Annotated in this window: 97 protein-coding genes and 1 pseudogene (2 of these 98 cut by a window edge); 53 read left to right on the forward strand and 45 right to left on the reverse strand. The window is 72.7% G+C overall.

What is annotated here, in order from left to right:
* The 4 genes and pseudogenes from ACIF80_RS09785 to ACIF80_RS09800 form a co-directional block, all read left to right on the forward strand.
* A protein-coding gene (locus ACIF80_RS09785; RefSeq protein ID WP_004986573.1) for a cold-shock protein crosses the window boundary here: on the forward strand, positions 1–49 show its 3' portion. It extends 155 nt beyond the left edge of the window; only the last 49 of its 204 coding nucleotides appear in the window; the start codon falls outside the window, past its left edge; its stop codon occupies positions 47–49.
* Positions 50–513: 464 nt separating this feature from the next.
* Positions 514–2136: a chaperonin GroEL gene (groL, locus tag ACIF80_RS09790; protein WP_399801693.1), complete on the forward strand. Its 1623-nt coding sequence runs from the start codon at positions 514–516 to the stop codon at positions 2134–2136.
* Between the two features lie 445 nt (positions 2137–2581).
* The gene (locus ACIF80_RS09795) at positions 2582–3712 is read left to right on the forward strand and encodes an NADH:flavin oxidoreductase (protein WP_399801696.1); all 1131 of its coding nucleotides are present in this window, start codon (positions 2582–2584) and stop codon (positions 3710–3712) included.
* A gap of 259 nt (positions 3713–3971) precedes the next feature.
* Positions 3972–4829: pseudogene (locus ACIF80_RS09800) on the forward strand (MFS transporter); the annotation flags it as partial.
* Positions 4830–4884: 55 nt separating this feature from the next.
* On the opposite strand, the gene ACIF80_RS09805 reads toward ACIF80_RS09800, so the two are convergent.
* The 3 genes from ACIF80_RS09805 to ACIF80_RS09815 form a co-directional block, all read right to left on the reverse strand.
* Positions 4885–5454, reverse strand: coding sequence for a hypothetical protein (locus tag ACIF80_RS09805; protein ID WP_399801699.1), 570 nt, complete (start codon positions 5452–5454; stop codon positions 4885–4887).
* A 78-nt stretch (positions 5455–5532) separates the two neighbouring features.
* Positions 5533–6570, reverse strand: a complete 1038-nt coding sequence (gene murQ / locus ACIF80_RS09810) for an N-acetylmuramic acid 6-phosphate etherase (protein WP_399801701.1) — start codon at positions 6568–6570, stop codon at positions 5533–5535.
* A 57-nt stretch (positions 6571–6627) separates the two neighbouring features.
* Complete coding sequence (locus ACIF80_RS09815) at positions 6628–7578, reverse strand: MurR/RpiR family transcriptional regulator (RefSeq protein WP_399801703.1); 951 nt, start codon at positions 7576–7578, stop codon at positions 6628–6630.
* A 55-nt stretch (positions 7579–7633) separates the two neighbouring features.
* Here ACIF80_RS09815 and ACIF80_RS09820 point away from each other — a divergent pair, with 55 nt between their 5' ends.
* Together ACIF80_RS09820 and ACIF80_RS09825 are read left to right on the forward strand one after the other, a co-directional pair.
* A complete protein-coding gene (locus ACIF80_RS09820; protein WP_399801706.1) occupies positions 7634–8047 on the forward strand; it encodes a hypothetical protein in 414 nt (137 codons plus the stop codon).
* Positions 8044–8358, forward strand: coding sequence for a DUF4031 domain-containing protein (locus ACIF80_RS09825; RefSeq protein ID WP_399801709.1), 315 nt, complete (start codon positions 8044–8046; stop codon positions 8356–8358). Before ACIF80_RS09820 ends, ACIF80_RS09825 begins: the two co-directional genes overlap by 4 nt.
* Here ACIF80_RS09825 and ACIF80_RS09830 read toward each other — a convergent pair.
* From ACIF80_RS09830 to ACIF80_RS09840, 3 genes are all read right to left on the reverse strand, one after another.
* The gene (locus tag ACIF80_RS09830; protein WP_399802607.1) at positions 8319–9407 is read right to left on the reverse strand and encodes a GNAT family N-acetyltransferase; all 1089 of its coding nucleotides are present in this window, start codon (positions 9405–9407) and stop codon (positions 8319–8321) included. The two genes, ACIF80_RS09825 and ACIF80_RS09830, sit on opposite strands and share 40 nt — an antisense overlap.
* A 46-nt stretch (positions 9408–9453) precedes the next feature.
* The gene (locus ACIF80_RS09835; RefSeq protein ID WP_399801711.1) at positions 9454–10125 is read right to left on the reverse strand and encodes a hypothetical protein; all 672 of its coding nucleotides are present in this window, start codon (positions 10123–10125) and stop codon (positions 9454–9456) included.
* Positions 10126–10806: 681 nt separating this feature from the next.
* Positions 10807–11544 carry a TetR/AcrR family transcriptional regulator gene (locus ACIF80_RS09840; protein WP_399801714.1) on the reverse strand — a complete coding sequence of 246 codons (738 nt, stop codon included), beginning with the start codon at positions 11542–11544 and terminating at the stop codon, positions 10807–10809.
* A gap of 253 nt (positions 11545–11797) precedes the next feature.
* Between ACIF80_RS09840 and ACIF80_RS09845 the strand changes: the two genes are divergently transcribed.
* The 3 genes from ACIF80_RS09845 to ACIF80_RS09855 all read left to right on the forward strand — a co-directional run bounded on the left by ACIF80_RS09845 (position 11798) and on the right by ACIF80_RS09855 (position 15739).
* Positions 11798–14035 carry an ABC transporter permease gene (locus ACIF80_RS09845; protein ID WP_399801716.1) on the forward strand — a complete coding sequence of 746 codons (2238 nt, stop codon included), beginning with the start codon at positions 11798–11800 and terminating at the stop codon, positions 14033–14035.
* Positions 14036–14202: 167 nt separating this feature from the next.
* Positions 14203–14883, forward strand: coding sequence for a maleylpyruvate isomerase family mycothiol-dependent enzyme (locus tag ACIF80_RS09850; protein WP_399801719.1), 681 nt, complete (start codon positions 14203–14205; stop codon positions 14881–14883).
* Between the two features lie 145 nt (positions 14884–15028).
* A complete protein-coding gene (locus tag ACIF80_RS09855; RefSeq protein ID WP_399801721.1) occupies positions 15029–15739 on the forward strand; it encodes a copper homeostasis protein CutC in 711 nt (236 codons plus the stop codon).
* Positions 15740–15760: 21 nt separating this feature from the next.
* Here ACIF80_RS09855 and ACIF80_RS09860 read toward each other — a convergent pair whose 3' ends face one another.
* Positions 15761–17860 carry a HelD family protein gene (locus tag ACIF80_RS09860; RefSeq protein WP_399802609.1) on the reverse strand — a complete coding sequence of 700 codons (2100 nt, stop codon included), beginning with the start codon at positions 17858–17860 and terminating at the stop codon, positions 15761–15763.
* Between the two features lie 494 nt (positions 17861–18354).
* Between ACIF80_RS09860 and ACIF80_RS09865 the strand changes: the two genes are divergently transcribed.
* A complete protein-coding gene (locus ACIF80_RS09865) occupies positions 18355–18558 on the forward strand; it encodes a hypothetical protein (protein ID WP_399801723.1) in 204 nt (67 codons plus the stop codon).
* A gap of 125 nt (positions 18559–18683) precedes the next feature.
* Positions 18684–19064 carry a hypothetical protein gene (locus ACIF80_RS09870; protein WP_399801726.1) on the forward strand — a complete coding sequence of 127 codons (381 nt, stop codon included), beginning with the start codon at positions 18684–18686 and terminating at the stop codon, positions 19062–19064.
* Between the two features lie 19 nt (positions 19065–19083).
* Here ACIF80_RS09870 and ACIF80_RS09875 read toward each other — a convergent pair whose 3' ends face one another.
* Positions 19084–20727 (reverse strand): DNA repair helicase XPB, encoded by a 1644-nt coding sequence (locus ACIF80_RS09875; RefSeq protein WP_399801728.1) that lies wholly within the window; start codon positions 20725–20727, stop codon positions 19084–19086.
* Between the two features lie 370 nt (positions 20728–21097).
* A complete protein-coding gene (locus tag ACIF80_RS09880) occupies positions 21098–23770 on the reverse strand; it encodes a helicase-associated domain-containing protein (protein ID WP_399801730.1) in 2673 nt (890 codons plus the stop codon).
* Between the two features lie 119 nt (positions 23771–23889).
* Between ACIF80_RS09880 and ACIF80_RS09885 the strand changes: the two genes are divergently transcribed.
* A complete protein-coding gene (locus ACIF80_RS09885) occupies positions 23890–25017 on the forward strand; it encodes a hypothetical protein (protein ID WP_399801732.1) in 1128 nt (375 codons plus the stop codon).
* Between the two features lie 56 nt (positions 25018–25073).
* Positions 25074–25745 carry an HAD family hydrolase gene (locus ACIF80_RS09890; RefSeq protein ID WP_399801734.1) on the forward strand — a complete coding sequence of 224 codons (672 nt, stop codon included), beginning with the start codon at positions 25074–25076 and terminating at the stop codon, positions 25743–25745.
* On the opposite strand, the gene ACIF80_RS09895 is transcribed toward ACIF80_RS09890, so the two are convergent.
* Complete coding sequence (locus ACIF80_RS09895; RefSeq protein WP_055574275.1) at positions 25721–25972, reverse strand: hypothetical protein; 252 nt, start codon at positions 25970–25972, stop codon at positions 25721–25723. The genes ACIF80_RS09890 and ACIF80_RS09895 overlap by 25 nt on opposite strands.
* A gap of 165 nt (positions 25973–26137) precedes the next feature.
* Between ACIF80_RS09895 and ACIF80_RS09900 the strand changes: the two genes are divergently transcribed.
* Complete coding sequence (locus ACIF80_RS09900; RefSeq protein ID WP_042169034.1) at positions 26138–26521, forward strand: cold-shock protein; 384 nt, start codon at positions 26138–26140, stop codon at positions 26519–26521.
* Positions 26522–26531: 10 nt separating this feature from the next.
* Here ACIF80_RS09900 and ACIF80_RS09905 read toward each other — a convergent pair whose 3' ends face one another.
* From ACIF80_RS09905 to ACIF80_RS09920, 4 genes are all read right to left on the reverse strand, one after another.
* Positions 26532–27476, reverse strand: a complete 945-nt coding sequence (locus tag ACIF80_RS09905) for a 1,4-dihydroxy-6-naphthoate synthase (protein ID WP_399801736.1) — start codon at positions 27474–27476, stop codon at positions 26532–26534.
* Positions 27466–28161 carry a futalosine hydrolase gene (locus ACIF80_RS09910; RefSeq protein ID WP_399801739.1) on the reverse strand — a complete coding sequence of 232 codons (696 nt, stop codon included), beginning with the start codon at positions 28159–28161 and terminating at the stop codon, positions 27466–27468. The genes ACIF80_RS09905 and ACIF80_RS09910 overlap by 11 nt, the downstream gene beginning before the upstream one ends.
* Positions 28162–28286: 125 nt before the next feature.
* Positions 28287–28784 carry a DUF2771 domain-containing protein gene (locus ACIF80_RS09915; RefSeq protein ID WP_399801741.1) on the reverse strand — a complete coding sequence of 166 codons (498 nt, stop codon included), beginning with the start codon at positions 28782–28784 and terminating at the stop codon, positions 28287–28289.
* Positions 28785–28848: 64 nt separating this feature from the next.
* On the reverse strand, positions 28849–30291 hold the full coding sequence (locus tag ACIF80_RS09920; protein WP_399801743.1) for an MFS transporter: 1443 nt from the start codon (positions 30289–30291) through the stop codon (positions 28849–28851).
* A 396-nt stretch (positions 30292–30687) separates the two neighbouring features.
* Between ACIF80_RS09920 and ACIF80_RS09925 the strand changes: the two genes are divergently transcribed.
* Together ACIF80_RS09925 and ACIF80_RS09930 are read left to right on the forward strand one after the other, a co-directional pair.
* Positions 30688–31614 carry a DUF3027 domain-containing protein gene (locus tag ACIF80_RS09925; RefSeq protein WP_399801745.1) on the forward strand — a complete coding sequence of 309 codons (927 nt, stop codon included), beginning with the start codon at positions 30688–30690 and terminating at the stop codon, positions 31612–31614.
* A 659-nt stretch (positions 31615–32273) separates the two neighbouring features.
* On the forward strand, positions 32274–35432 hold the full coding sequence (locus ACIF80_RS09930; protein WP_399801747.1) for a sacsin N-terminal ATP-binding-like domain-containing protein: 3159 nt from the start codon (positions 32274–32276) through the stop codon (positions 35430–35432).
* A 59-nt stretch (positions 35433–35491) separates the two neighbouring features.
* Here ACIF80_RS09930 and nhaA read toward each other — a convergent pair whose 3' ends face one another.
* Entirely contained in the window at positions 35492–37384 is a 1893-nt protein-coding gene (gene nhaA, locus ACIF80_RS09935; RefSeq protein WP_399802612.1) for a Na+/H+ antiporter NhaA, read from the reverse strand.
* Positions 37385–37650: 266 nt separating this feature from the next.
* Between nhaA and ACIF80_RS09940 the strand changes: the two genes are divergently transcribed.
* On the forward strand, positions 37651–38430 hold the full coding sequence (locus ACIF80_RS09940; RefSeq protein WP_399801749.1) for a DUF5707 domain-containing protein: 780 nt from the start codon (positions 37651–37653) through the stop codon (positions 38428–38430).
* Positions 38431–38439: 9 nt separating this feature from the next.
* On the opposite strand, the gene ACIF80_RS09945 is transcribed toward ACIF80_RS09940, so the two are convergent.
* Together ACIF80_RS09945 and ACIF80_RS09950 are read right to left on the reverse strand one after the other, a co-directional pair.
* Positions 38440–40881 (reverse strand): HAD-IC family P-type ATPase, encoded by a 2442-nt coding sequence (locus ACIF80_RS09945; RefSeq protein WP_399801751.1) that lies wholly within the window; start codon positions 40879–40881, stop codon positions 38440–38442.
* A 135-nt stretch (positions 40882–41016) separates the two neighbouring features.
* Positions 41017–41397, reverse strand: coding sequence for a DUF2530 domain-containing protein (locus ACIF80_RS09950; protein ID WP_399801753.1), 381 nt, complete (start codon positions 41395–41397; stop codon positions 41017–41019).
* A 192-nt stretch (positions 41398–41589) separates the two neighbouring features.
* Here ACIF80_RS09950 and ACIF80_RS09955 point away from each other — a divergent pair, with 192 nt between their 5' ends.
* On the forward strand, positions 41590–43041 hold the full coding sequence (locus tag ACIF80_RS09955) for an NCS2 family permease (RefSeq protein WP_399801756.1): 1452 nt from the start codon (positions 41590–41592) through the stop codon (positions 43039–43041).
* A gap of 88 nt (positions 43042–43129) precedes the next feature.
* Here the strand turns inward: ACIF80_RS09955 and ACIF80_RS09960 are convergent, their stop codons facing one another.
* The gene (locus ACIF80_RS09960) at positions 43130–43312 is read right to left on the reverse strand and encodes a ribbon-helix-helix protein, CopG family (protein ID WP_055573657.1); all 183 of its coding nucleotides are present in this window, start codon (positions 43310–43312) and stop codon (positions 43130–43132) included.
* A 191-nt stretch (positions 43313–43503) separates the two neighbouring features.
* Between ACIF80_RS09960 and ACIF80_RS09965 the strand changes: the two genes are divergently transcribed.
* Positions 43504–43941, forward strand: coding sequence for a MarR family winged helix-turn-helix transcriptional regulator (locus ACIF80_RS09965; RefSeq protein ID WP_055596679.1), 438 nt, complete (start codon positions 43504–43506; stop codon positions 43939–43941).
* A 32-nt stretch (positions 43942–43973) separates the two neighbouring features.
* Positions 43974–45413 (forward strand): MFS transporter, encoded by a 1440-nt coding sequence (locus ACIF80_RS09970; protein WP_399801759.1) that lies wholly within the window; start codon positions 43974–43976, stop codon positions 45411–45413.
* On the opposite strand, the gene ACIF80_RS09975 is transcribed toward ACIF80_RS09970, so the two are convergent.
* Entirely contained in the window at positions 45385–45972 is a 588-nt protein-coding gene (locus ACIF80_RS09975) for a Uma2 family endonuclease (protein WP_399801761.1), read from the reverse strand. The two genes, ACIF80_RS09970 and ACIF80_RS09975, sit on opposite strands and share 29 nt — an antisense overlap.
* A gap of 113 nt (positions 45973–46085) precedes the next feature.
* On the opposite strand from ACIF80_RS09975, the gene thpR reads away from it, so the two are divergent.
* On the forward strand, positions 46086–46658 hold the full coding sequence (gene thpR / locus ACIF80_RS09980; RefSeq protein ID WP_399801764.1) for an RNA 2',3'-cyclic phosphodiesterase: 573 nt from the start codon (positions 46086–46088) through the stop codon (positions 46656–46658).
* Positions 46659–46852: 194 nt separating this feature from the next.
* On the opposite strand, the gene ACIF80_RS09985 is transcribed toward thpR, so the two are convergent.
* Entirely contained in the window at positions 46853–47845 is a 993-nt protein-coding gene (locus tag ACIF80_RS09985; protein ID WP_399801767.1) for an aldo/keto reductase, read from the reverse strand.
* Positions 47846–48185: 340 nt separating this feature from the next.
* On the opposite strand from ACIF80_RS09985, the gene ACIF80_RS09990 reads away from it, so the two are divergent.
* On the forward strand, positions 48186–48944 hold the full coding sequence (locus ACIF80_RS09990; RefSeq protein WP_399801769.1) for a hypothetical protein: 759 nt from the start codon (positions 48186–48188) through the stop codon (positions 48942–48944).
* 291 nt (positions 48945–49235) lie between these two features.
* Here ACIF80_RS09990 and ACIF80_RS09995 read toward each other — a convergent pair whose 3' ends face one another.
* Positions 49236–49913: a GDSL-type esterase/lipase family protein gene (locus tag ACIF80_RS09995; RefSeq protein WP_399801772.1), complete on the reverse strand. Its 678-nt coding sequence runs from the start codon at positions 49911–49913 to the stop codon at positions 49236–49238.
* Positions 49914–50001: 88 nt separating this feature from the next.
* On the opposite strand from ACIF80_RS09995, the gene ACIF80_RS10000 reads away from it, so the two are divergent.
* Positions 50002–51042, forward strand: a complete 1041-nt coding sequence (locus tag ACIF80_RS10000; protein ID WP_399801774.1) for a WD40 repeat domain-containing protein — start codon at positions 50002–50004, stop codon at positions 51040–51042.
* Here ACIF80_RS10000 and ACIF80_RS10005 read toward each other — a convergent pair.
* On the reverse strand, positions 51016–51894 hold the full coding sequence (locus ACIF80_RS10005; RefSeq protein ID WP_399801775.1) for a TetR/AcrR family transcriptional regulator: 879 nt from the start codon (positions 51892–51894) through the stop codon (positions 51016–51018). The two genes, ACIF80_RS10000 and ACIF80_RS10005, sit on opposite strands and share 27 nt — an antisense overlap.
* An 87-nt stretch (positions 51895–51981) precedes the next feature.
* Here ACIF80_RS10005 and ACIF80_RS10010 point away from each other — a divergent pair, with 87 nt between their 5' ends.
* The 3 genes from ACIF80_RS10010 (at position 51982) to ACIF80_RS10020 (ending at position 55635) form a co-directional block, all read left to right on the forward strand.
* Positions 51982–53025 (forward strand): ATP-binding cassette domain-containing protein, encoded by a 1044-nt coding sequence (locus ACIF80_RS10010; RefSeq protein WP_399801778.1) that lies wholly within the window; start codon positions 51982–51984, stop codon positions 53023–53025.
* Positions 53026–53036: 11 nt separating this feature from the next.
* A complete protein-coding gene (locus ACIF80_RS10015; RefSeq protein ID WP_399802614.1) occupies positions 53037–53882 on the forward strand; it encodes an ABC transporter permease in 846 nt (281 codons plus the stop codon).
* 181 nt (positions 53883–54063) lie between these two features.
* The gene (locus ACIF80_RS10020; RefSeq protein WP_399801780.1) at positions 54064–55635 is read left to right on the forward strand and encodes a cellulase family glycosylhydrolase; all 1572 of its coding nucleotides are present in this window, start codon (positions 54064–54066) and stop codon (positions 55633–55635) included.
* Between the two features lie 187 nt (positions 55636–55822).
* On the opposite strand, the gene ACIF80_RS10025 is transcribed toward ACIF80_RS10020, so the two are convergent.
* The 8 genes from ACIF80_RS10025 to ACIF80_RS10060 form a co-directional block, all read right to left on the reverse strand.
* Positions 55823–56803, reverse strand: coding sequence for a DUF4232 domain-containing protein (locus ACIF80_RS10025; RefSeq protein WP_399801783.1), 981 nt, complete (start codon positions 56801–56803; stop codon positions 55823–55825).
* A gap of 345 nt (positions 56804–57148) precedes the next feature.
* A complete protein-coding gene (gene serC / locus ACIF80_RS10030; RefSeq protein WP_399801785.1) occupies positions 57149–58267 on the reverse strand; it encodes a phosphoserine transaminase in 1119 nt (372 codons plus the stop codon).
* A 134-nt stretch (positions 58268–58401) separates the two neighbouring features.
* On the reverse strand, positions 58402–59655 hold the full coding sequence (locus tag ACIF80_RS10035) for a cytochrome P450 (protein ID WP_399801788.1): 1254 nt from the start codon (positions 59653–59655) through the stop codon (positions 58402–58404).
* Positions 59652–60887, reverse strand: coding sequence for a cytochrome P450 (locus tag ACIF80_RS10040; protein WP_399801791.1), 1236 nt, complete (start codon positions 60885–60887; stop codon positions 59652–59654). Before ACIF80_RS10040 ends, ACIF80_RS10035 begins: the two co-directional genes overlap by 4 nt.
* Positions 60884–61501, reverse strand: coding sequence for a GTP-binding protein (locus ACIF80_RS10045; protein WP_399801793.1), 618 nt, complete (start codon positions 61499–61501; stop codon positions 60884–60886). The genes ACIF80_RS10040 and ACIF80_RS10045 overlap by 4 nt, the downstream gene beginning before the upstream one ends.
* Positions 61482–61829 (reverse strand): DUF742 domain-containing protein, encoded by a 348-nt coding sequence (locus ACIF80_RS10050; RefSeq protein WP_055573656.1) that lies wholly within the window; start codon positions 61827–61829, stop codon positions 61482–61484. Before ACIF80_RS10050 ends, ACIF80_RS10045 begins: the two co-directional genes overlap by 20 nt.
* Positions 61826–62233 (reverse strand): roadblock/LC7 domain-containing protein, encoded by a 408-nt coding sequence (locus tag ACIF80_RS10055; protein WP_399801796.1) that lies wholly within the window; start codon positions 62231–62233, stop codon positions 61826–61828. The genes ACIF80_RS10050 and ACIF80_RS10055 overlap by 4 nt, the downstream gene beginning before the upstream one ends.
* The gene (locus ACIF80_RS10060) at positions 62230–64503 is read right to left on the reverse strand and encodes an ATP-binding protein (RefSeq protein WP_399801798.1); all 2274 of its coding nucleotides are present in this window, start codon (positions 64501–64503) and stop codon (positions 62230–62232) included. Before ACIF80_RS10060 ends, ACIF80_RS10055 begins: the two co-directional genes overlap by 4 nt.
* Positions 64504–64789: 286 nt before the next feature.
* On the opposite strand from ACIF80_RS10060, the gene ACIF80_RS10065 reads away from it, so the two are divergent.
* On the forward strand, positions 64790–67741 hold the full coding sequence (locus ACIF80_RS10065; RefSeq protein WP_399801801.1) for an FAD-binding and (Fe-S)-binding domain-containing protein: 2952 nt from the start codon (positions 64790–64792) through the stop codon (positions 67739–67741).
* 316 nt (positions 67742–68057) lie between these two features.
* Here the strand turns inward: ACIF80_RS10065 and ACIF80_RS10070 are convergent, their stop codons facing one another.
* The 4 genes from ACIF80_RS10070 to ACIF80_RS10085 all read right to left on the reverse strand — a co-directional run bounded on the left by ACIF80_RS10070 (position 68058) and on the right by ACIF80_RS10085 (position 69923).
* Positions 68058–68588 (reverse strand): hypothetical protein, encoded by a 531-nt coding sequence (locus ACIF80_RS10070; RefSeq protein ID WP_399801804.1) that lies wholly within the window; start codon positions 68586–68588, stop codon positions 68058–68060.
* Positions 68585–68833, reverse strand: coding sequence for a helix-turn-helix transcriptional regulator (locus ACIF80_RS10075; protein WP_326753348.1), 249 nt, complete (start codon positions 68831–68833; stop codon positions 68585–68587). The genes ACIF80_RS10070 and ACIF80_RS10075 overlap by 4 nt, the downstream gene beginning before the upstream one ends.
* A gap of 542 nt (positions 68834–69375) precedes the next feature.
* Positions 69376–69672 carry a hypothetical protein gene (locus ACIF80_RS10080; protein WP_399801807.1) on the reverse strand — a complete coding sequence of 99 codons (297 nt, stop codon included), beginning with the start codon at positions 69670–69672 and terminating at the stop codon, positions 69376–69378.
* Entirely contained in the window at positions 69669–69923 is a 255-nt protein-coding gene (locus ACIF80_RS10085; protein ID WP_399801810.1) for a hypothetical protein, read from the reverse strand. Before ACIF80_RS10085 ends, ACIF80_RS10080 begins: the two co-directional genes overlap by 4 nt.
* Positions 69924–70089: 166 nt before the next feature.
* Here ACIF80_RS10085 and ACIF80_RS10090 point away from each other — a divergent pair, with 166 nt between their 5' ends.
* The gene (locus ACIF80_RS10090) at positions 70090–70350 is read left to right on the forward strand and encodes a GntR family transcriptional regulator (RefSeq protein ID WP_399801813.1); all 261 of its coding nucleotides are present in this window, start codon (positions 70090–70092) and stop codon (positions 70348–70350) included.
* A gap of 36 nt (positions 70351–70386) precedes the next feature.
* On the opposite strand, the gene ACIF80_RS10095 is transcribed toward ACIF80_RS10090, so the two are convergent.
* Entirely contained in the window at positions 70387–70839 is a 453-nt protein-coding gene (locus ACIF80_RS10095) for an NUDIX hydrolase (protein ID WP_399801816.1), read from the reverse strand.
* Positions 70840–71090: 251 nt separating this feature from the next.
* Here ACIF80_RS10095 and ACIF80_RS10100 point away from each other — a divergent pair, with 251 nt between their 5' ends.
* The 5 genes from ACIF80_RS10100 (at position 71091) to ACIF80_RS10120 (ending at position 79144) form a co-directional block, all read left to right on the forward strand.
* Complete coding sequence (locus ACIF80_RS10100; protein ID WP_399801819.1) at positions 71091–72020, forward strand: STM4015 family protein; 930 nt, start codon at positions 71091–71093, stop codon at positions 72018–72020.
* 42 nt (positions 72021–72062) lie between these two features.
* Complete coding sequence (locus ACIF80_RS10105; protein WP_399801822.1) at positions 72063–74399, forward strand: hypothetical protein; 2337 nt, start codon at positions 72063–72065, stop codon at positions 74397–74399.
* 152 nt (positions 74400–74551) lie between these two features.
* Positions 74552–75496, forward strand: coding sequence for an STM4015 family protein (locus ACIF80_RS10110; protein ID WP_399801824.1), 945 nt, complete (start codon positions 74552–74554; stop codon positions 75494–75496).
* Between the two features lie 38 nt (positions 75497–75534).
* On the forward strand, positions 75535–77871 hold the full coding sequence (locus ACIF80_RS10115) for a hypothetical protein (protein WP_399801827.1): 2337 nt from the start codon (positions 75535–75537) through the stop codon (positions 77869–77871).
* A gap of 307 nt (positions 77872–78178) precedes the next feature.
* The gene (locus ACIF80_RS10120; RefSeq protein WP_399801830.1) at positions 78179–79144 is read left to right on the forward strand and encodes an EamA family transporter; all 966 of its coding nucleotides are present in this window, start codon (positions 78179–78181) and stop codon (positions 79142–79144) included.
* 370 nt (positions 79145–79514) lie between these two features.
* Here ACIF80_RS10120 and ACIF80_RS10125 read toward each other — a convergent pair whose 3' ends face one another.
* On the reverse strand, positions 79515–80315 hold the full coding sequence (locus tag ACIF80_RS10125; RefSeq protein ID WP_399801832.1) for a GNAT family N-acetyltransferase: 801 nt from the start codon (positions 80313–80315) through the stop codon (positions 79515–79517).
* 341 nt (positions 80316–80656) lie between these two features.
* Positions 80657–81040 carry an AQJ64_40280 family protein gene (locus tag ACIF80_RS10130; RefSeq protein WP_399801835.1) on the reverse strand — a complete coding sequence of 128 codons (384 nt, stop codon included), beginning with the start codon at positions 81038–81040 and terminating at the stop codon, positions 80657–80659.
* 387 nt (positions 81041–81427) lie between these two features.
* Here ACIF80_RS10130 and ACIF80_RS10135 point away from each other — a divergent pair, with 387 nt between their 5' ends.
* The 9 genes from ACIF80_RS10135 (at position 81428) to ACIF80_RS10175 (ending at position 93593) form a co-directional block, all read left to right on the forward strand.
* On the forward strand, positions 81428–82294 hold the full coding sequence (locus ACIF80_RS10135; protein ID WP_399801838.1) for a DUF1963 domain-containing protein: 867 nt from the start codon (positions 81428–81430) through the stop codon (positions 82292–82294).
* 859 nt (positions 82295–83153) lie between these two features.
* Positions 83154–83969 (forward strand): TIGR03084 family metal-binding protein, encoded by an 816-nt coding sequence (locus ACIF80_RS10140; RefSeq protein ID WP_399801841.1) that lies wholly within the window; start codon positions 83154–83156, stop codon positions 83967–83969.
* Positions 83966–85654: an acyclic terpene utilization AtuA family protein gene (locus ACIF80_RS10145; protein WP_399801844.1), complete on the forward strand. Its 1689-nt coding sequence runs from the start codon at positions 83966–83968 to the stop codon at positions 85652–85654. The genes ACIF80_RS10140 and ACIF80_RS10145 overlap by 4 nt, the downstream gene beginning before the upstream one ends.
* Positions 85651–87249: an acyl-CoA carboxylase subunit beta gene (locus tag ACIF80_RS10150; RefSeq protein ID WP_399801846.1), complete on the forward strand. Its 1599-nt coding sequence runs from the start codon at positions 85651–85653 to the stop codon at positions 87247–87249. The genes ACIF80_RS10145 and ACIF80_RS10150 overlap by 4 nt, the downstream gene beginning before the upstream one ends.
* Before the next feature lie 10 nt (positions 87250–87259).
* Positions 87260–89131 carry a biotin carboxylase N-terminal domain-containing protein gene (locus tag ACIF80_RS10155; protein WP_399802616.1) on the forward strand — a complete coding sequence of 624 codons (1872 nt, stop codon included), beginning with the start codon at positions 87260–87262 and terminating at the stop codon, positions 89129–89131.
* An 86-nt stretch (positions 89132–89217) separates the two neighbouring features.
* Positions 89218–90396 carry an acyl-CoA dehydrogenase family protein gene (locus tag ACIF80_RS10160; protein WP_399801849.1) on the forward strand — a complete coding sequence of 393 codons (1179 nt, stop codon included), beginning with the start codon at positions 89218–89220 and terminating at the stop codon, positions 90394–90396.
* A gap of 232 nt (positions 90397–90628) precedes the next feature.
* Positions 90629–92209 (forward strand): 4-coumarate--CoA ligase family protein, encoded by a 1581-nt coding sequence (locus tag ACIF80_RS10165; RefSeq protein ID WP_399801852.1) that lies wholly within the window; start codon positions 90629–90631, stop codon positions 92207–92209.
* Positions 92206–92940, forward strand: coding sequence for an enoyl-CoA hydratase family protein (locus tag ACIF80_RS10170; protein WP_399801855.1), 735 nt, complete (start codon positions 92206–92208; stop codon positions 92938–92940). Before ACIF80_RS10165 ends, ACIF80_RS10170 begins: the two co-directional genes overlap by 4 nt.
* A complete protein-coding gene (locus tag ACIF80_RS10175) occupies positions 92928–93593 on the forward strand; it encodes a TetR/AcrR family transcriptional regulator (protein ID WP_399801858.1) in 666 nt (221 codons plus the stop codon). The genes ACIF80_RS10170 and ACIF80_RS10175 overlap by 13 nt, the downstream gene beginning before the upstream one ends.
* On the opposite strand, the gene pdxH is transcribed toward ACIF80_RS10175, so the two are convergent.
* Complete coding sequence (gene pdxH / locus ACIF80_RS10180) at positions 93583–94251, reverse strand: pyridoxamine 5'-phosphate oxidase (RefSeq protein ID WP_399801861.1); 669 nt, start codon at positions 94249–94251, stop codon at positions 93583–93585. The genes ACIF80_RS10175 and pdxH overlap by 11 nt on opposite strands.
* A gap of 354 nt (positions 94252–94605) precedes the next feature.
* Here pdxH and ACIF80_RS10185 point away from each other — a divergent pair, with 354 nt between their 5' ends.
* The 3 genes from ACIF80_RS10185 to ACIF80_RS10195 all read left to right on the forward strand — a co-directional run bounded on the left by ACIF80_RS10185 (position 94606) and on the right by ACIF80_RS10195 (position 98105).
* Complete coding sequence (locus ACIF80_RS10185) at positions 94606–95712, forward strand: citrate synthase 2 (RefSeq protein WP_399801864.1); 1107 nt, start codon at positions 94606–94608, stop codon at positions 95710–95712.
* A 364-nt stretch (positions 95713–96076) separates the two neighbouring features.
* Positions 96077–96496, forward strand: coding sequence for a RidA family protein (locus ACIF80_RS10190; RefSeq protein WP_399801867.1), 420 nt, complete (start codon positions 96077–96079; stop codon positions 96494–96496).
* Between the two features lie 196 nt (positions 96497–96692).
* A complete protein-coding gene (locus tag ACIF80_RS10195) occupies positions 96693–98105 on the forward strand; it encodes a PAS domain-containing protein (RefSeq protein WP_399801870.1) in 1413 nt (470 codons plus the stop codon).
* Positions 98106–98137: 32 nt separating this feature from the next.
* On the opposite strand, the gene ACIF80_RS10200 is transcribed toward ACIF80_RS10195, so the two are convergent.
* On the reverse strand, positions 98138–98893 hold the full coding sequence (locus tag ACIF80_RS10200) for an SIS domain-containing protein (RefSeq protein ID WP_399801872.1): 756 nt from the start codon (positions 98891–98893) through the stop codon (positions 98138–98140).
* A 260-nt stretch (positions 98894–99153) separates the two neighbouring features.
* On the opposite strand from ACIF80_RS10200, the gene ACIF80_RS10205 reads away from it, so the two are divergent.
* Both ACIF80_RS10205 and ACIF80_RS10210 read left to right on the forward strand, forming a co-directional pair.
* Entirely contained in the window at positions 99154–99846 is a 693-nt protein-coding gene (locus tag ACIF80_RS10205; protein ID WP_399801874.1) for a metal-dependent transcriptional regulator, read from the forward strand.
* A 602-nt stretch (positions 99847–100448) separates the two neighbouring features.
* Positions 100449–101330, forward strand: a complete 882-nt coding sequence (locus ACIF80_RS10210) for an alpha/beta fold hydrolase (RefSeq protein ID WP_399801877.1) — start codon at positions 100449–100451, stop codon at positions 101328–101330.
* Positions 101331–101422: 92 nt separating this feature from the next.
* On the opposite strand, the gene ACIF80_RS10215 is transcribed toward ACIF80_RS10210, so the two are convergent.
* The 3 genes from ACIF80_RS10215 to ACIF80_RS10225 all read right to left on the reverse strand — a co-directional run bounded on the left by ACIF80_RS10215 (position 101423) and on the right by ACIF80_RS10225 (position 104637).
* Positions 101423–103069, reverse strand: a complete 1647-nt coding sequence (locus tag ACIF80_RS10215; RefSeq protein ID WP_399801879.1) for a transporter — start codon at positions 103067–103069, stop codon at positions 101423–101425.
* Positions 103066–103866: an ABC transporter ATP-binding protein gene (locus tag ACIF80_RS10220; RefSeq protein ID WP_399801882.1), complete on the reverse strand. Its 801-nt coding sequence runs from the start codon at positions 103864–103866 to the stop codon at positions 103066–103068. The genes ACIF80_RS10215 and ACIF80_RS10220 overlap by 4 nt, the downstream gene beginning before the upstream one ends.
* A gap of 72 nt (positions 103867–103938) precedes the next feature.
* Positions 103939–104637, reverse strand: a complete 699-nt coding sequence (locus tag ACIF80_RS10225; protein ID WP_399801885.1) for a bifunctional DNA primase/polymerase — start codon at positions 104635–104637, stop codon at positions 103939–103941.
* A 338-nt stretch (positions 104638–104975) separates the two neighbouring features.
* Between ACIF80_RS10225 and ACIF80_RS10230 the strand changes: the two genes are divergently transcribed.
* Positions 104976–106361, forward strand: coding sequence for a transcriptional regulator (locus ACIF80_RS10230; protein ID WP_399801888.1), 1386 nt, complete (start codon positions 104976–104978; stop codon positions 106359–106361).
* A gap of 327 nt (positions 106362–106688) precedes the next feature.
* Positions 106689–108407 carry a hypothetical protein gene (locus ACIF80_RS10235; protein WP_399801891.1) on the forward strand — a complete coding sequence of 573 codons (1719 nt, stop codon included), beginning with the start codon at positions 106689–106691 and terminating at the stop codon, positions 108405–108407.
* Between the two features lie 56 nt (positions 108408–108463).
* On the opposite strand, the gene ACIF80_RS10240 is transcribed toward ACIF80_RS10235, so the two are convergent.
* On the reverse strand, positions 108464–109780 hold the full coding sequence (locus tag ACIF80_RS10240; RefSeq protein ID WP_399801893.1) for an ABC transporter substrate-binding protein: 1317 nt from the start codon (positions 109778–109780) through the stop codon (positions 108464–108466).
* A 118-nt stretch (positions 109781–109898) separates the two neighbouring features.
* Between ACIF80_RS10240 and ACIF80_RS10245 the strand changes: the two genes are divergently transcribed.
* On the forward strand, positions 109899–110399 hold the full coding sequence (locus tag ACIF80_RS10245) for a hypothetical protein (protein WP_399801895.1): 501 nt from the start codon (positions 109899–109901) through the stop codon (positions 110397–110399).
* Positions 110400–110445: 46 nt separating this feature from the next.
* Positions 110446–111327, forward strand: coding sequence for a formyltetrahydrofolate deformylase (purU, locus tag ACIF80_RS10250; RefSeq protein WP_399801897.1), 882 nt, complete (start codon positions 110446–110448; stop codon positions 111325–111327).
* A gap of 131 nt (positions 111328–111458) precedes the next feature.
* Here the strand turns inward: purU and ACIF80_RS10255 are convergent, their stop codons facing one another.
* The gene (locus ACIF80_RS10255; RefSeq protein ID WP_399801900.1) at positions 111459–112919 is read right to left on the reverse strand and encodes a maleylpyruvate isomerase N-terminal domain-containing protein; all 1461 of its coding nucleotides are present in this window, start codon (positions 112917–112919) and stop codon (positions 111459–111461) included.
* Positions 112916–113497 (reverse strand): sigma-70 family RNA polymerase sigma factor, encoded by a 582-nt coding sequence (locus ACIF80_RS10260; RefSeq protein WP_399801902.1) that lies wholly within the window; start codon positions 113495–113497, stop codon positions 112916–112918. The genes ACIF80_RS10255 and ACIF80_RS10260 overlap by 4 nt, the downstream gene beginning before the upstream one ends.
* Positions 113498–113858: 361 nt before the next feature.
* Here ACIF80_RS10260 and ACIF80_RS10265 point away from each other — a divergent pair, with 361 nt between their 5' ends.
* Both ACIF80_RS10265 and ACIF80_RS10270 read left to right on the forward strand, forming a co-directional pair.
* Positions 113859–114239, forward strand: coding sequence for an STAS domain-containing protein (locus ACIF80_RS10265; protein ID WP_055574096.1), 381 nt, complete (start codon positions 113859–113861; stop codon positions 114237–114239).
* Between the two features lie 215 nt (positions 114240–114454).
* Positions 114455–114938, forward strand: partial view of an EF-hand domain-containing protein gene (locus tag ACIF80_RS10270; RefSeq protein ID WP_399801905.1) — the 5' portion only. It continues 29 nt past the right edge of the window; only the first 484 of its 513 coding nucleotides appear in the window; the start codon lies at positions 114455–114457; its stop codon lies beyond the right edge, outside the window.

Raw genomic sequence — 114938 nt, forward strand, 5'->3', positions numbered from 1 at the left:
GCAGGGCCAGAAAGGCCCGCAGGCCGACATGGTTCGCGTCACCGCCTGAACGCGTTACCAGCAACCACGAGAATTTTCCTGCCAGTGAAGGGCTCGTGTCTCCGGGGTCACCCCGGGGCGCGAGCCCTTCGCCTTGCCCGGGACCCGTCCCGCCGCTTGCCCCGGAGGCCCGGGGGTGCGCCCTTCCCCTGCTCCGCTTGCCCGCCCTGCCCCCCGCCCCTGTCCCCTGTTCCGTCCCCCGCTCCGCCCCCTGCCCCGTCCTCCTGTCCGCCTTGTCCGGGTGTTCGCGGGTGGCTGAGTCGGCCGCCGATCCTCGAAGGCGCTTGCACTCGCATGGGTCGAGTGCTAATCATTGCGTTAGCACTCTGAAGGTGAGAGTGACAACGTAAGGACCGGGTCGGTGAGGCCCGCAGGACCGGTGGAGCAGGGAACCGCCGGGTCTGTGAGCCGTCCGTCGCGGGCGCGGGCGCGGTCCTGGAGTCATCACCCCCAGTCCTGGAGGGACCACTTCACATGGCCAAGATCATCGCGTTCGACGAGGAGGCGCGGCGCGGCCTCGAGCGCGGCATGAACCAGCTCGCGGACGCCGTCAAGGTGACGCTCGGCCCCAAGGGCCGCAACGTCGTCCTCGAGAAGAAGTGGGGCGCCCCCACGATCACCAACGATGGTGTGTCCATCGCCAAGGAGATCGAGCTCGAGGACCCGTACGAGAAGATCGGCGCCGAGCTGGTCAAGGAAGTCGCCAAGAAGACGGACGACGTCGCCGGTGACGGTACGACCACCGCGACCGTTCTCGCCCAGGCCCTGGTCAAGGAGGGCCTGCGCAACGTAGCCGCCGGCGCCAACCCGATGGCCCTCAAGCGCGGTATCGAGAAGGCCGTCGAGGCCGTCTCCGGTGCCCTGCTGGAGCAGGCGAAGGACGTCGAGACCAAGGAGCAGATCGCCTCCACGGCCTCCATCTCCGCCGCCGACACCCAGATCGGCGAGCTCATCGCCGAGGCCATGGACAAGGTCGGCAAGGAAGGCGTCATCACCGTCGAGGAGTCCCAGACCTTCGGTCTGGAGCTGGAGCTCACCGAGGGTATGCGCTTCGACAAGGGCTACATCTCGGCGTACTTCGCCACCGACATGGAGCGTATGGAGGCGTCGCTCGACGACCCGTACATCCTGATCGCCAACTCCAAGATCGGCAACGTCAAGGACCTGCTGCCGCTCCTGGAGAAGGTCATGCAGTCGGGCAAGCCGCTGCTGATCATCGCCGAGGACGTCGAGGGCGAGGCCCTGTCGACCCTGGTCGTCAACAAGATCCGCGGCACCTTCAAGTCCGTCGCGGTCAAGGCCCCGGGCTTCGGCGACCGCCGCAAGGCCATGCTCGGCGACATCGCCATCCTCACGGGCGGCGAGGTCATCTCCGAGGAGGTCGGCCTCAAGCTGGAGAACGCCACGGTCGATCTCCTGGGCCGGGCCCGCAAGGTCGTCATCACCAAGGACGAGACCACCATCGTCGACGGTGCCGGCTCGGCCGACCAGGTCCAGGGCCGCGTGAACCAGATCCGCGCCGAGATCGAGAACAGCGACTCGGACTACGACCGCGAGAAGCTGCAGGAGCGCCTGGCGAAGCTCGCCGGCGGTGTCGCGGTCATCAAGGCCGGTGCCGCCACCGAGGTCGAGCTCAAGGAGCGCAAGCACCGCATCGAGGACGCCGTTCGCAACGCGAAGGCGGCCGTCGAGGAGGGCATCGTCGCCGGTGGCGGCGTGGCCCTGCTCCAGGCCTCCTCGGTGTTCGAGAAGCTGGAGCTCGAGGGTGACGAGGCGACCGGCGCCAACGCCGTGCGGATCGCGCTCGAGGCCCCGCTGAAGCAGATCGCCGTGAACGCCGGCCTCGAGGGCGGTGTCGTGGTGGAGAAGGTGCGCAACCTGACCCCGGGTCACGGCCTGAACGCCGCGACCGGCGACTACGTCGACCTGGTCAAGGAAGGCATCATCGACCCGGCCAAGGTGACGCGTTCCGCGCTGCAGAACGCCGCGTCGATCGCCGCGCTGTTCCTGACCACCGAGGCCGTCATCGCCGACAAGCCGGAGAAGGCCGCCGCGGCCGCTCCGGGCGGCATGCCGGGCGGTGACATGGACTTCTGAGCCTGATTCACCTCAGGTTCGGACCCGGTCCGTCAGTACCGAGGGCGGCACTTCCTGCGACGCAGGGGGTGCCGCCCTCGGGCGTTTCCGCGAGCGGGGCTCGGTCGGCGTAGTCCTTCGGCTCCTCGGTGTCGAGAGTGATGCCCACCGGGGGCGGGAGTGATGCTGACCGGGGGCGGGAGCCCGACGGTCGCGCCCCGGGGGGAGGGGGGACCGGGACTGCTGGTAACGGCTGTCCTTTCGTGTCGTTTCCGGGGCATCGCGGCGCGGAGCCCGGCCGCACGGGTCCGGACCGTGGTGGCGGACAGGGGCGGGTGAGTGTGGCCGGGGTCACGCTCGAGGGGGAGGGGTGGGCGGAATGCCTTCCCGTGGTCGTCGGTTGGGGCAGGTGTGCATTTAATGCATACGCACATACTGACTGGTATCCACAGCGAGGAGCCCCCACGTGACCGTCACCGCCACGGAGACCGCCGCCCGAGCCGCCGCGATCCTCTCCCGTCCGGCCGTGATCAACGGCCTGACCGTCCCGAACCGCATCGCGATGGCACCGATGACCCGCATGTTCTCCCCGGGCGGCGTCCCCGGCGAGGACGTGGTGTCGTACTACTCCCGCAGGGCCGCCGCCGGTGTGGGGCTGATCGTCACCGAGGGCACGTACGTGGGGCACGAGTCGGCCGGTCTCAGTGACCGGGTGCCGCGGTTCCACGGGGAGGAGCAGCTGGCCGGCTGGGCGAAGGTCGCCGACGCGGTGCACGCGGCGGGCGGCACGATCGTGCCGCAGCTCTGGCACATCGGCATGGTCCGCGAGCAGGGGCAGGCGCCGTATCCGGACGCCCCGGCGATCGGCCCGTCCGGCGTACGCACGGACGGCACCGAGGGTACGGGCAAGGCGATGACGCGGGCCGACATCGACGACGTGGTCGGCGCGTTCGCGCAGGCCGCCGCGGACGCCGAGCGCATCGGCTTCGACGGCGTGGAGCTGCACGGCGCCCACGGCTACCTCATCGACCAGTTCCTGTGGGCGGGCACCAACCGTCGTACCGACGCCTACGGCGGCGACCCGGTGGCGCGGACGAAGTTCGCCGCGGACGTCGTCGCCGCGGTCCGCGAGCGGGTCTCGCCCGGGTTCCCCGTCATCTTCCGCTTCTCGCAGTGGAAGCAGGACGCCTACGACGCCCGCCTCGCCGAGACCCCCGGGGAGCTCGAGGCGATCCTCGCACCGCTCGTGGCCGCCGGTGTCGACGCCTTCCACGCCTCCACGCGCCGCTACTGGCTCCCGGAGTTCGAGGGCTCGGAGATGAACCTGGCCGGCTGGGCGAGGAAGCTGACCGGCAGGCCCGCCATCACCGTCGGTTCGGTCGGCCTGAACGGGGAGTTCCAGGAGGCGTTCCAGGGGCGGGGCGCGGAGCTCCGCAGTCTCGACAGTCTTCTCGACCGGCTGGAGCGTGACGAGTTCGACCTCGTCGCGGTGGGGCGCTCGGTGCTCCAGGACCCGCAGTGGGCGGCGAAGGTCCTCGGCGGGCGCATCGGCGAGCTCGCGCCGTACGACGCGGCGTCGCTCAAGACGCTGAGCTGAGCCCCGGAGGCGGAGGAGCCGGGGGGGGGGGGGGGGGGGGGGGGGCGCGGGGCGGGGGGGGGGGGCGCGGGGCGGGGGGGGGGGCGGGGGGGGGGGGCGAGTGGGGTCGCTGCCGCCTTCCGCCGGGGCTTGCCCCCATCCTTTGCGTTGCGCCCGGGGGGGGGGGGCGCGGGGGCGCGGGCCCGGGGGCCCGCGCGCGCCGGCTTCCTGCTTCTTCTCCCGGTGCGGCTTCCGGTGCGGCTTCCTGTGCGGCTTTCCGCTTCGGCTGCTCGCGATCTCCAAGGGTGCCGACTGGGGCTGGGGGAGCGGCACCACGCTCGGCCTGTTCGCGGCGGCCGTCGTCGTCCTGGTGGCCCGGGGCTTCTACGAGCTGCGCGTCACCGAGCCCCTGGTGGACCTGCGGGTCTCGGTCCGCCCCCAGGTACCGGTGACCAACGCCGCCTCGGTGGCGATCGGCTTCGCGATGTTCTCCATGTCCCCGGTCATCCCGCAGCTGCTCCAGCTGCCGGAGCAGACCGGCTACGGGCTGGGCACGTCGCTGCTGACGGCCGGCCTGGTCATGGCCCCGTCCGGCCTGGTGATGATGGCGCTGGCCCCGGTCTCCGCACTCGTCTCCCGCGCCAAGGGACCGAAGGTGACGCTGATGACCGGCGCCCTGATCGTCGCCACCGGCTACGGGCTGAACGTCGTCCTCATGGCCGAGGTGTGGCACTTCGTGCTGGCGTCCTGTGTCATCGGCGCCGGTATCGGTTTCTGCCACGGGGCGATGCCCGCGCTCATCATGGGTGCCGTGCCCGTCTCCGAGACGGGCTCCGCGAACAGCCTCAACACCCTGATGCGGTCCCTGAGCACGTCCGTCGCCAGCGCCGTCGCCGGTGTCGTCCTGGCCCAGATGACCACGCGGCTCGGTGCGTTCGCGGTGCCGTCCGAGGACGCCTTCCGCACGGTGCCGGCGCTCGGCTCGGGTGCCGCGCTCGTCGGGTTCGCCGTGGCGGCCTTCATCCCGCGCCGGCGTCCGGAGGGTCCGACCGTGGCGCGTGCGGAGAGCGCGGAGAGCTCGGCCGGGGCGGGGACCGAGTCCGCCGAGTCCGCCGGGGTTCCGGCCGCCAAGGCGTAGTCACAGGGCTGCGGGGCGCGGGGGTGCGAGGAGGCGGGGACGCGGGGAAGCGGCGTTACAGAGTCCCCGTCGGCTCGCTGCCGGTCCGGGCCGGGACGCCCCACACGCGCAGTACCTCGTAGTCGGTGAACTCGAGGACCAGCCGGTAGGCCATGGCGGGCCGGGGCCCGCGCCGCTCGGCCGCGATGAACAGTTCGGCCTCGCGGCGGTCGCGGCGCGGGGTGCCGCACAACTGCCACGCCTGACCGTTCCACAGCTCCGGCAGCCAGCGCTGCTGGGGCTGGGGGCGGTCGCTGTGCATTCCGTACCGGGACGGGACGGGCCCGGCGGGTGCCTGCTGGGGCGCCGGCCCGTTGAACTCGGCGCGGCGGGCCGTACGGCGCCGGGTCTCGCACAGCAGGCACAGGTCGGGGGCGCTCTCGTCGACCGGGCCGGTGGGGTGCTCGGCGCAGCGCGTGCTGGGCACGGCCGTGCTGACGCTCTCCTCCAGCCGGTCCAGCGCGCGCTTCAGGTCCGCCCGGACCTCGTGCAGCTTGGCGTCCGGGGTGTCCCCGGACAGGGCCTCGCCGTGCTCACCGAGAACGCGCAGGGCGCGGCCCAGGGCGGTGAGCTGCGCGTGGTTCATGGTCGCCTCCGGGGTGGGGTGGGCCGGTCCAGTATCCCAGTCCCGGGTGCGACTGGTTCGGGCCCGGGTCGGCCCGGGTCAGCTCGTGGCGTCCTGCGGACCCGGTGCCGGTCCTGGTGCCGGTTCCGGTGCCTGTGCCAGCGCGGTACGCAGGTGGCCGTGCGAGCCGGTGAGGAGGCGGGCCGCGGTCGGGCCGTCCACGTCGGCCAGCAGGACCAGGATGGCGTTCTTCACCTCGCCGTCCGTGGCGGCCAGGGCGCGCTCGATGTCGGTGTCCGCCGCCCCCGTCGCGAGGGCGACGATACGGCGGGAGCGGGCGCGCAGTTTCTCGTTGGAGGCGCGCACGTCGACCATCAGGTTCCCGTACGTCTTGCCCAGCCGGATCATCGTGATCGTCGAGATCATGTTGAGGACGAGCTTCTGGGCGGTGCCGGCCTTGAGGCGGGTGGAGCCGGTCAGCAGTTCCGGGCCGACGACCACCTCGATGCCGTGCCCGGCCGCCGCGGCGAGCGGGCTGCCCGCGTTGCAGGCGAGGCCCACCGTCAGGGCGCCCCGCGTACGGGCGTGCGTGACGGCGCCGACGGCGTACGGCGTGCGCCCGGAGGCGGAGACGCCGACCACGGTGTCGTCGGCGGTCAACGCCAGCGCGTCCAGGTCGGCGGCGGCCAGCTCCGCGGAGTCCTCGGCACCCTCGACCGAGGTGACCAGGGCGCCGGGGCCGCCCGCGATCAGGCCGACGACCTGGCCCGGGTCGGTGTTGAAGGTCGGCGGGCACTCGGAGGCGTCCAGGACGCCCAGCCGGCCGGCGGTGCCCGCGCCCGCGTAGATCAGCCGGCCGCCCCGGGCCATCCTCTCGGCCACGGCGTCGATCGCGGCGGCGATCGCGGGCAGCCGCTCGGCCACGGCGGCGGCGACGGTGGCGTCCTCGCCGTTCATCAGCCGGGCGATGCCGAGGGTGGGCAGCCGGTCGACGTCCGCCAGCTCCGGGCGGAACGCCTCGGTGGTCAGGGTCTCCAACTCCGCGCGGAGGGTACGAGGCCCGGACGCGTCGGGCGCGTCGGGCGCATCGGGCGTGCCAAGCGCGGAGGACTCGGAGGACTCGGACGTGTGGGTCATGGAACGGGTTTCTCCGGTCTGTCCGGTGCGGGAACTGTGGTGGGGGCGGGGCCGCGGCTAGCGGGAACCGCTCCGGTGCCGGTGGGCCAGTGCCTCGTAGGACGCGGACAGCGCCGGGGCGGCCGACTCGTAGGTGCGCTGGGCGATGCCCACGAACAGGCAGTCCACCACCAGGAGCTGACTGGTCCGGGACGACATCGCGGCCGGGCGCAGCTCGCTCTCGCGGGCCGTGGACGTGGTCAGTACGTGGTCGGCGTACTGGGTGACGGGCCCGTCCGGCCGGCCGGTGATCGCGATGGTCGTCGCCCCGCGCTCGAAGGCGACCCGGAGCGGTTCGATGACGTCGCCGGTCGAACCGGAGTGCGTGATGGCGATGGCCACGTCACCGGCGCGCAGCTGCACCGCGTTGGTGACGGCGAGGTGCGGGTCGCTGTGGGCGTGGGCTATCAGCCCTATGCGCAGCAGTTTCTGGGTGAGGTCCTGGGCGACCAGGCCGGAGGCGCCGATGCCGTACACGTCCGTCCGGCGGGCGCCGGCCAGGGCGGCGACGGCCGCGCCGAGCTGGACGGTGTCCAGGCCGGCGGCCGTGTCGGCGAGGGTCTGCTGCTCGTCGTAGGCGAGCTTCGCGACGACGTCGGCGATGGGGTCGTCCACCGCGATGTCGGTGGTGATGGCGGGGGCACGGCCCGACTCCTGCTGGGCGGCGAGCCCGGCGAGGGCCAGGCGCAGGTCGCGGTAACCGGGGTAGCCCAGCAGGCGGGCGGTGCGGACGACGGTGGCCTCGCTGGTGCCGGTGAGTTCGGCGAGGCCGGTGACCGTGAGGGCCGCGCAGCCGGCCGGGTCGCCCGCGACGGCCTCGGCGACCCGCTGCATGGAACGGGTCATCGACGGCGCCAGCGTGCGGACCTTGGCCGCGAGGGCGGCGGGAGCGGGTGGGGCGGCAACGGAATTGCCGGAGGTACTGGTGCCGCGCCGGTCCGCGAAAATTTCCTTCACATTCTGGGTCACTGTTGAAAGATATTTTCGTTTCGGTGACGCGGTCAAGAGTGCGCACAATAGGGGCATGCACCCCCCAGACGGCCCCGGCGACCCCGACAGCTCCGGCCACACCCCCGTCAGTTCCCTGGAGCAGGCCCTGCACGCGGCACGCGCCCTCGTGCTCGCCGACCTGGTCGCGCACGAGGTCGCCGAGGCGGAGATCGTCTCACTCGTCGAGGAGTCCGTGGCGCAGCGCCGCTGGTGGGTCGAACAGTGGCCCCAGGGTGTCGAGTTCGTGACCGGGCTGGTCGCCCAGGACGTGCAGGACGCCCTGCTGGACCGGTACGGCCGCTGGCCGCTGTGCCCGGTGTGCGGCTCCGGCGACCCGCACGCGCTGGAGGTGGAACCGGAGTTGGGCCCCGACCCGCACTGGGTGTGCCACCAGTCGGGCGTGAAGGTCGCGGCGGTCGGCTCGCTGAGCGGAGCGGTTTCCACGTGACGGTGTACATCGACCCGCCCACCTGGCCGGGCCACGGCCGCCTCTGGTCCCACCTGGTCAGCGACGTCTCCTACGACGAGCTGCACGCCTTCGCCGCCACCCTCGGCGTCCCCCGCCGCGCCTTCGAACGCGACCACTACGACATCCCCCAGCACCGGTACACGGACGTCGTGCTCGCCGGGGCGGTGGAGGTCAGCAGCCGCGAGGTGGTACGGCTGCTGCACGGAGCGGGCCTGCGGGTGCGCAAGAGCGAGGCGAGACTGCGGGCCTCTCAGGCCTCCGAGGCCTTTCGGCCTTCCCGGAGTTCGTAGACGTACTCGCCCTTCGCCTCGTCCTCGCCGACCCTGGTGAAGCCCGCGCGCGTGACGACGCCCTGCGAGGCCACGTTGTCGTGGTCGATGACGGCGGTGACCGTCCGTACGCCGTCCTGGGCCAGCGCCCACGCCGACAGCGCGCGCAGCGCCTCCGTGGCGTAACCGTGGCCGCGGGCGCTCTCGACGAGGTCGTAGCCGACCTCGACCCGGCCGTCCTCGTCCGGCACGCTGTGGAAGCCCATCGCGCCCACGGCGAGGTCGTCCTCCCGCCGGACCAGGACGTACGTGGTCCACTCCGGCCGGAACGCCCCTTCCTCGTACTGCTTGGCCATCATCCCGGCGCCCACCCGGGTGCCGTCGGCGGGAGCGGAACCGGCCCACGCGAAGCCGCCGTCACCGCCCGTGCCGAGGTCGGCGGCGCTCGCCGGCGTGAGGCCCTCCAGATCGAGCCGCTCGCCGCGGAGCACCGGATTGTTGCTCCAGCGCCACGGGCCGACGGGCCCGCGCCCCGGCAGCTCGCCGCGCCCGGTCGCCCACAGCAGGGTCTGCCAGGGGGCGGGCCCCGGCCGGACCTGCGGAAAGATCCGGGTGAGGACGAACGAGGCCAGTTCGGCGGGCGGTTCGTACCGTATGCCCAGGCCCTCGGTGATGTCGTGGGTGTGCAGCAGCACCTCGGCCACGCCCATCGCGGCGAAGCCCTCGCGGTTCGCGTGGCGGAAGGGGTACGGGTGGAAGGCGCGGACCGCGCGCGGGGTGGTGCGGATCGTGGCGGCGAGCAGGGCGCCGGTGGTGCCGATCACCTGGAGAACGCCCGCGTTGTCGGCGGGGTCCAAGCCGTCGTCGGTGCCGTCGAGGGTGATCTCGAAGGGTACGTACGCGTCCTGCGCCCGGCCGGCCAACTGACCGGCGTACGCGAGGAGATCGGAGGCCATGTGCACCGCGGCCTCCCGGCAGTCCCACTCCAGGCGCCCGGCCCGCACGCCTTCCCAGTCCCGGCCGGTGACCGCCCCCAGGGCCGCCACGCAGTGCGCGACGGCCTCCTCCACCCGTTCCGCCGGCTGTTCCGCTCCCAAGGCATGCATGAGGGGCAGGCTATGAGGGCGGTGGTGTCGGGGTCGACAGCATTTCCAGTTCGCCGCGGAGGTTGTACCGGGCCGTGGCCTCCCAGTGCTCCCGCCCGTACGGCGTGCGGAACAGGCGGGGCAGGTCGAGGAGTCGGCGCAGTACGGCGGCCCGCCCCTCGCGGAAGGCGTCGCCGGGGACGAAGTGGTACTCCTCGCGGACGGCCGCGGTGTAGGCGGCGTACGCGGACGGGGGAGAGGCGAGGATCGCGAGGTCGGCGTCGCACAGCACCTGGCCGTCACGGTCGTCGTCGGCCGGGTCGTGGGTGACGGTGAGCCGCACCAGCCGCGCCACCTCGGCGGCCTTCGCCTCCGGCACTCCGGCCTCGGTCAGTGCCCGTTCGGCCAGCCGCGCCGACCGCTCCTCGTTCTCGGACCGGTCCGGCAGGTACACGGCGTCGTGGAACCACGCCGCCAGCCGCACGACATCCACGTCGTCCGCGTACGCCTCCAGCTCGTCGACCCGGTCGAGCACGGCGGTGAGGTGCGCGACGGTGTGATAGCGCCGCTGATCCTCCTGCCAGCGGGCGAGCAGGTTGTCGGCGTAGGGGGAGGGGTCGGGCGGCTCGGTGCCGGACCCCTGATCCCGGACTCCGTCCAGGGCCCGGACGAAGCGCTCGCGCAGGGCGTCGGTGTCGGTCATGGGGCCATTGTGACGGTGGGGCGGGTGACGGGGCGGGGGCGAGTTCGGTCGTGTGGGTGACGTGCACGGGCGAGATGCGTGGCCGGGGTGGCGGATCCGGTCGGGCCTCGTGCTGCTGGAGGAGCGGGACGGCGTCCGAGCGACCAGTGACGCCGGTGCGGCTGCCCGGTGCAGCCTCGCTCTCCCGGTGAAGGGACAGACCGATCCGTTCCGTGGAAGCTCTACGAGCGGAAGCCGGCACCGGCGCCCGGCTTCGTGGTCCGGAGTCCCCTCGCCGTGGCACCGGTTGTCCGGTTCACTCCAAGAACGCACCCCATGTGCACTGCGTCACGACGCGCAAGTACCGCGCGGGCGGTGACATCCTCAAGGGCGTTGTCGAATCGCCGGTCTTCGGCCACAGCGACACCCACACGTTGCTCCAGCTGTCCGACCTGATCGTCTCCTCCCTGCTGTTCCCCATCGCTTGCCACGCCTACTTGAGCGACGTGACGTGGAACGTGCACTGCGACGACGCGTACCGCCCGCTGGGGGAGCGGTTCGGGGGGCGGCTGATGAAGCTCCAGTTCCGCTACCGGGACCCGGTGGGCAAGTGGCGTGGGGGGATCGTGGTCTCCGACCGGCGGACGGCGCAGCCGTCGAGCCTGATGTTCGGGCCGGGAAAGCCTGTCGCGTCCGGTGCCGTCATTCCCGTGCAGCAGGGGGACGGCGGGGTCCTGCGGAGCGTGTTGCAGCACGTCCGGCGGGAGGTACGTCCCTGTCCGGCTGAGGCAGGGACTCCTCGTCGCCCCCGCTCTCCCCGGACGTCCCCGGCCGCCTGCTGACCGGGGCCGTCAGCATTCCGGCGATGGAGTCGCAGAGGAAGTCGCCGGCCGCCTGCCACTGGGGCGGCTCGCCGTCGCGTGCCGCGCGTTCCTCCATGTCCGCGCACGCCGACATGACGATGTGGGACATCAGTGTGGCCCTGCCCCGGACGATCTCCCGGGGCAGATGGCCGAGGCGGGAGACCACCGACCGGATGATCAGTGTGGCGGTGGGGGCCTCCGCCGCCATGTCGTAGAGCAGCCCGGTGGTGACGGGATCGTGCATCGCCTGGCTGACGAACCGCGCGCGCCAGGTGGGCTGAGGCAACTCGGCGAGAGCGTCCGTCACGGGTACCACCAGGGCGCGTACGTCGTCCAGGAGCGAGTCGGAGCGCTCGAACATCACTCTGCGCGGCTCCTCCAGGGACGAGAGGTGGCGTGTGAGCAGCGCGCGCAGCAGGCCCTCGCGGCCGCCGAAGTAGTAGCCCACGGCCGAGTGGTTGGTGTTTCCCGCGGCTTCGGCGACCTTGCGGTCCGAGACGTGGGAGATGCCCGACTGGACGAAGAGGCGTTCGGCGGCATCGAGCAGTGCTGTGCGTGCCGCCTCTGATCTGGCCATCGGTAGTCGTCATCTCCTGCGTGACCGTGCGTGGCGGAATCGACAACGTAACCCACGTACCAAGATGTAAGCCACATGACTTACATTGGTGACAGGTTCGTAAGTCGAGTGGCTTACTGTCGAGCCCCTTGGCTCCCCGGCCGGCTTTCCCGCAGCCGGGAGCCGGGAGCCGGGAGCCCTGGCAGGACCGCACCATTCCTCGGCCGGACGGCCGGCACCTGATGACCCACCCTTCGACAAGGAGCCAGATTTCGTGGAGCCCTCCACCACCGCCCCGTCCGCAGGCGGTCCCCCGCCCGGCGGGTCCGGGTCCCCCGCCGCCCCCGGCATACCGGGCCGGCCCGGCCCGGGGGAGGAAGACCGGAAGACCCGGATCGGCCGCTACGTCGCTCTCTTCGCCATGCCCTTCCTGATGGTGACGATGATGTACGCGACCTACGTCGGGACCATGCACGCGCCCGCCCCCAAGGACATGCCGGTGGCCGTCGTGGGCTCCGGACAGACGGCGGAGAAGGTCGTCTCCGCGCTGGACTCCCTGCCGGGCGGCCCCCTCGAACCGCGGCTGGTCGCCACCACCGACGAGGCGCTCGACCTGCTCAAGGACCGCGAGGTCTCCGGAGCCTTCGAGATTCCCGCGAGCGGCCGGGGCGAGGCCGTGATCCACACGGCGTCGGCCGGCGGCGCCTCCCAGGCGAGCACGGTCCAGCAGCTCCTGGCCCCGGTGGCCGCCGAGAACCAGTGGCAGATCACGGCCAAGGACGCCGCTCCGCTCCCCGACGGGGACATGTCGGGCACCGCGGTCCTCTTCGCGGGCATGGGCATGATGCTGGCCGGCTACGTGCCGCTCAGCGTGCTGACGATGTCGCTGCCGTTCCTGCTGACGCTGCGCCGGTTCGTCCCCCTCCTCATCGGGTGGGCGGCCGTGACCAGCACCGTCATCTGGACCATCCTCGGCCCGGTCGTGGGCGCCGTGGACGGCCACTACCTGCAGTTCCTCGGCGTCGGCATGCTGACCGTCGGCGCGGTCGGCATGACGCAGATGTTCTTCACCAAGCTCGTCGGGCCGCTCGCCGTCCTGTTCGGGATGCTGCTGTGGGTCGTCTTCGGCATGCCGGCGTCCAACCTGGCGCTGTCCCTCCACAGCATGCCGGGCTTCTTCCAGTTCCTGCACGGGGTGCTGCCGCTGCCCGCCGCGGGCGAGTCCCTGCGTTCCCTGCTGTACTTCGACGACCGTGGTGCCGGCGGCTACCTGATACCGCTGGTCGTCTGGATCGTCGTCGCCTTCGTGCTCGCGCTGCTGAAGGAGCGCCGCTCCGGAACCGCGATCCCGGCCGCTCCCCCGGTCACCGACGTGAGCACCCCGCTGCCCGCGCTGGCCGGCGGCCCGGTGCGGTCCCCGAAGGTCCGCTACTTCGCCGCGATCGCCTTCCCGCTGGCCATCCTGGTGGGCGTGGTCGGCAGCATGAGCGCCTCGATGCACCAGCCGAAGGTCCACGACCTGCCCGTGGTCGTCGTCGCCGCCGACGCCGGGCAGGCCGAGCAGATGGCCGAGGGCCTGAAGCCGCAGCTCGGCGACATGCTCGACATCCGGACCGGCACCTCCGTCGACGAGGTCAAGGACCAGATCCTCGAACAGGAGGTCGTCGGCGCCTACGTCCTGCCGGCCACGGCGGACGGCGGAGCCACCCTCTACAGCTCCTCGGCGGCCGGCGCGAGCCAGCAGATGGCGCTGCAGGCGGTGTTCCAGCAGGTCGCTGCCGACCAGGAGATGCCCCTGGAACTGACCGACATCAAGCCGCTGACCAGTGACGACACCATGGGCAGCAACAGCATGTACATCGGCATGTCCTGGATCATGGCCGGCTTCCTGATCATGGCGGTCCTGCGCGGCGGCGCCCCGGAGCTGACGCGGCTGCGCCACTTCGTGGTGAAGCTCGCCGGCTGGGCCGTCGGCATGGCGCTGTGGCTGTGGTTCCTCTTCGACGTCCTGATCGGCGCCGTCAACGGCCACGCCTTCGAGATGATCGGGTTCGGCGCGCTCACCATCTTCTGCGTCTCGCTGGTGACCGGTGTCTTCACCCGGACGTTCGGCCTCGCCGCGATCATCCCCGTGATGCTGGTCCTGATGCTGGCCGGTGTCCCCGCCTCCGGCGGTGGCATGTCCATCTACATGGTCCCCGACCTGTTCCGCACCCTCCAGGACGTCCTGCCGCTGCCGGCCGCCGTCGACATCGCTCGCTCGCTGGTCTACTTCGACGGGCACGGCATCGGCCGCAACCTCCTGACCATCGCGATCTGGGGCGCGGCCGGCCTGGTCCTGCAGTTCCTGGTGGACCTGTGGCTGGCCCACCGGGAGAAGAAGGCGCCGGGCACGCAGCCTGGCTCTGGCAGCTCCGGCAGCTCCGACACGTCCGGTGCCACCGGCGGTCCGGCCCCGGTCTCCGGTTCCACGAAGGAGAACGACGACCTGGAACCCGTACCGGCGACCTGATCCCCGTCCGGGCCCGACGACGCGTCGGCGGACCCGGACGGCCCACGGACGAAGCCTCCGCCGCTCCCCTTACGGGAGCGGCGGAGGCTTCTCGCTTCCACCGGTGCCGAGCCGCGATACGGCCCTGAACCGCGACAAGGCCTCGAGCCGCCACTAGCTTGGCCCGCATGACGACTCCTGCTGATGTGCATGGCGTGCGTGAACCCGGGCTTCCCGGGCGGTTGTTGACCGTTGAGCGGGACACGCTGGTTCCGTTGCTGCGGGGACGGGCGGAGGAGGACTTCGCCCGGCCGGTCGTGGCCTGCCCGGGGTGGACCGTGCGGGACGTGCTGGCGCACTGTTCGGCCGCACTCACACGGGTGGTGGAGAGCCGGTTCGAGGAGGGGGTGTTCTCACCCGCGTCGAATGAACGGGACATCGCCGAGCGGGGCGCCTGGAGCAACCGGCGTGTGGTCGACGAACTGGAGCGGGGGATGACCGAGGCCGGAGCGGTGATCGCCCGGGCCGGCGGGGTGCTGGACGTGCTCGCGCTGGGCGAGTGGGTGCACGGCGGGGACGTCCGCGAGGCGCTCGGGGAGCCCGGGGCGTACGCGGGGGCCGGACTGCCGTACGCACTCGGTCTGCTGGCCCACGTCACGGGTGCGAGGGGGCATCTGCCGCTGCACGCCGATCTCGACGACGCCGACGAGCCGCTGCGGCTCGGGGAAGTGTCCGGGGAACGTCCTCCGGCGCGGTACATCGGGGACGGGGCGACGCTGGTGCGGCTGTACGCGGGGCGCTCGGTGAACGGGGCCTCGTACGAGCTGGCCGGGGCGGAGGCCGCGGAGCTGAACATCTTCGGGGGGTGAGGCCGGCCTCGGGGTGTGGGGGCGCGGATCCCCGGCCGGCGGGCGTAGGCTGGATTGGACTAGACCTCTAGGTCTCCGGCTCTTCAGGTCTCCGGGGTTCTGGTCGCCGACGATCCGTGCCCTTGATGCCGAGGAATGGGGTTCCATGAGCAAGCGCGCAGTCCTGGAGGTGATCGCCCTCGACGCCGAGGACGCGGTTGCCGCCCGGGCGGGAGGTGCGGACCGGCTCGAGCTGGTCACCGACATGGCCGCCGACGGACTCACCCCGTCCGTCGCCACCGTCGCCGCCGTCCGCGCGGCCGTCGGCCTCCCGCTGCGGGTGATGCTGCGCCTCGCCGACGGGTTCGCCGCCGGTGACCTCGACCGGCTGGTGCGCACGGCCCACCAGGTGCGGGACGCCGGGGCCGAGGAGTTCGTCCTCGGGTTCCTCGACACCGACGGCCGGGTGGACCTGGACGCCGTGGAGCGGGTGGCCGGTGCGCTGGACGGCTGCCGTTGGACCTTTCATCGCGCCATCGACCGCGCCGCCGACCGCGACGCCCTCCGCAAGCAGCTCGACGGGCTGCCCGGCCTCGACACCTACCTGACGGCCGGCGCGCCCGGCGGTGTCGCCGACGGGCTGCCCACCCTGCTCGCCGAGGCCCGGCGAGGACGAGGCGGCGAACCCGGCTACCAGCAGGAGCTGCTCGTCGGCGGCGGCCTGCGGCTGGAGCAGGTGCCCACCCTGCTCGCCGCCGGGATCCGTGCCTTCCACATCGGGGGCGCGGCCCGGCCCGACGGATGGACCGGGCCCGTCTCGGCGGAGTCCGTCGCCCAGTGGCGGCGCGTGGTGGACGGGGCGGTGGACGGGGACTGACACCGGTTCCGCCGGACCGGTTCAGGACAGCAGCTGTTCCGGCAGGGGGTCCGCGTGCGTCACGATCAGGCCCGAGACCGCGCGGGTCAGGGCGACGTACAGGCGGCGCAGGCCGGTGCGTTCGTCGGGCTCGCCGTCGACCACGGCGCGCGGCTCGGCCAGGACCACGTAGTCGTACTCCAGGCCCTTCGCCAGGGACGCCGGGACCAGGGTGAGCCGGGTGGCGTACGTCGTCTCCTCACCCGGCGCGACGTACCCGATGCCCGCCTCCGCCAGGGCCCGAGCCAGCGCCGGGATCCGGGCGTCGGCGGCGATCAGGCCGACCGAGCCCTCACGGGCCAGCAGTTCGCGGCAGGCCGCCAGCACGTCACCCGTTCCGCCACCGGTCCCGTCACCCGCCCCGTCGGCGGCGGCAGGGCGGATCGAGAAGAAGCCGGGGCTGTCACGGATCGACGCCACCGGCGTCAGGCCCGGCGCGATGTGCGGGAGCAGCCGGGAGGCGTACGCGATCACGTCCGTCGGGACGCGGAAACCGGCGGTCAGCTCCTCGACCACCGCGTCCCGCTTGCCCAGGTGGCCCAGCGCCTCCTCCCAGCTCCGGGTCGCCCACGGCGTGGTGCCCTGGGCCAGGTCGCCGAGGACGGTCGCCGAACCGGTCGTGCAGCGCCGGCCCACCGCCCGGTACTGCATGGGGGAGAGGTCCTGCGCCTCGTCGAGCACCACGTGCCCCAGGGAGTGGGTGCGCCGGATCAGGTCGGTGGCCTCGTCGATCAGTACCGCGTCCGCCGCCGACCACTTCGCGGACTTCACCGACCGCGCCGGCTTCGCCCAGAGGATCGCCTTCCGCTCGTCCTCGTCGAGCAGTCCGGCCGCGTGCTCGGCCAGGAACTCCGGGTCCGCCAGCAGCCGCAGGACCAGCTTCGCCGGGTCGACGGCCGGCCAGACGGCCTTCACCGCCGCCTTCACCGCGCTGGTGCGGGCCACCGTGTCCTGCACCCTGTCGTCCGGTGCCTCCCCGGCCCGCTCCATCTGCACCAGCACGGCGTGCGCGATGCGCTGCGGCAGGGCCTCGCGGGCGGCGCCGTAGCGGATGTCCCGGTCGAGCAACTGGCGGACCAGTTCCTCCAGCTCGTACACCGGGACCCGCCAGCGGCGCGAGCCGCGCACGACGACGACCGGTTCGGCGGGCGGGGTCACGTGCGCGTAGAGGGCCCGGCGCAGTACCTCGGCCATCCTCGCGTCGCCCTTGACGAACGCGGCCCGCGCGTCGTCCGTCCCGCGTACCTCGACATGGGCCACCAGGTCGTCCACCGTCGCCTGCCCGACCGCCAGCTCGCCCAGCGCGGGCAGCACCTGCTCGATGTAGTGCAGGAAGGACCGGTTCGGCCCGATGACCAGCGTGCCCGTGCGGGCCAGCCGCTCGCGGTGGGCGTACAGCAGGTAGGCGACCCGGTGCAGGCCGACGGCCGTCTTCCCGGTACCGGGGCCGCCCTGCACGCAGACACTGCCCGACAGACCGGACCGTACGATCTCGTCCTGCTCGGGCTGGATCGTGGCGACGATGTCCCGCATCGGACCGACGCGCGGGCGCTCGATCTCCTGCTGGAGCAGCCTGCTCGTGACGGCGCCCCCGGCGGAGCCGGAGAATGTCACGGCGGCCGGGTCGGACAGGTGCTCGTCCTCGTACGCCGTGAGGTCCCCGCCGGTGTAGCCGAAACGGCGGCGCAGCGCGACGTCCATCGGATCCTTCTTGGACGCCCGGTAGAACGGCTGCGAGACCGGCGCACGCCAGTCGATCACCATCGGGTCGCCGTCGGCGTCGTGCACATGCCGGCGCCCGATGTGCAGTGTCTGATAAGCAGCCTCCGGCTGCGGGCGTTCTCCCTCCGCCCCTTCCGCCTCCTCGGCGCCCGGGGCGTGCAGGTAGTCGAGGCGGCCGAAGAACAGCGGGGTGTCGCTGAGGTCGGCCAGGGCCTTGATCCGGTCCCCGATCTGCCGCTCCAGGATCTGCGCGTTGACCCAGTTCGCGGTGACGTCGCGGATGTCGAGGGCTTCGACGTCCTCGCGCATCGCGCGCAGGGCGGTACGGGACGCGGAGAGGTGGGAGCGCTCGCGGGCCAGAGGGCCTCCGCCGTCGCTTTCGGTGCCGGTGCCGGTGCCGGTGCCGGTGCCGGTGCCGGTGCCGGTGTCGACGCTGGTGACGGGCGCGGCTGTGGTGGCGGGCGTGGGTTCGGGGACGTGCGCGGGCACGGGTCTGCCTCCGGCTGGTGCTGGCGGTGATGCCGCGTGATCACGGCATGGCGGACCGTCCGGTTTCCGTCCGGGCGGTGGCACTCCGGCGAGGGAGGCGGGAAGGCCCCGGACGGCTTCCGTTCCAGTGGCCGGGGCGAGCGGGAGATTCTAGTCGGCTCCCGCACCGGGAACGAACGATTAACGCGTCCAGCCGTCCAGCCGTCCCGCCGCTCCGTCGTTCGGGGTTCCGCACCCTCAGGGCTCTCAGGGGCGCGGGTACTCCTCGCAGGGGAGACCGTGCGTCTCAGGACGTACACGACGGGATCCGAAGGTGGGCCCAGGGACCGATGCCCCGAACGGGTGAACCGGCGCACTCTGGACACATGAGCACAGCGACCTTCACCCCAGGCAATCAGGCCCGTGGTCCCGGCGCCCCGCACCGCGGTGCCACCGCCACCGGCTCCGTCCCCCACTCCCCGCACCGCATCGGCAACGCCCTGCGCGCGGTCCGGGTCTTCGCCGAGAGCTTCTTCTCGGTCACCGTCCTCGGTGAGTACAGCGAGGAGGCGGGCGTCCGCCGGAGGTAACGGCCCGCCCGAGCCTCCCGGCCCACCCGCCCCGCCCGCAGTCGCGCGGGCTGAGTACGCGGACAGGTACCGGCTGAGTACGCACACCCGTGTCCGGGCGCCCCTCACGCGGGTTGACTGGCGTCATGAGCCGAACCCACTTCGCGCCCCCGTTGCCGGCGGTGCCCCATCCGCCCGACCGGGACCGCCTGGCCTGGGTGGCGCCCACCGTCGCGACCGTGCTTCTGGCGTTCCTGCTGCCCGTGGCGTTCCTGCTGGGCGCGATGTCCGTCATGGCGACCGACAGTTGTGGGCCCGACGACTGTTCGCAGAAGCTGACGACCGCCCTGGACATGGTCCTCTGGTCGCTGCCCGTCGGCGGCATCCTCACCTTCTGCGCCTGGTTCACGTCCTGGGTGCTTCCGTGGAGGACCCGGTGGTCGGCCCTGCGCGCCTCGGCGGCAGCACTCTCGCTGCTGCCGCCGCTCTTCACCGTGATGCTGGTGTTCAACCTTCCCCAGGGGTGACCGCACTCCGGGCGCCCCGCTAGCTCTCCGTGAGGAGTTCGTCCGCGTCCACGATCCGGTACGCGTATCCCTGCTCCGCCAGGAACCGCTGGCGGTGGGCCGCGAAGTCCTGGTCGATGGTGTCGCGGGCGACGACGGAGTAGAAGTGGGCCTGGTGGCCGTCCGCCTTGGGGCGCAGCACCCGGCCCAGCCGCTGGGCCTCCTCCTGCCGGGACCCGAAGGTGCCCGACACCTGGATGGCGACCGTGGCCTCCGGCAGGTCGATCGAGAAGTTCGCGACCTTGGACACGACCAGGACGCTGATCTCGCCCTCCCGGAACGCGTCGAACAGCTTCTCCCGCTGGGCGTTCGACGTCTCGCCCTTGATCACGGGGGCGTTCAGGTGCTCGCCCAGCTCGTCCAGCTGGTCGATGTACTGCCCGATGACGAGGATCTGCTGCCCCGCGAACCGCCGGACGATCGCCTCGGTGACCTTCCGCTTGGTGGCGGTCGTCGCGCAGAAGCGGTACTTCTCCTCCGTCTCCGCGGTGGCGTACGCGATCCGCTCGGAGTCGGTGAGGTTGACCCGGACCTCGACGCAGTCGGCGGGCGCGATGTAGCCCTGCGCCTCGATCTCCTTCCACGGCGCGTCGAACCGCTTCGGCCCGATCAGCGAGAACACGTCCGACTCGCGGCCGTCCTCCCGCACCAGTGTCGCCGTCAGGCCCAGCCGCCGCCGGGCCTGGAGGTCCGCCGTGAACTTGAAGACGGGCGCGGGCAGCAGGTGCACCTCGTCGTACAGGATCAGGCCCCAGTCCCGGGAGTCGAACAGCTCCAGGTGCGGGTAGACGCCCTTCCGGCGGGTCGTCAGCACCTGGTAGGTGGCGATGGTGACGGGCCGGATCTCCTTCCGCGTCCCGCTGTACTCGCCGATCTCGTCCTCGGTCAGCGAGGTCCGCTTCACCAGCTCGTGCTTCCACTGGCGGGCCGAGACGGTGTTGGTGACCAGGATCAGCGTGGTCGACTTCGCCTGCGCCATCGAACCGGCGCCGACGAGCGTCTTGCCCGCGCCGCAGGGCAGGACCACCACGCCGGAACCGCCGTGCCAGAAGTTCTCCACCGCCTGCTTCTGGTACGGGCGCAGCGCCCACCCGTCCTCGCGCAGCTCGATGTCGTGCGCCTCGCCGTCCACGTACCCGGCGAGGTCCTCGGCGGGCCAGCCCAGCTTCAGCAGCACCTGCTTGATCTGCCCGCGCTCCGAGGGGTGCACGGCGACCGTGTCCGGGTCGAGGCGGGCGCCGACCAGCGGGGCGATCCGCTTGGAGCGCAGCACCTCCTCCAGCACGGGCCGGTCGGTGCTGGTGAGGACGAGACCGTGCGTCGGGTGCTTGAGCAGGCTGAGCCGGCCGTAGCGGTCCATCGTCTCGGCGATGTCGACGAGCAGCGCGTGCGGCACCGGGTAGCGGCTGTACTTCACCAGCGCGTCCACGACCTGTTCGGCGTCGTGGCCGGCGGCCCGCGCGTTCCACAGGCCGAGCGGGGTCACCCGGTAGGTGTGGATGTGTTCCGGCGCCCGCTCCAGCTCGGCGAACGGCGCGATGGCGCGACGGCACTCACCGGACTGCTCGTGGTCGACTTCCAGGAGAAGCGTCTTGTCGGACTGAACGATGAGCGGACCATTCACGCGCGGCTGCCTTTCTGCGACGGGCTCGGCACGGGCACTGCACGGGCACAGCTCGGCCAAACGTCCAGTTTGCCTGATCGCCCCCCGCCCGGGGGCCGGAGTGACAGCGGCCACAGAAGCAGGGGCAGCGGCGGACCGTGCCTTTCAGCGGACCGTGCCCGGTCCGGACGCCGTGGCGCGCAGCAGATCACGCACCGGGCCGAAACCGATGGTCCGGCCGATGGTCTCCCTGTGCTCCGGCTCGCGGAACCGCAGGCGGCCCTGCGCGCCTCAGGGGCCTCGAAGAGGCGGCCGCCGACGTCCGCCGCCGTGCTCCGCACCCTGCGTGCAGCGTACGCGGGGAGGCCCGCCCCCGGACGGCGGAGTCCGCTCAGTTCTCGTCGTCCGCCAGTTCCGCGACCCCGGTGATCCGGTGCAGCGGGTACGTCCGCAACTCGTCGGCCGTGTGGTCGTACGCCGTGACGAAGCCGCCCTCGACGCGGACCGGGGCGATGACGCGCTGGCTGGCGGCGCCCTCCGCGTTCACGTAACCGATCCACAGCGTCTCGCCGGTCAGGACGGCGGCCTGCATGGTGGCGAGGGTCTCGGCGGCCCCGGTGCGCGGCAGCTCACCGCTCCCCGCCCCGGCGTCCGCCTCCCCGGCCTTGGCCTTGCGCGGGGCGGTCGAGGCGAGGTCACCGGCGCGGACGGCACGGATCGCCGCCGCGAGCAGGGTGTCGTCGGGCACCGGCGGCCCCTCCGGGACCGGTTCGGGTGCCGTGCGCGGCGGGGTGCGGCGGGCGTCGGCGCGGGTGATCAGGACGTCGCCCTCGGCGGACTCGGCGGCCGGTGCGAACCCCATCTGGCGCAGCCCCTCCAGCAGGCCGGCCGGATCGGCCTGCGCGGCCAGCACGGTCGGCGCGAGCCGGCGCAGGCCCAGTCCCGCGGCCCGCTTGTCGGCGAGGATCTCGTTCAGCATCGCGTCGTCGTCGCAGCGTACGTACGCGGAGGCCGCGCCCACCCGCAGATGTCCGTGCCTGCGGGCCACGTCGTCGATCAGATACGTCAGCGGCTGCGGCACCGGGGTACGGGAGTGCGCGGCGAGGAAGGCGTGCAGGTCGGTGGCGGCCCGGCCGGCGTCCAGGGCGCGGCGTACCGAGCCCGGCGTGAACCGGTAGACGGTCGCCCCGCCCTTCGACTCCACGTCCGCCAGCACCCCCAGCATGTCCGCGAGCGGCCGCTGGAGCGGGCCGGGCGCGACCGCCGTCAGGTCGGCCTGGAGCAGGACGTGGTCCAGTGGCTCGGGCAGCTGCGGGGCGAGCAGCCGGGCGGCGGCGGTGGACGCGGCGGCCTGCTCGGCGGGGGTGAGGGCGGGAGAGGGCGGGGCGGGGGAGTCCGGGGGCGGGACGGCCGGCCGGTGGTGGACGGGGAGCCGGTCGCCCGGCCCTGTCGATTCCGGCGACCGGTCCGTCCGCCCGGCGTGTGCCTTCGGCGCGGGCGCGGGCATCCCGAGCAGGGCCCGCCCGTGCGCGGACAGCGCGCCGCGGCCGGTGACGCCCAGCATCTCGGCCTCGGTCAGCGTCCACAGGGCGAGCCGCGACCGCAGATCGTCGCCCCTGCCCCCGCCCGAACCCGCGCCCGTGGAACCGGAACCGGCGGCCCCGCCCGTCGCGCGCAGCGGCCGCTCCCACCGCAGCCGCTCCGACACCGACCCGGCGTCCGGCGCCGCCCCCTCCGGCAGCCCCGCGAGCAGCGTCAGCACCCGGCGCCGTACCTCGGGTGCCGCCGACCGGTCGAGCCCCGGACCCAGGGCGGACAGGGTGTGGTCCTTCGCGTCCCGCCCGCCGACCAGTCCCGGTGTCCGGGTCGCCGTCAGCCACGCCGCGGCCAGCGTCGTCCAGCGCTCGGCGGCGGGCCGCTCCCGCCAGGTGTCGTACGCCGGGGTCGCCGCGTACCGCTCGTCGTCCCCCACTGCCTTAAGGGCGTGGGAGGTGCCCCCACCACCGTCGGAGGCCAACAGACCGGCCGCATGGGCCAGCTCGACCCAGAACGCGGCGACCTGCTCGGTCACGTCCAGGGCGACGGCGGTCCGCTTCAGGTCCCGCACGCTCAGCCCGCCGGAGCGCAGCACCGCCGGGCCGCCCTCGTCCCAGTCCTTCAGCAGCTCCTCGACGGTCGCCAGCGCCGTGTACGCCTGCCCGGCCGCCGTCGCGTCCACCACCCGGGGAGGGTGCGTGGCCGCGGCCCCGACCGGCGGCGGCACCGGCTCCACCGCCCGGTGCGCCCGCCCGCCGCGCAGGTGCAGCGCCACCTCCCGCGGCAGGACGACCGTCCCGGGCGCGGTCGGCAGCAGCAGGCCCCGGTCCAGCAGCCGGCGCAGCCGGGTCGCCGGATCGGCGGTGACCTGGCCGTAGGGCGGCCCCCAGACCAGCCGCTCCAGCACCTCCAGCGACTCGAACGGCACCTCGGCCAGCAGCGCCGCCATCCGCTCCCGGTCCGTGAACAGCCCGGTCAGCGCCGCCACGGCGGAGACCGAGTCGTGCGTGGAGGGCAGTCCGACCGCCGTGACGATCTCCTGGATCCGTCCCGGGGACATCCCGGCCGTGGCCTCCCGCACGGTCGGGCCGAGGCCCGTCGGCGAGGGGTGCTGCGGGGAGGGGGAGAGCAGCTCACGGGCCGTACGGACCAGCCGCAGCCGGTCGTCGTCACCCCAGACCAGCGCCTGCTCGCGCAGCGTCCGCACGGCACCCGGCAGCGCGGCGGACACCGCCCGGTCGCCCTCGTCGCCCGCCAGCAGCCCGAGCAGCTCGTCGTACGGCGCCGGATCCGCCGCCACGGCCAGCGCCTGCGCGGTCTGCAGCGTGAACCGGTCCAGCCGGTCCAGGGCGCGGACGACCGAGGCGCGGGTACCGGCCCGGGTGGCCAGCTGCGTGAGGTCGGTGGGCACGGGCGTGACGAGATCCGGCCGGCTTCGCAGGAGCGCGGCAAGCTCGGCGTCGTCCCGTCCCCGGAGCGCCTCCGCGAGGGATCGGGGGGCCGCCGCGGACTTCTCCTCGGTGCTCATCCGCATCACCGTAGCGGGTGGGTGTGCCGGTGGGGTGCGTGGAGTTGGGCCGGGCGCCCGGACTCGCGGTACCGTCGTCCGACGTCGTCCGCCAACGCATCCGCCCCGGAGGGGACTTCGTGGGTATCGAGAGTGACCAGGTCGTCTACGAGTATCTGAGCCGCGTCGGCGACGTGGCCCAGCAGCGCCAGCTGCCGTCGGCGACCCGTATGCGTCTGGTCGCCGGGCTGCGGGACGAGATCGACCGGCGCCGGGCGAAGACCGTCGTCGACTCCCCGGCCGCCGTGCGCCGCATCATCTCCCGCATGGGCACCCCGGACGAGGTCGTGACGGCGGCCTCCACCGGCACCTCCACCACTTCGGGCTCCTCCGGCTCCTCCGGCACCGAGGGGGCGCCTTGGAGGGCGGAGGGGAACGGGGGCGCCCCCCCGAGCAAGCCCGGGTCCGAGCCCGCGACCGCCGCCGTTCCCGCCCAGCGGGCCGGCGACCGCGCCCAGCGGGCGAAGAACGTCCTGCGCCGCGCCGTCCCCCGCCCCCGCCCGGCCGGGAACCCGAACGCCCCTGCCGCCCCCGCCGGGCCGTCCGCGCCGCACCAGGCCGGTACGGACGAACTCGGCGACAGCGCCGACCAGCCCGACTGGTGGCGGGTGGACAGCAGCCCCTTCGGCGTCGGCGACGCGGTCCCCGGCTTCGTCGGCGGCGTGGAGATCCCCGAACTGCTCAAGGCCCCGCCGTCCGAGGACCCGAAGGGCGCCGAGGGCGCCGCCGGGCCGGGCGGGAAGGCGGCCGGGCCGTCCGTAGCCGGCGCGCGCACCGCTCCGCAGGCCGAAGGGGCCCCCGCCGCCGTCGGGGCCGGGGCGGGGAAAAGCGGCTCCGCCACCCGCCGCCGGCTCCCGCGCCTGCCGTCCGGCGGCTGGAGCAACCCCCTGCTCCTGGTCGCCGCGGGTCTGCTGGTCGCGGGCGCCGTACTCGGCAACTGGTTCGCCCTGTTCTTCGGCTGGGTCATCGTCTACGCCTCCCGCCGTCTCAGCCAGGCCGAGATCAAGTGGGCGGTGATCGTCCTGCCCGGTCTCGCGCTCACGGGCGGAGTCGTCTGGCTCTGGGGCAGGACCGAGGGGCGCTGGGGCGCCCCCGTCGCCGACGGCACCATGAACGACGCCGTCGCCGAGACCTGGCCCTGGGTGGTCCGGGCCGCGGCCGTCGCCTCGGCCCTGTTCCTGACCTGGCGCTCCCAGCGGCCCCGCTGAGCAGGGGCGTACCGCCGGCGGCCTGTCGTTTGCGTGCGCTGGGCACAATGGCGGGTATGGCCTCCACGACCGCGCTTCCGCCCACCGTCGGCTTCGACCTCGACATGACGCTCATCGACTCCCGGCCCGGCATCCGCGCCTGCTACCAGGCACTCTCCGAGCGGACCGGGACCCACATCGACGCCGATCTCGCCGTCACCCGGCTGGGACCGCCCCTCGCGGACGAGCTGATCAACTGGTTCCCGGCGGAGCGGATCGACGAAGTGGCCGACCTGTACCGGGCGATGTACCCGGCCTACGCCATCGCCGCCACGCCCGCGCTGCCCGGCGCCCGCGAGGCCATGTCCGCCGTGCGCGAGGCGGGCGGGCGCGCCGTCGTCGTCACCGCGAAGCACGAGCCGAACGCCAGGCTGCACCTGGCCCACCTCGGCATCGAACCGGACGCCGTGATCGGCGACCTGTGGGCCGAGCAGAAGGCGTCGGCGCTGCGCGAGCACGGTGCGGGGGTGTACGTCGGCGACCACGTGGGCGACGTGCGCGGCGCGCGGGCCGCCGACGCGCTGTCCGTCGCCGTCGCCACCGGACCCTGCGACCCCGCGGAACTGCGGGAGGCGGGCGCGGACGTGGTCCTCACCGACCTGACGGAATTCCCCGGCTGGCTCTCGGACCACATGAACGGCCGGGACAACGGGGGCCGTCCGGGTTACTCCCCGGCGGCGCGCGCCTGACGGCGTCCCGCCGCGGCCGAGCGCAGCACGCCCGCGCCGGCCATCAGGAATCCGACGCCCATGAGCATGCTCAGCACGAACATGTACGTCGGAAAGGCCTCGATTCCGAGGAACAACGGGGCCACCGTGACCAGAGTGGCCACGGCGCCGATGATGAAGACGATGCCGCCGGCACGGACCAGACCGTCTCCGGGAGCCGGGGAATTCGCTTGGGTTTTGTCAGCCACCCGACCAGGGTAGTTCCTGGCCCGAGGGAACAACCCGGCGACAGTCTTGTCACCTGCCCGAAGACCATTAGCCTTGGTAGCGGCGGGTCACCGGGACCCGCCCGAGTGCTATCAAGAGCCGTTTTCCGAAGCAGTTTTCCGACGAGTACGAGGACGAGGACAGACGTGCCTACCGGCAAAGTCAAGTGGTTCAACAGTGAGAAGGGCTTCGGCTTTCTCTCCCGTGACGACGGCGGGGACGTCTTCGTCCATTCCTCGGTCCTCCCCGCCGGACTCGAGACGCTGAAACCGGGCCAGCGCGTCGAGTTCGGCGTGGTCGCGGGGCAGCGCGGTGATCAGGCCCTGTCCCTGACCGTCATCGATCCGACCCCGTCGGTCGCGGCGGCCCAGCGCAAGAAGCCGGACGAGCTGGCCTCCATCGTCCAGGACCTGACGACCCTGCTGGAGAACATCACGCCGATGCTGGAGAGGGGCCGCTACCCGGAGCGCACCTCGGGGAAGCAGATCGCCGGACTCCTGCGCGCCGTCGCCGACCAGTTGGACGTGTGAGGCGGCTCCGTCACGGGAACCGCAGCGCGTCCGGGCCGAGGGGCGGTACCAGTCCCTCGGCCGCCGCGCGCGTCAGCAGGCCCCGCACCGCCGCGTAGCCGTCCTCGCCGAGGTCGGCGGTGAACTCGTTGACGTACAGCCCGATGTGCTGGTCGGCGACGGCCGGATCCATCTCCTGGGCGTGCTCCATGACGTACGGACGTGTCGCCCCGGGGTCGTCCCAGGCGGCCCGTACGGAGGTGCGGACCGAGTCGGCGAGCAGGGTCAGGGTCTTCGGGCCGAGGGACCGCTTGGCGATGATCGCGCCGAGCGGGATCGGCAGCCCGGTGGTCCGCTCCCAGTGCTCGCCCATGTCGGCGAGCTTGTGCAGCCCGTAGTTCCGGTAGGTGAAGCGCGCCTCGTGGATCACGAGTCCCGCGTCGACCTTCCCGTCCCGCACGGCCGGCATGATCTCGTGGAACGGCATGACGACGATCTCGCCGATCCCGCCGGGCAGGGTGTCCGCCGCCCAGAGGCGGAAGAGCAGGTACGCCGTCGACTTCTCGCTCGGCACCGCGACCGTACGGCCGCTCAATCCCCCAAGCTCTCGGCTTCGCTCGAGCAGGGAGGTGCCCCCATGCCCTTCGCCCCGCGTCAGCACCAGCGGCCCGCAGCCGCGGCCCAGCGCGCCTCCGCAGGGCAGCAGGGCGTACTCGTCGAGGACGTAGGGGAGGGCCGCGTACGACACCTTCAGCACGTCGAACTCGCCGCGCTCGGCCATGCCGTTGGTGATGTCGATGTCGGCGAAGGTGACGTCGAGGGCGGGCGCGCCGGGGACGCGGCCGTGCGCGAGGGCGTCGAAGACGAAGGTGTCGTTCGGGCAGGGGGAGTACGCGATGCCCAGCGGCCGGTCGCCGGTCGCGGACTGCTCACCGGACTCGGGGGACTCGCCGGGCTTGCGGGATTCACTGGTCATGCCGGTTCCAACTCTCCAGGACGGGCGCGAGCTTCCCGAAGCCCTCGGTGAGGGCCGTCAGGGCGTCGCCGATGCGCCAGGCAGCTCGGTCGCGCGGGCCGACGGGGTTCGAGACCGCCCGGATCTCCAGCACGGGCACCCCGTGCGCGGCGGCGGCCTCGGCGACCCCGAAGCCCTCCATGGCCTCGGCGAGCGCGCGGGGGTGCAGGTCGCCGAGGTGCGCGGCACGGGCCGCGGTGCCGGTCACCGTCGACACGGTGAGGACGGCGCCGGTGCGCGCGCCGGTCGCGGCGGCCACGTTCCGGACCAGGGCGGCGGGGGGCAGATGGGTGACGGTGCCGAAGCCGAGGGCGGTCACCGGCAGGAAGCCGTCCGCCGTCCCGGCACCCAGGTCGGCGGCGGTGATCTCGTCGGCGACGACGAGCGAGCCGACCGGCGCGTGGGGTGCGAAACCGCCGGCGATCCCGGCCGAGACCACGAGGTCGTAGGGGCGGCCGGTCAGGGCGGCGGCGGTGAGGGCGGTGGCCGTGGAGGCGGCGGCGAGGGCCGGGCCGACACCGGCGGCGAGCACGTCCGGGCCGTCGGCGATCTCGACCACGCTCACCCCCGGCAGGGCGACCTCGCGCGAGGTTCCCGGGAACGCCCCGGCCACCGCGTCCCGCTCGGCGGGGACCGCGGTGGCCACGAGGACGCCGCCCCGGGCCCTCAGCCCCGTGCGGGCGGGCCACCCGGGGGCGGCGGACGTACCAGGGCCGCCGGGGCTTTCAGGGCCGCCGGGGCTGTCAGGGCTGCGCGGGCCGGCCGGGTTGATCAGGCGTCCTTCTTCAGCCGGAAGGACCACAGGCCCGTGGCGTTGCTCTCGCCCTCCTTGACCGACACCAGGGTCGAGTCGCCCTGGGCGCCGTACTGGGCGTTGAAGAAGACGCTGCCGGGGATGGTGCGGTACGTCTTGGTGCTGGAGTCGGTCAGCGGCTGGCCGTTCATCAGGATGGTCCAGCCGTTGTCGGCGATCTCCGGGTCGACACCGAAGCGCACGGTCTCGTCCGGGTCGACCGTGATCTCCTTGACGCTCTTGTCCTGAAGGCACTTGGTGACGTCGGCGGCCTTCAGCGCCTCGCCGTCGCCACCGCAGGTCGCCTCGGAGCTCACCGAGGAACTGCCGACGGTGAGGGTGGAGATCGCCGTCGGCTTGTCACAGGCCGACAGGACGAGCAGTCCGGCGGATACGGCGCCGGCGGTGGCGACGGCACGGCGGCGCCGCACGGCGCGGGCACTCGGAGCGGCTGCGCCGCGAGGCAACGTGGTCATGGGTGAAAGGCTATCGGGCGCGTCCCGCCCGCTCCCCACGTGGGGGTACGGCGTGGCCGGAGCGTTACGCCACCCGCGCGCGTCCGGCGCCTCCTCCGTGCCGGGCCGAGCCGAGCAGGCCGCGCACGGTGGTCAGCCAGCCCGTGGCGACGATCGCGGCGCCCACCGCCAGGCCCAGTGACCCGATCAGCGGCATCACGATGCCGATCGCCCCGCCGAGCACCCACGACACCTGGAGCAGCGTCTCGGAGCGCGCGAACGCCGACGTACGGACCAGTTCGGGCACGTCCCGCTGGATCAGCGCGTCCAGGGACAGCTTGGCCAGCGCCTGCGCGAACCCGGCGACCGCGGCCAGACAGGCGATCACGACCGCGCCGAACAGCGCCGCCGCGGCGATCGCCGCGGCGGCCACGCAGGCGACCACCGTCACGATGATGATCTCCGGCGCCCGGGATCTCAGCGACGCCCCGACGGCCGTACCGAGCGCGTTGCCCGTGCCCGCCGCCACGCCCACCACGCCCAGGGACACGGCGGCGCTCTGCCCGGTCATCGGATGCTCGCGCAGCAGGAACGCGAGGAAGAAGATCAGGAACCCGGTCAGACAGCGGATGGACGCGTTGGCGGCCAGCGCGTGGGTGACGGCCGGGCCGACCGTGCGCAGGCCGGGCCGCTTGACCGGTTTGAGGTGCGGGCCGTGCAGATGCGTCTCGTCCGCCGCGAGCAGTGCCGTGTCCTCACCCTTCGCGGAGTCCACCTTCGACGGCAGCGCGAACGACAGCACCGTCCCCGTCACGAACAGGACGAACGCCCCGTACAGCGGCCAGCGCGGCCCGATCTGGTGGAGACCCGCGCCGATCGGGGCCGCGATGCCCGTGGCCAGCAACCCGCCGAGGGTGACCCGCGAGTTGGCCTTCACCAGGGAGAACGCGGGGGGCAGCAGCCGGGGCACGACGGCGCTTCTGACCACCCCGTACGCCTTCGAGGAGACCAGCACGCCGAGGGCGGCCGGATACAGCTCGATGCTGCCGGTGACGACCGCCCCGGACAGCACCAGGGCGAGGACCGCGCGGGCGAGCATCGCGCCCGCCATCGCGGCCCGGCGGCCGTGCGGGAGGCGGTCGAGGAGCGGGCCGACCACCGGGGCCAGGAGGGTGAACGGGGCCATCGTGATGGCGAGGTAGAGGGCGACCCGGCCGCGGGCCTCGTCCGTGGGCACGGAGAAGAAGACGGTGGACGCGAGCGCGACGGTGATCATGACGTCGCCGGCGCCGTTCACCCCGTGCAGTTCGATCAGTTTGCCGAGCCCGGACTCGCCGGCGCCGTGCGCGTGGGTGGCGCGGCGGATTCCGCGCGCGGTCCCGGTCACCGGGAAGCGCAGACCGCGCCCGAGCGTACGCAGCGGGTTGCCCGTCCGGCCCGTCGCGGCGCGTCGGCCCTTTCCCTTCACCCTGACCCCGTTCGCCTCACCGGTCCCGGTGGCGCCCTGGGGTGTCCTCGCGGTAGCCACGACGTTCATAGTGCCCCGATATGGCGGTACGTAGTGCCGTAACCGCGGTGACGGCTCCGACGCGTGCCGCTGTCCGGCGGAACAGCGCACCGGCGCGGTGTCTGCCGGCCGCCCTGCCGGGTACCCGCCACGCCGGTGCGGTACATGTGCGACGGCCGGCGCGAGGTGTTGTGGACCGGGCGGATTCCGGCGCGCGGTGGCCCGAGAACTACCGTCGGTGTAGGCCATACGCACGTGAGAAGGTAGCGTGCGTATCTCAGCCATCCCGCAGAATGGATGGAGGCGCGCCCGAGCACGAACAGGCGCGGACGTCGACGCGGTCCTGCGGTCCGCTCCGTCCGCCCCCGCGCTGGGAGTGGCGCACTCGTGAGACGGCGTAGGAGAGAAGCGATACCTGTGAGCGCAGCGACAACGCGAAGCCGCACCCCCGACCGCCTGTGCGCCGAGGCGGTCGACCTCGCCCGTGCCGCCGCCGAGGAGGCCGCCGCGCCCGGGGTCGTCGGAGAGTACGAGGGACTCGTCTCCGAGGGCGACCGGGTCGTCACCCACTTCTTCGCGTGCCGCGAACTCGGCTACCGGGGCTGGCGCTGGGCCGTCACCGTCGCCCGCGCCTCCCGCGCCAAGATCGTCACGGTGGACGAGGCGGTCCTGCTGCCCGGCCCCGACGCGCTGCTCGCACCGGAGTGGGTGCCGTGGAGCGAGCGGCTGCGCCCCGGTGACATGGGCCCCGGCGACCTGCTGCCCACCGACGCCGAGGACCTGCGTCTGGAGCCCGGCTACTCCGGCGATGACGAGCCGGCGCCGAACTCCACGGTCTCCGCGGAACTCGCCGAGCTGGTCGAGGCGGAGGACGCCGAGGTCGCCGGGGTCGCCCCGGCCGACCTGACGATCGCACCCGCCCGCGGCTCGATCGCGTCGGTCGCCGAGGAACTGGGCATGCGCCGGGCCCGCGTCCTGTCCCGCTACGGCCTGCACATCGCCGCCGACCGCTGGGAGGAGGCGTTCGGCGCCAAGACCCCGATGGCGCAGGCGGCCCCCGCGCCCTGCGTGAGCTGCGGCTTCCTCGCCCCCATCGGCGGCTCCCTGGGCCAGGCCTTCGGTATCTGCGCCAACGAGTTCGCCCCGGCCGACGGCCGCGTGGTCTCCCTCTCCTACGGCTGCGGCGGCCACTCCGAAGCCGCCGTCATGCCGAAGCCGCCCCACCCCCCGGCCCCGGTCATAGACGAAACCCGCGTCGACCCGTTCCCGCTCCGCCCGGCCCCCGACTCCGGCTCGGTCCCGGTGACGGAGGACGAGGCGTCGGCGGAGCTGGGGCACTCGTAGGGGGTTCCTCCTCTCCCGCGCTCCCGCGAACCGGCCGCGTTGTCGGTGACGCGGCGTACGGTGCGGGAGGAAGGCGGGGAGCGGCCTCGCCGTGTGCGGTGCCGGGACAGGCCCCCCGTCCCGGGTGTGACACACCGTCCCCCCAGCGTGAGCGCTTTGGCCGCCATTGCCACAATGCCGCTCTTTTGAGCGCTTGCAGGCCACTTGTCCGCCGACTGCTCATGTCTTTTCGGCAAGGTATCCGCCTCCGGCCCCGCAGCGCCGGGACCGCGGGTTCCGGAACACCGGCCCGGCGCCGGGCGGTCCGCGACGTGGAAGCCATCGGGAGAGCGCCGTCGGGTTTCGGGCTCGGGTGGGCACTGACCTGCTGGAGGCGACTCACGTCATCGTGCCGGCGGCCCTGGAAAGGGAACCGGTGCGAACCGGGGGATCGATCCTTTTCCGCCGCGCCTCTCCAGCGGCCGGCGCCGATCGACGGCGGCCGCGACCTCCTCGCAGGCTCGGCAGGTATGGGGCCGGTCCGGCATCCACCGGCGGGGAGGCATCCGGCTCCTGTGCGAAGCAGCACGCCCGGGGCCGAGCCTCGGCCCGGCTCGTCGGACACCCCTGGCGCGGTACCTTCGGTCTCACGCCGATCAGGGCCGATGAGGAGAGTGACCGTGAGCAAGTTCGTACGGCCCGCTGCCGAGGGTACGGACCCGTTCGGTACGGCGCGGCTGCGGCGCGGGGTGCTGGACGCCTGGGCCGCCAGCCCCGCACGGTTCCGTGAGGACGCCAACGCCGAGGAGGACCTCGTCCTCGGCGGGTACCGGGACCGCCTCGTCGTCGAGCTGGCGCAGAACGCCGCCGATGCCGCCGCCCGCGCGGGAGTGCCGGGACGGCTCCGGCTCACGCTGCGCGACGGGGTGCTCGTCGCCGCCAACACCGGTGCCCCGCTGGACGCGGCCGGGGTCGAGTCGCTGTCCACGCTGCGGGCCTCCGCCAAGCGGGACACCCCCGACCGGGCGGTGGGGCGGTTCGGGGTCGGCTTCGCCGCCGTCCTCGCCGTCACCGACGAGCCCGCCGTCGTCGGCCGGCACGGCGGGGTGCGCTGGTCGCTCGCCGAGGCACGCGGGCTGGCCGGTGAGAGCGCCGGGGACAGTGCCGGGCTGGGCGACGAGATCCGCCGGCGCGACGGGCACGTACCGCTGCTCCGTCTCCCGTTCGCCGCCGAGGGCACCGCCCCCGACCCGTACGACACCGCCGTCATCCTGCCGCTGCGCGACGCGGCCGCCGCCGACCTCGCCGAGCGGCTGCTGCACGCCGTCGACGACGCCCTGCTGCTCGCCCTGCCCGGTCTGGAGGACGTCGTCGTCGAGATCGGCGACGCCCCGCCCCGCACCGTGCGCCGCGGCACCGACGGCGCCCTCACCGTGATCGAGGACTCGCGGGACGGCACCACCCGCTGGCGCACCGTCGCCGCGCACGGGCCGCTCACGCCGGATCTGCTCGCCGACCGGCCGATCGAGGAGCGGCTGCGCCCACACTGGTCGGTGACGTGGGCCGTGCCGGTGGACTCCGACGGCACCCCCGCCCGGCCCCGCACCAGCCCGGTCGTGCACGCGCCGACGCCGAGCGAGGAGCCGTTGGGCGTCCCGGCCCTGCTCATCGCCTCCTTCCCGCTGGACTCCACCCGCCGGCACACCGCTCCCGGCCCGCTCACCGACTTCCTGGTGGAGCGCGCCGCCGACGCCTACACCGAGCTGCTCGCCGCGTGGCGTCCGGTGACCGCCGGGATCATCGACCTGGTGCCCGGTCCGCTCGGCCGGGGTGAGCTGGACGGCGCGTTGCGGCAGGCGGTTCTCGGGCGGCTCCCGCGGACCTCGTTCCTGCCGCCCGCCGTCGAGCCGGGCGGGCGGGGCGAGGGAGACGAGGGGGACGGGACGGGCGCGGACTCCGATCTGCCCGAGACGCTGCGGCCCCGGGACGCCGAGATCGTCGAGGGCGCCGGCGCCGACACCGTCCGGGTCCTCGCCGAGGTGCTGCCCACCCTCCTGCCCGCCGGGCTCGAACGCCGGGCCGAACTGCGCACGCTCGGTGTGGCCCGCCTCCCGCTGGCCGACGCGATCGACCGGCTGGCCGGGCTGGAGAAGTCGCCCGACTGGTGGCGGCGGCTGTACGGGAGCCTCGCCGGGGTCGACCCCGACCGGCTCTCCGGCCTGCCCGTGCCGCTCGCCGACGGCCGTACCACCACCGGCCCCCGGCAGGTGCTGCTGCCCGGCGGCGAGGCCGCCCGGATCGACCCCGCGACGCTGGCCCGGCTCGGCCTCAAGGTCGCCCACCCGGACGCCGCGCACCCCCTGCTGGAGAAGCTCGGCGCCCTCCCGGCGACCCCGCGCGCGGTGCTCACCACTCCGCAGGTGCGGGCCGCCGTCGCCGCCTCCCTGGACGACGAGGGCGTCCTGAACTGGGAGGACGAGGCGCCCGACGCCGAGGAGCTCGCCGACACCGTGCTCGGGCTGGTGCGCGACGCGGATCTCGAACCCGGCGACGAGCCCTGGCTGGGTGCCCTCGCGCTGCCCGACGAGGACGGCGAACTCTCCCCGGCCTGCGAACTGGTCTTCCCCGGCGGCCCCTTCGCCCAGGTCATGCGCGAGGGCGAACTCGCCGCCGTGGATGCCGAGCTGGCCCGGAAGTGGGGCGAGGCCCCGCTGGCCGCCTGCGGCGTGCTGGTCGACTTCGTCCTCGTCCGCGCCACCGACGTCGTCCTCGACCCGGACGAACTCGAGCCCCGCGAAGGGGACTTCGCCGAGCCCGACGACGCGGGCCTGCTGGACGCCGTGGACGTGTGGAGCGAGGACGTCCTCGACCGCTTCCCCGACAGCCCGGTGCCGCCCGTCGCCACCGAACTCGTCGCCGTCCGCGACCTCGACCTCGTGGACGACGACCAGTGGCCCCGCGCCCTCGCCCTGCTCGCCCGCCCGCCGCTGCGCGACGCGCTCACCCAGCCGGTCCGCGTCCTGCTGCCGGACGGCACCCACGAGGTCGTACGCCCCTACACCGCGTGGTGGCTGCGCGGGCACCCGGTGCTCGGCGGCCGCCGCCCGGCCGGCCTGCGCGCCGCCGGGAGCGACCCGCTGCTGCGCGGCCTGTACGACGAGGCCGACGCCACCGGCTTCGAGGACGAGCAGGTGCTGCGCGCCCTCGGCGTCCGTACGTCGGTGTCCGCGCTGCTCGACGAACCGGGCGGTGCCGCCGAACTCCTCGACCGTCTCGCCGACCCCGACCGTGCGGTCACCTCCGGCCAGCTGCACGCCCTCTACGGGGCGCTGGCCGACCTGGACCCGGATCGGGTGACCCTGCCGGACGAGCTGCGCGCGGTGGTCGACGGCCGGGTCGAGGTGGTGGACGCCACCGACGCCGTGGTCGTCGACTCGCCCGACCTGCTGCCGTTCACCGGGGGCATGCCCCTGCTGCCCGTCCGCCCCTCGCGCGCCGCCGAGCTGGCCGAACTGTTCCAGGTGCGGCGGCTGAGCGAGTCCGTCACCGGCGACGTGGACACCGAGGGCGCCGAGCACGACGTACCGGAGCCGGTGCGGGCGCTGCTCGGGCCGGGCACCCCCGCCCTGTACGTGGAGCACGAGGAACTCGTCGTGGACGGCGTGGAGATCGACTGGCGGCTGACCCGTGACGGGGTGCTGCACGCGGCCACCCTGGAGGGTGTCGCCGCCGGGCTGGCCTGGGCGGCCCGGGAGTGGCCGCGCCGGTTCGAGGTCGCGGCGCTGCTGGAGGACCCGTCCAGGACCGAGGAGCTGGCCAGGGACCGCTGGTTCGACTGACGGAACGGGGGGCCGGGGCCGGATCGGCCCCGGCCCCCCGTTGAAGGCGGACGGTTCGGTTACTTCGTGGGCGCCTGCGCGCCGGACGCCTCCTCGAGCGCCTCGAGCTTGCGGGCGAGCGTCGCCGCGTCGTACGGGCCGGTGTGCCGGCGGTTGCCGATGAAGAACGTCGGGGCGCCGCGGGCACCGCTGGCCTCGGCGCTGGCGGCGTCCGCCCGGACCCGGGCGGCCGTCCTCTCGTCCTCGAGGTCGCGGAGGAACCTCTCGACGTCGAGTCCGAGGTCGGCGGCGTAGCCGGCGGTGTCCTCGTACTCGAGCTCGTCCTGGTGCTCGTAGAGCAGGTTGTGCATCTCCCAGAAGCGGCCCTGGTAGTCGGCGGCGACGGCCGCCCGTGCGGCGAGTTCGGCGTGCGGGTGCACGTCGGGCAGCGGCAGGTGCCGGAAGACGTAGCGGAACCGGTCGCCGAAACGTTGCCGCAGTTCCTGGGTGACGCCGGTGGCGCGGGCGCAGAAGGGACACTCGAAGTCGCCGTACTCCACCAGGGTGAGGGGCGCGTTGAGGGGTCCGAGGATGTGGTCCGTCTCCGGGTCGACCGGACGGTCCAGGTAGCGGGGCAGGTCCGCGTCCGTCTCGCCGCGCAGGACGGCGGCCAGATGGAACACCAGCCAGCCGACGGCGGCGGCGAACACGGCCGCGAGCAGGACACCGACGGTGGCCTCGGCACGGATGACCGGGTCCTCGAAGGCGAGCCCGACGATCAGCAGGGAGACGGTGAACCCGATCCCGGACAGGACGCCGCCGCCCAGGACGTGGCCGTGCCCCACCCCGGTCGGGAGCTTCCCGAGGCCGGTCCGGGTGCCGAGCCAGGCGCCGCCCCAGATGCCGAGGAGCTTTCCGAGGACGAGGCCGACGACCACGGCCCAGGTGACGCGGGACGTCAGGGCGTTGGTCAGGACGCCGTCGCGCAGGTCGACACCGGCGTTGGCCAGCGCGAACACCGGGACGATGACGTAGCTGGACCACGGGTGGAGGACCGTCTGGAGCCGCTCGTTGACGGAGACGGCCTTCTGGAGCCCCTTGCGTGCCGTCTTGCCGACGCCCGCGAGGGGGGACTGGCGGAAGGCGCGGAAGAGCCGCGCGGCCTGCTCCACCCCCTCCCGCGACGGGCTCGTGGCGGGGATCAGGAGACCGCCGAGCATGCCGGCGATGGAGGCGTGGAGACCGGCCTGGAGGGTGGCGAGCCACATCACGAGGACGACCAGGACGTACGGGGCCGCCTGCCAGACGCCGAAGCGGGTCAGCGCGGACAGGACCACACCCAGGACGAGCGCGACGATCAGCTCCGGCACGCTGATGCTGCCGGAGTAGACCACGCCGATCACGGTGACGGCCACGATGTCGTCGATGACGGTGATGGCCAGCAGGAAGACGCGCAGCTGCGTGACGAACCGCGGGCCCACGATGGCGAGGGCGCCCAGCATGAACGCCGTGTCGGTGCCGATGACCACGCCCCAGCCGTGGGCGGCGTCGCCCCCGGGCGCGATCAGCAGGTACAGCAGGACGGGCACGGCCATGCCGCCGATCCCGGCGAGGGTCGGGATCATGAGCCGGCTGCGGCTGTTCAGCTCGCCTACGGAGACCTCGTAGCGGACCTCCAGACCGATGACGAAGAAGAACAGGGCCATCAGCCCGTCGTTGACCCAGTGCCCCAGGTCCATCGACAGTTCGGCGTTGCCGAGGGAGAGGGAAAGGTCGGTGTGCCAGAGGGAGGTGTATGCCTCCGACCAGGGCGAGTTCGCCCAGATCAGGGCCACCGCCACCGCTACCAGGAGCAGGCCCGCGCTGCCCGCCTCGGTCGCCATGAACGTGCGGACCGGGGTGGACAGCTGGGCTCCCAGCTCACTCCGCCGCGACTGGGACTGGGAGTCCCCGGACTTCTTCCTGCGCCACATCATCAGGGGCTCACCGCCCTGGTCCGGCCCCTGGCCGTGGCGGGCCGGCGAGGGAAGAGGGGGACGAGGCTTCGGTCGGATCGCTGGTCTTGAAAGTTCCTACACATGTTTTTCCATTCTCGTACAACCATTCGGCTCGGCCTCGTATCTGATCACGTGAGTCAACAGACTCCATGGTCACTCGGGTCCCGGGTGTGACGACGAGCCGCTGGGTGACGTATCCATAACGTCGACCACCGGGGCCCCTTTCTCCACGTGGAGAACGCATGCGTATTCGCGCCACCGTCGCCGTAGTCTCCGGCGCCCTGGCCTTCACCGCTCTCGCCGTCCCGGCCGCGCAGGCCGACGACTCCGCGGGGGACACGAAGATCTCCAACGTGGTGGTCAACGGCGGCAAGGCCGTCGTCGTCGGCGCCACGACCGCCAAGAAGGTCACCCTCACCTTCACCGCCACCGACAACTCGGGCATCGACTGGGCCCAGCCCATCCTGTACCGCGGCGCGTCCATCCAGAAGTCCGAGACCGGGGCCCTCGCCGACAGCAGCGACGACCTTGCCAAGTGCACCAAGGTCGACGCCACCAAGTCGACCTGCAAGGCCACCTTCACCCTGGAGCAGCAGTACAACCTCATCAACTCGGCCGCCGGCACCTGGAAGGTATGGGTCATCGCCGCGGCCAAGGACGGCGACTACATGCAGAAGGAGAACGCCAAGAGCTTCCACGTGCAGCGCGCCTCGAAGCTGACCGTCAACGCCTCCCCCGAGCCTGTGAAGAAGGGGAAGACGATCACCGTCACCGGCAAGCTGTCGCGGGCCAACTGGGAGACCGGCAAGTACGCCGGTTACAGCACTCAGTCCGTAAAGCTGCAGTTCCGCAAGAAGAGCTCCAGCACCTACACCACTGTCAAGACCATCAAGACCAACTCGACGGGCAACCTGAAGACCACCGTCACGGCCTCCGCCGACGGCTACTTCCGGTACTCCTTCGCGGGCACCACGACCACCCCGGCCGTCAACGCCGCCGGTGACTTCGTCGACGTGAAGTAACGCCGGGCGCTAAGCGGGGAAGCGGCGGTCGACCCACCTCCACAGGACCTCCAGGACGGCCGCCGCCGCCACCGCGATGCCGACCGCGGCCCACGGCATCGTCAGTCCGACCAGCTTCAGCGCGAAGAACTCCTGGAGCCACGGCACGACCAGCACCAGCAGGAATCCGGCGCCCATCGTCGCCACCAGCCCGATCCGCCACCACGTGTACGGGCGGGCGATGATCGCCAGCACCCACATCGAGATCAGGAACAGCGTCAGGGTCGCCGCGCTCGTCTCCGCGGCCAGCGCACCCTCACCGCTGTAGTGGTGGCGGGCGAGCAGGTACGTGGCGAAGGTCGCCAGCGCGGCCAGCACGCCGCCCGGGATCGCGTACCGCATGACCCGCCGTACGAAGTTCGGCCGTGCCCGCTCCTTGTTCGGGGCGAGGGCCAGGAAGAACGCCGGGACACCGATGGTGAGCGTGGACAGCAGCGTCAGATGGCGCGGCAGGAACGGGTACTCCACCTGCGAGCACACCACCAGCACCGCGAGCAGCACCGAGTAGACGGTCTTCACCAGGAACAGCGTCGCGACCCGGGTGATGTTGCCGATCACCCGCCGCCCCTCGGCCACCACCGACGGCAGCGTGGCGAAACTGTTGTTGAGCAGCACGATCTGCGCGACCGCCCGCGTGGCCTCCGAACCGGAGCCCATCGCCACCCCGATGTCGGCGTCCTTCAGGGCCAGGACGTCGTTGACCCCGTCACCGGTCATCGCGACCGTGTGCCCGCGGGACTGGAGCGCGCCCACCATGTCCCGCTTCTGCTGCGGGGTGACCCGTCCGAACACGGTGCCCTCGTCGAGCGCCCCGGCCATCGCCTCCGGCTCGGAGGGCAGCCCGCGCGCGTCGACGACGGTCCCCGTCAGTCCGAGCTTCCCGGCGACCGCGCCGACCGACACCGCGTTGTCACCGGAGATGACCTTGGCGTCGACGTCCTGGTCGGCGAAGTACGCCAGCGTGTCCGCCGCGTCCGGCCGCAGCCGCTGCTCCAGCACCACCAGCGCGACGGGGCGGACCCCGACGGCGACCTCGGGGTCGTCCAAGGCCCGGTCGGTACGGGCGAGGAGCAGCACCCGCAGGCCCCGCTCGTTCAGCCGCCCCGTGCGGGCCAGGGCCGGGTCGTCGGCGTCGAGCAGGACGTCGGGCGCGCCGAGCAGCCAGGTGGAGGCGGGGGAGCCGGCCCCGTCGTCCTCGGCGAAGGCGGCACCGCTGTACTTGCGGGCCGAGGAGAAGGGCAGGGCGTCGGCGCGCCGCCAGTCACCGGGGGCGGGGTAGGCCTCGGCGATCGCCTGGAGCGAGGCGTTCGGCCGCGGATCGGAGACGCCGAGGGCACCGAGCACGTTCCGGACGTACGCCTCGTCGGTGCCGGTGCCGGTGCCGGTGCCGGTGCCGGTGCCGGTGCCGGTGTCGAGCAGGTGCAGCTCGGTGACGTCCATGCCGCCCTCGGTGAGGGTGCCGGTCTTGTCGAGGCAGACCGTGTCGACACGGGCCAGGCCCTCGATGGCGGGCAGCTCCTGCACCAGGCACTGCTTGCGGCCCAGCCGGATGACCCCGATCGCGAAGGCCACCGAGGTGAGCAGCACCAGCCCCTCGGGCACCATCGGGACGATCCCGCCGACCGTGCGGGCGATGGAGTTCTTCAGCTCGTTGTCCTTGACGAACAGCTGGCTGATGATCAGCCCGGTCGCGGTCGGGATCATCATCCACGTCACGTACTTGAGAATCGTGGAGATGCCCGAGCGCAGCTCGGAGTGGACCAGCGTGAACCGGGACGCCTCCTCGGCGAGCTGCGCCGCGTACGCCTCGCGCCCCACCCTGGTCGCCTGGAAGGCACCGCTGCCCGCGACCACGAAGCTTCCGGACATGACCTGGTCCCCGGGCTGCTTGACCACGGGGTCGGCCTCGCCGGTGAGCAGTGACTCGTCGATCTCCAGCGAGTCGGCCTCCGCGCACACCCCGTCGACGACGACCTTGTCACCCGGCCCGATCTCGATCAGGTCGTCCAGCACGATCTGCGAGGTGCCGATCCCGGCGCTCACCCCGTCCCGGCGCACCGTCGGCCGTGCCTCACCGATCACGGCCAGGGAGTCCAGGGTCTTCTTCGCCCGCCACTCCTGGATGATGCCGATCCCGGTGTTGGCGAGGATCACGAAGCCGAACAGGCTGTCCTGGATGGGCGCGACGCCCAGCATGACCACCCAGAGGACACCGATGATCGCGTTGAACCGGGTGAAGACGTTCGCGCGGACGATCTCGGTCAGCGACCGGCTGCTGCGCACCGGCACGTCGTTGACCTGCCCGAGGGCCACCCGCTCCGCCACCTGGGCGGAGGTCAGGCCGGTCACCGGTGAGGTCGGGGAGGCAGGCCGCACGGCACCGGCCCGCGTGTCCGCGTCGAGAGGGGTCATGCAGACGACGGTACGTGGGCCGCAAGGGCTTCACGTGCCGGATGCGCCGAAGATCCGACCTGGGGAGGAGGGGTGTGGGCCCGTGGTGGTACGGGAAGTGCGGGCGGTCGGCCGACGGACCTGCCGGCCGGGCCGTCAGTCGGCCGAGGGGGTGGGGGCGGGGCCGCGGAGGGGCCCGGCCTCCGGGGTCCCGGAGGCCGCTTCCGCGGCGTCCACGGTCTCCGAGGTCCGGGCCGCCTGCTCGGCCTGGGCGCGCTTGATCGCCGTGTCGCGCCGGCGGACGTACCAGATGCCGATGAAGCCGAGCCCGCCGCCGGCCAGGCAGGTCCACAGCCACCAGGTGTGACCGCGGTCGTCGAACCAGCCGTAGAACGGCAGCTGCACCAGGAAGAGGGCGAACCAGAGGATCGTGCCGCCGACGATGGTGGCGACCACGGGGCCCTCGAGGGGCTCGGGTGCCTCGTGCCGGGGGTTCCCCTTGACGACCTCGGAGAGACCCGAGAAGAAAGCGGCCATGCGGACAGCTTACGAGGAGCGCGGGGTGTGACGTCCGTCGCGTCCACGCCACGCCGCCCTCACTCATCTACGCGCGGAGATAGCGAGAGCGGCGTTATATGTTCATACTGAATCCGTTTGTCTCTGGCCGCTTCTGTTCGTAGAAAACACCAAAGGGCTTTGGTTAGAGCCCGCCGGTGATGAGGTTTCCGCATGTCCACGTCGGCCCCCGCCAAGGCTCCGATGCCCGATCAGCCGGGGCCCGGCCCCGGCTCCGGCGCACTGGACCGCTACTTCAAGATCTCCGAGCGGGGCAGCTCCCTGCCCCGCGAGATCCGTGGCGGATTCGCCACCTTCTTCGCGATGGCCTACATCATCGTGCTGAACCCGATCATCCTGGGCAGCTCGACGGACATGTACGGCAACCAGCTCGACAACGGTCAGCTGGTCACCGCGACCGCCCTGACGGCGGCGTTCACCACGCTGCTCATGGGCGTCATCGGCAACGTGCCGATCGCGCTGGCCGCCGGCCTCGGCGTGAACTCGGTCGTCGCGCTCCAGCTCGCCCCGCGCATGTCCTGGCCGGACGCCATGGGCATGGTGGTGCTGGCCGGTTTCGTCGTCATGCTGCTGGTCGCCACCGGTCTGCGCGAGCGCGTGATGAACGCCGTCCCGCACGGTCTGCGCAAGGCCATCGCCATCGGTATCGGCCTGTTCATCATGATGATCGGCCTCGTCGACTCCGGCTTCATCTCCCGCATGCCGGACGCCGCGCACACCACCGTGCCGATGCAGCTCGGGAGCAACGGTCACCTCACGGGCTGGCCGGTTCTCGTCTTCATCCTCGGCGCGCTGCTCACCCTCGCGCTGATCGTGCGCAAGGTGCCGGGCGCGATCCTCATCTCGATCGTCGCGATGACCGTTCTCGCCGTGATCATCAACGCCGTGGCCGACATCGACTCCTGGGGCCTGACGACCCCGACCTGGCCGGGCAACCCGGTCGCCACCCCCGACTTCGGCCTGATCGGCGAGGTCAGCCTGTTCGGCGGCTTCGAGCAGGTCGGCGTGCTGACCGGCGTCCTGTTCGTCTTCACCGTGCTGCTGTCGTGCTTCTTCGACGCGATGGGCACGATCATGGGCGTCTCCGACGAGGCCAAGCTGACCGACGGCGAGGGCCAGATGCCCGGCATCAACAAGGTCCTGTTCATCGACGGTGTCGCGGTCGCCGCGGGCGGCGCCAGCTCCGCCTCCGCCACCACCGCCTTCGTGGAGTCCACCGCCGGTGTCGGCGAGGGCGCGCGCACCGGCTTCGCCAACGTCGTCACCGGTGCGCTCTTCGGCTTCGCGCTGTTCCTCACGCCCATCGCCACCATGGTCCCGTCGCAGGCGGCGACCCCGGCGCTGCTCGCGGTCGGGTTCCTGATCCTGGCGGGCTCGATCAAGGAGATCGACTGGGCGGACCACACCATCGCCATCCCGGCCTTCGTGACCATGGTGATGATGCCGTTCACCTACTCGATCACCAACGGCATCGGCATGGGCTTCATCACCTTCGTGGTGCTGCGCCTGGCGGCCGGGCGCGGCAAGGAGGTGCCGGTGCCGCTGTACGTGGTGTCGGCGGTCTTCGCCTTCTACTACCTGATGCCGGCCCTGGGCCTGACCTGACCTGACCTGGTCCGATCCGACCGGGCCCGGCCCGGCCCGGCCCGGCGGGAGAAGCGCTACGGCTCGCCCCATGGCTCCGCGCCACGGCTCAGGTGACGTCGTAGAACTTCTCCGTCTCCTCGACGGCGGTCTGGAACCGCTGGTCGAAGTCATCGCGAATGAGCGTCTGGACGACATAGTCCTGGACGCTCATTCCGCGTTTGGCGGCATGCTGCCGGAGCCGTTCGAGCAGCTCGTGGTCCATGCGCAGGCTGAGTACGTCGGTCCCCATGGGCATGAGCGTTGCCGCACATCCCGGCTCGGCGTGCCCGCATCCACGCCGGGATCACCCATATGAGTGATTCGAGTGAGCGATTCGACCGAACGCTCCCTTGCATGGGTGGCCGACGTCACGGGCGTCGGCGGAGCTTGAGTGCGGCTCGAGTAGTCCTTTAGCGAGAGTAATGAGTTATGCTAAATAACATGCCGGACCTCAGCCAGGGCGACGACGAAGCCGCCGTGAACGCCCTTCGATCCGCCGTGATGCGCCTGTCCCGTCGGCTCAAGCACCAGCGCGTCGACGAGTCGCTCAGCCCCACCGAGATGTCGGTGCTGGGCACCCTGGCCCGCTGCGGCCGGGCCACCCCGGGCGAGCTCGCCCGCAAGGAACACGTCCAGCCGCCCTCGATGACCCGCATCGTGGCGCTGCTGGAGGCCAAGGAACTGGTCCGGCTGGAGCCGCACCCGGACGACCGGCGTCAGAAGGTCGTCACACAGACCGAACAGGCGGAGGCGATGCTCGAAGAGAGCCGCCGCAGGCGGAACGCCTTCCTCGCCACCCTGACCGAGCAGCTCGACGAGGACGAGTGGGCGAAGCTCCGTGCCGCCGCCCCCGTGCTGGAGAAGCTCGCCCACATCTAGGAAACCCAGTAGCCGTCGCTAGGAGGCGAACTTTGAGTACGGGATCCGGAGCAGATTCCGCCCCCGCACCTGACACCGACGACACCCCCACCGACTCCGAAGCGCCGGGCCGGACCACCCGCAAGTCCGGGATGTTCTCCTCGCTGAAGGTCAGGAACTACCGCCTGTTCTTCATCGGCCAGGTCGTCTCCAACATCGGCACCTGGATGCAGCGCATCGCCCAGGACTGGCTGGTGCTCACGCTCACCGCCTCCTCGGCCGCAGTCGGTATCACCACGGCCCTGCAGTTCCTGCCGATGCTGCTGTTCGGCCTGTACGGCGGCGTCCTGGTCGACCGCCTGCGCAAGCGCCCCACGCTGCTCGTCACCCAGTCGGCGATGGCCCTCACCTCGCTGGCGCTGGCCGCCCTCACCCTCACCGGACAGGTCGAGGTCTGGCACGTCTACGTCGCCGCCTTCGTCACCGGTCTGGCCACGGTGGTCGACAACCCCGCCCGCCAGTCCTTCGTCGCGGAACTCGTCGGCCCCGGCCAGCTGCAGAACGCGGTCAGCCTGAACTCCGCGAACTTCCAGTCCGCCCGGCTGGTCGGCCCCGCCGTCGCGGGCCTGCTGATCACCGGCGTCGGCACGGGCTGGGCGTTCTTCCTCAACGGCGTGTCCTTCGTCGCGCCGATCGCCGGCCTGCTGCTGATGCGGGCCCGCGAACTGCACGCCGTCGCGCCGTCCCCGCGGGGCAAGGGGCAGCTGCGGGAAGGGCTGCGCTATGTCGCGGGCCGGCCCGAGCTGCTCTGGCCCATCGTCCTGGTGGGGTTCATCGGCACCTTCGCCTTCAACTTCCCCGTCTACCTCTCGGCCTTCGCCGGCGACGTCTTCGACGGGGGCGCGGGCGTCTACAGCCTGTTCAACACGCTGATGGCGGTCGGTTCCCTGGCCGGCGCCCTGCTCGCCGCCCGGCGCGGCACGGCCCGTCTGCGGCTGCTGATCATGGCGGCTGTGGCCTTCGGCGCACTGGAGATCGTGGCGGCCGGGGCACCCACACTGTGGCTGTTCGCCCTGCTCATGATCCCGATCGGCCTGTTCGCCATGACGGTCAACGTCACCACCAACACCAGCATCCAGATGGCCACCGACCCGGCCGTGCGCGGTCGCGTCATGGCCCTGTACATGATGGTCTTCCTCGGCGGCGCGCCCGTCGGCGCCCCGATCGTCGGCTGGATCACCGACACCTACGGTGCCCGGGTGGGCCTGGCGGTGGGCGGTGCCATCGCGGCCCTCGCCGCCGCCGTGATCGGCCTGATCCTGGCCCGCGTCGGCAACCTGCGCCTGACGGTCGGCTGGGACGGCGGGCATCCGCGGATGCGGTTCGTGCCGCGCATGTCAGGAGGCGACGGCGACGGTTCCAACGGTGCAGCGGGGGCAGTGGCGCCCGTGCCGGCGGGGGCGGTCAGTCGCGGGGGAACTCGTCGGTCTTGAGGACGAGGTCGACGACCGTCCCGGTCAGGTCGATCTCCTCGCCGAAGCCGAAGGTGACGGCACCGTGGTAGGTGCCGTCCTTCGGCAGGGTGTGCAGGTGCCACTCGCCGGTGTACGGGTCCACGATCAGGTACACGGGGACGCCGGCGGCGGCGTACGTGTCCTTCTTCGGGCCGTAGTCGTTGCCGGCGGTCTTCTTGGAGATCACCTCGGCGATGAATTCGACGTCCTCGTGACGCCGGCGTCCGTCGGCGTCCGCCTCGGATCCCTCCGCAAGAGCCACCACGTCGGACGCGAACCCATTGAGATGTCCTGGATAGTCCATGCGGACGTCGGACACCACGCGCGTGCGCGGATACTTGGCGCGCAGCTGTTCGACGATATTCAGGATGATGTCCCAGTGGGTGCGGCGTTGCGGCGTCATGAAGATGTGCCCCCCGACGATCTCGGTCTTGTATCCCTCGGGGACGGGCATCCTCTCCAGCCACTCGAACATCATGTCGAGCGTGAGTTCGCCAGTGCTCTCGGCCATCTCGATCCTGTCTGCGAGGACGGTCATCGTGGCGCTCCTCCCCGGCCGCGCTCCGGACGAGTGCGGCCGCGCGGTACAACGATACGCACGGTGACCAGGACACGTGCGGACGTACACACGTTCCACGGGAGACTGGACACATGAGACTCTTCGCCGCCGTGCTGCCCCCCGAGGACGTGTCCCGTGAGCTTGCCGTCGAGGTCGAGGCGTTGCGGGGGCTGCCCGGTGCGGAAGGGCTGCGCTGGACGGGCCGTCCCGGCTGGCACCTCACGCTCGCTTTCTACGGCGAGGTCGACGACGGTCTCGTACCCGGGCTGACGGAGCGCCTGGAGCGGGGGGCGGACCGGACCGAGCCCTTCGGGCTGGCCCTGAGCGGTGGCGGCCAGTTCGGGCACGGGAGGGCGTTGTGGGCCGGGGTCGACGGTGACCTGCGGACCCTGCGCCTGCTCGCCGAGCGCGCCGAGGCGGCGGGGCGGAAGGCGGGCGTGGAGAGGGGGGAACACCGCCGCTACAAGGCCCACCTGTCGCTGGCCCGCAGCGGCACCGGCGTCGACACGCAGCCGTACCTGCGGGCGCTGGCCGGGTTCCGCAGCCGCGCCTGGACCGTGGGCGAGCTCGCGCTGGTGCGCAGCCACCTGCCGAGGTCGGGCGTGCCGGGCGAGCAGCCCCGTTACGAGGTGGTCGCCCGCTGCCCGCTCGGGGCGGCCGGTTAGGCTCGATGGCGTGGACCCGAAAACCCGGAACCGGATCATGGCCGGTGCGCTCGTACTGATGTTCGTTGTGGTGGCGCTGGCATCGGCGCTCGGCTAGCCGAGACGCCACTACCGGCCTGCGCTGACGCCGGCCCGCTCCGGCGCCCGTCGTGCCCGGCGCCGGAGCCGGCCGTTCCCTGCCGGCGGACCGTTCCCTACCAGGCGAAGGCCTCCGGGGACGGCCCCGGGCCCGGGAAGATCTCGTCCAGCGAGGCCAGCAGTTCCTCGCTCAGTTCCAGCTCGACCGCCCGCAGCGCCGACGCCAGCTGCTCGGCGGTGCGCGGACCGACGATCGGGCCGGTCACCCCGGGCCGGGTGAGCAGCCAGGCCAGCGCGGCCTCGCCGGGCTCGATGCCGTGCTTGTCGAGCAGGTCCTCGTACGCCTGGATCCGCGCGCGGCCGGCCGGGTCGGCGAGGGTGTCGGCGGCCCGCCCGGAGGCCCGGCGCCCGCCCTGGACCTCCTTCCTGATCACACCGCCCAGCAGTCCGCCGTGCAGCGGCGACCAGGGGATGACCCCGAGCCCGTAGTCCCGCGCGGCCGGGATGACCTCCATCTCGGCGCGGCGCTCGGCGAGGTTGTAGAGGCACTGCTCGCTGACCAGGCCGATGGTCCCGCCGCGCCGGGCCGCGGTCTCGTTCGCCTGGGCGATCTTGTACCCGGGGAAGTTGGACGACCCCGCGTAGAGGATCTTGCCCTGCTGGACCAGGACGTCGACGGCCTGCCAGATCTCGTCGAACGACGTGCTGCGGTCGATGTGGTGGAACTGGTACAGGTCGATGTGGTCGGTCCGCAGCCGCTTCAGCGAGGCGTCCACGGCCCGCCGGATGTTCAGGGCGGACAGTTTGTCGTGGTTGGGCCACGCCTCGCCGTCGGCGCCCATGTTCCCGTACACCTTGGTGGCGAGCACGACCTTGTCGCGCCGCTCGCCGCCCTGGGCGAACCAGTTGCCGATGATCTCCTCGGTACGGCCCTTGTTCTCGCCCCAGCCGTACACGTTGGCGGTGTCGAAGAGGTTGATCCCGGCGTCCAGCGCCGCGTCCATGATGGCGTGGCTGTCGGCCTCGTCGGTCTGCGGACCGAAGTTCATCGTCCCGAGGACGAGCCGGCCGACCTTCAGTCCCGTGCGTCCGAGCTGTGTGTACTTCATGCTTCCCAAGCCAACGGCCTGGAGTGCGCTCCAGGCAAGCGGGCACGGGATCGGCCGCGGGGAAGGCCGACGGTCGCGACCGTCCGGTCCGCCAGCGCGTCGGTCAGGACAAGGGGATCGCCGAAGCCCACCTCCGTCCGCGTGACGCAAGGCGGCGCGTCGAAGAACTGCCGTCCACAGCCGATGTGTTGCTGTGTCGCGATGGCGTTACGGCGGTGTTCTGAAGGGAAGACGGGCGTGACCTGCGGGCTTTGGGGCTCGTCATAGTCGGCACAGGGCGGAAACCGGCGGACACGCCGCCGGCACCCTCCTGCCGCCCCACCCTCGGAAGGAACCTCCCATGATGAACCGCCACCTGCGCAAGGCCCTCGTCGTCACCGCCGCGGTCACCGCCGGTCTGCTGATGACCGCGTGCCAGAACGACGACGTCGACGACAGCGCGTCCGCCGCGTCCCCCGCGCCCGCCGCGTCCGCCGCGGGCGCGGATGCCTCGGCTTCCGGGACCGCGAAGGGCGTCAGCGGCTCGTTCACGAACGGGGAGGTCACCTACCTCGCCCCGGGCAAGTACATCGTGTCCGTGCCGGGCAAGACCGACCAGCAGTTCTTCGTCGCCGAGGACACCGAGATCTGGGGCTACGGCAACATCTGCGGCACCACGGACACGGGTGAGGGCGGCGAGGGCGGCATCGAGTGCACCGAGGCCGAACTGGAGACGGCTGCCAAGAAGGGAGCCGTGAGCGCCGACGTGGAGATGAAGAACGGTGTCGCGGCCTCGGTGACCGACCGGCCTGCCGGTGAACAGCCCGGTTCCGCCGAGGGCGTCGCCGAGGGCGAGGGCGTCGACGGAACCTGGTTCGGCAACGTCTCCTACCTGGCGCCGGGCAAGTACACGGTCTCCGACATGAAGGGCACCGAGCAGGCGTTCTTCGTCTCCGAGGAGACCGAGATCTGGGGCGCCGGCGACATCTGCGGTGACGCGGAGGGGCAGAGCGCCACCGAGTGCACCGAGGCCGAACTCGAGCAGGCGGCCAAGAAGGGCGTCGGAGCCGAGGTCACCGTCAGCAACGGCATCGCGACCAGGATCACCGAGGACCACTGAGCCGCGGACCGACCGCAGGACAGGACGTCCCGGGCAGGACGTCCCAGGCAGGACGTCCCAGGGCCGAACGCCGCAGGCCGAACGCCCCGAAGACGGCCTCCGGAGTCACCCGGATCCACCCGGAGGCGCCTGGTTCCACCTTGGTTCCACCCGGATCCAGCTGGAACCACCCGGGCCGACCTGGATCCACCCCCGATCCACCCGGATCGGTCCCGGTCCACCTGGGACCGCCCGGGGCAACCCGGAACCACCGGGAATCTCCCGGTCCTTCCGGCCCTTCGGAGCGAGCCCCTACGCCGCCTCGTAGGGCCCGCCCAGCTCCCAGCCCCGGTACAGCGCTTCCGCGAAGGCTTCCGCGATTTTGTGTTCGCCGTCCGCGTTGGGATGGGTGCCGTCGTAGGTGTCGGTGTGGATGTCGTACGCCGGCGGAAGCGCGGCCAGGAGGACGGGGGAGTCCGGGGTGTCCAGGTCGACGGCCGTCTTCGCCAGGAGGTCGTTGAAGCGGGCGACCTGGGCGGCGAAGTCCGGGTCGGCCTCCGCGCGGATGTTGGGTATCACCGGGAGCACGACCAGACGCACGCGCCGGTTGGCCGCGCGTGCCGCCGCGACGAAGGCGCGGACGTTGTCCGCGGTCTGGTCGGGGTTCGTGTAGAAGCCGAGGTCGATCAGGCCCAGGGAGACCAGGAGCACGTCGGCGCGCAGGGTCCGGACGGTCTCGCCGATCAGCGGCACCATGTGGTGCCAGCCCTCGCCCCAGCCGGCCAGGTGCCCGCGCGGGAAGTCCGGGTCGGCGTAGGCGTACGAGGTGGGGGAGTCCGTCTGCGGGTCGTGCAGCGTCTCGCGCGGACCGACGAGGGTGAAGGGACCGCCGTACTCCGCGCACAGGTGCTGCCACAGCCGGTAGCGCCAGGTGTGTTCACCCGCGCTCCCGATGGTCATCGAGTCGCCGACGGGCATGAACCTGAGCATCCGGTCATCATCGTCGATCCGCTCCGCCACCGCGATGTGAGCCCGACCACCCGCCGTGAACTGCCCGGTGTGATGGCACTCTTGGGGCATGCGCCGACCCCTCGCCCCGCTCGCCGCGGCCGTCACCGCCGCCGCCCTGTTCGCCGCTCCGGTCCTGCTCGTGGGCGCGCTCGGTGCGCCCGCCGCGGCCGCCGACGGCGACGACGCGGGTGCCGGGAACGACTCCTTCACGATCCAGGACCCGCGGATCACCGAGTCCAGCGGGCTCGCCGCCTCCCGGCTCCACCCGGGCGTCTACTGGACCCACAACGACAGCGACGACGGCCCCCACCTCTACGCCGTCGACAGCGCGACCGGCGAGACCGTCGCCCGGGTGACCCTCGCCGGAATCGGCACCCCCCGGGACGTCGAGGCGATCTCCGTCGGGCCGGACGACCGGATCTTCGTCGGGGACATCGGCGACAACCTCGGCGGCACCTGGCCGCACGTGTGGATCTACGAGCTGCCCGAGCCGAAGGAACTGCGGGACCAGACCGTGCGGGCCACGCAGTACGTCGTGACGTACTCCGACGGGGCCCGCGACGCCGAGTCCCTCGTCGTGCACCCGAAGACCGGGCGCGTCTACCTCGTCGACAAGAAGGAGGAGGGCGGACACCTCTACGAGGGGCCCGCCGAACTCTCCGCCTCGGGCGGCAATGTCTTCCGGCCGATCGCCCCCGTCGACCTGTGGGCCACCGACGCCGCCTTCTCGCCCGACGGCCGGCAGCTCGCCGTACGGTCGTACTTCGGCGGCATCCAGTACGCGTGGGACGACGCGACGGACGGGAAGATCAAGCGCGAGGGGCGGCTCAGCGTGCCGCTCGCGGGGCAGGGCGAGTCCGTCAGCTACTCGGCCGACGGCTCCCGGCTGATGTACGGGAGCGAGGGCGAGCAGAGCCCGGTCGAGTCCCGGGAGGTGCCCGGGGGCGGCGCCGGTGGTGAGGACGGTGGGTCGTCCGCGGGCGGCGGCTCGGCCGCCGGGGAGGACGGGGACGGCGCCGGTGGTGACGGCCTCAAGGTCGGGGTGATCGGCGTGCTCGTCGTGGGGGCCGCCCTGCTCGGGCTACGCCGGCTGTTCCGGCGGAGCTGAGCGGTCCGGCCCGGCTGAGCGGTCCGGCCCGGTTGCGGGGGCGGACGGCGGGGTGGACGCCGGGGTGGACGACGGAACGGTTTCCGCGGCGCGGGCGGTCACGAACACCTCCAGGCCGTCCAGGATGCGTTGCAGTCCGAACTCGAAGTGGTCGAAGTCGAAGCTGAAAGTGTCTTCGGCGAGGGAGGCCAGGACGGGGTAGCGCCCGCTGAGAATGGCCTTCTCCAGGGCCGGCTGCTGGGCCTCCCAGAACTCGGCGTCCGTGAGTCCGGAGGTGCGCTCGGCCTCCTGCTGGTAGAGCTGGGTGCGGGCCGCGCCGACGACGTACCCCTCGATCGCGGTGATCGCCGACAGCAGTTCGGGGTCGGACAGGCCCATCGGCCTGATCCGGGACATCACCTTCTCCAGGCCGTCGAGCGCGCTCGGGCCGAGGATCGGGCGGGTCTGGTTGACCTCCAGCAGCCAGGGGTGGCGGCGGTACAGGGCGAGCGTGGCGCGGCCCAGGACCTCCAGGGTCGAGCGCCAGTGGCCGTCGCCGAAGCCGGCGGGGTCCTCGGAGGTGCGCTGGACGTGGTCCAGCATCAGGTCGAGCAGCTCGGCCTTGCCGGGCACGTAGCGGTACAGGGACATCGTGCCGGTGCCGAGTTCCGCGGCGATCCGGCGCATCGAGAGCGCGCCGAGCCCCTCCCGGTCCGCGAGTTCGACGGCGGCCTCCACGACCCGCTCCAGCGTCAGGCCCGGTTTCGGCCCGCGGCTCGGCCGCCGGCCCGTGCCCCACAACAGGTCGAGGGTGCGGGTGATGTCACCGCTCCCGCTCGTCTCCCTGCCGCTGGTCTGCCCACCGCTCGTCATGGGGTCAGTCTAGATCCGCGCGAAAAAACTGGGTACGGCGTACGCGAAATCGGGTACGGTGTACCCAGTTACGTGGAAGGGGGACCCATGAACGAAGGCCATGACAAGGGCGAAGGGCCCGGCAACGGCTACGGCGGGGACGACGACTACGCGGTGAGGGCCGAGGGGCTGGACAAGCGCTACGGCGAGAAGCGCGCCCTCGACGGCTTCGGCCTCGCCGTCCGTACGGGCACCGTGCACGGCCTGCTGGGGCCGAACGGCGCCGGGAAGACCACCGCCGTGCGCATCCTGTCGACGCTGGTCCGGTTGGACGGGGGACGGGCCACGGTGGCCGGTCTCGACGTCTCCCGGCAGGCGCGCGAGGTGCGGGCGAGGATCGGGCTCACGGGGCAGTACGCGGCCGTGGACGAGGTGCTCACGGGGCGGCAGAACCTCGAGATGTTCGGGCGGCTGTTCCACCTGGGCGGGAAGCGGGCCCGGCTGCGGGCCGCCGAACTGCTGGAGCGGTTCGACCTGAGCGCCGCCGCCGACAAGGGCGTCGGCGACTACAGCGGAGGGATGCGGCGGCGCCTGGACCTCGCCGCCTCCATGATCCTCGCGCCGGCCGTGCTCTTCCTGGACGAGCCGACGACGGGGCTCGACCCCCGCAGCCGGAACGAAGTCTGGGACTCGGTGAGGGCGTTGGTCGCGGACGGTACGACCGTGCTGCTGACCACGCAGTACCTGGAGGAGGCCGACAAGCTGGCCTCTCGCATCACCGTCATGGACCAGGGCCGGGCCATCGCGGACGACACCCCGGACGGGCTGAAGAACCTCGTCGGCGGCGACCGCATCGAGGTCGTCGTCGCCGAACGGGCCGACATTCCGCGCGTGGTGAAGGTGGTGGCCCGGGTCGCCGACGGCGAACCGGAGTCGGACGAGAACGAGTCGCGCGTGCACGCCCCGGTGACGGACCGGGTGGCCGCGCTGACCGAGGTGGCGCGCACCCTCCAGGACGAGGGGGTCCGGGTCGAGGACATCGGGCTGCGCAGGCCCAGCCTCGACGACGTGTTCCTGCGCCTCACCGGCCACCGCACCACCGCATCCGCCACCGACCACGCCGCCCCGGGCGGCAAGGAGGCCGCCGCGTGAACACCGTCGACCTGGCCACCGACCGGGGGACCGGTTCCCCCGCCGATCCGGCCGCCGCACCCGTCACGCACGGCCGCGCGTACTGGGCGCTCGCCGACTGCTGGAACATCGTCCGCCGCGGCCTGACCCACTACCGGCGCCAACCCGTCAACATCGCCTGGCAGCTGGGCTTCCCGATCCTGTCGGTGCTGCTCTACGGCTATGTCTTCGGCAGCGCGATGACGGTGCCGGGCGGTGGGGACTACAAGGACTTCCTGATGCCCGGGATGTTCGTGATGACGATGGCGTTCGGCTTCATCAACACCGCGACCATCGTGGTGTACGACGCCACCAAGGGCGTGATCGACCGGTTCCGCTCGATGCCGATGGCGCCGTCCGCGGTGGTGGCCGGACGCGGGGTGACCGATCTGGTCGTCGCCTGCGCCGAGTTGGGGATCCTCGTGCTCACCGCGCTGGCCATGGGCTGGCGGCCGGACGGCGGCTGGGGCTTCCTCGCGGCGTTCGGCCTGCTGCTGTGGCTGCGGTTCGCACTCATCTGGCTCGGGGTCTGGCTCGGGCTCCTGGTGCCCAACCCGGAGGCGGCGGGCGGGCTGTTCGCGGTCGCCTTCCCGCTGACGATGATCTCCAGCATCTTCGTGGCCCCGCAGCTCATGCCCGACTGGCTGGGCTGGGTAGCCGCCTGGAACCCGATCTCGTCCACGGCCGCGGCCACCCGTGAGCTGTTCGGTACGCCGGTCGGCGGCGGCGACTCCTGGGTGGAGCAGCACGCGCTGCTGATGGCGGGGGTGTGGCCGCTCGTTCTGACGGCGGTCTTCCTGCCGCTCGCGGTACGGAGGTTCCAGCGGCTGAGCAGGTGAGCCGCTGACGCGGTGAGGCCCCGGGGGAGGGCGGGGGCCGGGGAGGGGGCGGACGGCGTCCGGGGTGTGAATGCCGTCCGCCTCCTTGACGTGTCCATGTGACATGGCTTGCATGGAGGGCGCGGGGTAGTGGGAGCGCTCCCACTCGTTCCGGGCCCGCCCTCCGAGAGGAAGCAGCGACATGTTCCGCAGCTTGCGAAGAGCGCTGTGCGTGGCCGTGGCGGCGTTCCTGTTACCGCTGGCGGGTGTTCAGCCGGCCGGTGCGGCGGAGCCGGGCGACGGCACGGCCGGGGCGACGGCCGGTACCGCGACACCCCGTGCGGCGGCGGCCGGCGAAGGGTACTGGCACACCAGCGGCCGGCGGATCCTGGACGCGTCCGGGCAGCCCGTGCGGATCGCCGGCATCAACTGGTTCGGCTTCGAGACCGACGTCCGTGTGGCCCACGGCCTGTGGGCCCGCGACTACAAGGGCATGCTCGACCAGATCAAGTCCCTCGGCTACAACACCGTCCGCGTCCCCTACAGCGACGACATCCTCAAGCCGGGCGCCGTGCCCGACAGCATCGACACCGACGGCATCAACACCGACCTGCGGGGCCTGACGTCGCTCCAGGTGCTGGACCGGATCGTGGCGCACGCGGGGCGGACGGGCCTGAAGATCGTGCTCGACCGGCACCGTCCCGACGCGGCCGCGCAGTCCGCGCTCTGGTACACCGGCGCGGTTCCCGAGTCGACGTGGATCACCAACCTCAAGGCCCTCGCGTCCCGTTACCTGGGCGACTCGACCGTCATCGGCATCGACCTGCACAACGAGCCCCGCGACCCCGCCTGCTGGGGCTGCGGCGACACGGCACGGGACTGGCGGCTGGCCGCCGAACGGGCCGGCAACGCGGTGCTGTCCGTCAACCCCGACCTGCTGGTCTTCGTCGAGGGCGTGCAGTCGCACAACGGGGTCAACGGCTGGTGGGGCGGCAACCTGATGGGCGTCGCCGAGCACCCGGTCCGCCTGGACGTGCCGGGCCGGCTCGTCTACTCCGCGCACGACTACGCCACCAGCGTGGCCCGGCAGCCCTGGTTCGACGACCCGTCCTTCCCCGCCAACATGTCGGGCATCTGGGACAAGTACTGGGGCTACGTCTTCAAGCAGGACATCGCCCCGGTCTGGCTCGGCGAGTTCGGTACGACGCTGCAGTCGGGCGTGGACCAGCGGTGGCTGTCCGCGCTGGTGTCGTACCTGCGGTCGACCTCGCAGCACGGGGCCGACAGCTTCCACTGGACCTTCTGGTCCTGGAACCCCAACTCCGGTGACACCGGCGGCATCCTGAAGGACGACTGGACGACCGTGGACACGGTGAAGGACGGGTACCTCGCGGACATCAAGGCCCCGGGGTTCGCGGCGGGCGACCCCGGCGGACCGGGCGACCCGGGCGATCCGGGCGATCCCGGTGACACCCCCGAGTGTGCCGCCGCCTACACCGTCAGCAGCGACTGGGGCGGCGGCTTCAACGCCGACGTGAAGGTCACCAACACCGGGACCGTGCCGCTGACCTCCTGGAAGGTGACGTGGACCTGGAGCGGGACCCAGCGCGTCACCAGCATGTGGAACGCCTCGTACACCCAGTCCGGGGCGACGGTCACCGCCGTCAACGCCGGGCACAACGGAGCGCTCCCGGCGGGCGGTTCGGCGAGCTTCGGCTTCGGAGGAGCACCCGGGGGCGGGAGCGTGCCACAGGTGAGCTGCACGGCGACGTGAGCGACACGTGAGGAGGGGGCCCGGCGCGCAGCTGCGCGCCGGGCCCCCTCCGGCGTCGGCGTCGCACGACTCGTGCCACCGGGGGCGAACCCCGGCCCGCCTCCGCCCCGCTGCCGTGTGCGACTTCCACGCGGGCCGAGCCCGGGCCGTCGTGAAACCCTGGCAAAGGCTGTGTCAGGCCCTCGTGTCAGGGCCGGGCCTGGCGTTCCGCCTTTTTCCAAGGTCTGACCCCGAGCTTTCCGGTGGTTCCGAGGTCGAGGTGCGGGGTCACCGTCACCGGGTCGGCACCCTCCTTCGCCCGGACCCGCACATGGGACACGTTCACCGGCGTACCGAACTCGGTGGTGTTGCGCCAGACCAGCCCGGCGGTCGCCGACTCGCCGGGCTCGAGCCTGACGGGCCGGGGCGGTTCGTCGGGTCCGGCGCCGGTGGTGATCTCGCCGCTGCCGTCGAGGATCTCGACGCCGTCGACGGGCTCGAGGCCGTCGTCCAGGAGTTCCAGCAGCGGGTAGCCCTCGACGGTGTAGGCGCGCGTGCCGCAGTTGTCGAGGTGCAGGCCCACGACGCGCAGCCCCATGGCCGCGTCGCCCTCGTCGGCGCTGACCCGGATCCCGGAGGCGGGGCACGTGCCCGGTTTGGCCGGCGCCTCGCCCGCGGGGACCTTGGTCACTTCGAGCACCTCGGCCTGCGTCACCCGCGGCGCGGTGGGCGGCAGCTCCCCGGCCCGGACCGTGCCCCGCACGGTCTGTCCGGGGCCGACGTCGCGCACGGTCTCGGTCCGGTTGGTCACGGCCCCGCCGTCACCGCTCATGAAGGTGAAGACGACCGAATAGGTCAGGGTCTCGGTGCCCTCGTTGGTGACCTCGTAGGCGGCGAGGACCCCTGAGTCCGAGCCCGTGGTGAGCCTGTCGGCGGAGACGGAGTAGCTGCGGGTGGGGGAGGGGGAGGGGGAGGCCGACGGGAGGGTCAGCGAGGTGATCCGTACGCCGTCCTTGCCCGGATCGTCGATCCGGGTGCCCTCCTGCGACGCGGTCGCGTCGGCGCCGGTGCTCCCGGCACCCGCGCGCTCCGTCCCACAGGCCGTCAGCAGCAGGGCGGCCGCGGCGAGAGCCGACAGGAAGGGGGCGGTCGCGGCGAAGGCCGGGCGGAGGCCGGCGGGTCTGCGCATCCGGTCATCCCATCAAGGTGCGACCCCCACGCGTGCGACGGAGGTCACAGTTCCGGTCACAGGGCTGTCACAAGTGGGGGCGGGGAGACGGCGGAGAGACGCAGTTCCGGAAGCAGCCACGCGCGGTTCGTCGATTCCCCCGGTCCACGCCCGGAGCGCCCGGCTCGCGGGGACCTCGGCCTGCGGCCGGGCCGTCCGTGACAGCAAGCAGCACAACGGCCCTCCGCCCACCGTCTCACGCGAGGGACGGCAGGCCTTCCTGCGCCGGTTCGCGTAGGCACCGCACGTACGGAAGGGCGCCCGGCGGAACCCGCCGGGCGCCCTTCGCCGTCGTGCGGGGAATGCCTACAGCTGTCCGATGACGTAGTCGACGCACTTCGTCAGGGCCTCGACGTCCGCCGGGTCGACCGCCGGGAACATCGCGACCCGGAGCTGGTTGCGGCCGAGCTTGCGGTAGGGATCGGTGTCCACGATGCCGTTGGCGCGCAGCACCTTGGCGATCGCGGCGGCGTCGATCTCGTCCGTGAAGTCGATGGTGCCGATGACCTGGGAGCGCTTCGCCGGGTCGGTGACGAACGGGGTCGCGAACTTCGACTCCTCGGCCCAGCCGTACAGGCGGGACGACGAGTCCTTGGTGCGGCCGGTGGCGAAGTCCAGACCGCCCTGGCCGTTGAGCCACTTCAGCTGCTCGTTCAGCAGGAACAGGGTGGCGAGGGCCGGGGTGTTGTACGTCTGGTTCTTGCGGGAGTTGTCGATCGCCGTGGGAAGGCTGAAGAACTCCGGGACGTGGCGGCCGGACGCGTGGACGCGCTCGGCGCGCTCGATCGCGGCCGGGGAGAACACGCCGATCCACAGGCCGCCGTCGGAGGCGAAGGACTTCTGCGGGGCGAAGTAGTAGACGTCCGTCTCGGTGATGTCGACGGGCAGGCCGCCCGCGCCGCTCGTCGCGTCCACCAGGACCAGGGAGCCCTCGTCGGCGCCGGGCACCCGCTTGATCGGCATGGCGACGCCGGTGGAGGTCTCGTTGTGCGTGAAGGCGTAGACGTCCACACCGGCCTCGGCGGCCGCCTCGGGGTGCGTGCCCGGGTCGGCGGCGACGACGGTCGGCTCGGCGAGCCACGGGGCGAGCTTGGCGGCCTTGGCGAACTTGGAGCTGAACTCGCCGAAGGTGAGGTGCTGCGACTTGTTCTCGATCAGGCCGTGGGTCGCGATGTCCCAGAACGCGGTGGAGCCGCCGTTGCCGAGGACGACCTCGTAGCCCTCGGGGAGCCGGAACAGCTCGCCGATGCCCTCGCGCACTTCGCCGACCAGGTTCTTCACCGGGGCCTGGCGGTGGGAGGTGCCCAGCAGGGAGGCGCCGGTCGCGGCCAGCGCGTCCAGCGCTTCCGTCCGCACCTTGGAGGGGCCCGCACCGAAACGACCGTCGGCGGGCTTGATGTCAGCAGGAATCCGGATCTCAGCCACAACCCCGGAGCCTAGCGGCTCGGGGAAACCCGGGCGAAACATCGTCCGTCGGCTGAGACGCGGACGGGCGGAGCGGTCGAACGGCCGGACGGAGAGGAAAGGTCCGTCCGGCCGTTCGGTCAGGCCCCGGTACGTCAGCCCAGTGTCACCGGCAGCTCGTACAGGTCGTTCTGCGTGACCACCGGCTTGTTGCGCAGCTCGTCCGCCGGGACCGCCAGGTCCAGCTTCGGGAAGCGCGCGTACAGGGCCGGCAGGGCCACGCCCGCCTCCAGGCGGGACAGGGCCGCGCCGGGGCACACGTGCGGGCCGTGGCCGAAGGAGATGTGCCGGTTGGCACCCTCGCGGGTGATGTCGAAGACGCCGGCGCTCGGGCCGTGCGCCTGCTCGTCCCGGCCGATCGCGGCGTACGACACGATCAGCGCCTCCCCGGCCGGGAGGACGGTGTCGCCGACCGGGACGTCCTCGGTGGCGAACCGGATCAGCACGTGGGAGGTGGGCGTGGAGTACCGCAGCGTCTCCTCGACCACCGCCGACCAGTCCACCTCGCCGGACAGCACCAGCGCACGCTGCTCGGGGTGGAGGGAGAGGCCGACCACCGCGTTGACGATGAGCGAGATCGTCGTCTCGTGGCCGGCCGCGATCATCAGCTGGAGGGTGGAGACGATCTCCTGGTCGGTCAGCCGGTTGCCGTCCTCGGACGCCTGGATCAGCGCGGACGTCAGGTCGTCGCCGGGGTTCTCCCGCTTGTGCGCGACCGTCTCGGTCATGATCTGCGCCAGTTCGGTCAGCGTCGCGAGGACCTCCTCGGGCGGGGTCTGCGTCGAGAAGAACTTCTCGAACAGCTCCTTCAGCCGCGGCAGCCGCTCCTCGGCGAGCCCCATCAGGTCGGCGACCACGTACATCGGCAGCGGGTAGGCGAACAGGGCCTTCAGGTCGACCGTTTCGCCCGGGGCCTCGGCCACCTGGTCCAGCAGGCCCTCGGTCAGCTCCGTGACGCGCTCCCGCATCCGCTCCACCCGGCGCACGGTGAGCGCCTGGGCGACCAGGGTGCGCAGACGGCGGTGGTCGGCGCCGTCCACGGTGAGCATGGAGCGGGGCGGGTTGGCCAGTCCGATCAGCGGCCAGTCGGGGGCGATCTCGCCGCGCTGCCAGGCGCCCCAGACGTCGATGTCCTTCACCACGCGGGGGTCGGTGAGCAGCTTCTTGGCCTCGGCGTGGTGCGTGACCGCCCATACCGGCACGTCGCCCGGCAGGACCACGCGTGCGAGCGGGCCCGCGGCGCGCAGCGCCGCGCTCTCCGCGTCCAGGTCGGAGACGAACGGGTCCAGGGGGATGGGGTTCCCCTCGGTGCCGGGCGCGGGTGTCCGTGTGTCCGTACCAGCCGTCATGTGTGGGAGCCTCCAAGGGCGGGAGTGGGTGTGAAAGTGACCGGAAGTTCGGACATTCCGCGCAGCCACGGCGACGGGCGGCGGGACAGGGACGCGGCCGGCACCGCCAGGTCGATGTCCGGCAGGCGGTCCAGGACGACCTCGATGCCGGTCCGTGCGATCACCTCGGAGATCTCCTGGGCCGGGAACGGGCAGCGGTGCTCCCCGTGGCCGAAGGAGAAGTGCGCGCTGTTGCCGCCGGTCAGGGCCGAACTGTCGGTCCGTACCTGCGGATCGGAGTTGGCGCCCTGGAGACCGAGGAGCAGCATGTCGCCGAGGCGGATGCGGCGCCCGCCCAGCTGGGTGTCGCGGGAGGCCCAGCGGCCGGCCACGTTCTGGGTGGGGGTGTCCTCCCACAGCACCTCGTTCATCGCCTCGGCGACGCTGTTGCGGCCGCCGAAGAGGGAAGCGGCGAACCGCTTGTCCGTCAGCATCAGGTGCAGGGAGTTGCCGATCCAGTCGGCGGTCGGCTGGTGGCCGGCCGCCATCATCACCATCAGGTCCTGGACGATCTCCTCGTCGGTGAACCCGGAGGTGTCGGCGAGCATCCGCGACGCCACGTCGTCGGCGGGCGCCTTCCTGCGCGCGGCGACCAGTGCGGTCATCGACGTGAACAGGTGGGTCTGGCCGGCCAGCGCCCGCTCCCGCCCGTCGATCATGTCGTTGAGGGCGGTGACGAGTTCCGGCCCCTCCTCGTCGGAGAAGCCGTAGAGCCGGGTCAGCACGCGTACGGGCAGCAGCGTCGCGAACTCGTCGATGATGTCGGCCGCGCCCCGGGGGCAGATGCCGTCGATCAGTTCGTCGGCGAACTTCTCGGCGTAACTGCGCAGTTCGAACGGGTCCACCGCCTCCAGCGCGTTGACCAGCATCCCGGCCCGCTCGCGGTGCCGCTCGCCGACGGTGTAGAGGATCGACGGCTGCTTGCGGCCGATCATCGGCAGCAGCGGCCAGTCGTCGGGGATGTTCTCCCACTGGTTCCACAGGTCGGAGTCGCGGCTGAACAGCACCGGGTCCCCGGTGATCTGGTGCAGCTCGCGGTAGCCGAGCACCAGCCAGGCCGGTACGTCGCCGTCCAGGATCACCGGGACCACGCTGCCGTGGTCGCGCCGCATCTCCCGGTACACCCCTGCCGGGTCGTCCTGGAGCAGGGGGCCGCTGAAGTGGACGGGATGGGGAGCGGAAGCGGGGCTCACACCAGCTCCTGACGGGGGGCTCGGGCCTGGTCGGCGTAGAGGGTCTGGATGTGCTCCACCAGCGTGATCAGCACCAGCTTGCTGGACTCCCGGGAACGCGCGTCGCAGGTGACCAGCGGGACGTGCGGGTCGAGGTCGAGGGCCTCGCGGATCTGTTCCGGCGCGAAGGCGGGGCCGCCGAAGTCGTTGCAGGCCACGATGAACGGCGTGCCGAGCTTCTCCAGCCGGTCGATGGCGTACCAGGAGTCGTCGATGCGCCGGGTGTCGACCAGGACGACCGCGCCCAGGGTGCCGGAGAACAGCCGGTCCCACAGGAACCAGAAGCGCTCCTGGCCGGGCGCCCCGAACAGGTACAGCACGTTGTGGCTGTCCAGGGTGATGCGGCCGAAGTCGAAGGCCACGGTCGTCGAGGTCTTGCCGTGCACCCCGCTGAGGTCGTCGACGGCCTCGCCGGCCTGGGTCATCGTCTCCTCGGTGTTGAGGGGACGTATCTCGCTCACCGAGCGGACCATTGTCGTCTTGCCGGCGCCGAAGCCGCCCACGACCACGATCTTGAGGCCGTTGTCGGCCGACGCGCCCAGTGGTGTACGCGTGTCAGAGGTTGCGGAGTCCAACGAGCACCTGCTCCAGGATGTCGGGGTCGGGTACGGCGGCCTTGCGCGGGTGCCGGGCGCTGACGCGGCCCGACGCCTGGAGGTCGGCGAGCAGGATGCGGGTGATGCTCACCGGCAGTTTCAGCTCGGCCGCGATCTCCACGACCGCCGTGGGTCGTTCGGTCAGCCGCAGGATCGCGGCGTGCTCGGACTGCATGCCGGGCACCGGATCGCATTCGGCGACGACCAGCGTGACCAGGTCGAAGGGGTTGTCGGGCCCGGACCGGCTGCGTCCGCCGGTGACGGTGTAGAGGCGGTCCGGGGAGTCGTCCCTGCCCGGCCTGCTCATGCGGAGCGCGGGGGAGCGGTCAGGTGGTCCCCGAGCTGTTCCACGAGCTCGCTCATGTTGTGCCCGATGAGCCCGGCGTCGGCGTCCTCACTGGTGACCACGGCCAGGTGCGCGCCCTGGCCGGCCTCCACGATGAACAGCACGCCCCCGTAGAACTCGGTCATCGCCGAGCGGACGCCTCCGCTGCCGTCGCCGAACTCCACGGACGCGCCGTGCGACAGCGACTGGATGCCCGCGGCGATCGCGGCGAGCTGGTCGGCCTGGTCGGTGGAGAGTTCGGGGGTGCGGCACAGTTTCAGGCCGTCCCTGGACAGCACGAGCGCGTGCCGCGCACCGGGGGTGCGCTCCAGCAGGCCCTCTATCAGCCAGGTGAGCTTCTCGTCGGCGGTCGTCGTGCCGGTCATGAGGTGGTGTCGCCTTCCGGTGTTGCGGGGGTGGGGGTGGAGGGGGAGCCGATTGCTCCGGCGTCCCCGTTCGGGGTGCCTGCGGCCGTGTCTGCGGTCGCCTCCGTGGCCGTGTCCGTTGCGGGGTCCGGGGCCGTGTCGGTCGCGGGGCCCGCGCACGGTTCCGTGGCGGTGGCGCGTACGGCCTGGCGGAAGCTGCTGAAGCGGGCCGTGCGGGCCTTCGTCTCCTCGGCGGTGGGCGGAGCCTTGGGCGGGGCGTCGGCACGGCTCGTGCCGCGGGTGCGCTCGGCCTCGGCCAGGGTCCGGCCGCGACGGCGGCGGGGGAGGTTCAGCGGGGGCGTGTCCGTGCCCCGGCCGGCGGAGTCGTGCGTGGGCACCGGGTCGGGGTCGAGGTCGTCGGCTCCGGCGCGGGACGCCGCGTACGAGTGGCTCGTGGTCCTCGCCGGGGGCGTCGTGCGGGAGGCGGTGCGGGCGGCCGGGTCCCGTGGTGCCGGACCCGTGCCGGGCGGGGTGCCGTGACTCGTCTCCGGGGCCGTGCTGTCGGCCGGGTGGGCCGCCGGCACGTCGTCCGGGCGGCTGCCGCGACGGCGGGGCAGGGCCGGGCCCGACGGCTCGTCCGGTGCCGCCGCCGGGGCCGTCCCGGCCGTCTCCCCGGACGGCACGGCCGCCGCGGACGGCGCGGACCGGGCCGGAGCCCTGGTGGGGGCGGTCCGTGCGGCCGGGAAGGACGAGGAGAGGGCAGGTGCGGCGACGGCGGACGGCGTCCGGGAAGCGTCCGGCGGTACGAGGATGTCCTGCGGGATGAGCATGAGGACGCCCGTGCCGCCGCGGGCCGAGGGCCGGTAGGAGACCGTGAGCCCGTACCGGCGGGCCAGCCGGCCCACCACGGCCAGTCCGAGCCGCGTGCCGGTGAGGCCTCCGAGCCCGGCGGTCTCGCCGGAGACCGCGCGCTCGGCGCGCCGCAGCTGGGCGTCGCCCATGACGAGTCCGCTGTCCTCGACGGACACGATGACCCCGGCCGGCACCTCCTCGACGTAGACGTGCACCTCGGCGGTCGGCGGCGAGAAGTTGGCCGCGTTGTCGAGGAGTTCGGCGACCGCGTGCATCACGCCCTCGGCGGCGTGCCCGGCGACGGCGACGTCGCTCGCGGAGTGGACGCGGACGCGCTGGTAGCCGCTGATCCGGCCCATGGCGCCGCGCAGGATCGACTCCATGCCGATCGGCCGGGCCCAACGGCGGCCCGAACGGGCGCCGGTGAGGACGGCGACGGAGTCGGCGAGCCTGCCGGCCTGCGCGGTGCGGTGGTCGAGGTGGAGAAGATCCGCGAGGACCTCCTCGTCGTGGTGCTTGTCCTCCATCGCGCGCAGATCCGCGAGCATGCCGGTGGACAGGGCCTGCATGCGGCCGGCGACGTTGGCGGTCGCGGAAAGCGCCGCGGCGCGGGCGCTGTTGGCCTCGCGCAGCCGGACGGCCAGCCGGGCGTTCTCGTCGATGTGCCGGTCCCGGTCCCGGGACAGCCGGTCCCGTTCCTCGCTCAGCCGGTCGCGCACCTGGCCGAGCCGGTCGCGCTCGGCGGTGTGCTCCTGGACCAACGCGGCGGTGTGGGCGGCGTGTTCCTCGTCGCGCCGGCGCAGTTCCCCGGCGTGCTCGCCGGTGAGCCGGGAGAGTGCGGCGGTGTGCTCGTCGGCGAGCCGGGCGAGCGAGGCCGTGTGGTCGTCCGTGAGGCGGGCGATCTCGGCGGCGTGCTGTTCGGTGAGCCGGGCCCGTTCGGCGGTGTGGTCGTCGGTGAGGCGGGCCCGCTCTGCGGTGTGCTCCTGCGCCAACCGCTCCGTGGTGATGGCGTGTTGTTCGTTGAGGCGATCGCGTTCCGCCGCCAGGGAATGGGTGAGGTGGGCCCGTTCCTGGTCCAGCTCGGCCGACAGGCGGGCCCGTTCCCGGGTGAGTTCGCCGGTCAGCCGCTCGTGCTGGCGGCGGGCCTCCTCCGCCTGCCGGGTGCGCTCCTGGATCAGCCGGTCGACGTCCACGTTGGCCGTCTCCAGCCGCACGCGGAGCGCCCGCGCGGACAGGACGGCGTGGGTGGCCCAGGCGACGGCCGCACACAGCAGCAGGGCCGCCACCGTCCCGGTCGCCCCGACGGCGCCGCGTGCGGGTTCCGGTCCCAGCAGCACCGCGGCGAACACCGCGACCGCGGTGAGTACCGCGGTGAGCAGGGTGGCGGGCAACAGGCTGCGGGGGGTGGGGCGGTCGCCGGGGAGCAGGGGGGAGGTCATCAATCAGGTCCTCGGTCGGTCCTCGGTCGGGTCCGCCAGGGTGCCGTCGTCCATGCGGCGCTCGGGCGGTTCGATGGGGTCGCCGGACCCGGTTCCGGGATCGCTTGTGAAGCGCGGTCCGACAACTGCGCGCAACTCGCGCTCACTATATGAGAGTTTGTGATCAGCTTGGGAAGAATCCGGTCCCGTTTTTCGGGAGGGGAGCCGGGCGGGAGCCGCGTGGGGAGGGGCACGGGGACGGGCGCGGCCGGCGGCGTCCCGCGGGTCTCCGAGGCATCCTGAAAACATGACGGATCTGCGGGAACTGCGGTCAGGACTGCGCGCGGCCGTGCGCGGCGAGGTGGACTTCGGCACCACCGCGCGGGCGCTGACGACCATGGACGCCTCCAACTACCGCCGGGTGCCGCTCGGCGTGGTGGCTCCCCGGGACGCCGACGACGTGGTGGCGGCGCTGTCGGTCTGCCGGACGTACGGCGTCCCCGTGGTCCCGCGCGGGGGCGGCACGTCGATCGCGGGGCAGGCCACCGGCACCGGTGTGGTGCTCGACTTCACCCGGCACATGAACCGCCTGCTCTCCCTCGACCCCGAGGCCCGCACGGCCGTCGTGCAGCCCGGCCTCGTCCTCGACCGGCTCCAGGAGGCCGCCGCGCCGCACGGGCTGCGCTTCGGCCCCGACCCCTCCACCCACGGCCGCTGCACCCTCGGCGGCATGATCGGCAACAACTCCTGCGGTTCCCACTCCGTCGCCTGGGGCACGACGGCGGACAGCGTGCGGCACCTGTCGGTCGTCACCCCGCGCGGCGAGCGGCTGCTGCTGGGGCAGGCGTGGGCCGGGGCCCCGGCGGGACTGCGGGAGCTGGCCGAGGGCGAACTCGCCCGCCTGCGCACCGGCTTCCCCGAGCTGCCCCGCCGTATCTCCGGATACGCCCTGGACGCCCTGCTGCCCGAGAAGGGCGCCGACGTCGCCCGCTCCTTCTGCGGCTCGGAGGGCACGCTGGGCGTGCTGACGGAGGCGGTGGTCCGGCTCGTCGAGGCGCCCCGCGCGCGTGCGCTCGCCGTGCTGGCGTACGCCGACGAGACCGGGGCCGCCGAGGCGGCGGCCGGACTGCTGGAGCACGGGCCGCTGACCGTGGAGGGCATGGCGGCCGACCTGGTGCCGTCCGCGGCGGACCTCCCGCGCGGGGGAGCCTGGCTGTTCGTGGAGACCGGCGGGGACACGGAGGGGGAGGCACGCGCGCGTGCGGAGACGATCGTCCGCGCGGCGGACGTCGTGGACGCCCTGGTGGTCACCGACCCGGCCCGGCAGCGGACGCTGTGGCGGATCCGGGAGGACGCGAGCGGCACGGCGACCCGGATGCCGGACGGGACCGAGGCCTGGCCCGGCTGGGAGGACTGCGCGGTACCGCCCGCCCGGCTCGGCGCGTACCTGCGGGACTTCCGCGGCCTGCTGGCCGAGCACGGACTGCACGGCGCCCCGTACGGGCACTTCGGTGACGGCTGCATCCACGTCCGGATCGACTTCGACCTGCTGACCGGGCCGGGCGTCGCCCGCTTCCGCCGCTTCTCCGAGGAGCTGGCCGGCCTGGTCGTGGCGCACGGCGGATCGCTCTCCGGCGAACACGGCGACGGGCAGGCGCGCGCCGAACTGCTGCCGCGCATGTACGGCCCGGACATGGTGGCCCTCTTCGAGCGCGTGAAGGGCGTCTGGGACCCGGACGACCTGCTCAACCCGGGGATGCTGGTGCGTCCCGCGCCCCTGGACGCGAACCTCCGCTTCTCCGTCCTGCCGAGGGAGCCGGTGGACGTGGCCTTCGGCTACCCGTCCGACGGCGGCGACTTCTCGGCGGCGGTCCGCCGCTGCGTGGGCGTCGCCAAGTGCCGTACGACGTCGGTGCCGGGGCCGGCGGTGATGTGCCCCTCCTTCCGGGCGACGGGCGAGGAGGAGCACTCCACGCGCGGACGCGCCCGGCTGCTGCACGAGATGCTCGCCGGCGAGCTGGTGACCGACGGCTGGCGGTCCACGGAGGTACGGGACGCCCTGGACCTGTGCCTGTCCTGCAAGGGCTGCCGTTCGGACTGCCCGGTCGGGGTCGACATGGCCACCTACAAGGCGGAGTTCCTCCACCACCACTACGCCGGCCGCCGCCGTCCCGCCGCGCACTACGCGATGGGACGGCTGCCGGTGTGGCTGGGCTGGGTGGCGCGGACGAGGTCGGCGGGGGTGGTCAACGTCCTGGCCTCGGTGGGCCCGCTCGCCCGGGTGGCGAAGCGGCTGGGCGGGATCGCTGGGGAGCGGGAGATCCCACGGGTGGCCGGGGAGACGTTCACGCGGTGGTGGCGGGGGCGGAGGGCTGCCGTGCCCTCCGGTGCCGGGGCCGGGGCCGGTGCCGGGGCCGGGGCCGGTGCCGGTGCCGGTGCCGGTGCTGGTGCTGGTGGCGGTGATGGCGACGGTGCCGGTGACCTGGTGATCCTGTGGCCGGACACCTTCACCGAGCACCTCTCGCCCTCCGTGGGACAGGCGGCCGTACGGGTCCTGGAGGCGGCGGGCCTGCGGGTGGCCCTGCCACCGACGCTGCGACCGGGCGGGCGCCCGGTGGGGGACGGCCGCTCACGGTCCGCCGCACGCTTGCTGACGGCCCGTCGGGGCCAGGTCTGCTGCGGCCTCACCTACATCTCGACGGGCCAGCTCGACCACGCCCGCGCGGTGCTGCGCCGCACCCTCGACCTCATGGAACCGGTACTGGCCACCGACGCCCCGGTCGTCGTCCTCGAACCGAGCTGTGCGGCGGCCCTGCGCACGGACGCGCCGGAGCTGCTGCACGACGACCCCCGCGCGGCCCGACTCGCCGCGCGGGTCCGCACCTTCGCGGAGACCCTGGAGCAGTACGCGCCCCACTGGGCCCCGCCCGTCCTGGACCGCCCGGTCACCGGCCAGACCCACTGCCACCAGCACGCGGTCCTCGGCGACACGGCGGACCGCGGGCTGCGTGCCGCGGCGGGCCTCACCGGCGAACTGAGCGGCGGCTGCTGCGGTCTCGCGGGCAACTTCGGCTTCGAGAAGGGCCATTACGAGGTGTCGGCGGCCTGCGCGGAGGACCAGCTCCTGCCGACGGTGAGGGAGGCGTCCGAGGACGCTGTGGTGCTGGCCGACGGGTTCTCCTGCCGGACGCAGTTGGAGCAACTGGCGGGGGTGCGGGGCAGGCACCTGGCGGAGGTGCTGGCGGAGGCCCTGGGCTGAGAAAGTGTGAACAGTCGCTGTCCTCATGTCCGCGACGCGCTCGGACGAGCCCCCACGGCCTCCGCCCCCGTCTCCGCCGCTCGCAGGGCGCCGGACAGGGACGCCGCCAGTTCGGTGCACCCCCCAGCCAGGACGCCGCCCGGTCGCGTCACGGCGTTCGCGCCCCCGTGGCCAAGGGCTCTCCCGTCGGCCCTTGAGTCCCTGCGTGCTTGAGCCCTTGAGCTCTTAAGTGCCCGAGTGCCCGAGTGCCCGGGTCGGCCCGACCGCTCCCCGACGCTTCCGAGCGATCAGTTGTCGGCCGGGCGCGGCCGACTCGTCAGGCCGCGGGGCTGTCGTCCTCGGCCGGCTCGTCCTGAGCCATCAGGCCGGCCACCCACAACGGCATCAGCCAGTGCGCCACGAGGACCGCGATGAGTACCGGTGCCGCGTACGCCGTGGGGGCGTTGCCGTCGGCCGCACCCACGATCAACAGGACGGCCGCGGTGGCGGCGAGGAGGAGGGTCATCGCCCGGTGGGCGCGGGCCTGCACCCGGGTGCGTTCGGCGGACTGGCGTTCGTCCAGAGCCCGTTCCCGCAGTTCGAGCAGGCCACGGGTGGCCGCGTTGATCGCCCCGGTCGCGACCGCCCACGGCAGCAGCAGCACCACCATGGCGACGAGGGCCCAGATCGGTTCCCCCTCCGCAAGGTAGGAGTAGGTCATGAGTCCGCCGATGGCCGCGGTCAGCAGCAGGTGCGCGGCGACGACCAGGCGTCGGCGGGCGGCCGTGGCGTACAGCGGCCTGCCTCGGCGGTCGTTCATGAGCCGCAGCATGCCGTGGTCGTAGCGCGTCAGCGGTGTGGTGGTCATGACGTCTTCCTCCCGTAGATCTCATCCGTGAGCGGCTGAAACGGCTCGAGCGAGAACAGGGCTTCCACCGGCAGTTCGAAGAACCGCGCGATCTTCAATGCCAGGTCGAGGCTCGGGTTGTACTGCCCGCGCTCGATATAGCCGATGGTCTGGTAATGCGCTCCCACCGCTTCGGCCAGGCCCTGCCGTGACACCTTCCGCTCGGCACGAACCACGGCCAGTCTGTTGTGTACCTGCTCGCTCATGTATAAGAACTACTACATGACGGTCGAGTACTGCAACACCGGCAGCTCTCCGGAAGTCGAGGCGGCGCCGGGTCGGCTCTCGCGCCCGGCCGGGTCGGTGCCTGTGTCCAGCGCTCTGCCGGGGTGCTCGGGCGCAGCCCTCGCGGGCGTTGCCCTGGCGAAGGGTGCCGGGCGACGGGTTCTCCTGCCGGGCGCGGCCGGAGCAATTGGCGGGGGTGCGGGGCAGGCGCCTGGTGGAGGTGCCGGCGGAGACCCTGGGCCGGGAAACCGTGAGCAGCCGCCGCCCTTATGTTCTCGATGGGCTCAGATGAGCGGCTTCGGCTGGTGTGGCGGAGCGTTTCGTCCGTGCTCCCCACGGCAAAGGCAGGCGAGTGTGCGGAGGGGGCCCGCCCGGGCCCGGCCCCCTCTCCCCGTCGGATCGGAGACACCGTACTGGCGGGCGTGCGCCCGGAACTTCGTGCTGTACGGCATGCCGTCGTCCTGGCGGGCCCCGCCGGCAGCGCCCCCACCGCTCCCGGCGGGCTCCGGGGGCGCGGCCGTGGTCAGCGCGGGTGCCCCAGCCTCCGCCCCCGGCTCTCCGCCACCCGCAGGACGTCGGCGAGGGCTGCGGTCAGACATTCGGCCAGGTAGCGGAGTTCACCGGGCGGGGCGTCCGGGAGAAGGCCGCGGGCGTGGGCGAGCAGCTCCGTGCCCATGCCGAGCTGGACCGACTCGGTGGTGTCGGCCAGCCGGGACACCGGGCCGCCGCGGCCGCCGGTGATCAGGTAGCAGGGCTTGCCGCCGGTCCCGGCCCAGGGCAGCAGGCGCGGCTCGTCAGGGGGGCTCTCCGGTTCCCTCACGCCGCCCTCCCCTCGTGGTGCCAGTACGCGACGACGTACGGGCGCGCGGCCATGGTTCCGGCCCCGTCGAGGAGCGTGGGCAGACCGTAGGGGCTGCGGTGGGAGGGCAGGGGGGAGCGGGGCGCCTGACGGACCGGTGAGGGCGGTGCTGTCGGGTGCCCCGTCGGGCGTGGGCCGGTGCGGCGGTGGATGCCCGGTGGATCGAACAGGACGCGTACCCATGCGATGAGGCGGCCGATAAGGTCGGTCATGTCGTCAGCTCCGATCAGTGGATTCAGGACTCAGCTGGTGGCCACACCCCCGGACGGCTCCACCCGTCGCGGGGGTCTCGCGACTACAGACTGTATCTAAAGCATTCTAGGCATGCTAGGGATTCTACGTATCGCGTACAGCGCTAGGTATACGCATGCTGAATCGGTGATCGAATTTGCTCCCGACATCCCTCGCTGGCGCCAGGTGGCGGAGGTGGTGCGCCGGCGTATCGCTGACGGCACCTATCCCCCGCGTACACGCGTTCCGTCCGTCGTGCAGCTCACAGCGGAGTTCGGGGTCGCCAACGCGACGGCGCACAAGGTTCTTCGGGCACTGCGGGAGGAAGGGCTGACCTACACCGAGCCCGGCCTCGGCTCCTTCGTCGCCGAGCGGTCTCGGACCGCAGGGGGCGAGCCCGACAAGTAGGCGGGCCCGAGCGGCCGGGAGCCTCGGGGCGATGCCTCAGGGAACCGTCTCGCCCCGCACCAGCGGCCCGCACACCGGCTGGATGTCCTCGGGGAGGTCGTCCGGGCGGCACCAGCGGGCCTCCAGGATCTCGAAGGGGTCCAGACGCAGCTCGCCGCCCAGCAGCCGGGCCTCGTAGGCCACCTCCAGGCGGGTGCGGAAACCGCTGTTCAGCATCACGAGGCGGCCCGCCTCCACGTCGAGGCCGGTCTCCTCCTTGACCTCGCGCACCACGGTCTGCCGGAAGTCCTCGTCCTTGTGCGCGAAGCCGCTCGGCAGGCCCCACTGACGGCCCGGCGGCCACATCCGGTGCCGGAGCAGCAGCACCCGCCCCTCGTCGTCGCGCACGACGCCGGTCACGCCGACCACGAACTTGGCGTTCAGGAACCACATGACGCGGCTCTGGACGGGGCGCAGGAGTCGCCAGAGACGGGCAATGAATCGTCGCACGGGGCCTCGGGAGGTAGGAGTGGGGCGGACAAGGACTTCCCTGGTGGGGACGGTACCCGTCCCGGTGCCCGCCCCTCGCCCGCCGACACCTCCGATGCCTCCGACACCTCCGCCGGGGCCTCCCGGCCGGGCACTCTCCGTCCGGTGTCGGGGGCTGCTGCTAGAACTGTGCGCACCACAGTCCCCAACCCCGAGGAGCCGCTGTGGATTTCCCGAATGACGTTCCCCAACATCCCTGTGACATAGGGCACTTGGGGCAGTTCTACGGGCTCCCCGTCCTGGCCTTCCCGCAGGATCCCTCCGCCCGTGACCTGCCGGCCGACCCCGCTTCCGTGGCGTGGTGCATGCGGAGCGGCATGGGGTCCGAGGACGAGAGCTCGGACGAGTACTGGGACCGCTTCACCAGGACCGTGCCGCTGGAAGAGGTGCGCGCGCTCGTCTTCGGTGCTCCCTGGTACGGCATGGACGGCTGGGGCGCGACCGACGAGCTCGTCGAGGCGAGTTCGCGTCTGGTCAACCTGGAAGCGGTCTTCCTCGGAGACGTCGAAGGGGAGGAGAGCGAGCTGTCCTGGCTGGAGCAGTCCGACCTCGAACCCGTACTGCGGGCGTACCCCCGGCTGCGGGAACTCGGTGTGCGCGGCAGCCAGGGCCTCGAGTTCCCCGTTCTCCGTCACGAGGGGCTGCGCACCCTGCGCTTCGAGACCGGCGGCCTGCCCGCCCGGGTCACGCGCAACGTGGCCGCGTCCGACCTGCCGTCCCTGGAGTGCCTGGAACTGTGGCTGGGCGACGAGAACTACGGCTGCGACACCACCGTGGAGGACCTGCGGCCACTGCTCACCGGTGAGCGGCTGCCCTCCCTGCGCCACCTGGGGCTGCAGAACAGCCAGTTCCAGGACGAGATCGCGGCCGCCGTGGCCCACGCCCCGGTCGTGGCCCGGCTCGCGTCCCTGCGGCTGTCGATGGGCACGCTCGGCGACGAGGGCGCCGCGGCCCTGCTGAACGGACAGCCGCTCACCCACCTGCGCTTCCTCGACCTGCACCACCACTACCTGAGCGACGCCATGATGCTGCGGGTCTGGGACGCCCTGGAACCGGCCGGCGTGCGGGTCGACCTGACCGAACAGGAAGAGGCCGAGCACTACGACGGCGAGGAAAGCCGCTACGTGGCCGCCGCCGAGTGACCTTCTCCCCTCCCGGTCCCGCTCCTCTCCGAAAGGCCCCCCGTGCCGAACACCCCGGCCCCCCTCGACGACCACGACCGGCGCATCACCAGCCACGAGCTGAACGCCCGGGCCCCCTGGCTCGACCCCGCACAGCCCGTGACGCTGGGCCACGTCCTGCGCGCGGCGGCGGACCGCGGCCGTGAACCCGGCGCCATCAGCTCCCGGCTCGCGGAGCTGGGGTACCGGGTCCCCTCCCCCGAACAGCTGGACACCCTCGTCGGCAACGAGCTGATCCTGCTCAGCCGCCACACCAACGGCCACCCGCCCTGGCTCCTGCCCGGGGACACCGCCTGTCTCAGGGGCCACGTCCTGAATGCCGCCCGGCTGCTGGACCGCCGGCCCGCCGACGTCGCGGCCCGGTTCGCCGAACTGGGCCATCCGGCGCCCGCACCCGACAGCTTTCCGGAACGGGCCCAGCACGAAGACTGTCAACTGATCAGCACCCTGGACACCGGCGGAGGGGGCGAACCCTGGATCGCCGACGACACCCCCGTACCGCTCGGCCACGTCCTGGAAAAGCTCCGTCGCACGAGGCGCCTGTCCAAGGATCTGGAGAAGACGGTGTCCGCGATAGCCTCCGCGCGCGAGCGTCTGACGCGGCTGGGGTATCGGGTCGCCCCCGAGATGACGGAGGTCACCGCCGACGACGTGGTGCTGATCAGCCGGGAGCTGGACGGTGACGCGCCCTGGCTGCTGGACCAGGACGAGCCCGTGCCGCTCCACCACGTCCTGCGCTTCGCCCAGGCACACGAGCGCGACCCCAACGAGGTCCTCGCACGGCTCCGCCGGTTCGGGCTCCACCGGCTGCCCGAGGGACCGCTGGTCGGTTCCGTGAGCCGCGAGGAGGCCGGCCTCCTCGGACACACGTGGGGCGGGCCGTCCTGGCTCGCGCAGGACGACCCCGCATGGTTCCCCCACCTCGTCGCGGTCGCCGTCGAAACCGGTAAGGCACCCGCCGAGATCGCGGACCGCCTGCGGGCGCTCGGCTACCCCCTCCCCGAACAGGAACTGCCCCCCGCCGTCTCGGAGAGCGACCTCGCACTCGTCAGCGGCCGGTACGTCCTCGACGCGCCCGGGTTCTGGCTCTCCCGTACGGATATCGTGCTGGTCGGCCACATCCTGCACAGCGCCCACGCCCGGGGAACGGACGTCGCGTCGGTCCTGTCCCGGCTGGCGGAGCTCGGCCACACCCGCCTGCCCGACGTCCCCGACCGGTACGTCACCGACGACGACCTCCGGCTCATCAGCCGACATGGGGACGGCGGCACACCGGTGCTGGGGGACACCGTGCCCTACGGCCGCCTCCTGCGGGCCGCGGCCGACTCGGGCACCGGACCGCGTGAGGCCGCGGACCGCTACCGGGAACTGGGCTACACCGACATCCTCCTCCCGGACGGTCCGCTGCCCGGGTCCGTCACGGAACGCGACGCCGACCTGATCACCACCGACACGGGCTGGCTGGCACCGCACGAGCCCGTCCCGCTCCCGCACGTCGTGCGGCGTGCCCACGCCGAGGGCACCGGTCCGGCCGCGATCGCACGGCGGCTGCGCGCCCTGGGATACCACGACGTGCCCGCCCCGCTGCCGGACACCACGCATCCCGGCGACCTGATCATGATCAGCCAGAACGCCGAACCGGGGAACCCGTACATCCCGTTGACCGGGGTGGGAGCGCGCCACGTCCTGCGCGCCGCCGCCGTCGCGAAGACGGGCCCCCACGAGGTCGCGGCCCGGCTGGTCTCCCTCGGCTACACCCTGGAGTTCACCCCGCACCCCGACGACGCGGTGATCACCAGCGAGCACGCCGACGGCCGGGCACCCTGGGTGTGGAGAACGGACCTCGGACGCGTTCTCCTCGCCGCGAAAGTGCTCGGCCGCACTCCTCAGGAGATCAACGACCGCTGCGAGGAACTTGGGTACGGCAAGTGCCGGCTGCCCGACGCGGGCGGTTTCGAGGAGGACGACATCCTCCTGCTCAGTGAGAAACTGAACAGCCGCAAGCCATGGCTTTCCCCGGGGAGCACCGCGTCGCCGCAGCACGTGCTGCGGGCGGCGGAGGCCACCGGCCGCAGCCCCCAGGAGATCGGGGAACGCCTGAGGCTGCTCGGCCTCACCGCCCACGTGCCACCCGCGCTCGACGCACGCGACAACGATCTGGTGGAGGTCGTACCCGAGCTCCACCAGCCGGCGGGCGTCGCGGAGGTCCTGGCCGTGGTGAGCAGGACGGGCGCGAGTCCGGCCGAGGTGGCGGCCCGTCTGCGCGAGCTGGACGTCGAGATTCCGGACCTCGCCTACCCGACCCGGCGCCCCGCTCCCACCCCGCCCCGGCTTCCCTGACGGCGGCGGTGTCCGTCGCGGACCCCCCGGTCCGTGTCCGTCCGGTGCCACCGGATGCTGCTAGGACTGTGCCCACCTCAGTCCCCAACACCCGAGGATCAGCAATGGAGTTCCCGATCGATGTTCCTCAATATCCGAGGTCAGTAGCTCACTTGACCCAGTTCTACGGACTTCCCGTCCTGACTTTCCCGCAGGCGTCCTCCCCCGTCCCCCTGCCGGACGATCCCGCTTCCGTCGCGTGGCGCATGGAGAGCAATCTCTATACCGGGAACGAGGCGTTGAACGACTACTGGGACCGTTTCACCAGGACCGTGCCGCTGGAGAAGGTGCGCGCGCTCATCTTCGGCACCACGTGGTACGACGAAGACGGCGTGCCCGACCAAGTGATCGACATGCTCGTCGAGTTGAGCCCTCGGCTGACCGCCCTGGAGGCCCTGTTCCTCGGAGACGTCCATTTCGAGGAGTGCGAGATCTCCTGGCTCACGCAGTCCGATGTCGCCCCCCTCCTGGAGGCGTACCCCCGCCTGCGGGAGCTCGGTGTGCGCGGCAGCAAGGACCTCGCGTTCCCCGTCGTCCGCCACGAAGGACTGCGTACCCTGCGCTTCGAGAGCGGCGGGCTGCCCGCCTCGGTCGTGCGCAACGTGGCCGCCTCCGACCTGCCGTCCCTGGAGTACCTGGAGCTGTGGCTGGGCGACGAGTACTACGGCTGCGACACCACCGTGGAGGATCTCCGGCCACTGCTCACCGGCGAACGGCTGCCCTCCCTGCGTCATCTGGGACTGCAGAACAGCCAGTTCCAGAACGAGATCGCGGCCGCCGTGGCCCACGCCCCGGTCGTGCCCCGGCTCGAATCGCTCAGGCTGTCGATGGGCCTCCTCGACGACGAGGGCGCCGAGGCCCTGCTGAGCGGGCAGCCGCTCACCCACCTGCGCTTCCTCGACCTGCACCACCACTACCTCGGCGACGCCATGATGCTGCGGGTCTGGGACGCCCTCGAACCGGCGGGCGTGCGGGTGGACCTGACCGCACAGGAGGAGGAGGACTACCTGGACGAGGACCGCGAGGAGTCCATCCGCTACATCGCCGTCGCCGAGTGACCGCCCTCCCCGTCCCGCACCCCCTCAGAAAGGCCACCGTGCCGAACGACCCGGCTTCCCTCGACCACCACGACCGGCGCCTCATCAGCCGCGAGCTGAACTCCCGGGCCCCCTGGCTGGACCCCGAAGAACCCGTGACGCCGGGCCACGTCCTGCGTGTGGCAGGACGGGGCGGTGACCCCGGTGCGATCGGCTCCCGGCTCACTGAGCTGGGGTACCGGGTCCCCTCCCCCGAACAACTGGCCTCGGTCACCGACGACGACCTGAAGATGATCAGCCGCGACATCGACGGCCTCGCCCCCTGGATCCGGCCCGGGAACGACGGTCACCTCAGAGGCCATATCCTGGAGGCCGCCCGGCGGCTGAACCGGCCGCCCGCCGAGATCGCGGCCCGGCTCACCGAACTGGGCCATCCGGCGCCCGCACCCGACAGCTTTCCGGAACGGGTGCTGGACGAGGACCGGGACCTGATCATCCACCGGGACGGGAACAGCCCCGAACGCTGGATCCCCGACGACACCCTTGTGACACTCGGCCACGTCATCGCCGTCCTCCAGCGCAAGGGGAAGCTGACCAGGGTCCCGCAGCAGACGGCGTCCGAGATCGCCTCGGTGTGCGAGCGTCTCACCCGGCTCGGCTACCGGATCCACCCCGGGACGGCGGAGGCCACCGCCGACGACGTGGTGCTGATCAGCCGGGAGCTGGACGGTGACGCGCCCTGGCTGCTGGACCAGGACGAGCCCGTGCCGCTCCACCACGTCCTGCGCTTCACCCAGGCACACGACCGTGACCCCAACGAGGTCCTCGCCCGGCTCGGCCGGCTCGGATACCGTCGACTGCCCGAGGGACCGCTGGCCGGCTCCGTGGACCATAAGGATATCGGTCTCCTCGGGTACGGGTGGGAGCGCGGGGAGCCCAGGTCCTGGCTCGCGCAGGACGACCCCGCATGGTTCCCCCACCTCCTCGCGGCCGGCGCCAGGACCGGCAGGGCTTTGGCCGAGATCGCGGACCGCCTGCGGGCGCTCGGCTACGTCATCCCCGAGCAGGAGTTCCCCGCCGAGGTGTCGGAGAGCGACTTCCCGCTCGTCGGCGGCCGGGACATCACCGGGGCCGAGTACTGGCTCTCGCGTACGGACCCGGTGCCGGCCGGCCACGTCCTGTACACCGCCCATGCCCGGGGGGTGAGCGCCGCGTCGGTGCTGGCCCGGCTGGCGGAGCTCGGCTACACCCGCCTGCCCGACGTCCCCGACCGGCACGTCACCGAGGACGACCTGCGGCTCATCAGCGAGCGCGGGGACGGCGCCGCGCCGGTGCTGGGGGACACCGTGCCCTACGGCCGCCTCCTGCGGGCCGCGGCCGACTCGGGCACCGGTCCGCGCGAGATCGCGGACCGCTACCGGGAACTGGGCTACACCGACGTCGTCCTCCCGGACGGTCCGCTGCCCGGGTCCGTCCCGGAGCGCGACGCCGGCCTGGCCGCCACCGACACGGGCTGGCTGCATCCGGACGAGCCCGTCCCGCTCCCGCACGTCGTGCGGCGGGCCCATGCCGAGGGCGTCGGCCCGGCGGACGTCGCGCGGCGGCTGCACGCCCTGGGGTTCCACAAGGTGCCCGCCCCGCTGCCGGACACGCCGCACCCCGGCGACCTCGCCATGATCAGCCAGGATGCCGAACCGGGCAAACCGTACATCCCGTTGACCGGTGTGCCGGCGTACCACGTCCTGTGCGCCGCCAACGCCGCGGAGGTGAGCCTTCACGACGTCGCGGTCCGGCTGATCGCCCTCGGTTACACCCTGGGGTTCACCCCGCATCCCGACGACGCGGTCATCCTCAGTGAGAACGCCGACGGCCGGGCACCCTGGCTGTTGTGGCCGTACCTGGGGCGCGCCCTTCTTGCCGCGAAGGTCCTCGGCCGTACCCCGGAGGAGATCAACGACCGGATCGGGGAACTCAGGGGCCGCGAGAGCGACCTGCCCGACGCGGGCGGTTTCGAGGAGGAGGACATCCTCCTGCTCAGCAAGGAACTGGACGCCCGCGCGCCCTGGCTCTCCGAGCGGGGCGCCTCCCTGCTCGAGCACGTGCTGCGTGCCGCACGGGTCACCGGCCGCAGCCCCCAGGAGATCGGGGAACGCCTGACGCTGCTCGGCCACGAGGTCCAGGTGCCGCCGGCGCTCGACGTCCGTGACGGCGACCTGCTGGAGCTCATAACCCGGTTCGGCAAACCGGTGGGTGCCGCGGACGTCCTGGCCGTGGCGAGCAGGACGGGCCGGAGTCCGGCCGAGGTGGCCGCCCGCCTGCGCGAGCTGGACGTCGAGGTCCCGGACCTCGCCTACCCGACCCGGCGCCCCGCTCCCACCCCGCCCCGGCTCCCCTGACGGCGGCAGGTGCCCGGGGCCGACGTCGCCGGGCCGGGGGAGCGGTGCGCGTGGATCCGTCACCGGGGCTCCGGCGGGCCGAGCGAATCGCCGTCCCGTCGGGGGAACCGAAGGACGAGGGAGGCCCCGGATGCGCCCGGTCCGCATGACGGACGGAATTGACCCGGGCGAGGCGAGGGACTCATCGTCAGGTACGTAGAAGCGTCACGGTGCTGACCAAGGTCATATCCTGGGCCGGAAAGTTCACCGCGACGCACAGTCGCCGAGGGGGCACTCCGCTTCCTCCACCCAGCCCGAGGAAGGCGCCGTGACGACGTCGAGTGCTGCCAGCCCGTCCACCCCGGCCGCTGTCCCCGGGGCGGCTCCGGGACATGCGCCGGAGACGGCCGGCGCCCCGCGCGGCCGGGGTGCCCTGGGGCCGGTCGGCCTGGTGCTCGCCGGGGGGATCTCCGTGCAGTTCGGCGGGGCGCTCGCGGTGACCCTGATGCCGCGGGCCGGTGCGCTCGGCGTCGTGACACTGCGGCTGCTGGTGGCCGCGGTCGTGCTGCTGGTGGTGTGCCGGCCCCGGCTGCGCGGGCACTCGCGCGCCGACTGGACCACGGTGATCGCCTTCGGCATCGCCCTGGCCGGGATGAACGGCCTCTTCTACCAGGCCGCCGCCCGCATCCCCCTCGGCACGGCGGTCACCCTGGAGGTGCTCGGCCCGCTCGCCCTCTCCGTCCTGGCCTCCCGGCGCGCGATCAACTTCCTGTGGGCCGGACTCGCCCTCGCCGGCGTCGTCCTGCTCGGCGGCGGAGGCTTCGACAGCCTCGATCCGCTGGGCGCCGCGTTCGCCCTGGGGGCCGGTGTCATGTGGGCGGCCTACATCATCTTCAGCGCGCGGACGGGCCGCCGCTTCCCGCAGGCCGACGGCCTCGCCCTCGCCATGGCGGTGGCGGCGCTGCTGTTCCTGCCGCTGGGCATCGCCGAGTCCGGTACGAAGCTCATCGATCCCACGATCCTCGCCCTGGGCGCGGCGGTCGCGGTGCTCTCCTCCGTCCTCCCGTACACCCTGGAACTCCTCGCCCTGCGGCGCCTGCCCGCCTCCACGTTCGCCGTCCTGATGAGCCTGGAACCCGCCATCGCCGCGGCCGCCGGCTTCCTCGTCCTCAGCCAGGCCCTCACCCTCACCGAGGCCGCCGCCATCGCCCTGGTCATCGCGGCGAGCATGGGAGCGGTACGGACACAGGTGGGGCGGGGGCGGGCCAAGCCGCTCCCGGGGCAGTCCGCCTAGGGGACCGTGGCACCCCCCCCGGATGCGGAGGGTGGTGAAGTGCCGGCGGCAGGTGCGGTCGGCCGGCGGGCTGCGCTATGTTTGATCTTGAGCTGGTCACCGGAGCATCCGGTTGCCGGTCGCGCGTCGGTGGTCCAAGGAAAGACGCCCCGCTTCCTGCGGGGAAATGCAGGTGCAAGGCCTGCCCGGCGCTCGGCGACGAGTCCCGCCCCGTCCTCGGGGCGGGACTCACGTGTGTGCGGGGCCGGGGAGCGGCGGCTCTGCGCGAAACCGCCTGCCCACGGGGGTTGCCGAAAGCCGCGGACCGCGGTCGGCCGCCGGTCGAGGCGGCACGGCGTCCCTGCCGCCCGCCGGGATGCTCCTACGGATGTCAGTCCTTCAAGGCGTAGAAGTGCATCGGGGAGTTCGGCTCGAAGCCGATCCGTGGATACACGGGTGCCCCGGCGGCGGTCGCGTGCAGGGTCGCCCGGGTCGCTCCGGTGGCCCGGGCGCCCTCGTGCAGTGCCTTTCGCGTCACTGCTTCTCCATAGCCGCGACGCTGCCACTTCGGGTCGGTGGCGACGAGCATGACGAAGAGACGGCCCTCCGTCTCCACCGTGGCGGCGCAGGTCACGGGAGTGCCGTTCCGTACGCCCAGATAGGCGTACACCCGGTTCTTCCACAGCTCGGACCAGGCCAGCCCGTCCCGTCCGTTCTCCAACGGGAACCCGTACGCGAGCGAGTTGATGTCCGCGAAGGCCCGCAGGTGCTCCTCGGCGGTCACGCGGACGAACGTCAGTCCGGGATGGGCCGGTTCGGGGACCGGCAACAGGTCTCCCGCCATGCCCGTGCCGGGGAAGGCGTGCGCGAGGCCCGCTCGCCCGGCCGCTGCCCCGAGTGCCGCGCGCGCCTCGTCTTCGAGGAGATCCTCGAAGACCCACAGGAAGCCCGGATACTTCTTGGACCGCATGATCTCCGCCGCCTCGTTCAGGCGCTGCTGCACGAGTCCGGCGCCCGTGCCGTCACCGGTCAGCGTGACGCAGTTCCAGAAGGGAAACCGGCAGTCGGCCCAGCGGACGGCGATGCCCGGAAGATCGCGGACGTCCGCGTCCGGATCCCGGTCGAGCACCATGACTCGCCAGGCGGCGGCGAGTTGTTCCATCGATTCGACCGAGTCCGCGAGATCGCGCATGAGAAACCCTTGATTCGTCGAGTACGTGAAAGCCGTCCCAGTAGTACGCGCCTCCTGCCTGTACGCATCGACGACCCGCGAGGCGTACGCCGCCCCTTCGGGCCCTCCGCTGAAGCCGTCGCCGGCCTCACCGGTCCCTCGCGTCGGGCGACAGCAGAGGCCGAGAACGCCCCGGCCCCCTGTCCGAAACAGGCCGGACGCGCGCCCGGAACCGAGTGCGCGCCCGGAAAGGGAGCATTCCGTCGGCCGCGGGAAAGCCTGTCCCTGCTGGACCCGGTGCAGATCGAGTCGACCGATCGGCTACGTGACCACTCGAGCGAAGTGTCCGGGCAGGCTGTGGGTCAGGCAGGGGGACGAGTACCCCACGCATGGTGGAGAGCCGGCCGCACGTCCTTCCCGAGAGCCGCGTGCGTCGCCCCGCCCGGCAGGGTGGGCAGCTCAGCCCAGTGGGTCACGGTTTCCGCACTGGTGCGGCCGTGGGGCAGACGGACGACTCCGTCGGAGTCGACGAAGCAGTCCTTGTGCTCCGTCCCGTCCTCACTCCAGTGACGGGTCGTGAAGTACATCGGCATCACCAGCCAGAATTCCTCACCCCATGCCGTATCGGACTCGGTGATGCTGTCGGCCGGATACCGGCCCGTGATCGCTGCCGCCACCGGTGTACCGCGCGGAGGCAGTCCGTCGCGTACGTCGACCCATGTCACCACGGTGTCCAGATTCGTCATCTCCACCCTCACCCAGGCATCCTGCGCCTCGTCCTTCACCCGTGCGCCGACCCTACTTCCCCGGCTTCGGTGACCAGCCGTGTGACGGTCCCGTCGTGGTGGCCCGGTGCCTTCGCGGTGACGGGGGCCGGAGCCCGGCAGACGAGTGGGCGGATCCGTTCCGATTCGACCTCGGTGGGGCTGCCGTCGCAGGACGCTCGGGTGCTTGCGCCCATCGAGCGGAAGTCGGCCGACCTGGCAGGCGGCAGAGGCGAATCTCGCACCGTCAGGCTGCCGGACAGGGCTTCCGGCGGTCCGTTGCCCGTCTCGCGGTCGGCTCAACTGCCCAACACGGCATCGGACATGACAGGTCTCCGTCCCTGTCGGCCCTTCCAGTACTGTTCGTCCATGATTCCTGCGACGGGTGACCGCTTTCGCCCCTTCCGTGAGGAGGCGACGGCGCAAGGCATACCGGCTGACGATGTGGAGCGATGGCTGGCCACAGCCCGGCCCTGCGTGGCGCTGACACTGGCCGACGACGACGAGTTCGGACCGGTTGTGGGCCGGTTCGGCGGCCCCCTCCTGCTTCCGGCTGACATCCCGGATCCCGAACACCCCTTCGTCGCCTCTGTCGATCTCGCCGCCCTGCCGGCCGACGCAACAGATCTGTCCCTGCCGCCCGACGGCCACTTGCTGTTCTTCGCCCTGCCTGATGGCGACGGCAGGGGCCGGCCCAGGGGCAACGTGGTCCATGTCCCCGCAGGCTCAGCGGTCACGCAACGGGACACACGCTCCTGGAACTCAAGGAACGACGACGAGTACAACGCGATATTCGAGGGCTACCCGCAGGGCCCGCTGCGGGCGAGGGCCGAGGTGTCGCTCCCTTACCACACATTCGTCATTCCCCCCGGCGAGCGGGAAGCCGTAACCCTTCCCGGGCATCCCTTCTGCTCGGAACTCGTCGAGGTGTGGGAGGACACTCACGACAGCGTCGCTCGGAGAGGGCCGCTGCAGATCGGGGGATACGCGAACGAGGAGGTTGTCGAATTCGACCCGGTCGACGTCGCCGCGTCCATTGCCGCGGACGCGGTGAGAGAGGGCTCCTGGGACGGACCGGCCTCGGCCGACCCTGCGGACTGGGTGCTGCTCGCCGACTGGTATGCCGGGAGCCTCAGGAAGCGGGAGGGCTCCACCGTCCATTGGGTGATCCAACGCGAGGACCTGGCCGCGCGGCGCTTCGAGCGTGTGTTCACCACTGTTTTCTGGAACCCGTGACCGGGGCCCCGACCGATCGCTCCTCCTTGAGGTCTCGGGCACCGCGGGTGCGTCGGAGGCCGGCCGTGGTCCCCCGACTACGCCTGGATGCCGCGCCTGCAGGGTCGGCAGCCTGCTCCGGGAGCTGAACGGCGACCTGGACGGTCATGCGGACTCCCCGCGACGCCCACGCATACGCGCTGCTCGGGTGCCGGTGGTGCTCCACCTCGGCGCCAGTCATGGCCCACACCGCACTGTGGCGGGCCCACCCCTGCTCCGGGGCGGCAACGCCTTCGGGGCCACCCGCGGTCAGATCCTTGTGGAACCTCTCGAAGGCCTCCGCCACCGTGCGGAGGGGCTCCTCCACGCCGAGCCCGGTCTTGGCTCCTTCGCCGCCGAGCGGACGGAGGTCGCAGGGGGCGAGCCCCGCGAGTATGCGAGCGGCCGGGCTCGAGCGGCCGGGCTCGAGCGGACGGGAGCCCCTGCCGCGTTTCCGGCCGAGGTGGCGAAGACGGCCGATGAAATGGTCAGGGCGGCGGAAGCCCTGCACCCCACGGCCCCGCGTACGAGGGGATGGACGAAGGGGCGAAGCACGCTTTCGTCGCCGGCGGCTTCTTCGTGTACATGGTCACGCCACGCTCCGGACTCGTCACCCTCTGGCAGGTCGCGCCCGATCCGGCGGCATGACTGCCGGGTGATGGACGCCTCCCTTCCCTGATGGCTCACGGTGTCGCTTTCCAGGCCGGCCACGGGTGCCCTCGCTCGACGGCGGTACAGGCCTCGCATCAATCCATGCAAGCATGCTTGATTGTTTTTGAACTCGCTGCCATGCTCCAGGAATCCGCGCCGCACACCGCCGTGCCCCGAGGGGAGCGCCATCGTGTCCGATCCGCTGTCCGTGATCGACGATCTGCGTGAGGAGAGCGAGGAGGTCGACCGGCTCGTGGCCGGGCTCGGGCCAAAGGAGTGGGGGCTCGCGACGCCCGCCGCCGGGTGGAGCGTCGCCCATCAGGTCGCGCACCTCGCCTGGACCGACCGTTCGGCGCTGCTCGCCGTCACGGACGCGGAAGGGTTTCAGGGGCTGGTGGAGCAGGCGCTCACCGCCCCGCACACCTTCGTCGACGAGGGCGCCGAGGAGTACGCACGGCTCGCGCCCGCCGAGTTGCTCGCGCGGTGGCGCGAGGGGCGGGCGGCGCTGGAGAAGGGGCTGCGGTCCGCGCCCCCCGGCACGCGCTTCCCCTGGTACGGGCCGCCCATGTCGGCGGCCTCCATGGCGACGGCCCGGCTCATGGAGACCTGGGCCCACGGACTCGACATCGCGGACACGCTCGGTGTGGTGCGGCCCCCCACCGACCGGCTGAGGCATGTGGCCTGGCTCGGGGTGCGGACCCGGGACTTCGCCTACGGAGCGAACGGACTCACCCCGCCCGCCGACCCCTTCCGCGTCGAACTCGTCGCACCAGGGGGTGAGCTGTGGGACTACGGGCCCGTCGACGCCCCGCAGCGCGTCGGCGGGCCCGCGCTCGACTTCTGCCTCCTGGTCACCCAGCGCGCCCACCGCGCCGATCTCGCCCTCACCGCCGACGGCCCCGACGCCGACCGCTGGCTCGACATCGCCCAGGCCTTCGCCGGGCCGCCCGGGGGCGGACGCCCGCCGAAGGGGGAGAGCGGGGACGGCCAGGGGCACACCCCGTGACGGCGGCCCTGCGGATCGGGAACGCCTCCGGGTTCTACGGGGACCGCTTCGACGCCCTGCGCGAGATGCTCACCGGCGGCGAGCTCGACGTCCTCACCGGCGACTACCTCGCCGAGCTGACCATGCTCATCCTCGCCCGCGACCGGCTCAAGGACCCCTCCGCCGGATACGCCCGCACCTTCCTGCGGCAACTGGAGGAGTGCCTCGGCCTCGCCCACGAGCGGGGGGTGAGGATCGTCGCCAACGCCGGCGGGCTCAACCCGGCGGGGCTCGCCGACGCCGTGCGGGAACTGGCCGGGCGGCTCGGCATCCCGGCGCGGGTCGCGCACGTCGAGGGCGACGACCTCACCGCCCGCCATCCGGGGAGCCTCGCCGCGCACGCCTACCTCGGCGGCTTCGGCATCGCGGCCTGCCTGCGCGGGGGCGCCGATGTCGTCGTGACCGGGCGGGTCACCGACGCCGCCCTGGTCACCGGCCCGACCGCCGCGCACTTCGGCTGGGCGCCGACCGACTACGACCGGCTCGCGGGAGCCGTCGTCGCCGGGCACGTGCTGGAGTGCGGGACCCAGGCCACCGGCGGCAACTACGCCTTCTTCGGCGAGCGGCCCCCCGGCGACCTCCTGCGGCCCGGCTTCCCGCTCGCCGAACTGCGCGAGGACGGCAGCAGCGTCATCACCAAGCACCCCGGCACCGGCGGCTTCGTCGACGCCGGCACCGTCACCGCGCAACTGCTCTACGAGACCGGCGGCGCCCGGTACGCCGGGCCGGACGTCACCGCCCGGCTCGACACCGTACGGCTCACCCGGGAGGGACCCGACCGGGTACGGATCGACGGAGTGCGCGGAGAGGCACCGCCGCCCACGCTCAAGGCCGGGCTCAACCGGCTCGGCGGTTTCCGCAACGAGGTCGTGTTCGTCCTCACCGGCCTCGGCATCGAGGCCAAGGCGGACCTCGTGAGGGAGCAGATGACCGCCGCACTCGCCACGTCGCCGCCCGCCGAGACGCGCTGGGAACTCGTGCGTACCGACCGGCCCGACGCGGACACGGAGGAGACCGCGAGCGCGCTGCTGCGGCTCGTCGTGCGGGACCCGGGGCAGGAAGCGGTCGGGCGGGCGTTGAGCGGGGCCGCCATCGAGCTGGCGCTGGCCAGCTACCCCGGATTCCATGTGCTGGCGCCACCGGGGAAGGGCGCCCCCTATGGAGTGTTCGAGGATGTGTACGTCCCCCATGGTTCCGTCGACCATGTGGCCGTCCTCCACGACGGCCGCCGCATCCCGGTGGGCCCGCCCCACGACACTGTCGTCCTCGCGGACGTACCGGAGCCGGAGCCGCCGGAGCCCCTGGCGCCCGGCCCGGTCCGGGGCGCCCCGCTCGGCCTGATCGCCGGCGCCCGCAGCGGGGACAAGGGCGGGAACGCCAACGTCGGGGTGTGGGCGCGGGGCGACGACGCCTGGCGGTGGCTCGCGCACGAGCTGACCGTCGAGCGGTTTCGCGAACTGATCCCCGAGGCCGCCGGTCTGCCCGTCACCCGGCACGTGCTGCCCCGCCTGCGCGCCCTGAACTTCGTCGTCGAGGGCATCCTCGGCGAGGGCGTCGCCGCACAGGCCCGTTTCGACCCGCAGGCCAAGGCGCTCGGCGAATGGCTGCGCTCCCGCCGTCTGGACATCCCGGAGGCCCTCCTGTGACCGTCCTCGCATCCGCCCTGGACACGGCGGGCCCCGACCACCGGGCCCACCGCGAGGCCATGCTCGGCAAGCTCGCCGCACTCGACACCGAACACGCCAAGGCCCTCGCGGGCGGCGGCGAGAAGTACGTCGACCGGCACCGCGGGCGCGGCAAGCTGCTCGCCCGCGAACGCATCGAACTGCTCCTCGACCCCGACACCCCGTTCCTGGAGCTGTCCCCGCTGGCCGCGTGGGGGAGCGAGTACACGACCGGCGCCTCCCTGGTCACCGGGATCGGTGTCGTCGAGGGCGTGGAGTGCCTGATCACGGCCAACGACCCGACGGTGCGCGGCGGCGCCAGCAACCCGTGGAGCCTGAAGAAGGCCCTGAGGGCGAACGACATCGCGCTCGCCAACCGGCTGCCGTTCATCAGCCTGGTGGAGTCCGGCGGCGCCGACCTGCCCTCCCAGAAGGAGATCTTCATCCCCGGCGGGGCGATCTTCCGGGACCTGACCAGGCTCTCGGCGGCCGGCATCCCGACCGTCGCCGTCGTCTTCGGCAACTCCACCGCCGGAGGCGCGTACATCCCCGGCATGTCCGACCACGTGATCATGGTCAAGGAGCGGGCGAAGGTGTTCCTCGGCGGTCCGCCGCTGGTGAAGATGGCCACCGGGGAGGAGAGCGACGACGAGTCCCTGGGCGGCGCCGGGATGCACGCGCGGGTGTCGGGCCTCGCCGACTACTTCGCCGTCGACGAACCGGACGCCCTGCGCCAGGCCCGGCGGGTCGTGGCCCGCCTCAACCACCGCAAGGCGTACCCCGACCCGGGGCCGGCCGAGCCGCCCACGTACGACCAGGAGGAGCTGCTGGGCATCGTCCCCGGCGACCTGAAGACCCCCTTCGACCCGCGCGAGGTGATCGCGCGGATCGTCGACGGCTCCGACTTCGACGAGTTCAAACCGCTCTACGGGACCAGCCTGACCACCGGCTGGGCCGCCCTGCACGGCTATCCCTTGGGCATCCTCGCGAACGCCCAAGGGGTGCTGTTCAGCGAGGAGTCGCAGAAGGCCGCCCAGTTCATCCAGCTCGCCAACCAGCGCGACATCCCGCTGCTCTTCCTGCACAACACCACCGGCTACATGGTCGGCAAGGAGTACGAACAGGGCGGCATCATCAAGCACGGCGCCATGATGATCAACGCGGTCAGCAACTCGAAGGTCCCCCACCTGTCGGTCCTCATGGGCGCCTCGTACGGCGCCGGGCACTACGGCATGTGCGGGCGGGCGTACGAACCGCGGTTCCTGTTCGCCTGGCCCGGCGCCAAGTCCGCCGTCATGGGCCCGCAGCAGCTCGCCGGGGTGCTGTCCATCGTCGCCCGGCAGTCGGCGGCGGCGAAGGGCCGGCCCTACGACGACGAGGCGGACGCGGCGCTGCGCGCCATGGTCGAGCAGCAGATCGAGTCCGAGTCGCTGCCCATGTTCCTGTCGGGCCGGCTGTACGACGACGGCGTCATCGACCCGCGCGACACCCGCACCGTCCTCGGCCTGTGCCTGTCGGCCGTCCACACGGCGCCCTACGAGGGCGTGCGCGGTGGCTTCGGCGTCTTCCGGATGTGAGGGGATCATGGTGATCGGTACTGTCCTCGTCGCCAACCGGGGCGAGATCGCCTGCCGGATCGCGCGCACCTGCGGCGAACTGGGCATCCGGACGGTGGCCGTGCACTCGGACGCCGACGCGAACGCCCTGCACACGCGCGTGGCGGACGCGTCCGTACGCCTGCCGGGGGCGGCACCCGCCGACACGTATCTGCGCGGCGACCTCGTCGTGAAGGCCGCGCTCGCGGCCGGCGCGGACGCCGTGCACCCCGGCTACGGCTTCCTCTCCGAGAACGCCGGCTTCGCGCGCGCCGTCCAGGACGCCGGCCTGGTGTGGATCGGGCCGCCACCGGAGGCGATCGAGGCGATGGCGTCCAAGACGCGCGCCAAGGAACTCATGGGCATCGCGCCCCTGCGCGAGGTCACCGGGGCCGACCTGCCGGTGCTGGTGAAGGCGGCCGCGGGCGGCGGCGGACGCGGGATGCGCGTCGTACGCGACCTCGCCGACCTGGACGCCGAACTGGCCGCCGCGCGCGCGGAGGCCACGAGCGCCTTCGGCGACGGCGAGGTGTTCGTCGAGCCCTATGTGGAGGGCGGGCGCCATGTGGAGGTGCAGGTCCTCGCCGACACGCACGGCACGGTGTGGGCGCTCGGCACCCGGGACTGCTCCCTCCAGCGCCGCCACCAGAAGGTGATCGAGGAGTCCCCGGCCCCCGGCCTGACCGCGGAACTCACCGCCGAACTCCACGCGCTCGCCGTGCGCGCCGCCCGCGCGGTCGGCTACACCGGCGCCGGAACCGTCGAGTTCCTCGTCGCCGACGGCCGGGCGCACTTCCTGGAGATGAACACCCGGCTGCAAGTGGAACACCCGGTCACGGAAGCCGTGTTCGGCCTCGACCTCGTCGCCGAACAGATCCGCGTCGCCGAGGGCCACCGGCTCGACGGCGACCCGCCCTCCGCGCGCGGGCACGCCGTGGAGGCCCGCCTGTACGCGGAGGACCCCGCCCACGGGTGGGCGCCGCAGACCGGCCGCCTGCACCGCCTCGCCGTCCCCGGCGCGGTCCGCCTGGACACCGGGTTCACCGACGGCGACGACATCGGCGTCCACTACGACCCGATGATCGCCAAGGTCGTCGCCCACGCGCCCACCCGCGCGGAGGCGGTCCGCACACTGGCCTCCGCCCTGGAGCGGGCGGCGATCCACGGCCCCGTCACCAACCGGGACCTGCTCGTCCGCTCCCTGCGGCACCCGGAGTTCGCGGAAGGCCGCATGGACACCGGCTTCTACGACCGGCACCTGCCCGCACTGACCGAGCCGGTCCCCGACCCGTACGCCCCGCTCGCCGCCGCCCTCGCCGACGCCCACGGCCGCTCCCGGTTCGGCGGCTGGCGCAACCTGCCCTCGCAGCCGCAGGTCAAGCGGTACGCCATGGCCGGCGAGGAGCACGAGGCGCGCTACCGGCACACACGGGACGGGCTCGCCGCCGACGAGGTCCAGGTGGTGCACGCCGAGGCCGGGCTGGTCGTCCTCGAAGTGGACGGCGTGCGGCGCCGGTTCGAGGTCGGCCGGTACGGCGACCGGGTGTGGGTCGACGGCACCGCCCTCACCGCCCTGCCCCGCTTCCCCGACCCCACCGCCCAGCTCGCGCCGGGCTCCCTGCTGGCCCCGATGCCGGGCACGGTCGTACGGGTCGCGGACGGGCTGGCCGCGGGCGCCTCCGTGCAGGCCGGGGAGCCCCTGCTCTGGCTGGAGGCGATGAAGATGCAGCACAGGATCTCCGCCCCGGTCACCGGAACGCTGAGCGCCCTGCACGCGACCCCGGGACAGCAGGTGGAGGTCGGTGCCCTCCTGGCCGTCGTGGACCCCGCCCAGCCCCCCGCCGCGGACACACCTCCCGCCTGAGACCCCGCCACGGACACAGCTCCCCCCGAGACCCCACTGCGAGCACAGTTTCCACCTGACGCGAAGCCCTTCCCCTAGGAGCGCTCATGCCCGTCATCGAATCCGAAGAGCACAAGGCCCTCCGCGCGGCCGTCTCCGCCCTCGGCAACCGCTACGGCCGCGCCTACTTCACCCGGACCGTCGACGAGGGCGTGCCCGCCGCCGAACTCTGGGCGGACGCCGGCAAGCTCGGCTACCTCGGGGTCAACCTGCCGGAGGAGTACGGCGGGGGCGGAGGCGGCGTCGCCGAGCTGTCCATCGTCCTGGAGGAACTGGGCGCCGCCGGCTGCCCGCTCCTGCTGCTCGTCGTCTCGCCCGCCATCTGCGGCACGGTCATCGCCCGCTTCGGCACCGAGGCGCAGAAGCGGGAGTGGCTGCCGGGCCTCGCCGACGGCACCCGCTCCATGGCGTTCGGCATCACCGAACCCGACGCCGGTTCCAACTCGCACCGCATCACGACCACCGCGCGCCGCGACCCCGACACCGGGGACTGGCTGCTCACCGGCCGCAAGGTGTTCGTCTCCTGCGTCGACGTCGCCGACGCCACCCTCATCGTCGGCCGCACCGAGACCGTGTCCGCCAAGGAGGGCCGCACCGGCAACCTCAAGCCCTGCCTGTTCATCGTCCCGCGCGACACCGAGGGCTTCCAGCGGCGGAAGATAGACATGGAACTCAGCGCTGCCGAGAACCAGTTCGAGCTGACCCTCGACGACGTACGGCTGCCCGCCGACGCCCTCGTCGGCGACGCGGACGCGGGCCTGCTCCAGCTGTTCGCCGGGCTCAACCCCGAGCGGATCATGACGGCCGCCTTCGCGATCGGCATGGGCCGCCACGCCCTGGCCAAGGCCGTCGAGTACGCGCGGGAACGCACGGTGTGGAAGGCGCCCATCGGCGCGCACCAGGCCATCGCGCACCCTCTCGCGCAGGCGCACATCGAGCTCGAACTGGCCCGCCTGATGATGCAGAAGGCCGCCCACCTCTACGACGCCGGCGACGACGTCGGCGCGGGCGAGGCCGCCAACATGGCCAAGTACGCCGCCGCCGAGGCCTGTGTGAAGGCCGTCGACCAGGCCGTGCACACCCTCGGCGGGAACGGCCTCACGCGCGAGTTCGGCCTCGCCTCGCTGGTGACCGCCGCGCGGGTGTCCCGGATCGCCCCGGTGAGCCGGGAGATGATCCTGAACTACGTCTCCCACCAGACCCTGGGCCTGCCCAAGTCCTACTGAGCGGCAGGGGCTTTCACCGATCGGGGTCGGCAGCACCGGCAGCACCGGCAGCACCGGCAGCACCGGCAGCACCGGCAGCACCGGCAGCGCCGGAAATGCCAGTGGTTCCGAGCAGCACCGAGCAGTGCTGAAACCGGCGGTAACCAGTAGTACTGAGAGGCGTCACGGCACATCCAGGAGTACCGAACACCGAGTCGTACCGAACCGGCACAGCGTTGTGCGAGGAGGAACCATGTTCCGCAGCGAGTACGCAGACGTTCCACCCGTCGAGCTCCCCATCCACGACGCGGTGCTCGCGCGCGCCGCCGAGTTCGGGAGCACCCCGGCACTCATCGACGGCACCGACGGCACCACCCTCACCTACGAGCAGGTGGACCGGTTCCACCGGCGCGTCTCGGCCGCTCTCGCCGAGACCGGCGTGCGCAAGGGCGACGTGCTCGCCCTGCACAGCCCCAACACGATCGCCTTCCCGCTCGCCTTCTACGCGGCCACCCGCGCGGGCGCGTCGGTCACCACCGTCCACCCGCTCGCCACCGCCGAGGAGTTCGGCAAGCAGCTGGCGGACTCCGGAGCCCGCTGGATCATCACCGTTTCCCCGCTGCTTCAGACCGCGCGCAGGGCGGCCGAACTCGCGGGCGGTGTCGAGGAGATCCTCGTCTGCGACAGCGCGCCCGGCCACCGCTCGCTGATCGACATGCTGGCCTCCACCGCCCCCGAGCCGCAGGTCGCCATCGACCCCGTCGAGGACGTCGCCGCCCTGCCGTACTCCTCCGGCACCACCGGCACCCCCAAGGGCGTGATGCTCACGCACCGCCAGATCGCCACGAACCTCGCCCAGCTCGAACCGCTGATCACCACCGGTCCCGGCGACCGCATCCTCGCCGTGCTGCCGTTCTTCCACATCTACGGCCTCACGGCCTTGATGAACGCCCCCCTGCGCATGGGCGCCACCGTCGTCGTCCTCCCGCGCTTCGACCTGGAGACGTTCCTGGCGGCCATCCAGAACCACCGCATCACCGGCCTGTACGTGGCCCCGCCCATCGTCCTGGCGCTCGCCAAGCACCCGCTGGTCGCCGAGTACGACCTCAGCTCCCTGAAGCACATCATCAGCGCCGCCGCCCCCCTGGACGCGAGCCTCGCCGCCGCCTGCTCGCAGCGGCTCGGCCTGCCGCCCGTCGGCCAGGCGTACGGCATGACGGAACTCTCGCCCGGCACCCACGTCGTCCCCCTGGACGCCATGGACGACGCGCCCCCCGGCACCGTCGGCAAGCTCATCGCCGGCACCGAGATGCGGATCGTCGCCCTCGACGACCCGGCCAAGGACCTCGGCCCCGGCGAGTCCGGCGAGATCCTCATCCGCGGCCCTCAGGTCATGAAGGGCTACCTCGGCCGGCCCGACGCCACCGACGCGATGATCGACGAGGACGGCTGGCTGCACACCGGCGATGTCGGCCACACCGATGAGGACGGCTGGCTGTTCGTCGTCGACCGGGTCAAGGAACTCATCAAGTACAAGGGCTTCCAGGTCGCCCCCGCCGAACTCGAGGCGCTGCTCCTGACCCACCCCGGCATCGCCGACGCCGCCGTCATCGGCGCCTACAACGACGACGGCAACGAGGTCCCGCACGCCCACGTCGTCCGCCAGCCGTCCGCCCCCGGGCTCTCGGAGAGCGAGGTCATGATGTACGTCGCCGAACACGTCGCCCCGTACAAACGGGTCCGCCACGTCACGTTCCTCGACGCCGTCCCCCGCGCGGCCTCCGGGAAGATCCTGCGCCGCGAACTCAGGGCGCGGTCCGAGGAGCCCTCGTGACCCTGATCGGCCGCACGCGCACGCGGGGCGTCGAGACCCTCAGCCTCGACGCCCCCGAGCGCCGCAACGCCCTGTCCGCCGCCCTCGTCGCCGAGCTGGCCGGCGCGCTCACCGACGCCGGCCGGGACGACGGCGTCCGCGCGGTCGTGCTCACACACACCGGGAACACCTTCAGCGCGGGGGCCGACCTGCGCGACCCGCCGGCCCCCCAGGACCTCACCGGCCTGTTGAAGCAGCTGCTCGAACTGCCGAAACCGGTCGTCGCGCGGGTCACCGGGCACGTCCGCGCGGGCGGCCTCGGACTGCTCGGCGCCTGCGACATCGCCGCCGCCTCGGACACGGCCACGTTCGCCTTCACCGAGGTCCGCATCGGCGTCGCCCCCGCCGTCATCTCCCTGCCGCTGCTGCCCCGCACCGACCCGCGCGCGCTCGCCCGCTACTACCTCACCGGGGAGCGCCTCGACGCCGCCGAAGCCGTCCGCACCGGCCTGCTCACCGCGTACGGCGAGGACGTCGACGAGGTCCTCGCCCCCGTCCTCGACGGGCTGCGCCGAGCCGCCCCCGAGGCCCTGGCCGAGACGAAACGGCTGCTCACGGCTAGGGTGCTGGAGACCTTCGACCGGGACGCCGCCGACCTGACCGCGCTCTCGGCCCGCCTCTTCTCCTCCGCCACCGCGCGCGAGGGGATGACGGCCTTCCTCGAACGACGGGATCCGGAATGGACGGTTTGAGCACGACCGATCGCAGTGACCGCAGTGACCGCAGCGATCGAAGCGACCGTGCCGAACGCGTCCCCAAGCAGGACCGCAGCCGGGCCACCCGGCAGCGCCTCCTGGAAGCCGCCGTGGCCTGCCTCGCCGAACACGGCTGGGCGGGCTCCACGGTCCTCGTCGTCGCCGAACGCGCGGGCGTCTCGCGGGGAGCGGCCCAGCACCACTTCCCGACCCGCGAGGACCTCTTCACGGCTGCCGTGGAGTACGTGGCCGAGGAACGCTCCACCGCCCTGCGTGCCCTCTTCCCCGAAGGCGCCACCGCCGGCGACCGACGCGCGGTGGTCACCGCCCTGATCGACCTCTACACCGGACCTCTGTTCCGCGCCGCCCTCCACCTGTGGGTCGCCGCCTCCAACGAGGAGCAGCTGCGGCCCCGCGTGACCGAGCTGGAATCCCGCATCGGCCGGGAGAGCCACCGCGTCGCCGTGGAACTCCTCGCCGCCGACGAGACCCGCCCCGGCGTCCGCGAGACCGTCCAGGGCCTCCTCGACATGGCCCGCGGCCTGGGCCTCGCCACCCTCCTCACCGACGACGCGGCCCGCCGCGAACGGGTGGTACGACAGTGGGCGGCCCTGCTGGACGGGGCGCTGGGCCGAAGGCTCACGGACTGAGCCGCTCCACCCGCCAGCCGCCGTCCGGCCGTGCCACGTACCGCAGGCGGTCGTGCAGGCGGTTCTCGCGGCCCTGCCAGAACTCCACCGCCTGCGGGGCCACCCGGAAGCCGCCCCAGTGCGGCGGGACCGGCACCTGCTCGCCCTCCGGGTACCGGGCCGCCAGCTCCGCGTACGCCGCGTCCAGGTCCGCGCGGTCCGTCAGCACCGACGACTGGCCGCTCGCCCACGCGCCCAGCTGCGAGCCGTGCGGCCGGGTGCGGAAGTAGGCGGCCGTCTCGTCCCGGCCGGTGCGCCGCGCGACTCCGGTGACGATGACCTGCCGGGCCATCGGATGCCACGGGAACAGCAGCGAGACGTACGGGTTCCCGGTCAGCTCGCGCCCCTTGCGGGAGTCGTAGTTCGTGTAGAACACGAACCCCCGCTCGTCGAAGTGCTTCAGCAGCACCGTGCGGGAGCTGGGCCGTCCCTTGGTGTCCGCCGTGGACACGATCATCGCGTTCGGCTCGAAGAGGCCGCCGTCCGTCGCCGCCTGCTTGAACCAGCGTGCGAACTGCTCGAGGGGAGTGGCGGCCAGGTCGGTCTCGGAAAGCCCCTCGGCCCGGTACTGCTTGCGCATCGAGGCGAGATCGAGGGGAACAGCGTCTCGGTCGGTCACGCCGTCATCCTGCCGTATGCGCGGAGAGCGCGGGCGGGGCGTCCGAGGGCCGGGAGGGGCGGGGCGGGGGGAGGCCGTCCGCAACGAAGTGGCACTGAGTGCCGCAAGCCCTCCCCAAAAATGGCACTCAGGGATATCGTGCTGGGCAGTGAGCCGGTTGGGTAGCCGCCAGCCGGGCATCACAGGGGTGACGTCCCGGACCGCGAGTCCTCACGATGACGACCGCGGAGCCTTCGGACGCGCACTCACCTCGACAGATCGACCGGTTACCGACCGGTCGACCCACCGACCGGCCGGCGCGTGGTCGTCCCACCCGCACCACCATCCGTCGTCCCCATCATGAGGAGCCGCCTGATGTCCGACTTCGTACCCGGGCTCGAAGGAGTCGTCGCGTTCGAGACGGAGATCGCCGAACCGGACAAGGAGGGCGGCGCCCTCCGGTACCGGGGCGTCGACATCGAGAATCTGGTCGGGCACGTCTCCTTCGGGAACGTCTGGGGCCTTCTCGTCGACGGAGCCTTCAACCCCGGTCTGCCGCCCGCCGAACCCTTCCCGATCCCCGTCCACTCCGGTGACGTCCGCGTCGACGTCCAGTCCGCGCTCGCCATGCTGGCACCCGTCTGGGGCCTGAAACCGCTCCTCGACATCGACGCCGAGCGGGCCCGCGACGACCTCGCGCGCGCCGCCGTCATGGCTCTCTCCTACGTCGCCCAGTCCGCGCGCGGCCAGGGCCGGCCCATGGTCCCGCAGAGCGAGATCGACAAGGCGCGCTCCGTCGTCGAACGCTTCATGATCCGCTGGCGCGGCGAGCCCGACCCCAAGCACGTCGCCGCCGTCGACGCGTACTGGACCTCCGCCGCCGAGCACGGCATGAACGCCTCCACCTTCACGGCCCGCGTCATCGCCTCCACCGGCGCGGACGTGGCCGCGGCCCTCTCGGGCGCCGTCGGCGCCATGTCGGGCCCCCTGCACGGCGGCGCGCCCTCGCGCGTCCTCGGCATGATCGAGGAGATCGAACGCACCGGGGACGCCGAGGCGTACGTGAAGCGGGTGCTCGACCAGGGCGAGCGCCTCATGGGCTTCGGCCACCGCGTCTACCGCGCCGAGGACCCCCGCGCCCGTGTGCTGCGCCGCACCGCGCGCGATCTCGGCGCCCCGCGCTTCGAGGTCGCCGAGGCGCTGGAGAAGGCCGCCCTGGCCGAGCTCCACGCCCGCCGTCCCGACCGCGTCCTGGCCACCAACGTCGAGTTCTGGGCCGCCATCGTCCTGGACTTCGCCGAGGTGCCGGCCCACATGTTCACCTCGATGTTCACCTGTGCCCGGACCGCGGGCTGGTCGGCCCACATCCTCGAGCAGAAGCGCACCGGCCGCCTGGTCCGCCCCTCCGCCCGCTACATGGGCCCCGGCAACCGCGACCCGAAGGAGATCGAGGGCTACGCGGACATCGCCGACCGGGCCTGACACCCGCGGTGCGACGGGAGCCCGGGGCCCGAGGGGTTCCGGCGCTCCCGGAAACGCAGACGACCCGCGAGCCCGGTCCTCTCAAGGAGGGGCCGGCCGGACGTACCGGCGACTCGCGGGTCGGGCGACTGCGTTGGATTGGGCCGGTCGCGTGCGTCAGGCACACGCTGGTCCGGCGCCGAACCGAGTACGGCGACGGGCTACTGGCCCGCAGCCACCTCTTCCGTCCGGTATGAATACATCTGCCGAACCACCTCCTTTCCGGAATACCCCCACCCTAGGAACCGTCCCGCCGTCCGATCAACCGGTTTTTCGAGATATTGACCGTTGGACGTGTCACCGCCGGTCACCTACCGTGCGGCGCATGGGAGACACGGGGCGGCGGACGATCACGGGCGGGTCGGTGTTCGAGGAGCGGATCGGTTACGCGCGGGCCGTGGTGGACGGGGACCGGGTGTACGTGTCCGGGACCACCGGGTTCGACTACGCGGCCATGACGATCTCCGACGACGTGGTCGAGCAGGCCGAGCAGTGCCTGCGGAACATCGAAGCGGCCCTGGACGGGGCGGGATGCACCTTCGCGGACGTCGTGCGGGTGCGTTACCTGCTGCCCGCGCGGGAGGACTTCGAGCCGTGCTGGCCCGTGCTGAGGCGCTGCTTCGGCGAGGTCCGGCCCGCGGCGACCATGCAGGTGTGCGGGCTCGCCGATCCCCGGATGAGGATCGAGATCGAGGTGGACGCCCGGCGGGGGAGCGGCGGGAAGGCGCGGGACGGCGGAGGCTGAGCGGAGTGCGGGGACGCCGGACGGGGACGGCGGCCGGGACCGGGCGGGGGCCGGGCGGGACCGGGTATGCCGGTGGCGTACAACGATTTTCTCAATGTTGCGGGAACCCGGTGTGCGCTGAGTCACGTTCAAGTTGAATGATTGCAAGTGGGCGGACCGACGTGCCGTACGTAGGACGCAGCTGCAGGGGGTCCAGGTGAGTGCTTCCCGGCGTAGTGGGACCACCGACGAACTGGGGCCCGAAGAGCCCGGGCGGGAGAGTTCGGACGGTTCCGATCTGCTGGCCGCGTTGCTGGACGGCATGGACGCCGCCCTGTGCGCCTTCGACGCGGACGCGGTGGTGACGCACTGGAACCGCGAGGCGGAGCGCATCCTCGGATGGACCGCGGCCGAGGCCGTGGGCCGGCGGGGCTTCGCCGGATGGGCGGTGCGCGGCGCGGACGCCGCGGAGGTCGAGGGGCGGTTGATGTCGGCCATGGACGCCTCGGGCCGGCAGGTGAACGAGTTCGCGCTGCTGACCAAGGACGGCGGCCGGGTGCTGGTGCGCACGCAGTCCGCGGCCGTACGCGGGCCCGACGGGAAGCCGGCCGGCGTGTACTGCGCGTTCAGCGAGGTGCACGCGCAGATCGACCTGGAGCGGTCGATCGCACTGAGCGAGGCGCTGCTGGAGGAAGCGAGCTGGGGCGTCGTCCTCGTCGACGCCGATCTGCGGCCCGCCGTGGTGAACGCACACGCGGCGAAGGCGTTCGGCACCGGGCGCACCTCCGTACTGGGGCGGCCGCTCGGGGAGCTGCTGTCGCAGGGCGTGGAGGAGCTGGAGAGCGCGCTCACCCATGTGCTGGCCCAGGGCGCTCCGCCCGCGCCCGCCGAGATCTGGGTGAGTGTGCGGGAGCCGGAGGGCGAGCGGCGGCGGTGCTGGCGGTGCGGCTTCGTGCGGCTGGCGTCGCCGCTGGCGGAGGAGCCGGTGCCGCTCGGCGTGGGCTGGATGTTCCAGGACGTGACCGAGGTCCGGCAGAGCGAGCAGGAGGCCTCACTGGTGCGGTTCCGGGCGCAGCAGCTGCACCGGGCGGCGCGGGCGGCGGCCGAGTGCGAGGACCCGGCGGAGGCCGTCACCGTCCATCTGGACTTCGCGCTCGCCGGATTCGCCGACCACGCGCTGATCGACCGCGTCGCGGACCGGGCGGCCGACGGGAGCGCGGGTGACGCGGAGAGCACGGGCCGGGCCCGCCTGGTGCGGATCGCGGCCACTCCGTCCGGGGCGCCGGGGCCGAGCCGGCTCGCCGGGCAGGCGGGTCTGCCGGTGCGGTACGGCCAGGGCCATCCCGCCCTGCGGTGCGTCGAGCGGGCCGGTTCCGTACGGGCCGACGCGGGGGCGGTGCCGGCGGAGGAGGCGCGCGCGTGGGCGGTGTCCCGGCAGTGGCCGGCGGACGCGGCGCACGCCCTGTGCACGGTGCTGCGCAGCCGGGGCCGGACGCTCGGTGCCGTGACGTTTCTGCGGGGCCCGGGGCGCAACGCCTTCGAACGCCCCGACGCGATGTACGCGGAGGAGGTGGCCCACCGCATCGCCGCGGCCCTGGACCTGATGGGGGCGGCCGGGCAGCGGGAGTGACCCCGGCCCGGCGGCCGGAGCGGCGGCGCGGTTCAGTGCCGGTAGAAGATCCGGTCGCCGTACTGCTCCAGGATGCGGCCGTTCCAGTCGTGGCCGCCGTCGACGTTGCCGGAGCGCAGGAGGGGCGGCTCGATGCCGCGGTCGGCCAGGGTGGCGGCCGCGGTGGCCATGACCGCCTGGAGGAGAGCCGCGGTGACGACGGTGGAGGCGGGGGCGAAGGGGGCGGGGACGTTGTCCAGGGCCAGCTCCGCGTCGCCGACCGCGATCTTGGAGTCCAGGACGAGATCGCAGTGGTCCTTGAGGTACGTCCCCGACACGTGCCGGGACGTCGTCTCCGTCGCGTACGCCACCGAGGTCACGCCGATGACCTTCAGGCCCAGGGCGCGGGCGTTCATGGCCATCTCCACGGGGAGCGCGTTGCGCCCGGACAGGGAGACGATCACCAGCGCGTCGCCCGCGCGGGCCGGGGACGAGTCGAGCACGGCGCTCGCGAGCCCGTCGACGCGTTCGAGGGCCGAGCCGAGGGTGGCCGGCATCACGTCGACGCCGACGACGCCCGGGACGGCGAGCAGGTTCATCAGGGCGAGTCCGCCCGCGCGGTAGACGATGTCCTGCGCGGCGAGCGAGGAGTGGCCGGCGCCGAAGGCGAAGAGGCGTCCGCCGTCCGCGACCGTGTCGGCGAGCAGGGTGCCCGCGGCCGCGACGGAGCCGGCCTCCTCGTCGCGGACCCGGTGCAACAGGCCGATCGCGGCATCGAGGAACTGGCCGGCCGGCGTACGGTCGCTCATGCGGCATCCCTTCGGGGTGGACTGCTGCCGATCACCGTGCGGTCTGGACCAGTACCCTGTCAATATGGCGGCCCGAGGGCCGGAAGCCCTCCGCGGCGGCCCCGCACCACCGTGTACCGCTCCGTGCACACCTTTCGTTCCACGGCGCGGCTCGGTTGTCGGTGTCATGCGTCAGAATTGAGTCCAGGGCCAGCGCATGCGCCGGTGAGCCGTCCAGCCTCCGGCAGAGCCAATCGCAGATATCTCATCGAGGGGCACGTATGTCCGGACTGATCGACACCACGGAGATGTATCTCCGCACCATCCTCGAGCTGGAGGAGGAAGGCGTGGTCCCCATGCGCGCCAGGATCGCGGAGCGGCTCGACCAGAGCGGGCCGACGGTCAGCCAGACGGTGGCCCGGATGGAGCGCGACGGCCTGGTGTCCGTCGCCGCCGACCGGCATCTGGAGTTCACCGACGAGGGCCGCCGGCTCGCCACCCGCGTGATGCGCAAGCACCGCCTCGCCGAGTGTCTGCTCGTCGACGTGATCGGCCTGGAGTGGGAGCAGGTGCACGCCGAGGCCTGCCGCTGGGAGCACGTGATGAGCGAGGCCGTCGAGCGCCGCGTGCTGGAGCTGCTGCGGCACCCCACCGAGTCGCCCTACGGCAACCCGATCCCGGGCCTGGAGGAGCTGGGCGAGAAGGACGGCGCCGTCCCGTTCCTGGACGAGGGCATGGTGTCCCTGGCCGATCTCGCCCCGGGTCCCGAGGGCAAGACGGTCGTGGTGCGCCGTATCGGCGAGCCGATCCAGACGGACGCGCAGCTGATGTACACGCTGCGCCGGGCGGGCGTCCAGCCCGGTTCGGTGGTCAGCGTGACGGAGTCGGCGGGCGGTGTGCTGGTGGGCAGCAGCGGTGAGGCGGCCGAGCTGGCGAAGGACATCGCCTCCCACGTCTTCGTCGCCAAGCCGTAGTCCCGGGCCCGGCCGGTGGGCAGCGGCCGGACAGGGGGCGGGGCAGGGGCGGGGAGCGGGGTCGGCGCGGTGCCGGTCCCGTGACGGGGCGCGTGTTCGCGTCCGGTCAACTCGGCTGCTGCGCAAGGAAGTTGCTCCGGTGGCGTCGCGGCGCCGGTGCGATCGCGCCGAATCCGGATCGAGTGTGCCGAAGGGCAGCGCTCGCCCGGTTCGCGTGCGAGGCTGTCGCGTGAGGCATATGACCTGAGGGGCTCTTGGCCGGGCCGACCGCGCTGTCGTCCGGCCGGGGAGGGGCGGGACGATGTGCCGTGACCACGTGAGGAGCCCCGGCGCCACACGGCGCCGGGGCCTGTCCTCCCCTGTGCTGACCCGGAGCCCCGAGCTCCCAGGGTCATTCCCTGCGGACCAATTTCCCCGAGAGGTCCGCCTCCCGTTGGAGATCTCCCCCCGGTCGCGGCGCTCAATCCCCGAGCGGGGTCACTCGTACGAGGGGTGTTGACGGCCAAAACCCTGTTTTCGAAAGCACATTCGATAACCTGTGGGGCGGTAACAGCGGGCAGGGCAAGCAGCACGGCAAGCAGCGAGCTGGGGGTGCCAAGACAATGGCGCGACGCATCGACGTGACGGGGTCGGACGGCGTACGTCTCGCCGCCTGGGAGTTCGGCGATCCGCCCAAGACCGGCAGCGACCCGACGGAGCACACCACCGGGAGCGACGCCTCGAGCGTGCTGTTGCTCCACGGGCTCATGGGCCGCGCCTCGCACTGGGCGTCCACCGCCCGCTGGCTCTCCGGGCGGTACCGGGCGGTCGCCCTGGACCAGCGCGGCCACGGGCGCAGCGACAAGCCCCCGCAGGCCTCGTTCACCCGTGACGCCTATGTCGACGACACCGAGGCCGTCCTCGAGCAGCTGGGCCTCGGGCCGGCCGTCCTCATCGGCCACGCCATGGGCGCCCTGACCGCCTGGCAACTGGCCTCCAAACGCCCCGACCTGGTGCGCGGGCTGATCATCTGCGACATGCGGGCCTCCGCGCTCGGGGCTGCCTCGCAGCGCGAGTGGGCCCAGTGGTTCAAGGCCTGGCCCGTTCCGTTCGCCACCCTCGCCGACGTCCGCAAGTGGTTCGGCGAGGACGACCCCTGGGTGGAGCGGCCGAACCCGGCCCGCGGCGAGTTCTACGCCGAGGTGATGGCCGAGTCCCCGGACGGATGGCGGCCGGTCTTCGACCTCGACCAGATGCTCCGCTCCCGCGAGACCTGGGTGTACGACGCGCACTGGGAGGAGCTGGCCCAGGTGCGGTGCCCCACCCTGGTGGTCCGCGGCCTCGACGGCGCACTGGGCCGCGCGGAGGCCCAGGAGATGGTCCGGGTCCTGCCCCGCGGCCGGTACGCGGAGGTGGCCGACGCCGGCCACCTCGTCCACTACGACCAGCCCGACGCCTGGCGCACCGCCATCGAACCGTTCCTGGACACCCTTCAGGACGCTTGAGCCCCGGGCCCCGGGTTCCGGGCCCCCGCTCTGCCGCGGGCCCCGTACCGCTGCCCCGTACCCGCCCTCGTTCCGTGCCCCTGCCGTGCCCTTCAGCCCTTGCTGACCGCCGTGAGGATCTCCGGCAGGCGGCGGGCCGTGCTCGGAGCCGCGAGGCGGAGACCGGCGAGGGCGAGGGCGGCACCGTACGCCGTGCCTGCCGGCAGCAGCAGCCACGTCCAGCCCTCGCCGCCCGCGCTCACGTTCAGCCAGATCGTGAGGACGATGACCGGCGCGCAGAGCACGGCCGCCGCCACCATGCCGCCGAAGATCGAGATCCAGGCGAGTCCGGCCTGCCCGGGGGCGACGTTCTTGTGGCCCTCCTGCGGGATCGAGTACGGGAAGCGCGCCGACGTCCACGCGCCGGTCGCGAGCATCGCGCCCAGCAGGGCGAAGGACAGCCCCAGGGCCTCCGGCAGCCGCGGCCAGTCGCCGAGCATCGCGGTGGTCACGACGGTCACGAGCGTCGAGTAGGGCAGGGTGACCAGCAGCAGGGCCAGAGCGCGGGCACGGAGTTCGACGTAGGCGTCCCGGGTGCCGGAGATCGTCATCGCGACCATCCAGAACGCGGAGGTGTCCTGCCCGAACTGGTTGTACATCATGATGCCGAGCATCCCGGCGGCGAAGCAGGCGAAGTAGACCGAGCCGGTGCCCTGCCAGGCGTTGAACACCGGCACGATCAGCCCGATGGCCAGCGAGGTCACCCACGCCGCCTTGGTCTTGGGGTCGCGCCAGACGTAGCGGAGGCTGCGTTCCATGGCCGTGCCGGTGCGCCCCGCGGGCAGCAGCCGGGCGAGCCCGGCCGGGGAACGGTCGCGCACGGCCGCCTCCCCGCTCTGCAGGGTGGACCCGTCGGGCGAGGTCATCAGCCGGGACAGCGAGCGCGACCAGAGCGCCAGCAGCACCGCCAGGGCCCCGGCGGTCAGGGCGAGCTGGACGGCGGCGGCCCCGTACGCGCCCTCGCCCGCCGAGTGCACCGCGCCGACCGCGGACGCCGGCGGAATCCACCGGACCACGTCCGCCGCCGGGTCGAGCTGGTCCAGCCCGGCGGAACCCAGCCGCTGCACGGCGAAGTTGACGAACTGCGCGCCGACCGCGATCACGAGTCCGCTGAGCACCGCGAGGTCGCGTCCCCTGCGACTGGTCAGCAGCCGCACGTTGGCGGTGGCGACCGCGCGGGCCAGCGCCACGCACACCAGCAGCGCGAGCGGGACGGCGAGGACACCGGCGGCGATCGCCGCCCCGCCGTGCGCGACGGCGATCGCCGAACCGGCCAGCACGCACAGCGTGAACAGCGGTCCGATGCCGACCAGCGAGGCGGCGAGCAGGGCCCGCACCAGCGGGCGGGGACGCAGCGGCAGCATCACCAGCCGGGACGGGTCGAGGGTCTCGTCGCCACCGGGGAAGAACAGCGGCATCACCGCCCAGCCCAGTGCCAGCACCGCCACGAGGAGCACGACCAGCGACTCGGCGTGGTCGACGCGGCGCAGCGCGATCAGGCCGACGAGCTGGAGCGCGGCGAACAGCAGGGCGAGGACGGCCGAGGCGATGTAGGCGGCCCTGCGGCCACCGGACTGCCGCAGTCCGTTGCGCAGCAGGGACAGCTTCAGCCGGACGAGGACCGGCGTCACCGAAGGGGCGGGAGCACCGGGAGCACGGGGAGGGGGAGTGGTGCCGGGGGCGGGGACGGGCGCGGTCACCGGGACCCGCCGCCCAGCCAGTCGAGGTCGGAGCCGGTGTCGCGGCCGTGCGCGCCGACGAGTTCCAGGAACGCCGTCTGCAGCGAGGGCGCGTCGCCGCGCACCTCGGCGAGCGGCCCGTGGGCGCGGATCCGGCCCGCGGCCATCACCGCGACCCAGTCGCAGAGCGACTCGACGAGCTCCATGACGTGGGAGGAGAACACGACCGTCGCCCCGGAGGCGGTGTACCGCTCCAGGACGCCCCGGATGATCTGCGCGGAAACCGGGTCGACGCCTTCGAACGGCTCGTCCAGGAAGAGCACTTCGGGATTGTGCAGGAGCGCGGCGGCGAGGCCGATCTTCTTGCGCATGCCGGTCGAGTAGTCGACGACGAGCTTGTGCTGGGCCCCGGCCAGGTCGAGGACGTCGAGGAGCTGGGTGGCCCGTTTGTCGACCTCGGCGCCCGGCAGGCCGCGCAGCCGGCCGGTGTAGGCGAGCAGTTCGCGCCCCGACAGCCGCTCGAACAGCCGCAGCCCTTCCGGCAGCACCCCGATCCGCGCCTTGACCTCGACCGGGTCGCGCCACACGTCGTGGCCCACGACCTCGACGGTGCCCTGGTCGGGCCGCAGCAGCCCGGTCACCATCGACAGCGTGGTGGTCTTGCCGGCCCCGTTCGGCCCGACGAGCCCGATGAACCTGCCCGCGGGCAGCTCCAGATCGATCCCCGCCACCGCGGCCTGTCGGCCGAACCGCTTCCAGAGCCCTCGCACCCGTACGGCGGCCGAGCCCACCCCTGTCCGCTCTGTTCCCTCCGTCATACGAAGCACCCTACGGGGGCCGGTCCGGCGCCGGGACGGGTCGCGCGCGCCGGGATCCTCTCCCGGAACGCCCTACTGCTTCTGCCGTTCCCGGCGTTCCCGGCGGTCCTGCCGGTCCCGGCCGCACGCGTACGCCAGCGCCGGGATCAGCTCCGCGGCGTCCGGCAGCCACCGGTTCGCCGGTGTCGGCCCGCTGGCCCACTGCACGGCCCCCCTGGACCCGAACCGCGTGGGCGGCGCCGCCACGTACGCGCCCTCGCCCCGCACGGACAGATCGAGCGGGGACAGCGACCAGCCCAGGCCACGGATCAGGCTCGGCGCCTTCGCCGCGGCGCCGGGGAGCACGAAGAATTCCATGCGCCGGGCGGGCGTCAGGATCACCGGACCGAGCGCCAGTTCCATCCGCTCCATCCGGGCCAGCGCCAGGAACCCGGCCGTCTCGGGGACGGAGATCGTGTCGAAGGCGTGGCCGGTGGGCAGCAGGATCGAGGCCGTCGGCCACATCTGCCACATGCGGCGGACGGCCGTCGCGCTGCCGGTCGCCTGGCCCGCCCAGTCGGAGCGCGCCGGGTGTGCGCCGGGCGCCGGGCACTCGACGACACCGCACGAGCAGCGGTGCACCCCGTCGACGGCCTCCAGCCACGTGCCCGGGAACACGTCCCAGTGGCGCTCCTCGGTGTAGCGAACCGCGGTGTCCAGCAGGGTTTCCCCGCGCTGCTTCGGAATCTGTCCGGCATCGGTGCCCGGGATCGTCTCTTCCACGCTGAACACAACTACGTCCGTCACCAGGGGTTACGCCCGCGCCCCGGCGCGGGCGGGGCACTCGCTCCCCGGTCGGGGCGCATGGGGGCATGTCCGGGGGCGCGCAGGAGGATCGGTGTCCGCGGGTGGGTAGCCAAGGGTGGGTAGCCAGGACGGGGCCGGCATCCGCCGTCACCTCGGCAATTCGTACATGCCTCGCATCTTCGGCACCTCGGCGGGGCATTGATCTTCACGGCCGGAACTTTCGTCCCTTCACGAGGGGAGTTGTCAGGGGATGGGCGGGTCCGGCCGCCGAAGACACGTCAACTCGGTGCGTGGGCAGGCACCGCAGCCTCAGGGGGTACGCCATGGCCGCAAGGCCTCTCGTCGCGCGGCAGCCGAACGAACGACTGCAGGCGCTCATCCAGGAAGCCGGATGCTCCAACGCCGGGCTGGCCCGCAGAGTCAACCTGTGCGGCGCCGAGCACGGCCTCGACCTGCGGTACGACAAGACGTCGGTGGCCCGCTGGCTGCGCGGACAGCAGCCGCGGGGCCGGGCACCGGCGATCATCGCGGAGGCACTCGGGCGCAAGCTGGGCCGTACGGTCACGATCGACGAGATCGGCATGGCCAACGGCAAGAACCTCGCGTCGGGTGTCGGTCTCCAGTTCTCGCCGACGGTACTGGGGGCCATAGAGCAGGTCTGCGAGCTGTGGCGCAGCGACGTGGGCCGGCGGGACTTCCTGTCCGGCTCCTCCGTCGCCGCGTCCGCGCTGGTGGAGCCGAGCCGGGACTGGCTGATCTCCGCCCCCGACCCGCAGGTGGCGCGCTCGGCCGGGCCGCGGGTCGGGCGGTCCGACGTGGAAGCCGTGCGGGCCATGACGCAGTCCCTGGTGGACCTGGACCATCAGTACGGCAGCGGGCACGTGCGCCCGGTCGTCGTGCACTACCTCAACAGCGTCGTCTCCGGGCTGCTCACCGGCTCGTACCGGGAGGCCGTCGGGCGCGAGCTGTTCGCGGCGGTCGCCCGACTGACCGAACTGGCCGGGTACATGGCCGTGGACACCGGGCAGCCGGGCCTCGCCCAGCGCTACTACATCCAGGCGCTGCGGCTGGCCCAGGCGGCCGGCGACCGCGGGTACGGCGGGTACGTGCTCGCCGCCTCCATGAGCCATCTGGCCGCGCAGCTCGGAAACCCGCGTGAGATCGCGCAGTTGGCGCGTGCCGCCCAGGAAGGCGCGCGAGGGCGGGCGACACCCCGGGCGGAGGCGATGTTCCGGGCGGCGGAGGCGCGCGGGCACGCGCTGATGGGTGACGCGCACGCCGCGCAGGAGGCGGCCGGGCGCGCGATCGGCGCCATGGAGGCGGCCGACCCGGCCTCGGGGGACGACCCCGCCTGGATCGCCCACTTCGACGAGGCCTACCTCGCCGACGAGTTGGCGCACTGCCACCGGGACCTGGGGCAGGCCGAGGCCGCCGCACGGTGCGCGCGCGAGGCGCTGGCCGGGCATCCCGAGTCGCGGGTGCGGCGCCGGGCGATCGGCTATGTGCTGCTCGCCACGGCGCAGGTGCAGCAGCGGGAGGTCGAACAGGCCTGCACCACGGGTCTGAAGGCGGTGGAGCTGCTGGACGGGCTCAGGTCCCACCGGGGCGCCGAGTACCTGGAGGACTTCCAGCAGCGGCTGGAGCCGTACCAGGAGGAGCCGGTGGTACGGGAGTTCGGTGCGCGCATGGCCCTGCCCGCGGCGGCGTGAGCGCGGCGTCGCGGCGCCACGACGCCGCGACGCCGTGGCAACGGGGGACGGCAGGGCACGGTGTGATCAAGATTCCAGTTGTCGTGCGAACTCGGGGGCGGACGACGGGTGGTGAACATTTCGGGTGATCGTGAGTGAACGCACGGGCGATGCGGGGCCGATGCGGGAGCGGAGCGGAAGAGGTGACATGAACAGCGTGCGGTGATCCGGTTTTGTTACCGCGCTCACAGGGCAGGAGGTCATGTCCTGTGCTGCGTGGCACCGGGCTCCGGGGACCCGGTAGCGTGAGCCGACGATCCACAAGGTCCCCCATGGGTAGGAGTCCCGGTGACGCAGAGCGGACAGGGCGAGGAGCCCTCGGCGCGCCCCGCGCGCGAAGGCATCGTGCTGCCCTCCGACGGCGGCGAGCCCCTGCTGCCGGGTATGACGGGTGCCGCGGCCGATCCGGTCGCGCCGGGCGGGCGGGCGCCCGCCTCGGCGCCGCCCGGCGGTCAGATCTGGGGCACGCCGTGGGGGCCCGAGCAGCAGCTGCCGCCCGCGCCGGCCCCGCCGTCCGGCCAGGAGTGGCAGTCCCCGCCCGCCCAGCAGTGGGGCACGCAGGAACCGGCCCCCTGGGGCGCACAGGGACCGGCCGCGGGACAGCAGGGTCCGGGCCCGCTGCCGCCCGAGGGCGCGCAGCCCCCGGCCCACGGCACCCCCTCCTCGTACGGCCCGAACACCGGCGGCCCGTCCGCGCAGATGCCCCCGCAGGCCACCGGCCAGGGTCCCGGCTACGGCGGACACCACGGCGGCGACGCCTACGGACCGGCGGCCGGGGGGCCGGACGGTTACGGGCAGCAGGGCGGGGGCGCCCCGATGCCGCCGCAGCACGGTTCCGGGTACGGAGCCCCCGCCGGCGCGTACGGCTCCGGCGGCGCGGGCGCGCTGCCCGACGGGTCGGAGGGGGCCCCCCAGTTCCTGCCGCCGGTGCCCGCCGCCCCCATGGACGAGGGCGCGACGCAGTTCATACCCCCGGTGGGCCCGGGAGCACTGCCTCCCGAGATGCCCGCCGCACACCACTCCGAGGCCACCCGGTACCCGGGCCCGCCCGCGGGCAACCCCGACGCCGAGGCCACCCAGTTCATGGCCCCGGTGACCGACCAGCCCCAGGGCGCGCTGTACGGAGCCGCGCCCGGTGCTCCCTCCGGCGGCCCCGCCGACGAGGGGAACCGGCAGCCGCCCGCCGAGTTCGACAACCTCTTCCGCACCTCGGGCGGCGACGAGAGCCCGGCCGGGTCCACCCAGCAGATGCCCCGCATCGAGCACCCGCAGCCCGCCTACCCGCAGGCCGGGCAGGGCGGCGGCGGCCGGCGTGCCGCCCGCGAGAGCGACGCCGGAGGCCGGGGCGGCCGGGGTGGCCGCGGCGGCCGTACGGGGTCGAAGGTGCCGTTGATCGCGGCGGTCGGCGTCGGCCTGGTGGTCCTCGGCATCGGCGCGGGCGCGCTGCTCGGCGGCGGGGGCGGCGACGACGACAAGAACCAGCCGGTCTCCGCCACCGCGCCCGCGAGCGAGGCGCCGACGGCCGAACCGTCCGCCGAGCCGTCCGTCGACCCGGTCCGGGAGCAGGCCGTCGAGCTGGACAAGCTGCTGGCCCACAGCGGCGACAGCCGGTCCACGGTGATCAGCGCGGTGGAGAAGGTGAAGTCCTGCAAGGACCTCCAGCAGGCGGCCCAGGACCTGCGGGAAGCGGCCGGACAGCGCAACCAGCTGGTCACCGACCTCTCCCAGCTGTCGGTGGACAAGCTGCCCCACCACGCGGCGCTCACCGACGCGCTCACCAAGGCGTGGCAGGCGTCGGCGTCGGCCGACAACCACTACGCGGCCTGGGCCGACCAGACCGCGGGCAAGAAGGGCTGCCGGAAGGGCCAGGCCCGCTCGACCGGTGAGACCCAGGCCGCCAACAAGGACAGCGGCACCGCGACCGCCGAGAAGACCAAGGCCGCCCAGCTGTGGAACGAGATCGCCAAGCAGCACAGCCTGACCGAGCGGCAGCCGACCGATCTGTGACCGGCCGGAGTCCGGCCCTGCCCGGACGGCAGGCGTGCGGTCCGGGCCCCGCCGCGTCAGGTCAGGTCGGTGTCGTGCAGCGTGTCCGTCACGTCGATGAAGCCGTCGCGGCCGGCCACGAGCCGGCCGTTCCTGACCTCCTGGAAGGTCACGTTGGCGTTGACCAGCCGGGGGAAGCCGACGGCGGCCAGCTTGTCCTGGAACTGCCAGCGCAGGGTGGGGGTGAGCCCGCCCGTCCCGACCTTCAGTCCGCCGTTCAGGGTCCGGGTCACGGTGTCGGCGCTCACCTCGCCGCCGCCGAGCGACTCGACGACCTGCTTGAACACCGTGTAGGCGATCCAGGTCGTCTGCACACCGGCGTCGGCGGGGTCGATCCGGTTGTCGCCGAACGCCTCCTTCTTGATCACGTCCTTCATCGGGTCCCAGAGCGCGTCGCTCGACGCCGGGTACCAGCCGGTGACGTACGACCCCTCGTACGGGCTCGACGCCCCGCCGGTCGTGTTGACCGTCGTCTGGTCGACGCTGCCCAGCACGGTCGCGGTGCGCACGTCCGGGTGGTCGGCGCGGGCGCGCCGGAAGGAGTCCATGAAGGTGCTGGTGCGGTCCCCGAGCGCGGGCACCACACAGCCTTCCGCCTCCGGATCGGTGGTGCTGGTCTCCAGGGCCTGCTGCGCCTGCCCGCCGTACTCGGTGGCCTCCTCCGCCGCCCGCTGGTCCGCGGTCGGCTCGTGGCCGCCCGCGGCCAGGCCCGAGTCGAGCAGTGGGGGCAGCTGGTCGCCCGCGATGGTGTCGGGACGGATCAGGGTGACCGGCCCGCAGACGTCGGCGAGGACGCGGCCGAGGCCCGCCAGCAGCGCCGGCTGGCCGCCGTTGACGGGGTAGGACAGCGGGCTGGTGAACTCGTCGGTGGTGATGCCGTAGCCGCCTATGTACGGGATGCCGGCGCCCTCGAGGGTCGGCAGGAACGTGTCGGCGTGCTGGCTGTACGAGCCGACGACCGCGGCCACGTTCTCCTTGACGGCGGTCCGGGCGCACCGCGAGGCGGCCACGCTGTCGTTGTGCTCGTTGCAGGTGATCACGTGGAGCTCGCGGCCGTTGATGCCGCCCCCGGCGTTCACCCAGCGGGCGTACGCCTTGGCGAAAGCGGGCATGCCGGGCTTGTTGGTGGCGTTGGTCTTCTCGGGCGCCCAGGTCATGACGGTGATCGGTTCGTCGCTGTCGCCTCCCGGGCCGGGGAGGACTCCGCACCCGGTGGCCAGGATCGTCACCGCCAGCGCACCCGAGGTCAGGGCGCCGGCTCTGAACGGCCGGGAGGTGCGACGGGGAAGGGAGCTGCTGTGGAGGCGGCTGCGGTTGCGCGGACTGCCGGTCATGTTCCCGCACGATTCCCCCACATCGCCAACCATGGGGTGACCTACGGTCGACGGATGGTGACGCAGAGGTGAATTGCCGGGTCCGGTGCGACCGGAGGCGAGGGGAAACGTACGATCGATGACCGTGCAAGGTTCGGAGAACTCTTCCCGTCGCGGCCGTCGCTCCTCCACCATGGGCGGCATGCCACTCAACGACATGCCATGGTGGCGCTGGCGCAGCAATGTGCGCTCCGCGCTGCACATGCTTTCCGACCCGGGGTTCCAGCACGGCGTCTGGCTGGCCGGTGTCGACGGCTACGGCGACGTCACCGACGCGGTCTACCGGCTGGTCGAGGACACCTGGCTGGACAACTGGTCCGCCGAGAAGTACGTGGGCACGATCTTCCGCGACTCGCAGGAGGCGGCGCTCGTGGACACCGCGGTGCTGCGCGTGCTGCGGATCATGCACCAGGTCGGTCCGGACGCGCCCGTCACCGCCTACCTCGCGCACGAGGGATGGCCGGACGCGGTGCGCGCCGCGCGCGACGCGCACGTGCGGCTGGCGACCAGTGACGGGGAGGACCCCGACACTGCGCCGCAGAGCCTCGAGGTGCTGAGCATCCTGACCCGGTCCGCGTAGCGGAACGGTCCCCCGGCCGGGATCCGCGTATGGGACCCTTTTCCGCATGAGTGAGCAGCCCGCCCGAGCAGAGGCCCCGGCCGACCAGTACGTTCTGACCCTGTCCTGTCCTGACAAGCAGGGCATCGTGCACGCCGTGTCGAGCTACCTGTTCATGACCGGTTGCAACATCGAGGACAGCCAGCAGTTCGGTGACCACGACACCGGGCTGTTCTTCATGCGGGTCCACTTCTCCGCGGAGGCCCCCGTGACCGTGGAGAAGCTCCGGGCGAGCTTCACGGCGATCGGCGACGCCTTCCAGATGGACTGGCGGATAAGCCGGGGCGACGAGAAGATGCGCATCGTCCTGATGGTCAGCAGGTTCGGCCACTGCCTGAACGACCTGCTGTTCCGCGCCCGGATCGGCGCGCTGCCGGTGGAGATCGCCGGCGTGGTGTCCAATCACACCGATTTCGCCGAACTGGTGGCTTCGTACAACATCCCCTTCCACCACATTCCGGTGACGAAGGACACCAAGGCGCAGGCCGAGGCGAAGCTGCTGGAGATCGTGCGCGAGGAGGGCGTCGAACTCGTCGTGCTCGCCCGCTACATGCAGGTCCTCTCGGACGACCTGTGCAAGCAGCTCTCCGGGCAGATCATCAACATCCACCACTCCTTCCTGCCGAGCTTCAAGGGCGCGAAGCCGTACCACCAGGCGCACGCCCGGGGTGTGAAGCTGATCGGCGCCACCGCGCACTACGTCACCGCCGACCTCGACGAGGGTCCGATCATCGAGCAGGAGGTCGAGCGGGTGGGGCACGACGTCACCCCCGACCAGCTCGTCGCCATCGGCCGCGACGTGGAGTGCCAGGCGCTGGCCCGCGCCGTGAAGTGGCACGCGGAGCGCCGCATCCTGCTGAACGGGCGGCGGACGGTGGTCTTCGCCTGAGCCCTCGGAACCCGGACGGCACAGGAGCGGGGCTAGAACGCGCGGCCGGGGCCTGTCCGGCCCGATCCGACGGGCAGGCCCCGGATCCGGGGCCTGCCCGGCTCCGGGCGGACTCCGGCTCCGGGCAGGCCCTAGATCCGGCTCATGGAGGCCGCCGCCAGCAGGACGTCCCGGATGGCGGCCTTGTCCCCGACCTGCCCGGCGGCCGCCTCCTGCGGGGACACATGGCCCGCGGCCAGGCGGCAGAACTCCGAGCCGTCGAGCGCTATGTGGGCCACCTCGTGCTCCGCGGACCCCTTGGCCGCCGGGGAGTCCAGCGGGATCAGCCACTCCCCGCCGCCGGACCCCTCGATCTCCAGCCGCAGGCTCCGCCCCGGAGCCCCGGCCTCGACCAGCCGCCGCTCGGTGGAGACCTCCTGCCCGGCCTGCCGGCGCGCTTCGAGGACGGCCGGCAGCATCCGCGCGGCCAGGTCGACCATGCCGTGCAGATGCCGTCCGGTCGGCGGCTCGTACGGATAGTCCACCGCCTCGGCGATGTCCTCCCCGTGCACCCAGCACTCGAAGGCGCGGTCCAGCATCGCGTCGTGCAGCGGCAGCTCGTAGCCGCCGTACGAGACCGGCATCCGACCCGCCCTGCTGCCGGTGAAGGACACCGTCCGCACCAGGTCGTGGGTCTGCGCGCGCCAGGGCGCCCGCACGGAGCGGGTCGGCGGGGCGTGGGCTCCGCGCCAGAACGCCTCGGTGCGGGCCGACGGGGTGGCTTGTCCGGGCGCGAGGTCACCGAGCGGGTCGGGCAGGCCGAGGGCGGCCGCGACCAGCCCGTCGACCGCCAGCAGATGCGCGATGACCCCGGCGACGGTGGTGCGGCGGGTGGCCGCCTCGTCGGCCTCGTACCAGCGCAGCCGCACGGGTGCGTGCCACTCGGTGTCGCCGAAGTCCTGGAGCAGCGCGTCCAGCCGCGCCGTCTCCGCGTCGTAGGCGGAGGCCCAGTCCGGCACGGGGATGCGCGGCGGGCGCCGCTTGAGGCAGGTCTCCAGGACGCGGGTGCGCAGTCCCGGGTCCAGGTCGAGGCTCTCGGGCCGCTGCAACAGCCCGACGGCGTCCCGCAGGCGCAGCGCCTCGTCGGCACAGGCCCCGCACTCGCCGAGGTGCTCCTCGACGGCTGCCGCCTCCTCCGGCGCGCAGGCGGCCAGTGCCCAGGCGCCCAGCAGCGACTTCAGCACCCGGTGCTCCAGCATCAGCGGCTCGGGCATCGCTGCCGCTGCCGGTGCCGGCAGGGGCTGCCCGGTGTCCTCCACGGAGGCGCGGGGCGGCGGTATGCGGGCGGAGCGGCCGGCCCCGGCATCGCGGTCCGGGCCGTCACCGGGGTCCGTACCGTCGCCCGGTCCGTCCGTGCCGCCCCCGGGCCTGCCCGGAACGTCCCGCTCGCGCGTACCGTCCGCCCCGTTTCCCGGGCCCGTGTGCGTACCCGCGTCCGCGTTCGTGTCCGCGTCCTCGGGACGCTCCCCGTCTCCTTCGTGCTCCTCGTGTTTCTCGTGGTCACGGCCGGCGTGCCCATGGTCGTCGTACGGCTCGAAACGGTCGTCGCTCACGCCGCACCCCCGATTCCGGGCGGGGCGCCCGGGGCCTCGGCGTCGTGGGCCGTGGCCAGCAACTGGAGGCCCAGCCGGAGGCGGCGGCGGGCCTCGTCCTCGGTGACGCCGAGGTCGGCGGCGGTCTGCTGGTAGTCCCTGCGCTGGAAGTACGCCAGCTCCAGCGCGGTCCGCAGAGGCACCGGCATGGCGTGCACGATGTAGTCCGCGCGGGCGGCCACCGAGGCGTGGCGCACCTGGTGCTCCAGATCCTCCGCGCTGCCGTCGCCGCCGTGGGCGAGCGCGGCGGTCCCGGCGGCGCGCAGCCGCTCGACGGCCAGCCCGTGGGTCAGCACGGCGATCCACGTGCGCAGCGGCTCCCGCTGGGGGTCGTAGGCCTCCGGATGCTCCCAGACGTGGGCGAAGACGTCGCGCGTGACGGTGTCCGCCGCGTCCTCGTCGCCGAGGACGCGGTGCGCGAGGCCGTGCACGAGGGAGGCGAACCGGTCGTAGAGCTCGCCGAGCGCGGCGGCCTCTCCGCGGGCGAGTCGCTGCTGCATCTTGCGGTCCCAGCGGGGCGGTACGTCCCGTTGCGTCATGCGGCCCCTCCACCCCCTGTCCCTTTCGGCGTCCCGGAACGGTCCTGCCCGGTCCGGCGGGTGCCCGCCGACTCATGAATGTAGTCGGCACGTACGCGTACGCACGCCCCTTTGCGGCAATGTGCGCCCCCCACCGGCCCCCAGGTGGTAAAAGGTCGCCGGCACGCATGTCGGATGCCGTCCGGTGGCCTGCCCACCCAGCCCATCATCGATCAGAACCGATCGAATGAGAGCGAAGTCGACTGAAACAAGCCTTTTTTGTTCGGTTACGGTTTCCTGAGTCGTGTTTCAGGGCACGGCCGGTGGGCAGCCGCGCTGTATGGAAGCGTAGGCGTTTCTTCCGTTTCGGCGAACGAAGGGCGTGGTGGTGGCCTTCAACGTGACCGATGGCGAGCAGGGTGACTGGGCCGTGCTCCGGGTGTCGGGCGAACTGGACCTGATGACCTCGCCGGTGCTGCGCCAGCGCGTGCACGACGTCGTGGCCGAGGGCAGACACCGCCTTGTCCTCGACCTCTCCGAGGTGTGGTTCTGCGACTCCAGCGGCGTGGGAGTGCTCATCGCCACCCGCCGGCTGCTGCGCTCCTGCCAGGGCAGTCTGCGGCTGATCCTTCCCGCCCAGGGAGCCGCCGACGGCAGCCACGTCAACCGGGTGCTCGGCGCGCTCGGGGTGCGCCGCCTCTTCGACGTCCACCCGGACGTCGTGTCCGCGGTGGACGAGGAGTCGCGCCCGCTGTCGGCCTGAGCCGGCCCCAGGACCTCCGGCAGCCCCTGCGGCCGGCCGACGCACACCCCGCGGCTGCCCGCGCGGGACCGTGCGGACCCATGGGTTGTCCCGGAATTCTCCCGTTCTTGGTACAAGCGTCGTTTCCGGGCTCACGGAGGGTGCCGCACGTCGTACGCTCCGGGCGAGACGACCCCCATGGGGAAACCCACTGACTAAGGCGGCCTGAAAGAGACATGGTCACCAGCGAATACGAGCGCAGGATCGCGGCCCGCTTCGCCACCTTCGACCAGGACGGCAACGGCTACATCGACCGCGAGGACTTCAGCGGAGCGGCCAAGGCGCTGCTCGCCGAGTTCGACACCCGGGCCCGGTCCGACAAGGGCCAGGCCCTGTACGGCGGCGCCGAGGCCTTCTGGCAGGGCATGGCGGGGATCGCCGACCGCGACGGCGACCAGCGCATCACCCGCGAGGAGTTCGTGAACGGCGCGGTCAAGCGCCTGCGGGACAACCCGGACCGGTTCGCCGAGATCGCCCGCCCCTTCCTGCACGCGGTCCTCGCCGTGGCCGGCGGCGACGGCGACGGCGCGGTGGGCGTCGAGGAGACCGCCCGTGCCCTGAAGGTGCTCGGTGTCCCCGAGGAGCCGGCGAGGTCCGCCGCCGCCGCGCTGGACACGGACGGCGACGGCAGGATCGGCGAGGAAGAGATCGTGGGCGCCT

Origin of the sequence: Streptomyces sp. NPDC085927, assembly GCF_044540975.1 — a bacterium.
Lineage (GTDB): Bacteria > Actinomycetota > Actinomycetes > Streptomycetales > Streptomycetaceae > Streptomyces > Streptomyces hirsutus.

Excerpts from the sequence above, each read along its gene's own strand:
- groL (WP_399801693.1), top strand. The coding sequence starts at position 514 with ATGGCCAAGATCATCGCGTTCGACGAGGAGGCGCGGCGCGGCCTCGAG.
- ACIF80_RS09805 (WP_399801699.1), bottom strand. The coding sequence starts at position 5,454 with ATGAACCACGCGCAGCTCACCGCCCTGGGCCGCGCCCTGCGCGTTCTC.
- murQ (WP_399801701.1), bottom strand. The coding sequence starts at position 6,570 with ATGACCCACACGTCCGAGTCCTCCGAGTCCTCCGCGCTTGGCACGCCC.
- ACIF80_RS09820 (WP_399801706.1), top strand. The coding sequence starts at position 7,634 with ATGCACCCCCCAGACGGCCCCGGCGACCCCGACAGCTCCGGCCACACC.
- ACIF80_RS09835 (WP_399801711.1), bottom strand. The coding sequence starts at position 10,125 with ATGACCGACACCGACGCCCTGCGCGAGCGCTTCGTCCGGGCCCTGGAC.
- ACIF80_RS09840 (WP_399801714.1), bottom strand. The coding sequence starts at position 11,544 with ATGGCCAGATCAGAGGCGGCACGCACAGCACTGCTCGATGCCGCCGAA.
- ACIF80_RS09850 (WP_399801719.1), top strand. The coding sequence starts at position 14,203 with ATGACGACTCCTGCTGATGTGCATGGCGTGCGTGAACCCGGGCTTCCC.
- ACIF80_RS09855 (WP_399801721.1), top strand. The coding sequence starts at position 15,029 with ATGAGCAAGCGCGCAGTCCTGGAGGTGATCGCCCTCGACGCCGAGGAC.
- ACIF80_RS09865 (WP_399801723.1), top strand. The coding sequence starts at position 18,355 with ATGAGCACAGCGACCTTCACCCCAGGCAATCAGGCCCGTGGTCCCGGC.
- ACIF80_RS09870 (WP_399801726.1), top strand. The coding sequence starts at position 18,684 with ATGAGCCGAACCCACTTCGCGCCCCCGTTGCCGGCGGTGCCCCATCCG.
- ACIF80_RS09880 (WP_399801730.1), bottom strand. The coding sequence starts at position 23,770 with ATGAGCACCGAGGAGAAGTCCGCGGCGGCCCCCCGATCCCTCGCGGAG.
- ACIF80_RS09890 (WP_399801734.1), top strand. The coding sequence starts at position 25,074 with ATGGCCTCCACGACCGCGCTTCCGCCCACCGTCGGCTTCGACCTCGAC.
- ACIF80_RS09905 (WP_399801736.1), bottom strand. The coding sequence starts at position 27,476 with ATGACCAGTGAATCCCGCAAGCCCGGCGAGTCCCCCGAGTCCGGTGAG.
- ACIF80_RS09915 (WP_399801741.1), bottom strand. The coding sequence starts at position 28,784 with ATGACCACGTTGCCTCGCGGCGCAGCCGCTCCGAGTGCCCGCGCCGTG.
- nhaA (WP_399802612.1), bottom strand. The coding sequence starts at position 37,384 with ATGTGGCGCAGGAAGAAGTCCGGGGACTCCCAGTCCCAGTCGCGGCGG.
- ACIF80_RS09940 (WP_399801749.1), top strand. The coding sequence starts at position 37,651 with ATGCGTATTCGCGCCACCGTCGCCGTAGTCTCCGGCGCCCTGGCCTTC.
- ACIF80_RS09945 (WP_399801751.1), bottom strand. The coding sequence starts at position 40,881 with ATGACCCCTCTCGACGCGGACACGCGGGCCGGTGCCGTGCGGCCTGCC.
- ACIF80_RS09950 (WP_399801753.1), bottom strand. The coding sequence starts at position 41,397 with ATGGCCGCTTTCTTCTCGGGTCTCTCCGAGGTCGTCAAGGGGAACCCC.
- ACIF80_RS09955 (WP_399801756.1), top strand. The coding sequence starts at position 41,590 with ATGTCCACGTCGGCCCCCGCCAAGGCTCCGATGCCCGATCAGCCGGGG.
- ACIF80_RS09960 (WP_055573657.1), bottom strand. The coding sequence starts at position 43,312 with ATGGGGACCGACGTACTCAGCCTGCGCATGGACCACGAGCTGCTCGAA.
- ACIF80_RS09965 (WP_055596679.1), top strand. The coding sequence starts at position 43,504 with ATGCCGGACCTCAGCCAGGGCGACGACGAAGCCGCCGTGAACGCCCTT.
- ACIF80_RS09975 (WP_399801761.1), bottom strand. The coding sequence starts at position 45,972 with ATGACCGTCCTCGCAGACAGGATCGAGATGGCCGAGAGCACTGGCGAA.
- thpR (WP_399801764.1), top strand. The coding sequence starts at position 46,086 with ATGAGACTCTTCGCCGCCGTGCTGCCCCCCGAGGACGTGTCCCGTGAG.
- ACIF80_RS09985 (WP_399801767.1), bottom strand. The coding sequence starts at position 47,845 with ATGAAGTACACACAGCTCGGACGCACGGGACTGAAGGTCGGCCGGCTC.
- ACIF80_RS09990 (WP_399801769.1), top strand. The coding sequence starts at position 48,186 with ATGATGAACCGCCACCTGCGCAAGGCCCTCGTCGTCACCGCCGCGGTC.
- ACIF80_RS09995 (WP_399801772.1), bottom strand. The coding sequence starts at position 49,913 with ATGCTCAGGTTCATGCCCGTCGGCGACTCGATGACCATCGGGAGCGCG.
- ACIF80_RS10000 (WP_399801774.1), top strand. The coding sequence starts at position 50,002 with ATGCGCCGACCCCTCGCCCCGCTCGCCGCGGCCGTCACCGCCGCCGCC.
- ACIF80_RS10005 (WP_399801775.1), bottom strand. The coding sequence starts at position 51,894 with ATGACGAGCGGTGGGCAGACCAGCGGCAGGGAGACGAGCGGGAGCGGT.
- ACIF80_RS10010 (WP_399801778.1), top strand. The coding sequence starts at position 51,982 with ATGAACGAAGGCCATGACAAGGGCGAAGGGCCCGGCAACGGCTACGGC.
- ACIF80_RS10020 (WP_399801780.1), top strand. The coding sequence starts at position 54,064 with ATGTTCCGCAGCTTGCGAAGAGCGCTGTGCGTGGCCGTGGCGGCGTTC.
- ACIF80_RS10025 (WP_399801783.1), bottom strand. The coding sequence starts at position 56,803 with ATGCGCAGACCCGCCGGCCTCCGCCCGGCCTTCGCCGCGACCGCCCCC.
- ACIF80_RS10035 (WP_399801788.1), bottom strand. The coding sequence starts at position 59,655 with ATGACGGCTGGTACGGACACACGGACACCCGCGCCCGGCACCGAGGGG.
- ACIF80_RS10050 (WP_055573656.1), bottom strand. The coding sequence starts at position 61,829 with ATGAGCAGGCCGGGCAGGGACGACTCCCCGGACCGCCTCTACACCGTC.
- ACIF80_RS10055 (WP_399801796.1), bottom strand. The coding sequence starts at position 62,233 with ATGACCGGCACGACGACCGCCGACGAGAAGCTCACCTGGCTGATAGAG.
- ACIF80_RS10060 (WP_399801798.1), bottom strand. The coding sequence starts at position 64,503 with ATGACCTCCCCCCTGCTCCCCGGCGACCGCCCCACCCCCCGCAGCCTG.
- ACIF80_RS10065 (WP_399801801.1), top strand. The coding sequence starts at position 64,790 with ATGACGGATCTGCGGGAACTGCGGTCAGGACTGCGCGCGGCCGTGCGC.
- ACIF80_RS10070 (WP_399801804.1), bottom strand. The coding sequence starts at position 68,588 with ATGACCACCACACCGCTGACGCGCTACGACCACGGCATGCTGCGGCTC.
- ACIF80_RS10075 (WP_326753348.1), bottom strand. The coding sequence starts at position 68,833 with ATGAGCGAGCAGGTACACAACAGACTGGCCGTGGTTCGTGCCGAGCGG.
- ACIF80_RS10085 (WP_399801810.1), bottom strand. The coding sequence starts at position 69,923 with ATGACCGACCTTATCGGCCGCCTCATCGCATGGGTACGCGTCCTGTTC.
- ACIF80_RS10125 (WP_399801832.1), bottom strand. The coding sequence starts at position 80,315 with ATGCGCGATCTCGCGGACTCGGTCGAATCGATGGAACAACTCGCCGCC.
- ACIF80_RS10130 (WP_399801835.1), bottom strand. The coding sequence starts at position 81,040 with ATGACGAATCTGGACACCGTGGTGACATGGGTCGACGTACGCGACGGA.
- ACIF80_RS10135 (WP_399801838.1), top strand. The coding sequence starts at position 81,428 with ATGATTCCTGCGACGGGTGACCGCTTTCGCCCCTTCCGTGAGGAGGCG.
- ACIF80_RS10160 (WP_399801849.1), top strand. The coding sequence starts at position 89,218 with ATGCCCGTCATCGAATCCGAAGAGCACAAGGCCCTCCGCGCGGCCGTC.
- ACIF80_RS10165 (WP_399801852.1), top strand. The coding sequence starts at position 90,629 with ATGTTCCGCAGCGAGTACGCAGACGTTCCACCCGTCGAGCTCCCCATC.
- ACIF80_RS10175 (WP_399801858.1), top strand. The coding sequence starts at position 92,928 with ATGGACGGTTTGAGCACGACCGATCGCAGTGACCGCAGTGACCGCAGC.
- ACIF80_RS10185 (WP_399801864.1), top strand. The coding sequence starts at position 94,606 with ATGTCCGACTTCGTACCCGGGCTCGAAGGAGTCGTCGCGTTCGAGACG.
- ACIF80_RS10190 (WP_399801867.1), top strand. The coding sequence starts at position 96,077 with ATGGGAGACACGGGGCGGCGGACGATCACGGGCGGGTCGGTGTTCGAG.
- ACIF80_RS10200 (WP_399801872.1), bottom strand. The coding sequence starts at position 98,893 with ATGAGCGACCGTACGCCGGCCGGCCAGTTCCTCGATGCCGCGATCGGC.
- ACIF80_RS10205 (WP_399801874.1), top strand. The coding sequence starts at position 99,154 with ATGTCCGGACTGATCGACACCACGGAGATGTATCTCCGCACCATCCTC.
- ACIF80_RS10210 (WP_399801877.1), top strand. The coding sequence starts at position 100,449 with ATGGCGCGACGCATCGACGTGACGGGGTCGGACGGCGTACGTCTCGCC.
- ACIF80_RS10220 (WP_399801882.1), bottom strand. The coding sequence starts at position 103,866 with ATGACGGAGGGAACAGAGCGGACAGGGGTGGGCTCGGCCGCCGTACGG.
- ACIF80_RS10230 (WP_399801888.1), top strand. The coding sequence starts at position 104,976 with ATGGCCGCAAGGCCTCTCGTCGCGCGGCAGCCGAACGAACGACTGCAG.
- ACIF80_RS10240 (WP_399801893.1), bottom strand. The coding sequence starts at position 109,780 with ATGACCGGCAGTCCGCGCAACCGCAGCCGCCTCCACAGCAGCTCCCTT.
- ACIF80_RS10245 (WP_399801895.1), top strand. The coding sequence starts at position 109,899 with ATGACCGTGCAAGGTTCGGAGAACTCTTCCCGTCGCGGCCGTCGCTCC.
- purU (WP_399801897.1), top strand. The coding sequence starts at position 110,446 with ATGAGTGAGCAGCCCGCCCGAGCAGAGGCCCCGGCCGACCAGTACGTT.
- ACIF80_RS10260 (WP_399801902.1), bottom strand. The coding sequence starts at position 113,497 with ATGACGCAACGGGACGTACCGCCCCGCTGGGACCGCAAGATGCAGCAG.